This is a genomic window from Sutcliffiella horikoshii (assembly GCF_020524325.1).
GTDB lineage: Bacteria > Bacillota > Bacilli > Bacillales > Bacillaceae_I > Sutcliffiella_A > Sutcliffiella_A horikoshii_D.
In genome coordinates this window covers 57,672-173,014 of record NZ_JAIVKY010000008.1, presented here as the reverse complement: position 1 = coordinate 173,014, position 115,343 = coordinate 57,672, and the positions used below count along the sequence as shown (strand labels likewise).

114 protein-coding genes and 6 riboswitches (1 of these 120 only partly in view) are annotated in these 115,343 nt (G+C 39.7%); of the genes, 39 read left to right on the top strand and 75 right to left on the bottom strand.

What is annotated here, in order from left to right; all coding sequences use genetic code 11:
* Positions 1-59: 59 nt before the first annotated feature.
* The 7 genes from LC091_RS13560 to LC091_RS13530 form a co-directional block, all read right to left on the bottom strand.
* Positions 60-437 (bottom strand): FAS1-like dehydratase domain-containing protein, encoded by a 378-nt coding sequence (locus LC091_RS13560; protein ID WP_226682567.1) that lies wholly within the window; start codon positions 435-437, stop codon positions 60-62.
* Between the two features lie 66 nt (positions 438-503).
* Positions 504-956 carry a hypothetical protein gene (locus LC091_RS13555; protein ID WP_226682566.1) on the bottom strand — a complete coding sequence of 151 codons (453 nt, stop codon included), beginning with the start codon at positions 954-956 and terminating at the stop codon, positions 504-506.
* 364 nt (positions 957-1,320) lie between these two features.
* On the bottom strand, positions 1,321-1,569 hold the full coding sequence (locus LC091_RS13550; protein WP_226682565.1) for a hypothetical protein: 249 nt from the start codon (positions 1,567-1,569) through the stop codon (positions 1,321-1,323).
* Positions 1,570-2,088: 519 nt separating this feature from the next.
* Positions 2,089-3,576: a coproporphyrinogen III oxidase gene (locus tag LC091_RS13545; protein WP_226682564.1), complete on the bottom strand. Its 1,488-nt coding sequence runs from the start codon at positions 3,574-3,576 to the stop codon at positions 2,089-2,091.
* A gap of 579 nt (positions 3,577-4,155) precedes the next feature.
* Positions 4,156-5,016 carry a Cof-type HAD-IIB family hydrolase gene (locus LC091_RS13540; protein WP_169290967.1) on the bottom strand — a complete coding sequence of 287 codons (861 nt, stop codon included), beginning with the start codon at positions 5,014-5,016 and terminating at the stop codon, positions 4,156-4,158.
* A 160-nt stretch (positions 5,017-5,176) separates the two neighbouring features.
* The gene (locus LC091_RS13535) at positions 5,177-5,536 is read right to left on the bottom strand and encodes a YlbF family regulator (RefSeq protein WP_226682563.1); all 360 of its coding nucleotides are present in this window, start codon (positions 5,534-5,536) and stop codon (positions 5,177-5,179) included.
* Between the two features lie 361 nt (positions 5,537-5,897).
* Positions 5,898-7,031, bottom strand: coding sequence for a DUF445 domain-containing protein (locus LC091_RS13530; protein ID WP_226682562.1), 1,134 nt, complete (start codon positions 7,029-7,031; stop codon positions 5,898-5,900).
* A gap of 118 nt (positions 7,032-7,149) precedes the next feature.
* Here LC091_RS13530 and LC091_RS13525 point away from each other — a divergent pair, with 118 nt between their 5' ends.
* From LC091_RS13525 to LC091_RS13490, 8 genes are all read left to right on the top strand, one after another.
* Entirely contained in the window at positions 7,150-8,526 is a 1,377-nt protein-coding gene (locus tag LC091_RS13525; protein ID WP_226682561.1) for a YheC/YheD family endospore coat-associated protein, read from the top strand.
* 1 nt (position 8,527) lies between these two features.
* Positions 8,528-9,586, top strand: a complete 1,059-nt coding sequence (locus LC091_RS13520) for a YheC/YheD family endospore coat-associated protein (RefSeq protein ID WP_226682560.1) — start codon at positions 8,528-8,530, stop codon at positions 9,584-9,586.
* A 14-nt stretch (positions 9,587-9,600) separates the two neighbouring features.
* Complete coding sequence (locus tag LC091_RS13515) at positions 9,601-10,965, top strand: YheC/YheD family endospore coat-associated protein (protein WP_226682559.1); 1,365 nt, start codon at positions 9,601-9,603, stop codon at positions 10,963-10,965.
* Positions 10,962-12,155, top strand: a complete 1,194-nt coding sequence (locus tag LC091_RS13510) for a YheC/YheD family protein (RefSeq protein ID WP_226682558.1) — start codon at positions 10,962-10,964, stop codon at positions 12,153-12,155. The genes LC091_RS13515 and LC091_RS13510 overlap by 4 nt, the downstream gene beginning before the upstream one ends.
* A gap of 48 nt (positions 12,156-12,203) precedes the next feature.
* Positions 12,204-12,416, top strand: a complete 213-nt coding sequence (locus LC091_RS13505) for a YheE family protein (protein WP_010198495.1) — start codon at positions 12,204-12,206, stop codon at positions 12,414-12,416.
* 53 nt (positions 12,417-12,469) lie between these two features.
* The gene (locus tag LC091_RS13500) at positions 12,470-12,655 is read left to right on the top strand and encodes a hypothetical protein (RefSeq protein WP_226682557.1); all 186 of its coding nucleotides are present in this window, start codon (positions 12,470-12,472) and stop codon (positions 12,653-12,655) included.
* A 329-nt stretch (positions 12,656-12,984) separates the two neighbouring features.
* Complete coding sequence (locus LC091_RS13495) at positions 12,985-13,881, top strand: PucR family transcriptional regulator (protein WP_226682556.1); 897 nt, start codon at positions 12,985-12,987, stop codon at positions 13,879-13,881.
* A gap of 501 nt (positions 13,882-14,382) precedes the next feature.
* Complete coding sequence (locus LC091_RS13490) at positions 14,383-15,486, top strand: ABC transporter ATP-binding protein (RefSeq protein WP_226682555.1); 1,104 nt, start codon at positions 14,383-14,385, stop codon at positions 15,484-15,486.
* A gap of 39 nt (positions 15,487-15,525) precedes the next feature.
* Here LC091_RS13490 and LC091_RS13485 read toward each other — a convergent pair whose 3' ends face one another.
* Positions 15,526-15,768 (bottom strand): hypothetical protein, encoded by a 243-nt coding sequence (locus LC091_RS13485; protein ID WP_226682554.1) that lies wholly within the window; start codon positions 15,766-15,768, stop codon positions 15,526-15,528.
* A gap of 257 nt (positions 15,769-16,025) precedes the next feature.
* On the opposite strand from LC091_RS13485, the gene LC091_RS13480 reads away from it, so the two are divergent.
* The 3 genes from LC091_RS13480 (at position 16,026) to LC091_RS13470 (ending at position 17,952) form a co-directional block, all read left to right on the top strand.
* Positions 16,026-16,226, top strand: a complete 201-nt coding sequence (locus LC091_RS13480) for an alpha/beta-type small acid-soluble spore protein (protein ID WP_010198503.1) — start codon at positions 16,026-16,028, stop codon at positions 16,224-16,226.
* 195 nt (positions 16,227-16,421) lie between these two features.
* Positions 16,422-16,814 carry a DUF805 domain-containing protein gene (locus tag LC091_RS13475; RefSeq protein ID WP_226682553.1) on the top strand — a complete coding sequence of 131 codons (393 nt, stop codon included), beginning with the start codon at positions 16,422-16,424 and terminating at the stop codon, positions 16,812-16,814.
* 61 nt (positions 16,815-16,875) lie between these two features.
* A complete protein-coding gene (locus LC091_RS13470) occupies positions 16,876-17,952 on the top strand; it encodes an FAD-dependent oxidoreductase (protein WP_226682552.1) in 1,077 nt (358 codons plus the stop codon).
* Between the two features lie 347 nt (positions 17,953-18,299).
* Here the strand turns inward: LC091_RS13470 and LC091_RS13465 are convergent, their stop codons facing one another.
* The 5 genes from LC091_RS13465 to LC091_RS13445 all read right to left on the bottom strand — a co-directional run bounded on the left by LC091_RS13465 (position 18,300) and on the right by LC091_RS13445 (position 24,553).
* Positions 18,300-19,043, bottom strand: coding sequence for an amino acid ABC transporter ATP-binding protein (locus LC091_RS13465; protein ID WP_226682551.1), 744 nt, complete (start codon positions 19,041-19,043; stop codon positions 18,300-18,302).
* 39 nt (positions 19,044-19,082) lie between these two features.
* Complete coding sequence (locus LC091_RS13460) at positions 19,083-19,784, bottom strand: amino acid ABC transporter permease (protein ID WP_226682746.1); 702 nt, start codon at positions 19,782-19,784, stop codon at positions 19,083-19,085.
* On the bottom strand, positions 19,771-20,589 hold the full coding sequence (locus LC091_RS13455; protein WP_226682550.1) for an amino acid ABC transporter substrate-binding protein: 819 nt from the start codon (positions 20,587-20,589) through the stop codon (positions 19,771-19,773). The genes LC091_RS13460 and LC091_RS13455 overlap by 14 nt, the downstream gene beginning before the upstream one ends.
* Positions 20,590-20,762: 173 nt before the next feature.
* Entirely contained in the window at positions 20,763-22,799 is a 2,037-nt protein-coding gene (locus LC091_RS13450; protein ID WP_264179323.1) for an ABC transporter ATP-binding protein, read from the bottom strand.
* On the bottom strand, positions 22,796-24,553 hold the full coding sequence (locus LC091_RS13445) for an ABC transporter ATP-binding protein (protein ID WP_226682549.1): 1,758 nt from the start codon (positions 24,551-24,553) through the stop codon (positions 22,796-22,798). Before LC091_RS13445 ends, LC091_RS13450 begins: the two co-directional genes overlap by 4 nt.
* An 801-nt stretch (positions 24,554-25,354) precedes the next feature.
* Between LC091_RS13445 and LC091_RS13440 the strand changes: the two genes are divergently transcribed.
* Together LC091_RS13440 and hmpA are read left to right on the top strand one after the other, a co-directional pair.
* A complete protein-coding gene (locus LC091_RS13440) occupies positions 25,355-25,555 on the top strand; it encodes a cold-shock protein (RefSeq protein ID WP_010198513.1) in 201 nt (66 codons plus the stop codon).
* Between the two features lie 211 nt (positions 25,556-25,766).
* Positions 25,767-26,999: an NO-inducible flavohemoprotein gene (hmpA, locus tag LC091_RS13435; protein ID WP_226682548.1), complete on the top strand. Its 1,233-nt coding sequence runs from the start codon at positions 25,767-25,769 to the stop codon at positions 26,997-26,999.
* Between the two features lie 151 nt (positions 27,000-27,150).
* On the opposite strand, the gene thiE is transcribed toward hmpA, so the two are convergent.
* The 15 genes from thiE to LC091_RS13360 all read right to left on the bottom strand — a co-directional run bounded on the left by thiE (position 27,151) and on the right by LC091_RS13360 (position 41,077).
* Entirely contained in the window at positions 27,151-27,798 is a 648-nt protein-coding gene (gene thiE, locus LC091_RS13430) for a thiamine phosphate synthase (protein ID WP_226682547.1), read from the bottom strand.
* Positions 27,795-28,598 (bottom strand): bifunctional hydroxymethylpyrimidine kinase/phosphomethylpyrimidine kinase, encoded by an 804-nt coding sequence (gene thiD, locus LC091_RS13425; RefSeq protein WP_226682546.1) that lies wholly within the window; start codon positions 28,596-28,598, stop codon positions 27,795-27,797. Before thiD ends, thiE begins: the two co-directional genes overlap by 4 nt.
* A 15-nt stretch (positions 28,599-28,613) precedes the next feature.
* Complete coding sequence (locus tag LC091_RS13420; protein ID WP_226682545.1) at positions 28,614-29,642, bottom strand: thiazole biosynthesis adenylyltransferase ThiF; 1,029 nt, start codon at positions 29,640-29,642, stop codon at positions 28,614-28,616.
* The gene (locus LC091_RS13415; protein ID WP_226682544.1) at positions 29,642-30,409 is read right to left on the bottom strand and encodes a thiazole synthase; all 768 of its coding nucleotides are present in this window, start codon (positions 30,407-30,409) and stop codon (positions 29,642-29,644) included. Before LC091_RS13415 ends, LC091_RS13420 begins: the two co-directional genes overlap by 1 nt.
* Position 30,410: 1 nt before the next feature.
* Entirely contained in the window at positions 30,411-30,623 is a 213-nt protein-coding gene (gene thiS, locus LC091_RS13410) for a sulfur carrier protein ThiS (protein ID WP_404819687.1), read from the bottom strand.
* Positions 30,616-31,746, bottom strand: a complete 1,131-nt coding sequence (thiO, locus tag LC091_RS13405) for a glycine oxidase ThiO (RefSeq protein ID WP_226682542.1) — start codon at positions 31,744-31,746, stop codon at positions 30,616-30,618. Before thiO ends, thiS begins: the two co-directional genes overlap by 8 nt.
* Positions 31,743-32,357, bottom strand: a complete 615-nt coding sequence (gene tenI, locus LC091_RS13400) for a thiazole tautomerase TenI (RefSeq protein WP_226682541.1) — start codon at positions 32,355-32,357, stop codon at positions 31,743-31,745. The genes thiO and tenI overlap by 4 nt, the downstream gene beginning before the upstream one ends.
* A 100-nt stretch (positions 32,358-32,457) precedes the next feature.
* Positions 32,458-32,564: riboswitch (TPP riboswitch) on the bottom strand.
* Positions 32,565-32,623: 59 nt separating this feature from the next.
* Positions 32,624-33,418 (bottom strand): energy-coupling factor transporter transmembrane component T family protein, encoded by a 795-nt coding sequence (locus LC091_RS13395; RefSeq protein WP_226682540.1) that lies wholly within the window; start codon positions 33,416-33,418, stop codon positions 32,624-32,626.
* Positions 33,399-34,856: an ABC transporter ATP-binding protein gene (locus tag LC091_RS13390; protein ID WP_226682539.1), complete on the bottom strand. Its 1,458-nt coding sequence runs from the start codon at positions 34,854-34,856 to the stop codon at positions 33,399-33,401. Before LC091_RS13390 ends, LC091_RS13395 begins: the two co-directional genes overlap by 20 nt.
* A 10-nt stretch (positions 34,857-34,866) precedes the next feature.
* Positions 34,867-35,448, bottom strand: coding sequence for an ECF transporter S component (locus tag LC091_RS13385; RefSeq protein ID WP_226682538.1), 582 nt, complete (start codon positions 35,446-35,448; stop codon positions 34,867-34,869).
* Between the two features lie 11 nt (positions 35,449-35,459).
* A complete protein-coding gene (gene tenA, locus LC091_RS13380) occupies positions 35,460-36,143 on the bottom strand; it encodes a thiaminase II (RefSeq protein WP_226682537.1) in 684 nt (227 codons plus the stop codon).
* A 103-nt stretch (positions 36,144-36,246) separates the two neighbouring features.
* Positions 36,247-36,353, bottom strand: a riboswitch (TPP riboswitch).
* Positions 36,354-36,427: 74 nt separating this feature from the next.
* The gene (locus LC091_RS13375) at positions 36,428-37,708 is read right to left on the bottom strand and encodes an MFS transporter (RefSeq protein WP_226682536.1); all 1,281 of its coding nucleotides are present in this window, start codon (positions 37,706-37,708) and stop codon (positions 36,428-36,430) included.
* Between the two features lie 123 nt (positions 37,709-37,831).
* Positions 37,832-38,797, bottom strand: coding sequence for a quinone oxidoreductase family protein (locus LC091_RS13370; protein WP_226682535.1), 966 nt, complete (start codon positions 38,795-38,797; stop codon positions 37,832-37,834).
* 101 nt (positions 38,798-38,898) lie between these two features.
* On the bottom strand, positions 38,899-40,935 hold the full coding sequence (locus LC091_RS13365) for a transglycosylase domain-containing protein (protein ID WP_226682534.1): 2,037 nt from the start codon (positions 40,933-40,935) through the stop codon (positions 38,899-38,901).
* Complete coding sequence (locus LC091_RS13360) at positions 40,928-41,077, bottom strand: hypothetical protein (protein ID WP_226682533.1); 150 nt, start codon at positions 41,075-41,077, stop codon at positions 40,928-40,930. The genes LC091_RS13365 and LC091_RS13360 overlap by 8 nt, the downstream gene beginning before the upstream one ends.
* Positions 41,078-41,195: 118 nt before the next feature.
* Positions 41,196-41,297: riboswitch (purine riboswitch) on the top strand.
* A 100-nt stretch (positions 41,298-41,397) separates the two neighbouring features.
* On the opposite strand from LC091_RS13360, the gene ade reads away from it, so the two are divergent.
* The 3 genes from ade (at position 41,398) to LC091_RS13345 (ending at position 44,294) form a co-directional block, all read left to right on the top strand.
* Positions 41,398-43,119 (top strand): adenine deaminase, encoded by a 1,722-nt coding sequence (gene ade, locus LC091_RS13355; RefSeq protein ID WP_226682532.1) that lies wholly within the window; start codon positions 41,398-41,400, stop codon positions 43,117-43,119.
* A gap of 94 nt (positions 43,120-43,213) precedes the next feature.
* Positions 43,214-43,735 carry a universal stress protein gene (locus LC091_RS13350; protein WP_226682531.1) on the top strand — a complete coding sequence of 174 codons (522 nt, stop codon included), beginning with the start codon at positions 43,214-43,216 and terminating at the stop codon, positions 43,733-43,735.
* Positions 43,736-43,871: 136 nt separating this feature from the next.
* A complete protein-coding gene (locus LC091_RS13345; protein WP_226682530.1) occupies positions 43,872-44,294 on the top strand; it encodes a hypothetical protein in 423 nt (140 codons plus the stop codon).
* A 65-nt stretch (positions 44,295-44,359) separates the two neighbouring features.
* Here LC091_RS13345 and LC091_RS13340 read toward each other — a convergent pair whose 3' ends face one another.
* Complete coding sequence (locus tag LC091_RS13340) at positions 44,360-44,689, bottom strand: hypothetical protein (RefSeq protein WP_226682529.1); 330 nt, start codon at positions 44,687-44,689, stop codon at positions 44,360-44,362.
* A 313-nt stretch (positions 44,690-45,002) separates the two neighbouring features.
* On the opposite strand from LC091_RS13340, the gene LC091_RS13335 reads away from it, so the two are divergent.
* Genes LC091_RS13335 through LC091_RS13325 form a run of 3 tightly spaced genes read left to right on the top strand, consistent with a single transcriptional unit; the run spans position 45,003 to position 46,271 of the window.
* A complete protein-coding gene (locus LC091_RS13335; RefSeq protein WP_226682528.1) occupies positions 45,003-45,596 on the top strand; it encodes a TetR/AcrR family transcriptional regulator in 594 nt (197 codons plus the stop codon).
* A 2-nt stretch (positions 45,597-45,598) separates the two neighbouring features.
* The gene (locus LC091_RS13330) at positions 45,599-45,955 is read left to right on the top strand and encodes a DMT family transporter (protein ID WP_226682527.1); all 357 of its coding nucleotides are present in this window, start codon (positions 45,599-45,601) and stop codon (positions 45,953-45,955) included.
* A gap of 1 nt (position 45,956) precedes the next feature.
* Positions 45,957-46,271 carry a DMT family transporter gene (locus tag LC091_RS13325; RefSeq protein WP_226682526.1) on the top strand — a complete coding sequence of 105 codons (315 nt, stop codon included), beginning with the start codon at positions 45,957-45,959 and terminating at the stop codon, positions 46,269-46,271.
* Positions 46,272-46,579: 308 nt separating this feature from the next.
* Here LC091_RS13325 and LC091_RS13320 read toward each other — a convergent pair whose 3' ends face one another.
* A complete protein-coding gene (locus LC091_RS13320) occupies positions 46,580-47,830 on the bottom strand; it encodes a dicarboxylate/amino acid:cation symporter (RefSeq protein WP_226682744.1) in 1,251 nt (416 codons plus the stop codon).
* Between the two features lie 305 nt (positions 47,831-48,135).
* Between LC091_RS13320 and LC091_RS13315 the strand changes: the two genes are divergently transcribed.
* Positions 48,136-48,366 carry a hypothetical protein gene (locus tag LC091_RS13315; protein ID WP_226682525.1) on the top strand — a complete coding sequence of 77 codons (231 nt, stop codon included), beginning with the start codon at positions 48,136-48,138 and terminating at the stop codon, positions 48,364-48,366.
* Between the two features lie 85 nt (positions 48,367-48,451).
* Here LC091_RS13315 and LC091_RS13310 read toward each other — a convergent pair whose 3' ends face one another.
* The gene (locus tag LC091_RS13310) at positions 48,452-49,354 is read right to left on the bottom strand and encodes an aldo/keto reductase (protein WP_226682524.1); all 903 of its coding nucleotides are present in this window, start codon (positions 49,352-49,354) and stop codon (positions 48,452-48,454) included.
* A gap of 168 nt (positions 49,355-49,522) precedes the next feature.
* Between LC091_RS13310 and LC091_RS13305 the strand changes: the two genes are divergently transcribed.
* From LC091_RS13305 to LC091_RS13295, 3 genes are all read left to right on the top strand, one after another.
* Entirely contained in the window at positions 49,523-50,350 is an 828-nt protein-coding gene (locus tag LC091_RS13305; protein WP_226682523.1) for an STAS domain-containing protein, read from the top strand.
* Positions 50,351-50,515: 165 nt separating this feature from the next.
* Positions 50,516-50,712: riboswitch (cobalamin riboswitch) on the top strand.
* A gap of 201 nt (positions 50,713-50,913) precedes the next feature.
* Positions 50,914-53,175 carry a ribonucleoside-diphosphate reductase subunit alpha gene (locus LC091_RS13300; RefSeq protein WP_226682522.1) on the top strand — a complete coding sequence of 754 codons (2,262 nt, stop codon included), beginning with the start codon at positions 50,914-50,916 and terminating at the stop codon, positions 53,173-53,175.
* Positions 53,176-53,224: 49 nt separating this feature from the next.
* Positions 53,225-54,268 carry a ribonucleotide-diphosphate reductase subunit beta gene (locus LC091_RS13295; protein ID WP_226682521.1) on the top strand — a complete coding sequence of 348 codons (1,044 nt, stop codon included), beginning with the start codon at positions 53,225-53,227 and terminating at the stop codon, positions 54,266-54,268.
* 215 nt (positions 54,269-54,483) lie between these two features.
* Here LC091_RS13295 and LC091_RS13290 read toward each other — a convergent pair whose 3' ends face one another.
* Together LC091_RS13290 and LC091_RS13285 are read right to left on the bottom strand one after the other, a co-directional pair.
* Positions 54,484-55,263: an undecaprenyl-diphosphate phosphatase gene (locus LC091_RS13290; RefSeq protein ID WP_226682520.1), complete on the bottom strand. Its 780-nt coding sequence runs from the start codon at positions 55,261-55,263 to the stop codon at positions 54,484-54,486.
* Positions 55,264-55,278: 15 nt separating this feature from the next.
* The gene (locus LC091_RS13285; RefSeq protein WP_226682519.1) at positions 55,279-55,866 is read right to left on the bottom strand and encodes a DedA family protein; all 588 of its coding nucleotides are present in this window, start codon (positions 55,864-55,866) and stop codon (positions 55,279-55,281) included.
* A 127-nt stretch (positions 55,867-55,993) separates the two neighbouring features.
* Between LC091_RS13285 and LC091_RS13280 the strand changes: the two genes are divergently transcribed.
* The 4 genes from LC091_RS13280 to LC091_RS13265 all read left to right on the top strand — a co-directional run bounded on the left by LC091_RS13280 (position 55,994) and on the right by LC091_RS13265 (position 58,427).
* On the top strand, positions 55,994-56,347 hold the full coding sequence (locus LC091_RS13280) for a hypothetical protein (RefSeq protein ID WP_226682518.1): 354 nt from the start codon (positions 55,994-55,996) through the stop codon (positions 56,345-56,347).
* Between the two features lie 523 nt (positions 56,348-56,870).
* Entirely contained in the window at positions 56,871-57,281 is a 411-nt protein-coding gene (locus LC091_RS13275; protein WP_226682517.1) for a hypothetical protein, read from the top strand.
* Between the two features lie 60 nt (positions 57,282-57,341).
* Entirely contained in the window at positions 57,342-58,010 is a 669-nt protein-coding gene (locus LC091_RS13270; protein WP_226682516.1) for a hypothetical protein, read from the top strand.
* Between the two features lie 222 nt (positions 58,011-58,232).
* A complete protein-coding gene (locus tag LC091_RS13265; protein WP_226682515.1) occupies positions 58,233-58,427 on the top strand; it encodes a hypothetical protein in 195 nt (64 codons plus the stop codon).
* Positions 58,428-58,447: 20 nt separating this feature from the next.
* Here LC091_RS13265 and LC091_RS13260 read toward each other — a convergent pair whose 3' ends face one another.
* Positions 58,448-59,434 carry a hypothetical protein gene (locus LC091_RS13260; protein WP_226682514.1) on the bottom strand — a complete coding sequence of 329 codons (987 nt, stop codon included), beginning with the start codon at positions 59,432-59,434 and terminating at the stop codon, positions 58,448-58,450.
* A 298-nt stretch (positions 59,435-59,732) separates the two neighbouring features.
* A riboswitch (purine riboswitch) is annotated at positions 59,733-59,834 on the top strand.
* A 121-nt stretch (positions 59,835-59,955) separates the two neighbouring features.
* On the opposite strand from LC091_RS13260, the gene LC091_RS13255 reads away from it, so the two are divergent.
* The 3 genes from LC091_RS13255 to LC091_RS13245 all read left to right on the top strand — a co-directional run bounded on the left by LC091_RS13255 (position 59,956) and on the right by LC091_RS13245 (position 62,773).
* Positions 59,956-60,549: a xanthine phosphoribosyltransferase gene (locus LC091_RS13255; protein WP_226682513.1), complete on the top strand. Its 594-nt coding sequence runs from the start codon at positions 59,956-59,958 to the stop codon at positions 60,547-60,549.
* A gap of 18 nt (positions 60,550-60,567) precedes the next feature.
* Positions 60,568-62,097: an NCS2 family permease gene (locus tag LC091_RS13250; RefSeq protein ID WP_226682512.1), complete on the top strand. Its 1,530-nt coding sequence runs from the start codon at positions 60,568-60,570 to the stop codon at positions 62,095-62,097.
* A 121-nt stretch (positions 62,098-62,218) separates the two neighbouring features.
* A complete protein-coding gene (locus LC091_RS13245; protein ID WP_226682511.1) occupies positions 62,219-62,773 on the top strand; it encodes a CBO0543 family protein in 555 nt (184 codons plus the stop codon).
* A gap of 35 nt (positions 62,774-62,808) precedes the next feature.
* On the opposite strand, the gene LC091_RS13240 is transcribed toward LC091_RS13245, so the two are convergent.
* From LC091_RS13240 to LC091_RS13220, 5 genes are all read right to left on the bottom strand, one after another.
* The gene (locus LC091_RS13240) at positions 62,809-64,344 is read right to left on the bottom strand and encodes a potassium/proton antiporter (protein ID WP_226682510.1); all 1,536 of its coding nucleotides are present in this window, start codon (positions 64,342-64,344) and stop codon (positions 62,809-62,811) included.
* Positions 64,345-64,355: 11 nt separating this feature from the next.
* The gene (locus LC091_RS13235; RefSeq protein WP_226682509.1) at positions 64,356-64,904 is read right to left on the bottom strand and encodes a tyrosine-type recombinase/integrase; all 549 of its coding nucleotides are present in this window, start codon (positions 64,902-64,904) and stop codon (positions 64,356-64,358) included.
* 449 nt (positions 64,905-65,353) lie between these two features.
* Positions 65,354-66,166 carry an undecaprenyl-diphosphate phosphatase gene (locus tag LC091_RS13230; RefSeq protein WP_226682508.1) on the bottom strand — a complete coding sequence of 271 codons (813 nt, stop codon included), beginning with the start codon at positions 66,164-66,166 and terminating at the stop codon, positions 65,354-65,356.
* 12 nt (positions 66,167-66,178) lie between these two features.
* Positions 66,179-67,132: a calcium/sodium antiporter gene (locus LC091_RS13225; RefSeq protein WP_226682507.1), complete on the bottom strand. Its 954-nt coding sequence runs from the start codon at positions 67,130-67,132 to the stop codon at positions 66,179-66,181.
* Between the two features lie 39 nt (positions 67,133-67,171).
* A complete protein-coding gene (locus LC091_RS13220) occupies positions 67,172-67,903 on the bottom strand; it encodes a DUF3784 domain-containing protein (protein ID WP_226682506.1) in 732 nt (243 codons plus the stop codon).
* 148 nt (positions 67,904-68,051) lie between these two features.
* On the opposite strand from LC091_RS13220, the gene LC091_RS13215 reads away from it, so the two are divergent.
* Positions 68,052-68,417 (top strand): hypothetical protein, encoded by a 366-nt coding sequence (locus LC091_RS13215; RefSeq protein ID WP_226682505.1) that lies wholly within the window; start codon positions 68,052-68,054, stop codon positions 68,415-68,417.
* A gap of 436 nt (positions 68,418-68,853) precedes the next feature.
* Here LC091_RS13215 and LC091_RS13210 read toward each other — a convergent pair whose 3' ends face one another.
* Complete coding sequence (locus LC091_RS13210) at positions 68,854-69,363, bottom strand: TVP38/TMEM64 family protein (RefSeq protein ID WP_226682504.1); 510 nt, start codon at positions 69,361-69,363, stop codon at positions 68,854-68,856.
* Between the two features lie 390 nt (positions 69,364-69,753).
* A riboswitch (cyclic di-AMP (ydaO/yuaA leader) is annotated at positions 69,754-69,903 on the top strand.
* A gap of 119 nt (positions 69,904-70,022) precedes the next feature.
* Between LC091_RS13210 and LC091_RS13205 the strand changes: the two genes are divergently transcribed.
* Together LC091_RS13205 and LC091_RS13200 are read left to right on the top strand one after the other, a co-directional pair.
* Entirely contained in the window at positions 70,023-70,679 is a 657-nt protein-coding gene (locus LC091_RS13205) for a potassium channel family protein (RefSeq protein ID WP_226682503.1), read from the top strand.
* Positions 70,680-70,681: 2 nt separating this feature from the next.
* The gene (locus tag LC091_RS13200; protein WP_226682502.1) at positions 70,682-72,004 is read left to right on the top strand and encodes a TrkH family potassium uptake protein; all 1,323 of its coding nucleotides are present in this window, start codon (positions 70,682-70,684) and stop codon (positions 72,002-72,004) included.
* Positions 72,005-72,159: 155 nt separating this feature from the next.
* On the opposite strand, the gene LC091_RS13195 is transcribed toward LC091_RS13200, so the two are convergent.
* From LC091_RS13195 to LC091_RS13165, 7 genes are all read right to left on the bottom strand, one after another.
* Positions 72,160-72,633, bottom strand: a complete 474-nt coding sequence (locus tag LC091_RS13195) for a hypothetical protein (protein ID WP_226682501.1) — start codon at positions 72,631-72,633, stop codon at positions 72,160-72,162.
* 213 nt (positions 72,634-72,846) lie between these two features.
* Positions 72,847-73,482, bottom strand: coding sequence for an FMN-dependent NADH-azoreductase (locus tag LC091_RS13190; RefSeq protein ID WP_226682500.1), 636 nt, complete (start codon positions 73,480-73,482; stop codon positions 72,847-72,849).
* Positions 73,483-73,681: 199 nt separating this feature from the next.
* Complete coding sequence (locus LC091_RS13185) at positions 73,682-73,831, bottom strand: hypothetical protein (protein ID WP_226682499.1); 150 nt, start codon at positions 73,829-73,831, stop codon at positions 73,682-73,684.
* A 176-nt stretch (positions 73,832-74,007) separates the two neighbouring features.
* The gene (locus LC091_RS13180) at positions 74,008-75,246 is read right to left on the bottom strand and encodes a DUF4825 domain-containing protein (RefSeq protein ID WP_226682498.1); all 1,239 of its coding nucleotides are present in this window, start codon (positions 75,244-75,246) and stop codon (positions 74,008-74,010) included.
* Positions 75,239-75,763, bottom strand: coding sequence for an RNA polymerase sigma factor (locus LC091_RS13175; RefSeq protein ID WP_226682497.1), 525 nt, complete (start codon positions 75,761-75,763; stop codon positions 75,239-75,241). Before LC091_RS13175 ends, LC091_RS13180 begins: the two co-directional genes overlap by 8 nt.
* A 111-nt stretch (positions 75,764-75,874) precedes the next feature.
* Positions 75,875-76,519, bottom strand: coding sequence for a protein kinase family protein (locus LC091_RS13170; RefSeq protein ID WP_226682496.1), 645 nt, complete (start codon positions 76,517-76,519; stop codon positions 75,875-75,877).
* Positions 76,520-76,546: 27 nt separating this feature from the next.
* On the bottom strand, positions 76,547-76,984 hold the full coding sequence (locus LC091_RS13165) for a DUF6376 family protein (RefSeq protein ID WP_226682495.1): 438 nt from the start codon (positions 76,982-76,984) through the stop codon (positions 76,547-76,549).
* Positions 76,985-77,499: 515 nt separating this feature from the next.
* Here LC091_RS13165 and LC091_RS13160 point away from each other — a divergent pair.
* Positions 77,500-77,829, top strand: coding sequence for a PadR family transcriptional regulator (locus LC091_RS13160; protein ID WP_226682494.1), 330 nt, complete (start codon positions 77,500-77,502; stop codon positions 77,827-77,829).
* The gene (locus tag LC091_RS13155) at positions 77,780-79,003 is read left to right on the top strand and encodes a chromate transporter (RefSeq protein ID WP_404819686.1); all 1,224 of its coding nucleotides are present in this window, start codon (positions 77,780-77,782) and stop codon (positions 79,001-79,003) included. Before LC091_RS13160 ends, LC091_RS13155 begins: the two co-directional genes overlap by 50 nt.
* 41 nt (positions 79,004-79,044) lie before the next feature.
* On the opposite strand, the gene LC091_RS13150 is transcribed toward LC091_RS13155, so the two are convergent.
* Complete coding sequence (locus LC091_RS13150) at positions 79,045-79,488, bottom strand: ferritin-like domain-containing protein (protein WP_226682743.1); 444 nt, start codon at positions 79,486-79,488, stop codon at positions 79,045-79,047.
* A 160-nt stretch (positions 79,489-79,648) separates the two neighbouring features.
* Positions 79,649-81,151, bottom strand: coding sequence for a phytoene desaturase family protein (locus LC091_RS13145; protein ID WP_226682492.1), 1,503 nt, complete (start codon positions 81,149-81,151; stop codon positions 79,649-79,651).
* Between the two features lie 284 nt (positions 81,152-81,435).
* On the opposite strand from LC091_RS13145, the gene LC091_RS13140 reads away from it, so the two are divergent.
* Complete coding sequence (locus tag LC091_RS13140; protein WP_226682491.1) at positions 81,436-82,029, top strand: MEDS domain-containing protein; 594 nt, start codon at positions 81,436-81,438, stop codon at positions 82,027-82,029.
* A 24-nt stretch (positions 82,030-82,053) separates the two neighbouring features.
* On the opposite strand, the gene LC091_RS13135 is transcribed toward LC091_RS13140, so the two are convergent.
* Positions 82,054-83,469 (bottom strand): SpoVR family protein, encoded by a 1,416-nt coding sequence (locus tag LC091_RS13135; RefSeq protein ID WP_226682490.1) that lies wholly within the window; start codon positions 83,467-83,469, stop codon positions 82,054-82,056.
* 156 nt (positions 83,470-83,625) lie between these two features.
* On the opposite strand from LC091_RS13135, the gene LC091_RS13130 reads away from it, so the two are divergent.
* Positions 83,626-84,495, top strand: a complete 870-nt coding sequence (locus tag LC091_RS13130; RefSeq protein WP_226682489.1) for a sulfite exporter TauE/SafE family protein — start codon at positions 83,626-83,628, stop codon at positions 84,493-84,495.
* Positions 84,496-84,553: 58 nt separating this feature from the next.
* Here LC091_RS13130 and mgtE read toward each other — a convergent pair whose 3' ends face one another.
* Both mgtE and LC091_RS13120 read right to left on the bottom strand, forming a co-directional pair.
* Entirely contained in the window at positions 84,554-85,915 is a 1,362-nt protein-coding gene (gene mgtE, locus LC091_RS13125) for a magnesium transporter (RefSeq protein ID WP_226682488.1), read from the bottom strand.
* A 466-nt stretch (positions 85,916-86,381) separates the two neighbouring features.
* Positions 86,382-87,410: a M14 family zinc carboxypeptidase gene (locus LC091_RS13120; RefSeq protein ID WP_226682487.1), complete on the bottom strand. Its 1,029-nt coding sequence runs from the start codon at positions 87,408-87,410 to the stop codon at positions 86,382-86,384.
* A gap of 139 nt (positions 87,411-87,549) precedes the next feature.
* On the opposite strand from LC091_RS13120, the gene LC091_RS13115 reads away from it, so the two are divergent.
* On the top strand, positions 87,550-87,807 hold the full coding sequence (locus LC091_RS13115) for a YhdB family protein (protein WP_060667079.1): 258 nt from the start codon (positions 87,550-87,552) through the stop codon (positions 87,805-87,807).
* Positions 87,808-88,515: 708 nt separating this feature from the next.
* On the opposite strand, the gene LC091_RS13110 is transcribed toward LC091_RS13115, so the two are convergent.
* From LC091_RS13110 to LC091_RS13005, 22 genes are all read right to left on the bottom strand, one after another.
* Positions 88,516-89,055 (bottom strand): NADPH-dependent FMN reductase, encoded by a 540-nt coding sequence (locus LC091_RS13110; RefSeq protein ID WP_226682742.1) that lies wholly within the window; start codon positions 89,053-89,055, stop codon positions 88,516-88,518.
* 130 nt (positions 89,056-89,185) lie between these two features.
* On the bottom strand, positions 89,186-89,818 hold the full coding sequence (locus LC091_RS13105; RefSeq protein WP_226682486.1) for a response regulator: 633 nt from the start codon (positions 89,816-89,818) through the stop codon (positions 89,186-89,188).
* Positions 89,815-90,954 carry a GAF domain-containing sensor histidine kinase gene (locus LC091_RS13100; RefSeq protein WP_319003670.1) on the bottom strand — a complete coding sequence of 380 codons (1,140 nt, stop codon included), beginning with the start codon at positions 90,952-90,954 and terminating at the stop codon, positions 89,815-89,817. Before LC091_RS13100 ends, LC091_RS13105 begins: the two co-directional genes overlap by 4 nt.
* Before the next feature lie 387 nt (positions 90,955-91,341).
* On the bottom strand, positions 91,342-93,105 hold the full coding sequence (locus tag LC091_RS13095; protein ID WP_226682485.1) for a phospho-sugar mutase: 1,764 nt from the start codon (positions 93,103-93,105) through the stop codon (positions 91,342-91,344).
* Between the two features lie 178 nt (positions 93,106-93,283).
* Positions 93,284-94,990 carry a glycerol-3-phosphate dehydrogenase/oxidase gene (locus LC091_RS13090; protein WP_226682484.1) on the bottom strand — a complete coding sequence of 569 codons (1,707 nt, stop codon included), beginning with the start codon at positions 94,988-94,990 and terminating at the stop codon, positions 93,284-93,286.
* Between the two features lie 148 nt (positions 94,991-95,138).
* On the bottom strand, positions 95,139-96,629 hold the full coding sequence (gene glpK, locus LC091_RS13085; RefSeq protein ID WP_226682483.1) for a glycerol kinase GlpK: 1,491 nt from the start codon (positions 96,627-96,629) through the stop codon (positions 95,139-95,141).
* A gap of 21 nt (positions 96,630-96,650) precedes the next feature.
* Complete coding sequence (locus LC091_RS13080; RefSeq protein WP_223492574.1) at positions 96,651-97,208, bottom strand: glycerol-3-phosphate responsive antiterminator; 558 nt, start codon at positions 97,206-97,208, stop codon at positions 96,651-96,653.
* 508 nt (positions 97,209-97,716) lie between these two features.
* On the bottom strand, positions 97,717-98,187 hold the full coding sequence (locus LC091_RS13075; RefSeq protein ID WP_226682482.1) for a hypothetical protein: 471 nt from the start codon (positions 98,185-98,187) through the stop codon (positions 97,717-97,719).
* 111 nt (positions 98,188-98,298) lie between these two features.
* Positions 98,299-98,664, bottom strand: a complete 366-nt coding sequence (locus LC091_RS13070) for a hypothetical protein (protein WP_226682481.1) — start codon at positions 98,662-98,664, stop codon at positions 98,299-98,301.
* A gap of 591 nt (positions 98,665-99,255) precedes the next feature.
* On the bottom strand, positions 99,256-99,981 hold the full coding sequence (locus LC091_RS20535) for a GntR family transcriptional regulator (RefSeq protein WP_226682480.1): 726 nt from the start codon (positions 99,979-99,981) through the stop codon (positions 99,256-99,258).
* 93 nt (positions 99,982-100,074) lie between these two features.
* Entirely contained in the window at positions 100,075-100,884 is an 810-nt protein-coding gene (locus tag LC091_RS13060) for a carbohydrate ABC transporter permease (RefSeq protein WP_226682479.1), read from the bottom strand.
* Positions 100,885-100,899: 15 nt separating this feature from the next.
* Positions 100,900-101,775 carry a carbohydrate ABC transporter permease gene (locus LC091_RS13055; protein WP_226682478.1) on the bottom strand — a complete coding sequence of 292 codons (876 nt, stop codon included), beginning with the start codon at positions 101,773-101,775 and terminating at the stop codon, positions 100,900-100,902.
* A gap of 60 nt (positions 101,776-101,835) precedes the next feature.
* Positions 101,836-103,083, bottom strand: a complete 1,248-nt coding sequence (locus tag LC091_RS13050) for an ABC transporter substrate-binding protein (RefSeq protein WP_226682477.1) — start codon at positions 103,081-103,083, stop codon at positions 101,836-101,838.
* A gap of 195 nt (positions 103,084-103,278) precedes the next feature.
* Positions 103,279-103,452, bottom strand: coding sequence for a hypothetical protein (locus LC091_RS13045; protein WP_226682476.1), 174 nt, complete (start codon positions 103,450-103,452; stop codon positions 103,279-103,281).
* Between the two features lie 305 nt (positions 103,453-103,757).
* Complete coding sequence (locus LC091_RS13040; protein WP_226682475.1) at positions 103,758-104,660, bottom strand: AEC family transporter; 903 nt, start codon at positions 104,658-104,660, stop codon at positions 103,758-103,760.
* A gap of 122 nt (positions 104,661-104,782) precedes the next feature.
* Positions 104,783-106,213, bottom strand: a complete 1,431-nt coding sequence (locus tag LC091_RS13035; RefSeq protein ID WP_226682474.1) for an aldehyde dehydrogenase family protein — start codon at positions 106,211-106,213, stop codon at positions 104,783-104,785.
* A 16-nt stretch (positions 106,214-106,229) separates the two neighbouring features.
* The gene (locus LC091_RS13030) at positions 106,230-106,952 is read right to left on the bottom strand and encodes a GntR family transcriptional regulator (RefSeq protein WP_226682473.1); all 723 of its coding nucleotides are present in this window, start codon (positions 106,950-106,952) and stop codon (positions 106,230-106,232) included.
* A 43-nt stretch (positions 106,953-106,995) separates the two neighbouring features.
* Complete coding sequence (sftI, locus tag LC091_RS13025; RefSeq protein ID WP_226682740.1) at positions 106,996-108,339, bottom strand: sulfoquinovose isomerase; 1,344 nt, start codon at positions 108,337-108,339, stop codon at positions 106,996-106,998.
* Between the two features lie 127 nt (positions 108,340-108,466).
* A complete protein-coding gene (locus tag LC091_RS13020; RefSeq protein WP_226682472.1) occupies positions 108,467-110,506 on the bottom strand; it encodes an alpha-glucosidase in 2,040 nt (679 codons plus the stop codon).
* A gap of 12 nt (positions 110,507-110,518) precedes the next feature.
* The gene (locus LC091_RS13015) at positions 110,519-112,297 is read right to left on the bottom strand and encodes a solute:sodium symporter family transporter (protein ID WP_226682471.1); all 1,779 of its coding nucleotides are present in this window, start codon (positions 112,295-112,297) and stop codon (positions 110,519-110,521) included.
* Between the two features lie 36 nt (positions 112,298-112,333).
* On the bottom strand, positions 112,334-113,011 hold the full coding sequence (locus tag LC091_RS13010; RefSeq protein WP_226682470.1) for a DUF4867 family protein: 678 nt from the start codon (positions 113,009-113,011) through the stop codon (positions 112,334-112,336).
* Positions 113,012-113,084: 73 nt separating this feature from the next.
* On the bottom strand, positions 113,085-113,765 hold the full coding sequence (locus tag LC091_RS13005) for a transaldolase family protein (RefSeq protein ID WP_226682469.1): 681 nt from the start codon (positions 113,763-113,765) through the stop codon (positions 113,085-113,087).
* Between the two features lie 272 nt (positions 113,766-114,037).
* Here LC091_RS13005 and LC091_RS13000 point away from each other — a divergent pair, with 272 nt between their 5' ends.
* Positions 114,038-114,427 (top strand): DUF4395 domain-containing protein, encoded by a 390-nt coding sequence (locus tag LC091_RS13000; protein WP_319003664.1) that lies wholly within the window; start codon positions 114,038-114,040, stop codon positions 114,425-114,427.
* 368 nt (positions 114,428-114,795) lie between these two features.
* Here LC091_RS13000 and LC091_RS12995 read toward each other — a convergent pair whose 3' ends face one another.
* On the bottom strand, positions 114,796-115,343 hold the 3' end of the coding sequence (locus tag LC091_RS12995) for a bifunctional GNAT family N-acetyltransferase/carbon-nitrogen hydrolase family protein (RefSeq protein WP_226682739.1). It continues 994 nt past the right edge of the window; 548 of the gene's 1,542 nt are visible here — the last part of the coding sequence; its start codon lies beyond the right edge, outside the window — the gene reads right to left on this strand; it ends in the stop codon at positions 114,796-114,798.

Sequence of the window (115,343 nt, the reverse complement as noted above, 5' to 3'; positions counted from 1 at the left end):
GAATTTTCTGAAATATTAAAGTTCTGTGCGGGGGTCAGACCCCCGCAGGAATTTCTCAATTAATCTCGAATAATACCTTTACTGTTGCCTAGGAGGACTTGTTTGCCTTTTTGGTTGGTGTAGATGGATGTGACTTGGACTTGTTTGTAGCCTTCTTGTTGTTGGACATTGGTGAGGGTAGCTTCACAGGTGATGGTGTCGCCTGTAAAGACGGGACGAAGAAATTCCATGTTCATTTTACTAGCGATATAATTCATGTCTCCCCCAATTTTAGTACCGATACTTGCAGTCAACAGGCCATGTACCATCAAACGGCCATGCTCATCTTTTTCCACATGATGCCTGCCTTGATCTCCTGACACCTCCCCAAATCGAAGGACTTCTTCCAATGTGAATGTTCTGGAATAAGTCAGTACTTCACCTGTTTCAAGCTCCATTCCATTCCCCCCTCTAAGATATATATATCTAGTATAATATGAAAACGCTTAAAAATGAATGATTATTCACTCATTTACAAAAATAAAAGGTGGTGATGGTTTACCCTTATTCAAATTATAATAATCTGCTAGTGAATAAACAAAACCAGAAACACCAAATACAATAATGGCACTACTTCTGTTAAGTTCATAAGTAGTGATTAAGTTTTCAAACCCATATAAATGGTCAAATACCCATATTCCACTTAGCCCTCCTATAAATGAATAAATAATGATTCTTAGAGAAAAAGATTTAGTTAATTTGTTAAGAAAAAAAGTTAAAGGTAAAAAGGATATTAGATAAAGAAACAAGCTATGTACTAAGTTAAACAAAATAAAACCCAAGCCAACATTCTTTAGTCCATAGTAAATGGTTGTTGATATCTTATTACCTTCAAGAAATTCCAAGCACACAGTGGCAAGAGTATATAATAAAGCCAAAACTCCCCACATAGTTAGATAATGCTTATAACTATTCATAAAAAATCTCCTAGCATATAAACTAGCTCCCTTTTGAGTGCAACTAGAGCTGCTGTTCAGTAATCGCCCTAGATAATTGAGTAAGAAATTCTTTGCTTAATCTTGATTGTTATTTTCTTTATTTTGGATATATATTTTATTTAGTGTTGAGTGGATATTATATAAAATTAAAAAAATAAACAATAACATTAAGAATGTAACTATTTCACCAGTAAAAAAAGACACTACTCCAATGATAATAAAAGAAATCCTATACCACCAATCCATTTTCCTTATTAACTCCTTTGAAGATATAACATCTATGCGCAATTATGTAAGGAGCGCAACGCTTTGCTACAATCGCTCCTGGTTGTACAATAAACAACTATGACATTAGGAAGTCAAAAATAATACCGAAGATAATTATTGCAACACCGATTGTAAAGTGAACTTTTTTGTCATTCACATTTGATTTTTCTAAAATAGTAAAAATGATACCAATTAGACCGATAAACACGGCACTGCTAAATAAGGTGGTAGTATTAATAAGAAAAAGGTTTGGGAACTTTTGAACAAGTCCAGAAACAACACCTATACCCCCCAATAGCAGAGGTACTCTTAATTTCCAATACATTTACCCACCCCCTCTTATTATTCAAATACATCATAATACAAACCTTTCTTATTACAGAAAATCCCTAGATAATTTAATAAGCATTGTTTGACGGATTAGAACTCTTTTTTAAAATCATCCCAACACATATCAAAATTGCACCAATAATGCTCTTAAAAATTTCAGCATAGTAAAAGTCTCCATCCCTAAGGAACCGAATTAGAAAATTAGTCCCAAATCCTATAAATGTCAATGTTCCAAAAAAATTAAGCCCTTCTTCATAACCTACCCCCAAATATTTTATTCCTTTAAACTGACAGTTTGCTGAATACTGATAATAATCTGTCGCATCATCTGTATTTTAACATATTTTTCTAGCGACCTGTGGTACCCTTCTACAAAATAACCTTAAGTAAAAGAAGTCACCTTGTTGATTGTAGTGGAAGGCGTGTAGACCGCAGGCAAGCAAAGCGCCTGGATTGGAAATCAACCGATTCTCCTATAATAAAAAAAGCGAGGACCTAAGTCCCCACCTACCTGTTAATTTCTAGTCGAAAAGAGTTCTTCCAAAATCCGAATCTTTTCATCCGTATAATGTTCAAAGCCATCATTGTAAGATTTAGGATCTTTTGGGTTGGCAAAGCGCGTGATCTTCCCTGTTTCAGGGTGAACAAACTTACTTGATGCCCCACACCCGAGTCCTATAATTGTCTGTTTCTCTTCCATAATCATGATGTTATAGATGCTATCCTGGCCCGGCAATGCATATCCTACATTCTCCAAATTACCAAGTATATTTTTTTGGCGATACAGATAATATGGGACATAATTATGGGCTGTCGTCCACTCCGTTGCCATATCCATCATTTTCCCGATTTCATAACGATCTGCCACCTTGTAGCGATTTTTATTTTGCGTCATTTCAGAAGCTCGTTTAAACGACAATGTATGGACCGTCAATGATTCAGGCATCAGCTTTTTCGTCTCTTCTAGTGTATGGGCGAACTCTCCCACTCCTTCACCAGGCAAGCCGATAATCAGGTCCATATTGATATTATTCATCCCCATCTCACGCGCAAGGTGGAACTTATCAATGGTTTCCTCAACGGTATGATGGCGACCAATTGCTTTTAAAGTTTCTTGCGTATAAGACTGCGGGTTAATACTAATGCGGTCAATATTCCACTTTTTCAACACTTCAAGCTTCTCCGGTGTAATTGTATCCGGACGTCCGGCTTCTACTGTTACTTCGCGAACTTTTTCCATGTCTGGGAACGAAGCATACATCTGCTCGTAAAGCATGTCCATTTCTTCTGCAGTGATACTTGTCGGGGTGCCCCCTCCATAATAAACGGTGGTGATTTTAATGCCTTTTTCCTTCAACCAGGAACCGATCGCATCTATTTCATGGTGTAGCCCGCCAAGGAAGGAGTCCACTTTTCCTTGCTTTCCATTAATCGCATAGGCAGGGAATGTACAATACGCACATTTAGTTGGGCAGAATGGGATTCCAATGTAAATGCTGACTTCATTGCCTAAGTCATGGAGATCAGGTACAACATCTAGCTGACGATCGACAATCTGCTGCATTAATTCTATCTTTTCATCTGTAATCAAGTAATCTTGTCGCAGCTGCTGATGGACTTTTTCTCGCGGCTCCCCTTTTTGAAGCTTGGAATGAAGAAGTTTTGTAGGACGAATCCCGGTTAAGATCCCCCACTTCTGAATAATTCCCGTATGCTCTTGCAGAAGGGTCAAATAAACATAGGACACAGCCTGCTTTTTCCGACGAAAGTTTTCTTTTTCATCAGAATCTCCCAATTCTTTCTCATGGGAACAAGACAGTTCACCGAGTTGTCCACTTACAATAAACGTGGTGTCTTTCTCTTCTACCTCAAACGTTACCTTTAACTCAGAAGATGGGTCTTCACCAAGCACCACTTCTGTTTCTTCAAAAAATAAATCCGCAATCAATGATAACGGACGTTGATATCTATCATCATGTAATCCATTTATAGCAATCTTCAAGTTAATCACCTTTCACACTTGCCTTGTTTTTCAGCAAGATTTTTCACTCCCACTAGTGTAACGGATGTAGCCGATGCATATCAAGATAATACCGTTGGAAAAGAGTGAGTCATCTCTAACCATTTCAATGAAATTTCATTTTCATCAAGGTCATATAGGCGATGAGGACCGCTCTCCTCCCTTTTCCTCGTCACTCAGGTTTTCATAACGGCGATGAAGACTTCTCTTTTCCTTTTTCTTCATCACTCAGGTCTTCATAACGGTTATGAGAACCGCTCTCCTCCTTTTTCCTCGTCACTCAGGTCTTCATAACGGCAATGAGGACCGCTCTCCTCCTTTTTCTTCGTCACTCAGGTCTTCATAACGGCAATGAGGACCGCTCTCCTCCTTTTTCCTCGTCACTCAGGTCTTCATAACGGCAATGAGGACCGCTCTCCTCCTTTTTCCTCGTCACGGAGGTCTTCATCCCACCGAACAAGAAAGACTCTGAAGACAATTCTATCATTCCATTATTTTATAACTTCCTGGTAAACAAAAAAAGACAGACCCCCTAAACATACAGAGTCTGCCCTTCACCTACTATATTTTCATTTTATTTAAAAACGCGATGCGTTGCTGTTTACGGAAATGTTCTTTAATCATATAGGCTACTCCGTTTTCATCATTTGTCCGGGTAATCCAGTCAGCAGCAAGTTTCACTTCTTTTGGAGCATTCCCCATCGCTACACCCAGTCCTGCCACTTCAATGATAGGTAGGTCTTCCATCGTATCACCTATGACCACCATTTCCTGCGGTGGAATTTTCAACACTTCACCAAGAGCTAACAAACCGTCCATCTTTGTTCCACCGTCAGGTAAGATATCCACTTTTCCGTCAGCATGAACAAGAATTTCTATCCCCTCAAATGCAGACTTCAAGGTCGTTAACACTCTTTCTCTCTCTTCTGGCTCTGTAAAATAAACCTCTATTTTCGGAGGCGCAATCGGATTGTCTATTAACGTATCTCCTAAAGATTCCACAAATTGCATTGGGTAGATTAATGGATCACTAGAACCTAGTACTGCCCTAGCCATCAAGTTATTTGCACCTCTTAGTCTATTGCCAATGGAATACCTTTCATGCAAGATCCTAACCGTACAATCATAATTTTCTAGCACTTGAACAAGATTGAATGTCTTATCCTCTGAGAGGCGCTTCACATGAAGAGGTTGCTCCAGTTTAGAGGCAATAAACGAACCTCCATGTGTCACTAAAAACGTATCAAGTTTCAAAGATTTAGCCACTTTCTTAGCAAAAGCGAAGTTTCGGCCGGTCACTAGTGTTACATAGACTCCCTTGTTTTTCACATACTCTATCGCTTCTTTCGTTTCCTTTGCCAATCTTCCATTTGATTTCAACAGCGTTCCATCTATATTGATGGCGAGCAGGCGGTATATCATGGAGAGACCTCCTTATCTAAGATGTTTGTACTTATTGATATGAGTATGAGGAAATTTGGGGAAATAGAACATGGGGAGCATTGGGTAGAGAAAAAATGAGAAAGAAAAAAACGCACCTTTATAGATGCGTTTTTCCTGACAAGCGTCCTTCCACCAATTATTAGTTAGCGGAATCTACGTCGCTATATAATTCTTCTAGTGGCTTCATGATGATTTTGTTTAGTTCGCTTACCATCATGCTCATGCGTTGCTCAGCTTCCATAAGCTTCGCGATTGATTCGTTTTGTTGCACAACAGCAACCGTTTTTTGAGCTTGTTCTACTTCTTCTTGTGTGATTTCTTGGCCGCTCATTTGTTTTTGTTGAAGTTCAAGTTGAATGTTGCGGAAGTTCTCGAACATGTTTTTTGTAGTTTCGTCAGCGAATACCTCTTTATATAAAGTTTGTAAGTTTTTGAACTCATCACTTTCTTTTACTGCTGTTTCTAGGTTGTACGCTACATCGTATACGTTGTTTGCCATTTGTATGTCATTCCTTCCTTTTTTGCCCATCTTTCAGGCATGCTAGTGACCAGTATAACAAACATGCCAGAGTCATTCAAACCATAAGGGGGGGATTCTATGTTACTCCTGTAGATTTCCGTTTCAGGTGATCGTAAAATGTTGTTTAGACACCGCTAGTGATTTCCGCAAATGGCTTCGCTTTCCTAGGGGCTGACGTGAGCCTCCTCGGCTTTCGCCTGTGGGGTCTCCACCTAGCGCTATCTCCCTCAGGAGTCTTCGCCTTTTGCTCCAATCACCAGCTAGGAATCATTATAGAAATTACGTTATCCCCCGCAGGAGTCTCATACCTTACACTCCAATCTACAGGGAAAACTCTCTTTTAAAGAATCAATACCAGTAATCCTTGTAGTAGTCCTATTAGACCTCCGAGTAGGGCTCCGAGGTAGGTGATTAGTTTTAGTTCGCGACGGGAGACGGAGAGGACCATTTCTTCTACTTCTTGAAGGGAGAAGGATTCGACCTGATCTCGCACCACTTCTTCTAGTTTCAATCTTACAAGCAGTGCTTCCAATTTCTCGAGCAAAAGTTCGCTGCCTGTCGAGAATGCGGAAGGAATTAACTTATCCATCATCCAAGGATAGATAGGTTCTATCGCTTCTTTCACTGTTTTATTCATCCATTTTGGAACGTTCACTGTGCGTTCTACTACTGTATGAAGAGAGGAAAGAATTGCTTCTCTGGAAATTTTATTTTCCAAATCCTGCACTTCCATTTCCTTCAGTTTATTCCACTCGCGGTACAAGACATTTATTAAGACATCTTTCGTACCATCATGTTTAAGAAATTTAATGATCTCCGGTTGCACTTTATCGACCAAAGGATAGTTGCCCATAAACATTTGGACAACACTTCCCAGTTTGCCTCGGGTTGCGATAAAGTCGTTGATCATTTTAGACAACTGCCGTTTTCCTTCCACACTTTCAAAATGGTAGATTGCTTTATTCAAGATGAATTCAGACACTGCGGGAATATTGCTCTCAACAGAGTGCAGCAAATTCACCGGCAATACCTGTTGAATAGGTTTCGAACGCAATTGCCCCATTACTTCTTCATATTTACTCTCCACGATTTGATGTAAATTTTCTTGAAAGAGAGTTTCTGCGTCCTCTACCCCAAATTTCTGTAAAATCTCCTGAACACTGACTCCTTTTTCAAGGTAGCGGTCCACCTCTTCTTTTATCCATTGCTCAGACTTTTCCTTAAAAGAGCTGTTCATTAACCTTCTTTTCATGCTTTCTGCAGTCAAAAGATGCTCCATCACCAATTTTCCAAGTTGATCAGCAAGTTCCGATCTTCTCTTTGGTATCAATCCCGGTGTAAATGGAACCCGTTTTCCAAAGACATAAATTGGGTTATAGGGTCTGAACAGCATTCGAATGGCAAGAGAATTGGTCACTCCTCCTATCAAAGCCCCAATCGCCATCATCATCACAATAACAAACAAGATATCCATCTATCGTCAACCTCTTTCTAATCACCGATTTATCTTCATTTCAATACTATAGATTGTGGGGAAAATTCCCCTGTTTCTCCTAAACTGCCTAACCTTAGACAAAAAATGAGGGAAAAACATGAATTTTTTAGCAGCAAGGGTAATACCTATTGAAAATAATACACCTGTACCAATTATACAAATAAGTGAAGCTTTAGCAAAAAAATTAAAGCTTCCAGAACATATATCTTTATTTACCGTTCAATGTAGCCGGAATACAATGACGTGTAATATCGTAACTATCAATATAGTAGAAAATGTGTTGAAAATGGACCGAAGTATCCAGAAGTCCTTGTTTCTTTTTGAAGAGGAACGAACCTACCTCATCACGTATAACAGTGAATCTAACACACTGCATATTGGTCCCGTTATCGCACTGCTTACTGAAATCGGAATGAAAGATGAAGAGTGCATCGATCTTAAATCCATTGAAGAGTATTGCATGGAGCTCGCCAACTATTCGGAGGATATCGGAATTATCTTCTATGTTTTCTCCCTTCACAATCATTGGAAAGAAAAACTTATCGAAGGATACTACATGGAAAACAATAACTGGAACAAAGCATTGCTTCCTTATCCTCAGGTGGTGCATAACCGTCTCCATAAACGTACGAACGAGAAGAGTGAAATGTTTCATGAATTAACCGAACAACTGCAAGAATGGGAGATTCCTTACTTTAATGATCATTTTCTTAATAAATGGACCGTGCATGAGCAACTTGCCATCGCTGATCACTTGGCTCCTTATTTGCCGGAGACAGCGCTATTTTCTGCCAAACGACTGGAGTCATGGTTAGAAACTCACTCTACACTTTTTTTGAAACCAATCAACGGCAGTCAAGGAAAACAAATATTTAAAGTCTCTAAAACGGAAGAGGGATACACATTGGATTACTCTTCGATTCAACAACAAGTATCCCAAACATACAGCAGTATTACTGATTTGTACAAGCGACTTTCTCCTGAAATTAAAAAAAGGCAATATATTCTCCAGCAAGGATTAGATTTACTTCACTTAGATGGGAGACCTGTTGATTTCCGCTATCTGTGTCATCGCACCGAAAATAATCGCTGGCAGGTTACCTCCTCTACCGCCAGGGCATCAAAGAGTGGATCATTCGTGTCGAATCTGGCCCAGGGAGGAGAAATGCTTTCTGTCCAACATGTACTACGAACGAAATTCGACACAAGGGAACTACCACAAATCCGAAAACTATTAAAGGAATTGGCACTTGAAGTGGCAAACGAAATCGGAGCTGCTTCAGATGGAGTTTTCGGTGAATTGGGCATCGATCTTGCTATTGATAACACCGGCCATCCTTGGATTATTGAGGTAAATACAAAACCATCCAAGAATTTAGATCAACCAGTAAACGCAAGAAGCATCCGCCCTTCTGCCAAAGCTGTCATCATCTACTGTTTATACCTTATACACGAACACTTAAAGGAGAGATAATATGATCACCCTAGGTGTCCTCTCATTTTCACAACCGACTTTTTACCTTACAAAAATAGCCGACCATGCTGCGAAAAATGGTGTTATGATATGCATTATTTCGCCAACTCAATTAACAGAAAGCACCTCTCACGTATCAGGTCTCATGTACACTTCAGACAAGAAGGAATGGAAAGACTCCACATTTCCCATTCCTTCCTTTATTTATGACCGTTGTTATTACGGAACCAAGAAAGCGCAACTCTTTAAGGCAGGAACAGACTCATTGAAGTTGAAGGAAAATGTTCAGTTTCTCGGGTATGGACTTCCAAATAAATGGGAAGTCTATAACAAGTTAACATCCATACCAGAAATTCAAGCCTTCTTTCCTCTAACAAAGAAACTTACAAGCGTCACATTTTTCATATCACACTTTCGTCAACAAAAATGTTGGCTAATTAAACCCATTAATGGCTCCCAAGGGAGAGGATTAATTAAAGTTGAACGGATTGAAGGGCAATATATTGTAAAAGAAGTGGTTCAGCCAGGAGAATCACTCTATATATTTAGGACAGATAATCATTTAAGAAATTGGCTACATAGCCGTATGAAGGTTACAGAGTATATTTTCCAACCTTTTCTTCCGTTGCAAAATAAAAGGGATGTTCCCTTTGATTTAAGGATATTTCTCCAAAAAAATGAAGAGGGAAACTGGACGGAAAGAGTACGGTGTATCCGGACAGGCCCAAAGAATCATATTACATCCAATCTTGCAGGTGGCGGGGAAATGCTACCTTTCTCTGTCATTACTAATGGTCTGCAGCGTGCAAAAAGAGAGGGATTAGAAAAGAAACTGCAGGTTATTGTAGACTATCTCCCTACTGCGATTGACCAGACAATCTCCCCTCTTTTTGAATTGGGGATAGATATCGGGATTGATCCTGACTATAATTTATGGATTTTAGATATTAATTCAAAGCCCGGTCATAAGATAGTAACAATGGCTTCTCCTTCTGTACAGGCAGAAATCTATGAAGCCCCGAGCAAGTACTGCAGTTACTTGTCGTCTATCAAAAGGTAAGAAAACGGGAGTTGATGATGATGAAAGCACTCATACCTGTTAAATGCAGAGATGACTTAAAAGAACACCAAATTCTTGTTCCAGAGCAGCTCAGCACCGTCCAAATAGAATCGATAGCTTTTGGAACACATCAGTATTCCTGTCATGGAATTTTACATGGCGGGCATTCTCTTTATCTTTCGGAATCCTTATTCAAAAAGTTGCTTCTTCCTTATGAAGGGAACATTCATGTATTCGTTCATGAAGGCACCCTTCACCTAGGTCCGCTAATTGGAATATTTACGGCAGGCTTTACGAGTTCCATGATCCGGCCTATAGGAGAACGCTCTTTATTCTTCTCCAAACTGCTAGCAACGGAGAGAAAAGTTGGTGCATATATGTTTCTTTTCGGCGCCAATCATATTGACTGGGAAGAGGGTACTATGGAAGGGTTCATGTTTACAGAACAAGGTTGGAAAAAAAAGACCCTCCCTTTTCCACATGTTGTTTACGATCGCCTTCCCAACAGGCGAACAGAAAAACATCGGTTGCTCGCACAAACGAGAGAAAAAATGCAAACAGATTATGCGATTCCCTGGTTCAACCCTGGCTTTTTCAACAAATGGGATATCCATCAGAAGCTTATGATAGAGGAAAATATTGTTCCTTACCTTCCTGAAACGCATAATGACGTTTCTATTGCTAAGATGGAAAAATTATTGTCTAAATATCCTTTCATTTATCTGAAACCTACCAATGGCAGTCTGGGACTTGGCGTTTACAAAATCATTTATAACCGGGAAGAAGAAGCATATTATGCCCGTTATAAAAATGAGGAGTTTGTCAATAAACTGCAGCGCTCCTCTTCCCTCGAATCCCTGTTAGCTCATGTCATGAAAAACAAGGACTTGTCTTGTTATCTCATTCAACAAGGTATTCCCTTATTAAAAGTGGATGATTCCTTCGTTGATTTTCGCGTGCATACCAATAAAGATGAGCAAGGAAATTGGGTCGTAAGTGCAATGGCTGCTAAGCTTAGTGGCAAAGGAAGCATTACCACCCACGCCAACAGCGGCGGAGTAATCAAGACGGTTTCCGAAATCTTTACAGATAAAGAAGAACAAGAGGCAGTGATCCATAAGTTGTCTCAAGCTTCCCTTTTAATCAGCAATGCCATTGATACACATATGCCTGGATTTATCGGAGAGATCGGTTTTGATTTTGGACTGGATAAAGACCACAAGCTTTGGATGTTTGAAGCAAATTCCAAACCTGGGCGCTCCATCTTCTTTCATCCAAAATTGAGAAACGAAGACATTCTAACACGTAAGCTGTCCATTGAATATGCGGTGTATTTGACCGAACATACAATAAAAAATCCGGAAGGTGTTTTTTCATGATTGAGCTATTTTATGAGATTGCCTCCCAGACCTGGTACCAGCGTTTTGATGATGAAAAGAAAGTGACAATGGGAAAGTACTTTTCTGTCCCCTATAAAAAAGAGCATACAAGCAAAGCCCTTAGCTTCCCTTTTCAACTAAAGGAATGGAAAGCAGGTCCCCTTATCGGTATTTTAGCTAGTCCGAAGAAAGACGGATTTGTAGGAAATATCGGCCTTTTTAAAAGAATACAACGAAATCTCCAACAGACTGGTGGATTATCCGTAGTGGTTACTCCACAGCAACTGACGGAGGATGGGATAGAGGGATTTTGTTATTTGCCATCACAAGATCAATGGGTAAAGATACAAACCCCACTTCCTGATCTTTTGTATAACCGTTTGTTACGATATGAGGACGAAAAACTTTTCTTAGAACAAACAGATAAACTGACCTCCCTTTATCATATTCCTGTGTTCAATCCTCATTTCTTTGACAAGTGGGAGTTATATTTACAGCTGAAAGATAATGAAGTATTGCAACACCATCTACCAAAAACGGACCTTCTATCTGAACAAACCTTAATGGAATACCTAACGACATACCCTGAAGTGTACATTAAAAAAAGAAAAAGCAAGAAAGGAAAAGGCGTTTTCCTTATTACACGAAATGGAAACACATTTTTAATGAAATCAACATCCACTACCACTGTCCTATTTCCGTCCATAAGTAAACTTGCCAATTATTTTGAAAAAGAAGAATCCTTACATTCTTATATCATCCAAGAAGCCATCACCACTTTGCCGATGAAAGGTAAAAAATTCGATTACCGAGTATTGGCACACTCAAGCGGCAACCGCTTCTCTATTACTGGAGTAGGGGTTCGAATGGCTAAGAAGCAGCAGGTAACTACCCACGTTCCTGCTGGCGGAGTAATAGTTTCAACAGAAGAACTTCCGATTAAAACCGACCATGAAACAATCGAACAACTAATTAACCAATGTGGAAAACAGCTCTCTTCTTTTTATGATGATATTGGGGAATTTTCGGCCGACATTGGAATAACTGCGGAAGGGAAACATTATATCTTTGAATTGAATGCCAAGCCGATGGATTTTGATGAGGCCCAAATCAAGCAGCGGGCAACTGAAAGTATTACCAAGGTTTTCTATGAACGATCCGGCTTTTCCATGCAGGAATCCTTCACATAATGTCGAATAAAGTTACTAGTAGACATGACAACATGAGGAGGAAAAGGCATGATTTCACACTTCCAATTAAAACCTTTCTATCAAAACAACCAACTACCAGGCTGGCATCTTTCCTTTTTTTACAAAGGGCACGCCATTAAAGCCGTCTATCATAAAAACGGTTCCATTGAATGGCCAGAATCACAGACCTTTTCCGAAGAAGAAAAACAAGCCGTGGAAGCTCAGATTCACGAACTCATGCTATTCCACGTATATGATTGAAGAATCATTTTCCCTCCTTTAGAGAAACTAAAGAAAAAAGGAGGGATTTATTTATGTCAGAAGAGAAAAAGACCAATAAAGGCTCACAGAATGAAGGCAGGGATGAGTACTTCATGGATGTTGACAGGTATATCAATGAAGGGCTTGCAGGCGGAAGCGTCTTCGAAAGGGACCGCTACACGAACATAGAAGAAGCACGAGATCTTGAAAAAGAAGAACCACCTAAAGAGCAACATTAACTCTTCCCTTTTTGGAAGAGTTCAGACTGTCGACAAACTATAAACTAGTTAGGTTATCTGTTGGAAGAGTTGATCTCCGTTTCAGGAGCTTCGCTTTCCGCGGGCAGTCCGGAAGCCTCCTCGGGCTACGCCCTGCGGGGTCTTCCATGTCCTTTCCTCCCGCAGGAGTCTTCGCTCCTTCCACTGCGATCAACTAGAGAATTTCATTATTTTTAGCTTTGTCTACACACTGTAACTCTTCCCTTTTTGGAAGAGTTTTTTAATTCCTTTGTATACTGCGTTCTCTTCGATATAATAAAAAGAATAGCTCAGAAGGAAAGGGATTAACCATGTACAACCACTTAAAAAAAATATTTAAGGATGCGCTCATCCAGACATCCTCCCCACATAGTTTTTCACGTTATCTTTGGTTCACTTCCTCAGACAATGATTATTATGGAATAGAAAAAGATGCATTGACTGCAAAAGATATACTGCTATTAGAAACTTTTTTACAAAAAGTAGAAGAACACCAACTATCCATGAGTGAAAAGGAACATTGGTGGCATGAATTATTTTTCGGCCGCGCTCCTCAAAAGAGTCCATACACCCAACCAAGGCCTTTACGCTTTATCCACTTTGAATTCTCAGAACCATTGTTGAATAAGGAGGAATGGAAAGAAGCTCTGATTGCTTTTTTTGATAACGATTTAGAGATTATTTGGAGAAACTTTACCAGCGGCGTAATGGTAGACTTTATGCCTGAATTGAAAGCAGAGGAAAGCGTTCCTCTTCATGACATCATCGACATCACCGCCTCCGACTTTTATACAAATGTGAAATTGTATATCGGAATATACACAAACTTAGAGGAAAACTTAACAGACTTATTTCACTGGGAGCAAAAGTGCTTTGAACGATCGTTACAAGCAAGGAAGCAGGCAAATATACATACGTTTCAACACGCCCTTCCTTTCATGCTGACAGAAAACATTGATCCTGAACAAGTTTTATATATCAAAAAGATGTTTGGCACAATGCTTGAAGATGAAAAAGAACTTCTGCAAAGCGTAAAAGTATATATAGAAAATAATATGAATGTATCACTGACAGCCAAAAAACTATTCATGCACCGCAACAGCCTTCAATACCGGATCGATAAGTTCATCGAACGAACAGGCATAGACATAAAAAACTTTCAAGGCGCCATGGCCGCCTACCTAGCAATCATCATCATTGAAAAGTAACGTTGTAATGCAATAACCAAGTTGATTGTAGTGGAAGGCGCGCAGACGCCCGCGGGAGGAAGGGACAGGTGAGACCCCGGAACTGTAGGGGCAACTGAAAATCTGACAACATAAAATTTTCATAAATCCCTAGCTGGTGATTGGAGCAAAAGGCGAAGACTCCTGAGGGAGATAGTGCTAGGTGGAGACCCCGCAGGCTTGCCGAGGAGGCTCCAGCAGCGCCCCTAGGAAAGCGAAGCCATTTGCGGAAATCAACAGCGGCGTCTATACAACCGTTAAAATCCAAGTATTTCTCAATTGCCACCATAGGAGTAAGGAGCCTCACGGATCGCCGCAGGCAAGCGAAGCGCCTGAAACGAAAATCAATTGTTTTTATGAATCTAAAGTAACGTTGCACAAAGACGTTGCTTTTTTTTGTGCAACTTGTACATTTACGAAATGTATGCGTTTTCGGTACACTAATATCAGATTAAGAAAACGATTTCATAGGGGGAAACACACATGGCAGAATTACAATTAGATCATATCTACAAAGTCTACGAAGGCGACGTAACAGCAGTTAAAGACTTCAACCTACACATTAAAGACAAAGAATTCATCGTATTCGTAGGTCCATCAGGTTGCGGTAAATCTACAACTCTACGTATGATTGCTGGTCTTGAAGAAATCTCAAAAGGTGACTTCGTAATCGACGGCAAAAGAATGAATGACGTTGCACCAAAAGACCGCGACATCGCAATGGTATTCCAAAACTATGCACTATATCCTCACATGAATGTATATGACAACATGGCATTCGGATTAAAATTACGTAAGTTCCCTAAAGAAGAGATTGACCGCCGCGTTAAAGAAGCTGCAGCAATCCTTGGCTTGGAGCAATACCTTGATCGTAAACCAAAAGCATTATCCGGTGGTCAGCGTCAACGTGTAGCACTTGGGCGTGCAATCGTTCGTGATGCAAAAGTATTCTTAATGGATGAGCCTTTATCCAACCTTGATGCAAAGCTTCGTGTAGCGATGCGTGCCGAAATTTCTAAGCTTCACCAACGTCTGCAAACAACAACAATCTATGTAACGCATGACCAAACAGAAGCAATGACAATGGCTACACGCCTAGTTGTTATGAAAGATGGTATCATCCAGCAAGTTGGTTCACCTAAAGAAGTTTACGAAAACCCAGAAAACGTATTCGTAGGCGGATTCATTGGATCCCCTGCTATGAACTTCTTCAACGGTAAACTTGAAGATGGAGCATTCCTAATTGGCGAACAGAAGATTGCTGTTCCGGAAGGAAAAATGAAAGTTCTTCGTGACCAAGGTTATGTAGGAAAAGAAATCATCCTTGGAATTCGTCCAGAAGATATCCACGATGAGCCAGTATTCATTGAATCATCTGTTGGTACTACTATTACAGCTGTAATTGAAGTATCTGAGCTTCTTGGTGCAGAATCTATGCTTTATTCTCAAATCAATGGCCAAGACTTCGTAGCACGTGTTGATTCCCGTACAGATGTGAAGCCTCAACAAAAGCTTCAACTTGCATTGGACATGAACAAATGCCACTTCTTCGACATTGAAACGGAATCTCGTATCCGTTCTAAATAATATATCTTTTCAAAACCAGGTCCTAACCGACCTGGTTTTTTATTCTTGAATAGTAATGATTTGCTCTTTTTGACAAGCTGGACAATCGAACAAATGCAAGCAAACGTGATTTTCCACACTGTTTACATCCCCATCCACCATCTTCAAAAGGTTAATTTCCATATATGCACTATAATCATCTAAATAGTCCGTCACTTTACCTGTATCAATAAGCATGCTGCCGCAGGATGCGCAAGTGCCATGATATTCTTCCAACCCATTACATAGCGGACATATCTCCATTAGAGCTCCTCCAGTTCTTACAACTTCTACTTTTCATTAATTTTTACATCTTACCTTCAAATATGCGTTATATCGAAACAGAAAATATCCATAAATTACCTAAAAATATTTGGATAAAGATATTAGGAAATTCCTATAATACAAGTAACAACTTATCACCCAATGGACCAGCCTAGACGGCAGCAGAGACCTCTGCACTACTGGTGCAACTCCAGTTGGTCCAACCAAAACTATTTTACGAGGAGATGAATCACATCATGGCAAGCAGAAACAATTCGTCAAATCAATTAGTAGCACCTGGAGCTCAAGCAGCTATCGACCAAATGAAGTACGAAATCGCAACTGAATTTGGTGTAAATCTTGGTGCAGACACAACTGCTCGCGCTAACGGATCTGTTGGTGGAGAAATCACTAAGCGTCTAGTTCAAATGGCTGAGCAATCCCTAGGCGGAAGATAAGTTTTAGTTTTTATGTAGCAACATAATTTTATATGTATGGATTGAGGCACCTCAATTTTGGGGTGCCTTGCTTTTGTTATAGCTAAATTCTAATTAGGATTTTTTAACATTTATTCAAAATATGGTATATCAGTTTTGTGGTTTGGGTATTAAATTTGTAGCATTTAAATTAGATTGTGAATAGGGGGAAAAAAGATGCACTGGTATTTGGAGGGATTTAGGAATTATTTTAATTTTAGTGGTAGAGCTAGGAGGAAGGAGTATTGGATATTTAGGATAGGAAATTTTGTAATCTTCTGGTTCTCAGCATACTTACTTGTCAAGATGTTTCCAGACAATGATACTCCAGGTGTAATATTCTTATTGGTCTATTTACTACTCTTTTTTATTCCAACACTCTCCATTACTGTTCGCAGGTTTCATGATATCGGCAGAACCGGTTGGTGGAGTTTACTAGGGTTTATTCCCTTTATTGGTTGGATTCCCGTTCTCATCTTCGCGTGCATAGAAAGTGAACAAGATAACAAATACGGACCGAATCCAAGAAAACATGATCACTCTCATAAAGAAGAAGCTCTGACTCATTAAATTAGTATTTACACCAATAATATATTACACTTTAGCCAAAACCATAAAGGCGGCGAAGTTATTGAACGTTGTATTAGTTGGTGGAGGCCACGCTCACTTAAAGTGTTTATTGGATATAAGAAAGAATCCTCTTCCCAATCAAAAAATTTATTTAATCTCTCCTGACCGGTATCAATACTACTCAGGAATGTTCTCAGGGTATACGGAAGGATTGTACTCTTTAGATGAAATAAGAATCGATATAAAAGACCTGTCTGAAAAAGCAGGCGTAACCTTTATAGAAGATAAAGTTACAGAGGTTTGTGTTACTGGCAAGACACTCCTAACAAAGGCAGGGAAGAAAATTCCCTTCAGTGTAGTTTCTTTTGATACTGGCTCGTCAATAAAGAGTCCGCCCTCTTTCAAGGATAATCTTGTTCAAATTAAACCAAATTACTTTTTTGCAAACAAGATTAAGGAATACCGTGAAGTTGAATTTCCTGTAGTTGTCGGGGGCGGGGCCTCTGGGGTAGAAATTGCTTTAGCCATTACTGCTTGGAGAAAGAAAAACGGCTTACCTACTAATGTCACGCTGATTACTTCCTCGAAGCTGTTGCCCTCTTCCTCCAGCCAAGCGTCCAAAATGATTAAAGAAATTGCTATTGGAAAAGGACTTTCAGTAAAAGAGGATGAAAGTGTAGGGGAAATAAACGAAAATTATGTTTTAACTAAAAACGGTACAAGTCTCCCTCACTCTCGCGTGTTATGGTTGACTGGTCCAAGTTCACCTAGCATCTTTAAGAAAAGCTCGCTTCCTTGTGATGAAAATGGCTTTCTCTTGACTAAAAAGACACTTCAGGCTAAAGGGTTGCCGTTTATTTTCGGAGCAGGTGATTGTATAACACTTGAAGCTTTTCCTGACCTTCCTAAAAACGGTGTATATGCTGTGAGGCAAGCAGAGTTGCTTTGGGATAACATTACAAGCTACTTAAATGGAGATATGTGTTCTACATTTACTCCTCAACGTCATTTTCTATCTTTACTATCAACAGGTAATAAAGAAGCCTTACTCCAATACGGACACTTTACCTCTCACAACAAGCTTGTATGGAAGCTGAAGAATAAAATTGATACAGGTTATATGAAGAAATACATATGATGTGGTTTGTTTGCTTGGTTAGTTCAAATGTCCGAAGATTTTTGATTTTTGACCAAAGTTTTGGGAAAGTTGACCAAATTTTTGATTTGACCGAACCAAAAATTTAAATGACCGAAGGCCCGGTAAAAGTTGACCGTAGTCCTTGGATGATTTGTCCGAAACCTTTACAAATCAAACAATTTTTTGTCCAAAGATAGAAGCAAATTGACCGAACCAAAAAATCATAGCAAAAATGAGCCATTTTCATTAAAAACTATAGCTTTTTTACAGCCGCATCAAAAGACCAGCGAAGTTAAAGCTAAATGAAATCCCCGCCACTTTTACAAGTAACGGGGATTTTTCTTCATTCATACTCCACTTTCAATCATACGTAGAAATTGCTTCGTTCTATCTGCTTTGGGGTTCTCAAATATCTCAGCTGGTTTCCCCTTCTCTACTATCTTGCCATCATCCATGAAAATTACTTCATCTGCCACTTCTTTGGCAAACTTCATTTCATGGGTAACGACCACCATGGTCATTCCTTCCTGAGCCAGTTCCTTCATAACTCTTAGGACCTCTCCGACAAGTTCGGGGTCTAATGCAGAGGTAGGTTCATCAAACAGCATCACTTTCGGTTCCATTGCAAGGGCGCGGGCAATACCGACACGTTGCTGCTGTCCACCGGAAAGCTGAAAAGGATAAAAATCCAGTTTATCTCCAAGCCCTACCTTTTCAAGCAACCTCTTAGCACGTTCTTCCACCTTTGCCTTTGCCTCTTTCTTCACTGTGATGGGACCTTCCATCACATTCTGAAGGGCTGTCTTGTGAGGGAATAGATTATAACTTTGAAACACCATACCTGTTAGTCTTCTAAAACTGGCAATCTTGTTTGATGATACCTTTTCTGAAAAATCAAGTGCCTGCTGATCAATCTCCACCCTACCGGAAGTTGGAGTTTCTAGTATATTCAAGCAGCGTAAAAGGGTCGTTTTACCAGAACCAGATGGCCCTATTACTACAACAACCTTCCCTTGCTCCACGTTTAAATCAATGCCTTTTAATACTTCTAATTCTCCGAACTGTTTGTATAAGCTCTGTACTGAAATCATATCTTGAGCTCCTTTATAAATGGCTGTTTTCTAAAATGATTATCTTGCAACATATCTGTCCAAACGACGTTCTACTCTTCCTTGTACTAGAGATAAGCAGAAACAGATTACCCAGTAAATTGCCCCTGCTTGCGCATAGAGTAATAAGAATTCATAGTTAGTGGCAGCAATCTGTTGAGCCACCCTGAACATCTCTGTTACAAGAATTAAGGAAGCAAGCGACGTATCCTTCACCAAACTAATAAATGAATTAGACAATGGTGGAATCGAAACACGTGCTGCCTGCGGTAAAATAATACGTCTAAGCGCTTGAGGATAACTCATCCCCATGGAATAAGCCGCTTCCCATTGTCCTTTTGGTGTCGAAAGGATTGCAGCCCGGATTATTTCGGATGCATATGCCCCGACATTCAAGGAGAACGCAATCACTGCGGCTGGAAAAGAATCGATGGTAACTCCGATGGAAGGCAATCCATAGAAAATAATAAATAATTGCACTAAGAGAGGAGTTCCCCTAATAATCGATACATAAATTCTAACTACAATTTGTAATGGTTTAACCGGTGATATTCTTGCCAAAGCCGTTAATATGGCAATCATCAACCCAAAACTGAATGAAAGTAGCGTCAACGGTATTGTATTAGACAAAGCTCCCTTCACCAAAGGAAGAAGGGAGCTTTCTGCGATTGTCATCCATCTATCTAAACGTTCTGGATCAGTCAAGATACTAGTTAAGTACATTTTCACCAAACCATTTCTCTGAAATTTCTTCGTACGTGCCGTCTTCAATAATTTCTGCAAGTGCTTTATTTACGGCTTTTACTAACTCGTCACTACCTTTTCGGAACATCATGCCACTTTGTGCAGCATCGTCCGCTTCATCAACAATTTTTATTGCCGCATTAGGACGGTTTTTCTGGAAATCAAGAACTGATAACTTATCATTGATTGTTACATCTACTCGGTTGGAGTTAATTAGTTCTATTGCTTGGTTAAAACCTTCTACTCCTTCAATTTCGGCTTTATACTCACGGGCAATATCTGCATAGTTACTTGTTAAAGATTGAGCAGATTTCTTACCTTCAATGTCTTCAAAGCTTTTGATTTCTTCATTGTCTTTTTTCGTAACAAGTACCGCTGCTGAAGTGATATAGTGATCAGAGAAATCATACTTTTCAAGACGATCTTCACGGATCCCCACTTGGTTCGCAATCATATCAAAACGCTTGGAATCAAGACCAGCAAACATTGCATCCCATTGTGTTTCCATGAATTTCACTTCAACACCCATTTTTTCCGCAATCGCTTCTGCTATTTCTACATCAAACCCTGTTAACTTGCCAGACTCATCGTGGAATGTGAATGGAGGGTATGTACCTTCTGTTCCAACTAGAAGTTCCCCTTCTTCTTCCACTTTGCTAAGAAGATTGTCTGTTTCTTCTTTTGGAGCATCTCCTGTAGCACCGTTGTTATTAGATGTCCCACATGCAGTTAACACTACTGCAGATAGTAAAAGTAATGTAAATATAGATAAAATTCTCTTCATTCTGTTAAACCCCCAGTATTCTTATATGAATTATTTTTCACGCAACATATTGTATAGTATAAGAAGTCTTTAAGCTTGTCAAAGACTTTGTTTGCGCATTTTTATTTTCTCCAAATTTCCGTAAAAATAACAAAAAAGCTAAGGGATATTCTCCTCCCCTTAGCCTCTTGTTCTTAAACAGCAAGATCCTTGCTACCCTGCTGTAATTCATACATCTGATAATACTTTCCTTTTCTCTCCATTAGTTCTGAATGGTTGCCTCGCTCCACTATTTCTCCACGGTCAAGTACAAGTATTTGGTCTGCATTTTTAATAGTAGAAAGTCGGTGAGCGATGATGAAAGTGGTTCTTCCTTTTTTCAATACTTCCAACGCCTGTTGAATGATGGCTTCCGTTTCAGTATCAATACTTGCAGTCGCCTCATCAAGAATTAAGATTGCCGGGTCGAACGCAAGCGCACGTGCGAAGGAAATCAGTTGACGTTGTCCGGAAGATAATGTACTTCCTTTTTCAATGACTGGTTCCTCAAGTCCTTTAGGCAGTGCATTGATAAAGTCCATCGCACCTACATCCTCTAGCGCCTTTTTCACACGATCAACGGAGATGGTTGGATCATCTAGACTTACATTCGAGGCGATGGTACCGGTGAACAAGAATGGATCTTGAAGGACGATTCCCATGTGCTGCCTGATTGCTTGTTTGGGCAGTTCCTGAATGTTTTGCCCATCTATGACGATTTTCCCTTTTTCAATATCATAAAAGCGGAACAAAAGATTCATGATTGAGCTCTTTCCTGATCCAGTATGGCCGACCAGTGCTACGGTTTCTCCTTTAGAAGCTGTAAAAGAAATATCTTTTAACACATATTCATTTTCCTTGTAGCCAAACGATACAGACTCGAAAGAAACATTACCGTCATAGCGAGGATGTTTTACATCTGAAACCTGAACTCCCGCCTCATCCATCAGCTCAAACACACGAACCGCGGATACACGTGCCTGTTCAAGGTTTGCCAACTGATTGACCATTCCGGTAATCGGTCCGAACATTCTCCCTAGGTAGTCTACAAATGCATATAAAACGCCAAGCGAAACGATCGTTCCAATTCCTAAGGAAGCTCCACCAAAGTACCAAATCACGACAACAAATGAAATGTTTCTAAGTACGCCGACAAGGTTGTGAGAAGTTAATGCATTTAAACTTAACAGTTTATTTTGGTAAGTGAAATGCTGTTCATTCCATCCTTCAAATTCTTCTGTCGCCTTCTTTTGACGTCTAAAAGCCTGAATGATGGTCATCCCCTGAATAGATTCATTGATATTCCCGTTTATATCACTAAGAAGTGCCCGGATTTTATGGTTGTAAACCGATGCATACTTCCTGTAAAAGATAAACCAGACAACAAGGATTGGTATCAAGGTCAAGCAGATTAATGCCAACCTTACATCAAGTAAAAATAATGCGATATAAATACCCGTGATATATATCAATCCAGAAAAGAAAGTTGCAAGGACTGTCACATATAACTCCTTGATCGTTTCCGTGTCATTGGTAATCCTGGATACTACTTTCCCTGCAGGAAGATGATCAAAGTATTGTATCGGTAGTTTCTGTATCTGCCCAAACACATCTTCCCTCATTTTCTGAATGATGCGGTTGGCAGATGTTTGAAGGTAGTAACTTTGGCCATATTGAAAGAAAGATGCCAATACAAGCAAGCCAAAATATAAACCGACAAGATAGATGATATATTTTACTTCTGGCTGATAAAAATTGATCAGTTCACTATTAGTCAACCTTTGTGCAGGATAGCTTTGCTCCTCTTCTCCCCGTCTAATGGTAACCTCACCATTTGAAGCAGACCTTTCCCCATCAAAACTGATGTCTGTAGGAAGGAAATAATACTCTCTGCCGACTTGAAGAATCCTTGCTGTATTCTCTGGAGTTGCATTTTCCGTTTCCCGGTCTTCTCTACCATAATATTTACCTTCGAAATAGACTCGATTTTCCTTATCTTGTTCTGTTTCAATCCAAGCTTTTTCAATTCCAAGGATATGATTGTCAATCATCCTTTTAGCAATAAAAGGACCTGTCAATTCTGCTGCAACTGCTATGGATAGCATCAACAATGCAACAATGATGATTCTCTTTTGTGTTAGTGCATATTGAAATAGGCGTTTGCCTGATTTTATTTCTTTGATGTCTTTCATGTTAAAACCTCGCCTCCTTTTGGCGATTGAACCTGCTGCCTTTCAAACTGTTCTTTGTACCAGCCTCCAATGGCCATGAGCTGGTCATGCATTCCGGACTCTACTATTTCTCCATCCTCCAAAACAATAATCCAGTCCGCATGCTGCACACCAGACAAGCGGTGTGTAGTAATTAACGTTGTTTTTTCAGCACGTTCATTTCTAATATTTTCGATGATTGTTGCTTCCGTTTTCGCATCGACTGCTGATAATGAATCATCTAGTATCAAAATTTCAGGATCAGCAATAAGGGCACGTGCAATGGAAATACGTTGTTTCTGTCCTCCCGACAACGATACACCTTTTTCTCCAACTAAGGTCTGTAACCCTTCCGGAAGCAATTCAAGATCTTTTTCAAAAGCAGATGACCTGATCGCTTGTGCAATTTCTTCATCCGTTGCGTCTTCTTTTCCAAATAAGATGTTTTCTTTGACAGATCGGGAGAAGAGGATATGATCCTGTGGCACATAACCAATCCAGCCTTGAATGGTGTGCAACGGGATTTTTTCCAGCTCCACCTCATTTATCTTGATGGTACCTGTACCAAGTGGATACTCCCTTAAAAGTTGCTTTATCAGTGTTGTTTTCCCACTTCCTGTTTTCCCGACAATCCCAAGTGTTTGACCTGCTTTCAAATGGAAGGATACATTCTTTAGATTATCCACTGTGGAGGATGGGTACTTAAATGTAACTTGATTGAATTCAATGATTTTTGGTGTAGAAACATCTATCGGTTCATGGTGATCCCGGACATCCTCTTTGTAAGCCAATGTCTCGTTAACACGATCGAGCGATGCATTCCCCCTCTGCATGACGTTGATTAATTCACCGATTGCAAACATCGGCCAAATCAACATGCCTAAATAAACATTGAACGCAACAAGCTCGCCTAATGTAATGGATTTATGGAAGACCAAGTAAGCACCGTATCCGAGGCCTATCAGGTAACTTGCCCCGACAAGCAATTTAATGGTCGGCTCAAAGAGAGAATCAATGATGGCAACCTTTACATTTTTCTTATACACATCATCTGTCATCTGATGAAATCTGCCCTGATCCGCTCTTTCCTGAACATAGGCACGAATAACTCTTACCCCGGCAATGGATTCAAGGACTTTGTCATTCATATCTCCAAAAGCATCTTGCGCCTCTGTAAAGCGCTGATGAATTTTCTTTCCATATATATTCATGGCAATTGCCATCAGTGGCAGCGGAATGATAGCTGCCAAAGTCAACTTCCAACTTATCATAAAACCCATCGTCCCCAAGATGATCAGCATGAACACACTTGAATCAATGAGTGTTAAAACGCCGAAACCCGCTGTAGTGGATATGGCCTTCAAGTCATTCGTTGCCCTGGCCATTAAATCACCTGTGCGATTTTTCTCATAAAAAGTAGGTGTCATCTTTAGCAGATGGCCCATCAATTTTGACCTTAGTGATCTTTCTACCAAGAAGGAACTTCCAAAAAGCTGATACATCCATGTATAGGTGATTCCATAAATGACTACTGCCAAAATGGTTAGAAAGATTACATACTGTATTAATTTTTCAGGCGTGAAGGCACCTACTTGTATATCATCAATGGCCATTCCGATCATCTTTGGCGGAATAACCTCTAAAATTCCTGCAAAAATAAGTAATGCTATTGCTATTGTATATCTCTTCCAATGTTCTTTAAAAAACCAACCCAATTTTCCTAGTACTGAAAACATAATGAAAAACTCTCCCTTCTATGCTGATTTCAAGTTTCTTGCTACCCTCCATCTGAAGCCACTTTGTACATCATCAAACGAACATAAATATTTTCCATTTTGAATTCCTCCTGTTTGTATGGAAGAGTTGTTGCTTCCATCGGTTTGTTTTTTGGAAAATTATAGAAACTAATTAAAACAAAAAAGTGGCATACCGAACGATTATCGGTATGCCACCTTTTTTTCCATAAAAAAAGCACACGTCACGCCCAGATGGTGACCTGTGTTTCCCACAAAAAAATCCTTATACGTCTATACGTCTAAAGGAATAGATAATTCGATTAACAGACAATAACCGAATTTCTTTCAGGACAGGTCACGAGATTTATTAAATTGATGGATGTACGATCTACAATTTCAACTGTCATTAACTTAATCATCATCGAACCCTCCCTTTCCTTCATAATTTGAATTAGTTTCATATAATTTCCACTTCTAAACTTACCACCCCGTACAAGCACTTGTCAATCACCAATTTCACCAAAATTACAATAATTTAAATATTTCAATCATGTTACATTTATTAAATTAAATAAAGGGGTCAGACCCGCACAGGAGAATTCCCTCCTCTATATAACCCTCACGCTTAATTGGGGTTTTGTGTTCTTGGGTTGCTATTTTTGGATTTTACTGTTATTCTAAAGAAGAATTATTTTTGTTCGGTATGTAAGGATTCAAAGTTAAGATTTAACTTTCGCCTTGATATTTCTAAGAGCAAGAATAGTAATACATTGTGTGGCAAGCACACTAGGAGGTAACAACATGTTACAAGGTACAGTAAAATGGTTTAACGCAGAAAAAGGTTTCGGATTCATCGAGCGCCAAGACGGAGACGACGTATTCGTACACTTCTCAGCAATCCAAGGCGAAGGTTTCAAATCTTTAGAAGAAGGTCAATCAGTTACATTTGAAATCGTTCAAGGTAACCGTGGCGACCAAGCTGCTAACGTTAACAAAGCATAATTTATAGCACAGCATATAAAGGCTCCCAGCAATGGGAGCCTTTTTGTTTTGGTTTTGGCTCTATTATGAAGGTAATGAAATTAAATCCGGAGCTAAGCCTAACTTGTGACTAATTTGTTAAAGATGTATTTCACATATAACTTTAACCAGTTCTTTACCTTATAATAAAGGTGTATTTAAAATATATCTTTTTTAACAGGGAGGCATTTCGATGCTTAGCTCAAATACTATCCAAATTGTTAAATCCACCGCTCCAGTCTTAGCCGTAAAAGGTGAGGAGATTACTACTCATTTTTATAAAACACTATTTACCAACCATCCCGAGTTATTAAATATTTTTAATCATGCTAACCAGAAGAAAGGTCGTCAACAAGCGGCTTTAGCAAACACGATTTATGCAGCAGCTACTTACATCGATCAGTTGGAAGTCCTTTTACCAGCTGTAAAACAAATTGCCCACAAACATAGAAGTTTAGCCGTTAAACCTGAACATTATCCTATAGTCGGAGAACATTTACTTGAAGCAATAAAGGCTGTTCTTGGTGATGCAGCAACAGATGAAATTATTGAGGCATGGGGAGAAGCGTATGGGGTTATCGCTGATGTATTCATTTCTGTTGAGAAGGAAATGTATGAAGCAGCAGCCCAACAAATGGGCGGCTGGGAAGATTTCAAAAACTTTGAAGTGGTGGAAAAGTTCGAGGAAAGTGACCTTATTACTTCCTTCTACTTGAAGCCGTCCGACGGTTCTGCTGTACCAGCTTTCACTCCGGGCCAATACATTACAATCAGACTTTCCATCACTGGAGAAAAGAATTTATACAACCGGCAATATAGTTTGTCAGATGCATCTAATGGCGAATATTTTAGAATTTCTGTCAAAAAAGAAAATGGTGATCCTAATGGGGCTGTTTCCAATTATCTTCATGACCATGTGGAAATAGGAAGTACATTGGGAGTGACTGCACCAGCAGGTGGCTTTATCCTTGAAACAAATCAAGACTCACCTGTTTACTTAATTAGTGGAGGTGTTGGAATCACGCCAATGCTAAGCATGTTAAAGACCATTGCTATAGAACAACCGGCAAGACCAACCACTTTCATTCATGCTGCAAGAAACGGCTCTGTACATGCATTTAAAGATGAAGTCAGAGAAACCATTGATACAATGGAGAATGCGAAAAAGCTATTTGTTTATGAAAATCCATCAGACGAGGATGTAAGATTAGGAGCTTTCCATGAACAAGGCTATATCACGGAAAACATGTTAAAAGCAATAAACATCGATAACCATGCTCTGTATTATGTGTGTGGACCAGTTCCGTTCATGAAGTTTATCATCTCCATGCTTGGAAAACTTGGGGTAGCTGAGGATAAGATCAGATACGAGTTTTTCGGACCTTCCATTGATATGAAGAAGGTAGAAGAAGTGGGAGTAAAATAATAATTCTCGGGGGCTTGCTGCTTTTGTGCGGCAGGCTCTTTTTTTTTCAAAAAAATACCCCCACTCTAATTAAAGAGCAGGGGAATACATGCAAACATGTTATAAAGTAAATGGTGATTTTTATTATATCATTGATTGGAAGAAATAGTGATTATTTTGTGACAATGTTGTGAATACGACTAAACTCTTTGGCTGCTTCCAAAGCCGATTCTGCTTTTGAGATGGCTGAAATCACCGCTACTCCATCCGCTCCAGCCTTTAACACATCTAACGCGTTTTCCGCAACGATGCCCCCGATTCCCACAATGGGAACCGTTAATCCCACATTCCTAATCTCCCTGATAACCTCTGGCCCCTTCACTTCCCTAATGTCTTTTTTGGTGGTAGTAAAGTACATGGGACCAACTCCAATGTAGTCTGCACCATTATTCACAGCCGCAGTAGCCTCTTCCACTGTGTGACAAGAAACTCCGATAATCATACCAGGCGCTAGACGGTCCTCCGCCACGGAAAAAAGTGTATCCTCTTGGCCAATATGCACGCCATCCGCTTTCACTTCTATAGCTAAATCGATATCATCATTTACAATAAACGGGATCTCATGCCCCTTACAGATGTCCTTAAGCTCCCGTGCAAGCTTCCTTTTTTCCAAACCTACCTTGGCACCATACCCTTTTTCCCGAAACTGAAAAAGAGTTATTCCTCCGTTGACGGCTTCCTGCAGCACATGCCTTGGATCGCGACCATTACAATCCACACTTCCCATCACAAAATATAGGTTTAGCCACTCCCTTTTCATACCACTACACCAGCTTTCCTGTATGCCCAATGGTTGGTCGGGCCATGGCCACTACCAATACCAAGCTCTGCCTCGATGGCACGATGAATAAATTGTTTTGCCGTCAAGATGGCCTCCTCTGCTGTACAACCTTTAGCAAGTCCAGCCGCAATAGCCGCAGCGAACGTACAGCCTGTTCCATGAGTGTGCCTTGTATCAATGCGCATGCTTTTCATTTCAAAAAAACTACTGCCATCATAAACAAGGTCAACTAACTCATCCCCTTTCCCATGTCCTCCTTTAATGACAACATGAGAAGCTCCAAGTTTATGTAGTATTCGGGCAGCTTCCTTCCTTCTGTCTATTGTATCCAGCGCCATTTCCGTCAGCACCTCTGCCTCAGGGATATTTGGCGTTGTGACGGTTGCTAGCGGTAAAAGTTTTTCCCTGATAGCCCTAATGGCATCCTCCTGTAGAAGTCTTGCCCCTCCCTTTGCTATCATGACGGGATCTACCACCACATTCCCCCATCCATATTCTTCAATTTTTCCAGCTACAGCGTCTATGATGACATCGCTGAAAAGCATTCCAGTCTTTAAAGCATCCGGACGTAAATCGTCTACAATGGAATGCAATTGCTCCAACACCATGTTCACGGGAATCGGATAGACGCTTTGAACGCCTAATGTGTTTTGTGCAGTCAGGGCCGTGATGGCTGACATTCCATACACATCCAGTTCTTGAAAAGTTTTGATATCTGCCTGAATGCCGGCCCCTCCGCCACTATCGGAACCTGCTATTGTTAATACTTTTGCTACCATAGGTCTCTCCGTCCCTTATCCTAAATATCGGTGATACAAAGTCTTCGCTCTAGCAATATCTTTCGTTCCGTGAACTAGCACTCTACCGTCTTGGAAAGCTACCAAACGATGTCCTTCAACTTGAAAGGACATTAAGTAAGGATTTGATTCCACACTTATTCCCTGAGTAGTTAAAAGCTCTTTAAGAACCCCAAACCCTCTTCCTTCTGACATTTTTTCAGCCGGTCTTATCTGTACGGAATCCCTTCCACAGAGGACAGCCGTTTTCGTCTGGTTTTCAAAAGAAAGATAGGGATACGTCTGATTTTCTCCACAGCTTAAGCACTCAGGATTCTTTAATTTTCCTACATTCAAGGAGACATACTGATTTTTCCACAGATCAAAGGAAACAAGCTTACGATTACATTCCCTGCCGTTACCAGAAAGGATTTTCAATGCCTCTGCTACTTGATGCGCGACCACCATCCCCACTGCCGGGGCAATAATTCCGACTGTATCGCAAGTAGCCCCTCCCATTGGAACTGTTTTCAGCAAACACTGCAAGCAGGGGCTTTCTCCTGGAAAAATGGTAAAAGAGATCCCGTAACTTCCTACACACGCTCCATATATCCAAGGGATAGCGTACTTTTGACTTATATCATTTATAATCATGCGGATATCAAAGTTATCGGTTGCATCAATTAACAGGTCGAATCCCTCTTCTTTCACCAGCAAATCCAACATATCAGCCGTTACATCTGCAACGTGAGCACTAATTTTCACTTCTGAATTGATCTTCTGCAGCCGCTCCTTTGCTGCCACCGCTTTTGGCAGCTTATCGTGTGCATCACTTTCGCTGTATAGCTGTTGACGTTGAAGGTTGCTCCACTCCACATAATCCCTGTCTATGATGGTGATTTTTCCGACTCCGGCCCTTACTAGCGCCTCCGCATTTCCTGTGCCCAATGCCCCCGCACCGATGAGCAACACATGGTGTTCACGGATGCTTTTTTGCCCACCCTCTCCAATCGGTGCGAAAAGAGTCTGGCGTGAATATCGATCCATTACCCGACACTCATTCCTTCACTTGGGCTACTGGCAGTCGCATAACGTTTCTTTTCCATTCTTCCAGCCTCATAGCCGAGACGGCCCGCTTCGATCGCAAGTTTCATAGCCTCTGCCATTTTCACGGGATCTTTTGCTGCTGAAACGGCAGTATTTAATAGCACACCATCCGCTCCCAATTCCATCGCTTTCGCTGCATCTGCTGGTGAACCGATTCCTGCATCCACAATAACAGGTACACTGGATTGCTCAATAATAAAGCCCAGGTTCAATTCGTTGATGATTCCTTGACCAGACCCGATTGGGGAGGCACCTGGCATGATGGCGTGAGCCCCAAGCTCTTCTAGTTTTCTAGCAAGCACTACATCATCTGAAGTATATGGGAGTACTGTAAAGCCTTCTTTTAGTAGTTCTTCCGTTGCCTTCAATGTTTCTACCGGATCTGGCAATAGTGTTTTCCAACACCCGATTACTTCCACCTTGATCATGTCGCAAAGCCCGGAAGCCTTCGCAAGCTTTGCTATCCTTACAGCTTCTTCTGCCGTTTTTGCACCTGCTGTGTTCGGTAGCAGCGTGTATTTCTCCAAATCTAGCTTTTCCAAAAAGTTTGGCTGGCTTGCTTCAAAGATGTTCATTCTTCTAACCGCAAATGTCAGTATTTCCGATTCTGAAACATCAACTGCCTGCTTTTGGATATCAAAGTCCGGATACTTCCCTGTTCCTAACAACAACCTGGAATTAAATGAATTTGAACCAATTTTCAACAAATTAACCGCCTCCTACGAAATGCACTAATTCAAATTGATCTCCATCTTGCACATTCTCTGCCACATGATGTTCCTTTTGCAGAATCTCTTTGTTCTTTTCCACAATGACCACCTTCTGATCCAGTTGAAAATGCTGTAACAGTTCCGATACGGTATTCACTGAATCTGGAATTTCAATAGCGTCACCATTAATAATCAGTTTCAAACTACTCACCCCTTGCATATTCTTTAAATCTATCTAACTTGAATGCTTCCATATATTCAGGCATGAAATCACCATGAATCATTTTTGTTACAAGTTTTCCTGTGATGGGGGATAGCAGAATTCCATTACGATAATGTCCGGTAGCTATGACAAGATTCTTATAGTTTGGATGCTTCCCAAGATAAGGAAGACCATCCCCTGTTTGAGGGCGTATCCCTGACCAAGATCTCTCAAAAGTGGAACTTTTCAAAGCTGGAAGCACTATAAAAGCCTCCTCCATTAACTGAAAAAGCCCTCCTATCGTTACATTCTCAGAAAAAGTGTCAGGAATCATCGTGGCTCCGATAACCAACCTATTTCCACTTTTTGGAACAAGGTAACAACTTTCTGTAAAGATTGTACTTGTGAGCAATGGGCGATCTGTGATGACCGAGAAACACTCCCCTTTTACCGGATAGGCAGGAATTTTCACTCCGCACTCGCTAAGCAGCCTTTTACTCCAAGCTCCTGCTGCAACAACAACATTTCCCCCATAAATCTTACCGCTACTAGTCTCCACTCCTTTGACGCTGCCTCCATCTCTAAGTAGCGAGTATACCTCTACATACTCTTTTACTACCGCGCCAAGATTGATTGCAGATTTTGCAAATGCAAGGGTAAGTCGTTCTGGGTTAACATGGCCATCCATTGGAATATCCATCGCCCCCACCAGTGCATCCGATAGTTGCCCCTCCCTTTCTGCTACTTGTTCCTGGGCAAGCCATTCTGCCCGCTCACCTAACTTTTGTTGAAAGGCAATCGTGCTTTTTAGGTGCTGTGCCTCTTCCTCATTCATAGCAAGCTTCAGCATCCCTTTCTGCACAAGCTCTATATCAATTCCCGAGTGCTCTTTTAATTCGTATTGAAGAGAGGGAAACATCGCCCTGCTTTCCTTGGCAATATCAAAAAGCGCTCCTTCTTCCGTCACTTCTACTTGTGCTCCAAGCATTCCAGCAGCCGCACTCGATGCCTTTCCCGCCAACTTCTCCCTCTCCAAAAGCAATACACTTTTGCCTCCACGAGCAAGGTAATACGCAATAGAACAGCCGTTGACACCACCTCCGATTATGATTACGTCATAGCTTTTATTCATCCAATCTCCTCCTTTTCGGCAAGCATTGCTGCTTGAAAGGCTTTCGCTGCATGAACGTTATCTTCTGCATCCATAATTCCAGACATGACCGCAACCCCACCTGCCCCGCAAGCCCTTAGTTCCTGTAGTTTGTCAGGAGTTATTCCGCCTATGGCAATAACGGGAATCTTCAATGATTTTGTTAAGCTTCTTAATTCCACCAGACCTTTAGGGTTCAATCCCTCTTTGGAAGAGGTCGAGTAAATATGGCCATATAGGATAAAATCAGCCCCGTCCCTTTCGGCCTGTATGGCCTCTTCGTAACTATGTACCGACTTTCCGACCCTTAAGTCAGGAAAATTTCTGCGAATCTCGGAAACTCTAAGACTGTGGTAGGCCAGTTGTACTCCGCCGACATTAAGTACATGAGCAACATCTACACGGTCATTTATGATGATTTTCTCTGGCCGAACCCCATACCTTATCACCTCATCTACCAGTTCAAAGACCTCATTTGCACTTCGGTGTTTTTCTCTTACATGGATGAAATCCACTGACTCATGAATTCCACACAAGATGGCTACAAGCTCTTCCTTCGTTTTTTTACCATCCGTTATAAGATGTAATTGCAAAGGTCTTCCCCCTTTTTTCATAAAATCTTAAAAAGCAAAAAACCCACTCTTTAACGTAAAGAGTGGGTTTCATCTATGTGTGGTATGTAAAGCCAACAGTGATAGAACATTTCCACTTCCCTACGCTAGTACAAACTAGATCAGGTTCAAAGGGTCTGGAAATTACTCTTTCCATCTCAGTCACTATTGACTCCCCTAGTGTTACGAGTTATTAAATTGATGGCTACAGTATAGCACACAATTCTTAATTTTCAAAAGAAATTGCATTATCCACTGTATCTGACATCTGTTACTGGTACATAAGGTAGCCTGGTCCCAATATAAAGGGACAAAGCAATCATCAACAGGATTAATAACACGAACCACACATCCATTCGGGAGTATCCCAGCTCATAGTAATAGGTCCGATTTTTTTGGTTACTGAAACGCTTCGACTCCATGGCTACTGCAATTCTATACGCTCTTCTGATACTCTGAGAGAGTAAAGGGATGCTGTAAAAGTACACCTTTTTTACCAAGTTGCCATTCTGTTCCACTCCCCTTACAATCAGCGCCTTCCTTAAGGTAAGAAACTCCTCCAGGATTATCGGCAAAAGACGGATACCCGCCATAAAGCTATAAGCGAATTTTGGCGGCAGCTTCCACTGTTGCATCAAGGAATAAAATAAAAAAATCGGTTGAGTGGTCAGAGCGAAAATCAATCCACAAAAAGCAAAAACAAGTGACCGTGAACCTAAGTGAATTCCACGATAGAAACTTTCCTCCGAGACATGTATTAATCCGAATTCTAACCAGGTGGTATCTCCCTTTCCAAACAGAACCATGGAGATAGCAGATGTAAAAAACAAAAAGACAAACGGGATCAATAATAGAAGCTTCAGCTTATAGGTTTGCCCCGTCATTAAGAGATAGACTAACAATAGTATTCCCGTTAAGTTCAGCATCACATTGATGTTATGAATGAACAGGACAGCTATAAAGAGGAGGACCATCCCTATTAACTTGAAGCTAGGATTAATGTCATGCATCCATGATTTATTTTTATAAAGCTCCAACTGCATCCTTTTCTCCCCTGCCTCTTAATCTCTCATTACGCCTCATACCAATCAGCTTGCCACCTTTTACCGTCCAAATGGTATCCGAAAACTCCGATACGATGTGCTCATCATGCGTGACCATCAAGATAGCTACGCCTGCTTTTTTTAATGCTTCCAACCATTCCAGCATGGCAAACGTGTTTCTGCTGTCCTGGCCGAATGTCGGTTCATCCAACAGAAGAATACTCGGCTGGTGAATGACAGCTGCCGCTACGCTCAGCCTTCGTTTTTGTCCGACAGATAGTTGATAAGGATGGTGATGACGCACATGGTCCAACCGGAAAAGCCTCAACATTTCCTCTACTTTTTCCATCACCCACTCTTCTTCCATTTTCTTCAAGATCAGCGTATAGGCAACTTCTGCTTCCACAGATTTAGTAACAAATTGGAATTCAGGGTTCTGGAATACGAAGGTGATTTTGTCAGTAGGGATATTTTTGACCTTTTCTCCATTTATTTCGATGGTGCCTTCTGTCTTCAACAGCTTCATTAAAGATTCTAGCAATGTGCTTTTCCCGGCCCCATTCTCCCCAACTACAGAAATCCATTCACCCTTATGAATTTCCGCAGCCTCCACATAAATCTTTTTATCTTTGCCTCGAAAGCCTGAAAGACCGTTAACTTTTACCACCGGCGTTTCAGTCTCCACGTTATGTTTGAAGTGCTTAGTATTTTTCAAGTAATTCTCCCAAGCACCTGGGTACCATATACCATATTCGTTTAAAAGGGATAGAGAAGAACGGAAAACATCTTGCGTCTGACCATCAACCATAATATTTCCAGCATCATCCAACACGATGACCCTTTCCACGAAGTCGAGCAGCTGCTCCACTTTATGTTCCACAATAATCACAGTTCTATCATCAGCCACTTTCTTAATGGTGTCCCAAACTTCCCTGGTACCTTCAGGATCTAATAACGCTGTCGGTTCATCCAAAAAGAGCACATCTGGCTCCATCGCAAGAACGGAAGCAATAGCAAGCCGCTGCTTCATCCCTCCTGAGAGTTGCTGGATTTTTATATGGGAATTCGCCAACTCTAATCCCACCATCTCAAGGACCTCAGCAATTCTCTTCTTCATCTTCTCCCTTGGAACTGCAAGGTTTTCTAAAACAAACGCAAGCTCTTCATCCACATATGGCATACAAAACTGCGCATCCGGGTCTTGGAAGACATACCCCCATGAATTGGGCACATGTTGCTCCTCCACAATCATCGGTACTTCCACTACATTTGGGATCAGCCCTGCCAAAACCTGAATAAGGGTCGATTTTCCGCTTCCGGAAGGGCCGAGAATCAATACCTTTTCCCCCTTACCAATCTCGAGGGATAAGTCTTCAAAGATTTTATCGCCACCTGGGTATTTAAGCCTTAAATTGTTTACTTTTATGATTGGTTCCATATCTGCCTCCCTATTGCCTTAAGGAATCATAATCCTCTTTGCTAGCAGGTCTGAGAAGAGTTGTTACCCCCGTAGCCTCTAGTGCTTTTACAAGTGCATAAGCAAGCACTCCAGCTAAAAGTACTGCTCCGATCAAGCGGAAAGAAATGAGCAATGCCACATTCCACCATACATAATCAAACAGGTATCCCCTAAATAGGTCCATAAGAAGCGAGCCGACACCAGCAGCGGCACCTGCAAGAGATGCTACAACCATATCAAACCGCTTATAGCGGAAAGCCATGAATACTATTTCAGCAAAAAGTCCTTGTATCACACCATATATCAAAACCATCAACCCATATTCCGAGCCGACCAGAAATTCACCTGAGGCGGCTGCCACTTCCGCCAGGAAAGCGACACCGGCTTTTCTGATCAATAGATAAGCAACTGTCGCGGCAATGAACCACATGCCATATGTCAGCTCTTGAAGCTGCAGTCCGAATGGAGCCAACACATTATAAACCGGAGCCCATATTTTATAAACAATCCCGAACACCAACGCAATAATGATTGTCACCAAAATATCTGTAAGCTTTAATCCACTGTTCATTGGAATCCCCCCTAGGCCTTCACTGCTTTTTCTGAGACCGGCCACCGCTCCAAGGTATAGGCCATTTCCCAGAAGGAATATTCATACTGACTGCTGATGATGAAATACTCCAGCATTCTGGCTTTCACTTCTTCGGTTGCCTTGTCTGCAAGTTCATCTAATCTATTGATTTGCTCTTCCACAAGCTCCTTGAACCATTCCCCACCATAAGCTGTAATCCACTCCTGATAGATTGGTTCAGCTGGTGTGCAGTCTTTTAATCTCTCCCCAATTTCGTAATATAACCAGTAGCAAGGAAGCAGGGCGGCAATTACTTCTCCCAATCCGCCGGTCAATACGGCACGATACATGTGGGAAGTATAAGCGTGTGCGGTCGGAGCTGCTTGGAATGCCGCCTTTTCTGCCTCTGTGACCCCAAGACGTCTTGAAAAGTTTTCGTGTAAGGATAATTCTGCTTCGTATGTACCTTGGGCATGTGCTGCTAATCTTGCTGTCGTTTGCAAATCAAAAGCTTTTGCTCCTGCATATGCTTGCACTTTTGCAAAATGGCTTAAATAATAGGCATCCTGAACTACATAATATTTAAACGACTCCAATGATAAAGTTCCATCTGCTATCCCTTTTACAAATGGATGATGGAAACTCGCCTCCCAAATGTGATCCGCTTTTTCTCTTACAAGCTGTGAAAATTTCATTCTCCATTCCTCCTAAAAATGTTAGTAAACGCAAAAAACCACCTTCCTCGCTTGCGCAAAGAAGGTGGTGAATACACTAATACAGCTGAACATTTAAGTGAAAAGTGTTTCGACCCCACTTCCCTACGCTGGTGTTAACCAGATCAGGTTCTAAGAGTCTTGAAGTCACACTTCAATCTCAGCCTTATAAAGGCACCCCTAGTGGTAGATTCGTATAAAGTTGTCGGAAAGCAATTTCTGATTCCTATGTTAATTTGCTTTTTCCATTTTGTCAAAGAATAATTTTACACAGAAGCGGAATTTTCCAATCCTTCAGCTGTCTCTTCCTCTTCTGAAGCATGTTTAGGTAAGGTGAACATATAGAAAAACCCAACAAACAATAAGCAACCCCCTACAAGAAGGTGAAGCCCTTCTACTGAAAGGATTTTTTGAAAAGTCAACGCAACGACTCCCAGAGTAATAGACTGAGACAACATCATCAAAGGAGTAATCCATCCCTGAACCCTTCCCATCATTTTAGGATCTACAATCCTTGGCAGCCATCCACCAATTCCAATGTTCACAAAAGGCAAACCTAGTCCGATTAGAGCTGTAAATGCAAAGTAGTAATACATATCCGGACTATACCCACTAGCTACGACAAATGCTCCAGAAACACCCAAACCTATGATGACCATTTGATACAGTTTCAGCTTTTTTGCCATCATGGACGCAACAATGCTTCCAATTAAAACCGAGATACCAAATACTACTCCCATCACCATCATGTGTTGCTCATAGTCTGTTGGAGCAAGTTTATATTTTAGTATATAAGCCGGCATGACGGAAAGCCCTCCGTTTACAATCCCAAAAACAAAGAAACCAATGATAAGGTAGACCAACAAAGGATTTTTTATAATATAAAGCATTCCATCTTTAAAATCATTCGCTACAAACCTCACATTAAGTTGATTCCATTTGTGTCGGCCATTTGGCAGGACGACATCCTCCTCTAACTTACAAGCATGAATTAATATCGCACTGACCATGTAAGTGACAAAGCATACAAATATTGCACCCTGAAGGCCTACGGTCCAGTAGATAAAGATTCCTAGCGCGTTACCAAACAGCATGAATAAGCTGCTTGTCATCTGATTTAGACCTGCTGCTACGGTATATTCATCCTTCGTAAGAATTCCTTGGATGATTGCAGCCTGAGCAGGATGGAAAAACTTCGATACGGCACTTCTTAAAAATAGTAGTCCAAACACAAGCGGCATCCAATCAATATAGATGGCCCCCATAAGTGCCAATGATAAAACTGCACAGATTACATCACTGTATACGGCAATTTTCTGTCGATCCATTCTGTCCGCTAGTACCCCTACTAAAAAGAAGACCGCAAGTGTCGGCAAAGAATACATTAATTCCGTCAATGCTGCATAAAATGGCTGATTTGTATATCTGTCCAACAAATACAGCATCAACGCGGCAATACCGACGATACTCCCCATTGTAGAAGTAAAAGATGACCAGAACAGCAAACTGTAATTTGGTTTCTTGAAGATAGCAATCATATTTTTCATCTTTTTCCCCCAACCAATCATTATTTAAAGTAATCTTACCTTACTTAGAAATGATTGGTAACAGACTTTGGGGTCTTTTTCTCTCCGTCTGAAGATGGATAGAGACTCTGTTTTTTATCGATTTTAGGGAATCAGCACGATTTTTCCGGTACTCTTCCTGCTTTCTAACAATTTATGCGCTTCGGCTCCGTCCTTTAAGGCAAACAGAGTGGGTGATGCAATTTGAAGCTTGCCTTCTTGTAACCATTGAAACAGTTGAGCCGCCCTTTCTATACGCACCTCTCTGGTTTTTAAAACGTTCCATAGATCGCCGCCTGTTAATGTCTTGGATGTATCCATCAGCATGCGGGGATCAACAGGTGCGGGGTCTCCTCCAGCCATTCCAAAAAAGACAACCGTTCCCCCGATTCTTGTGGCTTGAAAACTATCTATAAGCGTAGAACCTACCGATTCATACACAACGTCTACACCTTCTCCTGCAGTCAATTCTTTAACCTTTTCGGACCAAGATGTATCATACAGCAATACCTCTTTTGCTCCTGTTCTTTTTGCCACTTCAGCTTTCTCCACACTAGAAGTAAGGCCAATCGAGGTTCCTCCAAGTATGGTCACTAGCTGAGTCAGCAATTGACCCACACCTCCTGCAGCTGCGTGAATCAGAACTTGATCACCATCTTTAACTTGATAGCTGTCATGTACAAGATAATGAGCTGTTAGTCCTTGTAAAAGAAGAGAGGCAGCATGTTCAAATGTAACCCCATCTGGTATCGGAATTGCTTTCTCATAAGGAACAGACACAAATTCTGCATTTGCAAGCGGGACATCTGCAAATGCGATTCTATCTCCTTCTTGAATATCTGTTATTTGCTTACCAACCTTAACAACAATTCCAGCCCCTTCATATCCAAGGATGTATGGAGGTTCTCCCACTAGATGGTAGTTCCCTTTCCTCCTGTATATATCAGCATAGTTAAGACCTACTGCCTTCATTTGCACTAAAACATCTTTATCTCCGATGGTCGGCTGAGGTAATTCTATGTATTGCAGGACCTCGGGACCACCAAATTCATTAAAAATTAAAGCTTTCATTTCGACACCTCTTTTAATAATTAATTATATAACTATACTATAAATCATAATAAATGTTTAAAAAAACACCCTTCTCCATCATTTGAGAAAGGTGTTTCCTATTAGTCATCGTCCCGGTCTTTCTTCTTGCCACGATCCTTCTTATCTTTTTTATCTTCCTTGTCTCTCTTTTTCTTTTCTCTTTTGGATTCTTCTTGTTTTCTTTCTTGTTCCCGTTCTTTCTTTCCTTCTTCCTTCATGGAAGATTCTTTTTTCTTTTGAAGGTTTGCAGGCAAGTTTAAAGATTCTACCGGTTCCCCTTCAAGGGCTTCGCTTACAACTTGTTGGAAAACTTTTGCTGAAGGACTTCCCGCTCCAGAGATGATGGGAAGGACGTTATCTGCAGATTCTTTATCAAACCCAATCCAAAATGCCCCAACAATTTGCGGAGTGAAACCAACAAACCATTGATTAGAAGTGGCACCATGATTATTATCAGTTGTCTGAGTAGATCCTGTTTTTCCGGCAACTTCCCGTCCATCAATGATAGCGTTCTTTCCACTACCTTCTTCCACAACACCCTTTAGCATATAGTTCATCTTTTGAATGGCTTCCTCGGAAAAGACACGTTCTTTTTCTTCCTCAAAAGAAGCCACTTCTTTTCCTGTTACTGTTTCTATCTTAACAATTCCATGTGATTCAATAATTTCCCCGTTATTGGCATAGACGGAATATGCTTCGGCCATATGTTTCGGGGATACACCATGAAATCCGCCCAAAGCGATATTTCCGAGTGTACGATCTTCTTTTTCATCCACCGGCAAGTAAAGCTTTTTCGCTGCGTCCATACCTTTTTGAATTCCCATATCATACAACAGGGAAACCGCAGGGATATTATAAGAATTCAACACTGCATCATACATGGAAACCTCACCACGGAAGTCCAATGTGTGATTTTGTGGTTTGTAATCACCAAACTCAGTTGGAGAATCATTTAACATATCATACACATCATAACCCTCTTCAAGAGCAGGCGTATATACAAGTAACGGCTTTGCTGTGGATCCTGGTGGCTTCTTAAGCTTGGAAGCACGGTTAAAATCACGGAACTGATAATCCCGGCCACCGATCATTCCTAGAATTCCACCTGTTTTCGGATCAAGCAGAACGCCACTGCTTTGCGCTACCTCGCCGGACTTACCGGTCGGAAAATTCGCTGGATCTGCATACACTTTTTCAAGTGCTTCCTGGACCTTAGGTTCGAGCGTCGTATATATACGATATCCTCCCGCAAGGAGTTCACTCTCACTGATGCCGTACATTCTTTCTGCCTCATCAATAATGTAATCCGTAAAGCTTGGATATTTTCCTTTATGAGGATCGACATGTCTTGTTTCCAGCTTTAATTCTTCTTGTTTTGCCTCTTCCACTTCTTCAGCCGTAACGAATCCTTGTTGGTGCATAAGTGAGAGCACCAAGTTTCTCCGCTGAATGGAGCGCTCCTCATTATTTAATGGTGAAAGCGCTGAAGGAGCTTTAATTAACCCTGCTAATGTAGCAGACTCGGCAAGGGTCAGATCTTTTGGGTCTTTTGCAAAATAAACCGCAGCTGCGCGTTTAATTCCCCAAGCTCCTTCACCAAAGTAAATCTGATTAAGATATAAACTTATGATTTGGTCCTTCGAATAAGATTTCTCAACCTTTTTCGCTAAAAAGAATTCGTCTGTTTTACGTTTTAATGTTTTATCATGTGATAAAAAGACGTTTTTGGCCAGTTGCTGCGTAATTGTACTTCCGCCCTGCACATAGCCTCCAGCTTTAACATTAGTTGTAAGGGCTCGAAGGGTTCCTACAAAGTCAAACCCATCATGCTCATAAAAACGCTGATCCTCGACGGCTACAACCGCTTGCTTCATTACTTCCGGGATTTCATCAGATGGAACACCTTCAATCTGATTGGATGTGATCCTGCTTGCCACTTCACCGTGCCTGTCATATAGTACCGAAGATTGTGGCAGTGGATCTGTCAGGGCACTAACGTCCCTTGTATTAATATATAATTGCATTCCAACCAATATAATTAGAGCCAGTAACCCCGCAATAAGAAGTACTGCTCTAAAGCTAACTTTTCGTTTATGCTTACTTACTCTTTCAGCCATAAGAACCCCCTATATGCAACAAAACTAATAATAGTAATTCGAATGCAGTCCCCTCTTTTTTAGGGTGACATGCATAATCAAAGATTGGCCACATTAGAATATGTAAAAGCCATTCTTCTTCGTTGATAATACCATTCCTCAAACTTAAACACTATTACATACCCTTTTTCAACAAAAGTGAACCCCTTTTACCGAATTCGAAATTTTCCGGTTATAAATAGAAGCTTGACGTAAATTCCTCCACCCCACTATAATGGGAAAAATACTCATATTGAACTACTCGTATAATCTTGGAGATATGGTCCATAAGTTTCTACCAAACTACCGTAAAGAGTTTGACTACGAGAATCCCCACCTTCTTATTTTATCTGCATGTATAGTGCAAAAAAGATTGAGGGGTATTCTCCATGGTCAAACTCCAAGTTATTGCTTGGAGTTTTATCTATTTTGGAGGGGAAAAACATGACACTTAACTTGAAATCTATAATAAAAGCAGCAGCAAAAAAGACCAAAGCTGACCTCGTTATTAAAAACGGAAGAATAATAGATGTATTTAATTTAGAGATTCTAGAGGAAGATCTTGCGATAAAAGACGGCATGATTATAGGTATAGGTAATTATGATGGGCATGAAGTAGTAGATGCTAAAGGAGCATTCATTTGTCCCGGTCTGATTGATGGGCATGTTCATATGGAATCCTCCATGATTCATCCCCACTATTTTACCCGGACAATCCTTGCACATGGAGTCACTACCATCATTACCGATCCTCATGAAATTGCAAATGTAAGTGGTACTTCTGGAATTCAGTTCATGTTGGATGCTACAGAAGAATGCCCGGTAGATGTTTTTTTCATGCTACCATCTTGTGTACCTGCTACATCTTTCGAGTTCAATGGAGCCACTATCCAGGCACATGACCTTGCTCCATTTTACGAACATGAGAGAGTTATCGGACTGGCAGAAGTGATGGATTTTCCTGCTGTCCGTGAGGGCAACGAAGCAATGATTGCAAAATTGGCACAAGCGTATCAGCATAATAAGCAAATTGATGGACATGGCGCTGGCCTTGCTCCTGAAGACTTGAATATCTATGCCTCTGCCAACATAAAGACCGATCACGAATGCGTCACCGCACAAGAAGCAAAAGAAAGATTGAAGCGGGGAATGTACGTCATGATGCGGGAAGGAACTGTCGCAAAAGATGTTAGAGCCTTGATTCCTCTTGTAAATGAAAAAAATGCAAGACGCTTTCTATTCTGTACGGATGACAAACATCTTGATGATTTGGTGAATGAAGGCAGTATCGACCATAATATCCGAATCTCCATCCAAGAAGGACTTGAACCCTTGCAAGCCATACAAATTGCTACATTAAATGCCGCAGAGTGTTTTTCTTTAAAGGATAGAGGAGCGGTTGCCCCAGGGTACCGCGCAGATTTACTAATTATTGAAGACCTTGAAACATTCACTATCAAAGATGTCTATAAGAATGGAAACAAAATAAAGGAACACGATCATCTAAACGCTCCCATCGTCGTTCCAGATCTTTTAAAGGGTTCTGTAAACACGAAACCAATTCATAAGAATGATTTAACAATAAGTGTGGAAACAGATAAACCATGTAACATTATAGAAATTATCCCTAACAGTCTTGTTACCAAGCATATAAAAGAAACCGTGACGACCTATAATGGGCATTTTGTACCCAACCATGATAAAGATCAATTAAAACTCGCAGTGATTGAAAGACATAAGCGTCGCGGGCATATCGGACTTGGAATCGTTAAAGGGTTTCAAATAAAAAACGGAGCCATAGCCTCCACCGTAGCACATGATTCTCATAATATAGTCACAGTGGGGACTTGTGATGAAGATATGTTGGTTGCAGTCCAAGCAATAGAACAGATTAAGGGCGGCCTGGTGGTTGTTTGTGAGGGAAAAGTTGTAGCCTCCTTGCCACTTGAGATTTCAGGCTTAATGGCCAATATGACGACAGATCAAACTCTGTCGTCCTTAAAGGACCTTCATGATGCCCTTCATCTTATCGGCAGCCAAAATAGCTTTAATCCTTTTGTGGCATTATCCTTTTTAAGCCTTCCTGTTATTCCGGAACTGAAGTTAACAGATACTGGACTTTTTGATGTAAGAAAGTTTGAACATATATGCATTCAAGCAAAATAGAGGTCTTCACATCTCCTCCTTTGTTTTAAAAGTTATTGCTTAGGGTATTTAATTTACAACAATAAACTTACTTAAAATGATGGAAAAGGAGCAGATGAAAATGGAAACTTTCAATAATATTTTAATTGCTTATGACGGTTCTCAGAGCAGTTTGAAAGCAGTACAAATGGGAATAAATATGAAAAAAAAATTACACTCACACCTTACCATTTTACATGTCTTAGAAGAAACATCTGTAAATGTCCCAGTCCCAGCTACTAGACCTGATACACTTCCTGCCGGTGGTATGGGCAGTGTCGACGGATTAAACATTTATACAAATAATGTGAAAGATTCAGTGCCGAGTCAACAACAAGTTGCTACAGCCGAAAATGATGCTACTACACAATCATTAAATGAGGTCCATGCGCTATTATCCCAGGAACGAGTGGAAGCAAAAGTAGAGGTCATGCAAGGAGACCCTGCCAAAACAATTTGCAACTATGCCGACACACAAGCAAGTGATCTTATTATTATCGGAAGCAGAGGGCTCGGAGGATTAAAGAAGTTGATACTTGGAAGTGTAAGCGATAAGGTTACAAACACTGCCAACTGTCCAGTTCTAATAGCAAAATAAAAAATAAGACTAATCAGGTTTCCTAATTGGAAGCCTGATATTTTTTTGGTCTTTAATCAAGTAAAAAGATCTTTTTTTCACCAACCTCTGGGCGCCTGCATACCGTATAGAGAATTGAATAGAAGGGAGCAATCCTATGTATCCTTATCGTCAACTTAGTTTTCCACCATTCGGACCGCCTCCTGGTGGTGGGCAAGGGCCTGGTTTTGGGCCACCTTCTGGAGGACCACCTGGATTTGGACCACCGGGAGGACCTGGTGGAGGGCCAGGTGGAGGACCTGGAAGTGGGCCACCACCCGGACCACCGCCATCTACTCCACCACCCCAAACTGCCAGCTTCGGTTCCCCGGGTGGACCTACTGCTTTGGCAGTGGATCCGGGTGCATTTTACGGATGCTTATACCGCTATACATGGGTCAGGTTAAATAATGGAGAACAATTCTGGTTCTACCCTACCTTTATAGGAAGAAGATCTGTCGCTGGTTATCGCTGGTTCTTCTTTACTTGGATGTACTTCGGTATAGATTCAAATCGAATTCGTTCTTTCCAATGTGTGTAGGATGATTTGAAGAAAGACGCCAGACAAAACTAAAACACACCACAGTACTAGTGTGGTGTGTTTTGTTATCCCTGTATCTTCTTCGCTTCAATATTTACTTCTTCATCATTTTCCTTCATCTTGTTAACCATGTTGTGAAAAGCACTCCATTTTGATAACTTATCAATAGCTTCTTTTTCAGAATTTACACCTGTTACCTTGAAAGAATTATCATTAACTGATACCTCGTAAGCAGGTTGAGCTGCTTTTTGCGCTTTTTTGTTTTTCTCGCGCTCCATATGTCTATTTATTCTCTGGACGCTCTTCGCATCTTTTTTTAACTCCGACCCATCTTCTGCATATTTCGCCTTTTCCATTAAATCTTGATTCTTCTTTTTCAATGTATTTTCACTCAAAATAATACCTCCTTATTGTAATCTCTGGTTGTGAGTCGATGTGTATTGCTCTGAGCTCCCTGTCGTGAGGCTGCTAAACGAATGGTCTTCCCTATAGCTCTATGCTCTGTCTGAGATTTAAAAAGAGCCTGCCTCTTCTCCAACTTGGCTTTTAACCTCTTATTCACATCAATTCCTCCCTCATCTCTTAACTTTCAAATACCCTCATTAATCAAATATAAAACTCATTGATTTTTTAGGTATCTTATCTTATAATTTGATTCATCACTAACCTAACGAACGGTAGGTAGTTTGAATTTACAGGAGGTATAACATGTCCTATTCAACTTCGGAACTTATCAAACAGCATGCGCTCCAACTTTTCGCTCAAAAAGGGTATTATGGTACATCTTTAAATGACGTAGCATCATTGGTTGGTATTAAAAAACCCTCTTTGTATGCTCATTTTAAAAATAAAGATGATTTATATATAACCATTTTGCGGGAACTGATGGACACATTTATGGATAGAGTCGCTATCGATTCGTCTGAGATTCAATCAAGTTCTACAAAACCATTGTTAAAACGTCTCCTAATTAACATGATAGATTTCTGGAAAGACGAAACATTAGGGTTGTTGTATAAACGCACCCTGCTTTTCCCGGAAGAAAAATTCCGATCATCTATACAAGAACACTTTCTACAAACAGAAACTTACACGACTGATATTTTATCTAAAATCTTTAGACAAGGACTAGACAATAAAGAAATACCACCCCAAACGTTAGAACCCCTTATTGACGCATATTACTGCTTAATTGATGGCTTGTTTGTACAACGGTTCTTTTATTCCAGTACTGACTTTGACAAGAAAGCGGATCATGCATTTGAACATTACTGGAAAGCAACGGAGATAGGAGGAAACTAGCCATGCAATGGATGTATATTTTTATCGCAGGTCTATTAGAAATTATCTGGGTAATAGGTCTAAGGTATTCAGAAGGGTTTACCGTTCTAGTGCCTAGTTTAATAACCCTAATCACATTGGCTATCAGTTTTTACTTGTTTTCTAAGTCATTAAAGTTTTTGCCAATCGGAACTGCGTATGCCATTTTTACAGGACTCGGGGCAGCAGGAACAGCAATTGTGGGCATTTTATATTTTCAAGAATCAGCAAGTCCTTCCAAACTGTTTTTCCTAAGCCTTATGCTAATTGGAATTATTGGATTAAAAATGACAACTTCTGATGATACAACGGAAACAGAAGTACTAGAGGAGGGAAAATAAAATGGCTTGGATTTTTCTTACTATAGCCGGAATTTGTGAAATTGGCGCAGTGGCATCTCTTAAACTAGCAGAAGGATTCAAAAGACTTATCCCTTCTATTTGTTTTGTAGGAATCGGCTTGTCTAGTTTCTATTTTCTTTCTCTTGCTTTAAAAGAAATTCCAATGGGAACTGCTTATGCGGTTTGGACAGGAATTGGTTCGGCGGGTAGTGTAGCCCTTGGGATGATCTTCTTCCAAGAATCAAAAGACAGAGTGCGTTTCTTTTTGCTCTCCTTAATAATCATAGGAGTAATAGGGCTGAAGATTTCACAATAAAAAAGCTGCTCAGTCCTTTTTTTCAAATACGTTAGTTAATGGTTAATCGCCGCTGTTCCTTTCCGCAAATGGCTTCGCTTTCCGCGGGACGGTGCTTGAGCCTCCTCGCTGCGCTGTGGGGTCTCAACCTACCGTTACTCCCCCGCTGGAAGGGAGAGGTGAGACCCCGGAGGCGCAAGCCTGAGGAAGCTCACGGACCGCCCGCAGGCAAGCGAAGCGCTTGGAACGGAAATCTACAGAACCTTATACTTTCTGATCTTCCATACGAAAAAGCCATTCCAGTTGTATTGTCTGGAATGGCTTTCTGTTTATATTCTTTGTTCTTTTGGCAACTGAACTTCTCCATCTTCAGATTTTGCAACTATATATGCGCATGCTGCATCACCTGTTATATTAACAGCTGTTCTAGTCATATCTAGTAGACGGTCAATCCCTAGTATTAAGGCAATTCCTTCAACCGGAAGGCCAACCTGCCCTAGTACCATGGCAAGTAGAATAAACCCTACTCCAGGCACACCTGCTGTTCCGATACTTGCAACAACAGCTAAACCTACGACAGTTAGTAATTGCGTCAAACTTAAGTCAATTCCGTATACCTGCGCAATAAATACCGTGGCAACACCTTGCATGATTGCCGTACCATCCATATTTATTGTGGCACCCAAAGGTTGTACGAAACTACTGATTCTCTTGGGAACTCCAAGATTTTCTTGTGCGACATCCATAGACATTGGTAGCGTTGCATTACTGCTTGATGTACTGAATGCAACACTCATTGCTGGAATGAAACGCTTGAAGAACGTAATTGGATTGATTTTCCCTAAGAAGAATAAGGCACTTCCATATGTTACAACGAAATGTATGAATAATGCTAAAACGACGACCAAAAAGTATGCTCCCATAGCCTTAATGGCATCTAATCCTAGTCCGCCAACTGCAGAGGCAATTAATCCGAATGCGCCGTATGGAGCAGTTTTGATAACGATATTTACAAGTAGCATGACAATATCATTTGCTTGTTCAAATAGGGTTTTCACCTTACCTGCTTTCTCCCCCAATGCATTTATGGCAAATCCAAGTAATACCGAGAATGAAATGATTTGCAGCATTTCACCTTCTGCCATAGCTTTAATCGGGTTTGTAGGAATGATGTTTAATAGTGTTTCCATAACAGGAGGTGCTTTTTCCGGTGTATCTTCTTTCGCTAATTCATCAACCATCATACTTTCAAAGTCACCGGCAAGTCCAGGTTGAATAACTGAAGCAAGTGTTAGACCTATTGTTATGGCAATACATGTTGTAATCAAGAAGAACAGAATTGTTTTTAAACCGATACTCCCAAGCTTTTTCGTATCTCCAAGTCCTACCACACCCAGTGTAATGGAGATAAGGACAATTGGGACAACAAGCATAGTGATTAAGTTAAGAAAAATTTTTCCCAGAGGTTGGAATAGATATGTATCTAATGGTTTGAATAAGGACGGTGCATATACATTTAATGCAAGTCCAACTAAAATCCCCAAAATAAGACCAATAATTATTTTTTTAGTCAATGTCATTTTCACATTGAAATCCTCCCTTTTGTAATACTGATATAATTTCTCTTTTCGAATTTCAGTGTTTCTCCCTTTCATTCGACAAAAGGCGACTTTTTTTATTCTACGAGGTATTTTTATTTCTGTATGATAGACCAATTTCTTAACACCTGTTATAATACACAATAAAAGATCAAAAGTCGGGTTGTATTCCTTTCGAATTTTTGATATATTTAACAACTGATTTCTACTTTTATTTACCCATTATTTTAACTTTTATAGCATTTACAAATAGAAAAATTTTCATGCAATTAATGGAGGCGTTTTAAATGAAATTACTTTGGAGGGTAATCGTTGCAATATTTGTTCTTATTGTTGCCAAGGTTGCTTTGGATTCCTATCAAATAATTAAAGTTGCTGCAGGTGGAGATCACATTCGAATTGATCCGGCATTGTACTTCAACTTATCCTATGTGATTTTTGGTTTTATTGGATTGATGTTTTTCTCGGATGTTTACAAGAAACACATGAAAAAACGCAACAACCAGTTGAAATACTAATGGTATTTCATCCAATTTTTAGAATATTAACAAATAAAAAACCAGGCCAATGGTCCTGGTTTTTTATTATGAAAATATAATAAAATTAATCCACTTCTTTTCCTTTTGATGCTTCTAAAATTTCAAACCACTGCTGTTTATTCAGTTTGATATCCAATGAAGAAACAGCCGACTTTACTCTTTCTATTTTTCCTGAGCCTACTATCGGAAGGATTTTGGAAGGATGCGTTAATAACCAAGCATATAAAACTTGATCCATAGATTCTGCCCCTGTTTCTCCTTGTATTTTTTCTAATGTATTTCTTACTCGTTTAACCTTGTCATCTGTACTAGTGAAAATACTTCCTCCGCCTAGAGGGGACCATGCCATCGGAGAGATTCTATCCATTTGGCATTGCTCGATTGTTCCCTTATCGAAGTGTTCCAAGTTGGTAGCTGAAATTTCAATCTGATTTGTTACCAATGGTTCATCTAGATATGAGTTAAGTAACTTATACTGGGAAGGAGCAAAGTTGGAGACACCAAACCGCTTTACTTTTCCTTGTTCTTTTAACTGTGAGAACGCTTCTGCCACTTCACTTGGATCCATCATTGGGTCTGGTCTATGTATCAATAGAATATCTATATAATCTGTTTGAAAGTTCTTTAATGACCGTTCTACAGATTGAATGATATGTTCTTTGCTTGTATCATAATATTTAATTTTATGTTCTGGTCTATTAGAAGAGATTAGCTTGATTCCACATTTCGTTACTATTTCTATTTTGTCCCTTAGTGAAGGCTTAAGCTCTAATGCTTGTCCAAATTGCTCTTCTACTGTGTAATTACCATATATGTCTGCATGGTCAAAGCTTGTCACCCCAAGGTCCAAACACTTTTCTATAAATTCCACAACCTCTTCCTTGCTATAACCCCAATCACTCAAACGCCACATTCCATGTACAATTCTAGAGAGAGAAACATCTTCTGCAAATTGAATTCTTTCCATACTAACACTCCTATCTATATTAATAATAAGAAATTATACCTCTTTTAAATACAATTAGCCAAAAATACTGCTTATTTCCTATTCTTATCTAGTAAATGATATACATCTTTTGGACTTTAAACTAAAATAGAAATTAACATACAACTGTAAATAAGAAAGGATTCTACCATGACCAAGACGGCTTATTCCCTAATAGGACAAAAATTAGTAGATTCACAGAACGAAGTAGCTGCTAGCATGCTATTGGAAATACAGAATGCTTATCCTAATGTACCGCAATATCACGAAGAAGAAGTTGAGGTTCAAATCAAGGAGATCTTTAGAACGTTATTGGTATTCCTGGGTGAATATGTCCTCGATCCTGAAAATACAGTTCTAGACCGTGCCAAAGAATGGGGGGAATCTATAGGATTCATGTCGGTGAAGGCTGGCGGATCACTTGAAGAAACGCTCTCTAATATGACGTTATATAAAAAATGCCTATGGGCGTTTATCCAACGTGAAGGTATGGAAGATGGGCTACACATGAATCAGATTACAGATATTTTTATTCTGATAGATGAAATCTTCAATATTATTGTCTATGGATTCAGTCATGCCTTTTCCATCGCTACTGAACAGAAAATGTTAGAAACAAAAGCTTCTTACATTCGACTATCTATTCCTATAGTCCCTTTACAACAAGGGATGGGCGTACTGCCTCTTGTCGGAGAAATTGATGAGATTCGTGCAGGAATACTGATAGAAGAAACGTTGGAGAAGAGCAAAAACCTTTCCATATCCAACCTCATCATTGATTTTTCGGGTGTTTACCGTTTAGACGAAACAGTTCTGCACACTATGGACCTACTCATCCGATCTCTCAAACTAATTGGCATCTCACCAATCATATCAGGCCTGCGCCCGGAACTAAGCCTACAATTCATCAACTCCGGTCTCATCCTAAAAGACATTCAAATCAGCAGCTCTATTGAGCAAATATTACAAGAGCATTAAAAAAATCCTGCCGGGGTCAGACCCCGGCAGGATTTTTCACCTTCACGTCGAACCCTCCATAAAATGTCTTGCCATTTGTTTGCGTTTCCATTATGATAGTACTATCATCTAAATAAACACCATATATAGTTCAAACATAATAAATATATAACTACATATAGTATTTTAACATTCTGCGATAAAGGTGTCTTTTTTATAGACTTAATAGGGAATCCGGTGAAAATCCGGGACTGTCCCCGCAACTGTAAGTGCTGACGATTTTGAAAAACCACTGTACATGAACGCTTAACGGCTCTTGTATGGGAAGGTTCAAAATAGGAAGAAGCACGAGTCAGGAGACCTGCCTTTACCGATTTAGTTTCTCTTTCTTCGGGAGTTGAGAAGATGAAACGATACATAGAACATGGTAAAAAACAGGACAGGGTTCTTTGATTATTTTTTGCTTACTTCAGCATCTTCCCTTAAGAACTCTCCCCTCCACTCTTTCCCTTTTCTATGGTCGTTTGATCCACTCAACTTTTGAGTGGTTTTTTTTATTTTAAACGAAGTGGAGAGTGAAAGAAATGACCGTACATACAAAACCTGAACATAAAGAGAATGTACCTAGCTTTCAAGATTACCAAATACTTTTAGAAAATGTTCTTTCAGAGTTTCCAAAACTTGAAACAAAAGCTTATCTACAAAAAGCAACCAAGATTATTGATAAATTGCACCATAATAGCAATCACCATGAGCTTACAAACCAACTAATACTAGAAGCGCTCAATCACGTGGATGAACTAGAACCAAGCTGGACCTATGTTGCATCAAGGTTATTATCACAAAAGCTGCAACAGGAAGTATGCAGAAATAGAAATATCACCAAGCCCTATACAGAATTTTATTCTCTAATCAAAGGCTTAGCAGAACAAGGAATCTATCAAACTGAAATCCTAAAAGCATACACCCCTAATGAAATTAATGAATTAGAGGCAGTTCTTGATCCTCAAAAAGATTTTCTATTCACCTACATCGGCCTGAAAACGTTATCTGACCGATATTTAACGCGAGATCATAATAAACGTTTACTAGAGTTGCCTCAAGAACGTTTCATGATTATTGCCATGACTCTCATGCAAAAGGAAGAAACTAATCGAATTCACTACGTGAAAGAAGCTTATTGGGCACTAAGTAATTTGTATATGACCGTTGCCACACCGACATTTGCCAATGCCGGTAAAACGTATGGACAGCTTTCAAGTTGCTTTATTGATACAGTTGATGACAGCTTACAAGGTATCTATGACAGTAACACTGACATTGCAAATCTCTCTAAATCCGGAGGCGGCCTTGGCGTCTACCTTGGAAAAATACGTAGTCGCGGCAGTGATATACGAGGATTCAAAGGCGTATCTAGTGGAGTGATTCCATGGATGAAACAATTGAACAATACTGCCGTCAGTGTCGACCAGCTCGGTCAGCGGAAAGGTGCCATTTCTGTCTATTTGGATGTTTGGCATAAAGATATTTTTTCTTTTCTAGATAGCAAGCTGAACAATGGTGATGAACGAATGCGTACACATGACCTTTTCAACGGAGTATGCATCCCGGATATTTTCATGGAGCAGGTGGAAAACAGAGGAGACTGGTATTTATTTGATCCACATGAAGTTAGAAGATTAATGGGTTATTCCCTTGAAGATTATTATGATGAGAAAGTCGGTACAGGCAGCTTCCGCCAGAAATATAAAGAATGCGTCAATCATCCAGATCTGCCGAAAGAAAAAGTACCGGCAATTGAGATTATGAAAGCCATCATGAAAGGGCAACTAGAAACCGGAAGTCCGTTCATGTTCTATCGTGATGAAGTGAACAGAATGAATCCAAACTCTCATAAAGGAATGATCTATTGCACAAATTTGTGTACGGAAATCACCCAAAATCAAAGTGCGACGGTAACGAAAAAACAATATGTAGAGGATGGTACGATCGTAACTGTTAAAACACCAGGAGACTTTGTAGTCTGTAATTTATCCTCCATTAACCTTGCCCGCACTGTAAGATCCGGTCAATTGGAGCGTCTTATTCCCATACAGGTTCGGATGCTTGATAATGTGATTGATTTAAATGAAATACCGGTCCTGCAGGCAAAAATAACTAATGAGAAATACCGTGCCGTTGGGTTGGGCACATTCGGTTGGCATCATCTGCTTGCCTTAGAAGGAATTAAATGGGAGTCAAATGAAGCAGCGCTTTACGCAGACAAACTTTATGAAAAAATTGCGTTTCACTCGATTCAAGCTAGCTGCCTTCTCGCTAAAGAGAAAGGCTCTTACCCAGCATTTGAAGGGTCTGATTGGCAAACTGGTGACTATTTTCACAAACGCAAATATGGGGCATCCTCCGAACTGGATTGGAATACCCTTCAAAAACAAGTAGCAAATTACGGCGTTCGAAACGGTTATCTCATGGCGGTTGCCCCTAATGCGACCACATCTATCATTGCTGGAAGTACTGCTAGCATTGATCCCATTTTCCTTAAGGTGTATTCAGAAGAGAAAAAGGATTACAAGATTCCCGTAACGGCCCCTGACCTTAACGCAGAGACCACCTGGTATTATAAATCTGCTTACCAAATCAATCAGCATTGGAGCATTTCTCAGAATGCTGCTAGACAGAAACATATCGACCAGGCCATTTCCTTTAATCTGTATGTTACGAACAATGTGAGAGCAAAAGCGTTACTTGAACTTCATCTTGATGCTTGGAAGCAAAAATTAAAAACAACCTACTATGTTCGGTCTACATCTTCAGAATTAGAAGAATGTGAATCTTGTTCAAGTTAGACAGCTAATTATCATTAAAGAAGTATGCCAATATAAAGGAGAAAACCAGATGAATGCACACCTAAACTCACGCATCTTAATGGATGTGGACGCACCCAATAGATCGACCAAAATAATAAATGGAAAAAGCTCCAATGTTCTTAATTGGGATGACGTTGCATTTTCATGGGCTTATCCAAAATATAAAAAAATGCTCGCCAACTTTTGGTCGCCTTTTGAAATTAATATGTCCCAAGATATCAAGCAATTTCCTCACTTGTCACCACAAGAACAGGATGCATTTCTGAAAATCATTGGACTTCTTGCACTCCTAGACAGCATTCAGACCGACTATGCTGGAAAAGTCGCAGACTATTTGACCGATTCTAGCCTTAACGCGCTGATGATCATGCTAGCCCAGCAAGAGGTAATCCATAACCATTCATACTCCTATGTCCTATCAAGTCTTGTGCCTAGAAAGAAACAAGAAGAAGTGTTTGAATACTGGAGAACAGAACCCATCCTTAGAAAAAGAAATGACTTTATAACCGATGGATACAAAGCATTTGCTGAAACACCCTCTATAGATAATCTCCTGAAATCCATCATATATGATGTTATTTTGGAAGGGCTCTTCTTCTATTCAGGCTTTGCATTTTTTTATCATCTGGCGAGAAACCAAAAAATGGTCGCTTCCAGTACAATGATCAACTATATAAACAGGGACGAACAAATTCACGTGGATTTGTTTGTGAAAATCTTCAAAGAGGTCCTTCTGGAATACCCAGAACATGACACAGATAGTCTTGAGCTTTTCGTGGAGGAGACTTTTAAAGAGGCAGCACAATTAGAGATTGACTGGGCAAGACATATTATCGGAGATCATTTTGCCGGGATCGAACTGGAGGATGTGGAAGCATATATTAAATTCTATACCAACGTCCGAGCCCACCAACTAGGTTTCAATCGCCCCTTTGAAGGATATCGCACAAACCCTTTGAAATGGATTAAAGCATACGAAGACGTTGACCTAGGAAAATCCGATTTCTTCGAACAAAAGTCCAGACAATACACAAAAGTAAACGTAGTAGACAACGGATTTGATGAATTATAAAGAGTAAGATGGATAACTTAGTTGATTGGAGTGGAAGGCGCGCAGACGCCCGCGGGAGGAAGGGACAGGTGAGACCCCGGAAGGCGAAGCCTGAGGAGGCTCACGGACCGCCCGCAGGCAAGCGAAGCGCCTGGAACGGAAATCAACCGGATTATAGACTATCTAATTTTCCTAAAAAAGGCCGTGTACCAAATAAGTACACGGCCTTTCCTTAGTTAAAACAGCCCCCAATATTGAAGCGCCAAAATCACCACTCCCAACATCCATACATAAACCGCAAACATACGTAGAGAATGCTTTTTCAAATAATTAATCATCCATTTCACAGCAATATACCCAAAGAAACAGGATGCTAGTATTCCAATCATTAAAGAAAATAAAGAAATATCCTCCCTTCCGACTTGTGCCACCTCAACAGTTTGCAAAAACACAGCCCCTGCAATAGCTGGTGTTGAAAGCAAGAAAGAAAAATATGCTGCTGTTTCCCTATCCAATTTCCGAAACAAACCTGCTACAATCGTCAACCCGGATCTTGAAATGGCCGGGAATATCGCAGCAGCCTGGAAAGAGCCAATAAATAATGCATCCTTCCACGTGATATCCTCCATCTTTTTTGAACCTTTTTTAATGGAATCTGCAAACCAAAGAAAAGCGCCTGTAATCAGAAACTCCCACCCAATCGTAACGCCTGTTTTGGAAATCTCCTCAAAGTAATCTTTAAAAGCAAGTCCAAAAACGACTGCGGGAATGGTCCCGATAACCAACAAGAAAGATAATTTATGAAATGGATTACGGATAATTTTATAGAATTCTTCTCGATAAAAATAAAGGACTGCTATCAACGTTCCAAAGTGAAGCATCGTATCAAGCAATAACCCTGCTTCTTGCAAACCGAATAGGTTTCTTCCTAAATATAGGTGACCCGTACTTGAAATTGGCAGGAATTCCGTTAATCCTTGAATAATCCCCAATATAAAGGCTTCAATTTTGGACATACCCTCTCCCCCTTCCTATTCCGTCCTTTTTCTTTCAAATACAAAATAAGTGATGGCGCCAAGTATTATTAATATCATTAATGGAATGATAAGCGGTTGGGCTGCATGTTTAATCTCCCGCCAATTTTCCCCTAGTTGAAGGCCAATATATAAAAATAAAAAGGTCCATGGAATAACCGCCGCCACTGTATAGAGCAAAAAAGTAAAAAATTTCATTTTGGCTATGCCTGCCGGAATGGAAATAGCGTGCCTAACCACCGGGATAAAACGTGCTGTGAAAATGACAATCGGTCCGTAATTTTGAAACCACTTCTCCGAAATGTCCAAATGCTTAGGCTGAATCAATATGTACTTTCCATACTTATCAAGAAATGGCCTACCGCCAATACTTCCTGCCCAGTATAAAAACAGCTGAGCTAGTGTACCCCCAACCACGCCTGCTAGCATCGCTCCCAAAAATCCTATCTCTCCAATTGAAATTAAATAACCACCATATCCAAGGACGATTTCGCTAGGAATGACCTCCACCATTAAACCGAGAGCGATTCCCCAAACTCCCAATGTGGTGAAAAATTCAAAAACAGATAAAAAAAATTGTTCCATATCCTCACCCCATTTGTAAGAGAGTTGTCCCTAACAATGTATGAGAGCACGTCCACGAAAAGCACTAAAATCAGAAAAGGGTTTTTACTAATTATGTCGAATATTAAAGGAATGGAGGTGCTGATAAATGAAGAAAATCTTTATTCTATCCTTATTCCTCCTTTTTCTAACAGCCTGCGGTATGCCTACACACATTCCGGATCGTTTTTCTTATATTGAAGTGGTCGAACAAAAAAAAGATGAATCACTATCAGAGATCGAGGGTATCGAAAGCATCCTCAGGGGAAGTGACCTAGTCATCGGATTAGATGAGGCAGCGGAGAAGTATCCAGATTACAACATAGAAAATACTCCCGCTTATATAGTGTTTGAATATACAGGATATCTTACCGACGACATGATTTTATTCACCTACGACAAGGAAGAGGCTGTCACGTTATTGAAAGAAAAAATTCAAGACGAAAAAGAAAAAGTGGAATAACCAAAAAAGTCGAACAAAAGCAACAGCTTAAGTTCGACTTTTAAATAGGTAAGAAAAAACGAAAATATTATGAAATTCTCAGCTGTTAATTGGAGCAAAAGGCGTAGACTCCTCGAAAATGCTACGCATTTTCTTCGTGCGATGTATTGCTACCGAAGCCTTCCTTGTCCTGCGGGGGATTAGCGACATTGTTGAGACCCCTGAAGCGTTGTGAGGAGGCTCAAGGTTGCCCCGCGGAAAGCGAAGCCATTTGCGGAAATTAACAGCGCGTTTTATGTAACCGCTTACTTAAATAAGAAAGCATAAACTTACCTTCATTTTCATATAGTTAAAAAATTGTAATTGGGAGGATTTATATGGGGGAACTATGTCTACAATCTTCTTGCGTCGGTTATGATTTAATCTTGATTACCTTAGGCTGCTTACTAATTCTATACATCGGTTATCGGTTTCTCGGTCACGAGGACTAAACAACCTCATGATTTCACTTCTTTTGCTTCATACTACAAGAGAGGTGATATAAATGAGGAAGATATTTTTGCTTCTATTGCTCTTCTTTGGAGCTTTTCCCATGACCTTTTCAGCACAGGCACTTCCAATAGAAGTATTTGATGTTACACAAGGTAAGGTAATAAAATCCATACCTTTGGATGAGAAAAACAAAGTAGAAGCACTAAAACTTGTAAAAAGTACAGACTCCCTCTATCCAAAACTTAATCCTACTCCAAAAACAGGGTTTATGATTAAGGTAATTTTTGATCCAGCTGAAGATATTGAAACGAAAGTATTAAAGCAACCTGTAACGCAAGTCATTTTTATTTTTCCGGATGCAGAGAAACCTTATATACTGATCTTCAACGAAAAAGATCAACCTATGTTTTATTATTTCACTGAAGATTTCGCACCATTTTTAGAAATGCTCGGAATAGATTAACTAAAAAACGGGATAATGGGTACACTATCTTCAACTTTAACCTTTCAAGGAGGGGTTGGCTTGAGAAATGTACTTATTATTCTTTTTATTGCGCTATGCACCTTATTTACAGCCGGGTGCGGAACAGAAAGCGAAGGAAGCCAAGGTAAGACTGAAGATCCAGCTCCATTATTACCAACTTCAGGAAATTACTCCTTCCGACGCTATATAGAGGAAAAAGGGCATACAGACTACAGAGTATTATATAGTCAAGTTCCTGATAGTGACATTGTTGAAGTAAAAACCATCGTTGATCTAGAGGCTGCCCAATCTTCTTCTGATATTTCGGAAACAAGTAATTTTTATGAAGAAACGAAAGATGGTATTTATGGATATATCGTATTGTCTGAGGAATTTCCTTCTGAATGGGATGCTGAAGATATTAAGAAATTTCCTAAGACAAAGATAATAGCCTACCCATTGGAGACCAGTAAAACATGGTCAGAAAAAATCAAGGATTTTGATCTCGAGATCACTTATCACATCCGAGAAGTTAATGCGGAAATAAAAACACCTGCCAAGACTTTTAATGATTGTATCATTATAGATTTTGAAGAAAAAGACAAGGACGGTAATACTTTACGAAAAGGCAATTCCGCATTTGCGCCAAATGTGGGTTGGATACGACATGAAGTGGAAGAAGAAGTGTTAAAAGACGTTCATAAGTTAATTAAAATTAATGAAAGATAAAACTTTTATCTTTCATTTTTAGATTGATTGAGGAACTTTTCTCATTATATTATCGTCAAAATTGTAGTATATTTCGTTTTGCGAATATTTTACATAACTGTAATGATGAAATTAAAAATTTTATTGTATAATTACAAACATACCATACCCTAAACATGGGTATAAAGGTACCGAATGCTATTTAATATGTTATACTTCTATAGTTAAGGAGGAGATGTAATTTTGAGTCTGAGTAAAATTGTTTTTGTGATCAGTATTATGGCAAGCTTTCTTATGCTTGTGGCATCCGTTATTGCATTTGTAATTCAAGACATTGGGTATTTTTGGATGATGTTCATACTTATGGTTGTTAGTATTCTTCAAAACATCTCCGTTTATAAACATATTTCCACGACGGATGAACCAATTAAAAATTAAGCCGCTTTCTGTAAAGCTTATCAGCTAGCATTTATCTCTGTACGTATATACTTTCCTTCTTTATCATACAAATGAAATTTCTTAACGAGCTTTGCATCCCCATCTAGTAGCTCCGGTAAAGCTACATGTAAAAGGAATTGGTTTGCGACAACATTACTGGAAATCTGATAAACTACTTCCTCTTTCCTTTGCACTTCCAAAACCACTTTCTGAACCTCTTCTTTTTTTGGTACCACCCCATGAATATATGTATACTCCTCATTATCTACTTTCACATTTTTTTCTTCATAGCAGAAGTCTTTTTCTCCTCCCATCGTATAGAAGTTAGGTTTTTCTACTCCAGTTACTTTAAAACCATGTTCAGTAAAATGATAGCCGCCAAGAACCGTTTTTAATATGGAGTCATCTTCAGAATAGATTAGAAAAGATTGATTGTCTTCGTCCACGAACATCAACTCCATATTATCATCGACATTAGAAATAGCTCCAATAAGTGTTCTATATAAATAATTTGGTTCTGAATCAATTTTTGAGACATGATCCAATTTCATTATATGGGAGAAATATTTTTGAGGAGGGACAGCTATCTTTACTCTTTCCCCACTGCTAACGATATCCGTTTCAATGGTCTGTATGGAAGTTTGATTGTTTTCTCCAATGAAAAGGATAAAAGTTCCCTTCTTTGTATCTATAATTTCTGAATAATAGGAACGATTAAGCAACATTTTTTCCAGTTTCAATTTGCCGTATAAACCCTTCTGAAAAATAACTGCTCCTATATTTTGTTCATCATGCTCAAATGTAGCAACCACATTATTAGTATAATTAATTGGATATGTCTCCAACAACAATGGTTTTTCATCCAAGTCTCCTAAATGTTCTTGGATAAAACCCGTAATGGCACTTTCTGAATTTACTATCGTAAAACTGGAATATTCATAGGTAGAGTAACCAACGAACACTACTAAACCTGACAACGTAATAAACATAAGTATCCGCTTCAACATCCTTACCTCCTGTTCCATAACCTCAAACATAAAATAAAGAAAATATAGTTCTATAGCCCTAATTCCATTTTAAGGCAAATAGTTATAGAGAGCTATTGGGAAAGTCGTTTGGATTTTTATATAATCATTTGCTATTTTAGTTGACCACTTTCATGAGAAGCTGAAAATTCCAATTCATTTACATCACAATATCCTTCCTTTTTCCGAATTCATTTTAACTATTTAACTATTTTATTCGTGTTTTTCTTTAAAAACTCTTTTCAAAGCGTTCTTTTTCCTTTATAATCACTTCATAATCCAAACAATATAATAAACAACTCGTATAATAGTGGGAATATGGCCTACAAGTCTCTACCAAGCTACCGCAAATGGCTTGACTACGAGTGATACTTTAATTTTCTCGTACTTAGGTTTAATCCCTAGGTGGATATTTGCATTCCCGAAAGTTAAAAGTGGTCACTTGTAGATCTTGTGCCGCTTACAACTTTCGGGATTTTTTATTTTCAGGAGGAGGAACATTCATGAAATTACTACAACAAACCATTCTTGAAAAAGGATCGGTATTACCAAATGGGGTCCTAAAAGTTAATACGTTCTTAAACCATCAAATTGATACTGGACTGATGATTGAGATAGGTAAGGAATTTGCAGAGCGATTTTCTGATTTGAACATTACTAAAGTGATAACCATTGAGTCATCAGGAATTGCACCAAGTTTTTTCGCCGCTCATACGCTTGGTGTTCCCCTTATATTTGCAAGAAAAAAGAAATCCCTGACTTTGAAAGATAACGTGTATACCAGCAAGGTTTTCTCTTTTACTAAACAAGAAACAAGTGAAATCACTGTGGCAAAGGAATTCTTAGATGAAAACGATAGAGTGTTGATCATTGACGACTTTTTGGCTAACGGACAGGCTGCTCAAGGATTAATAGATGTAGTGAAACAAGCTGGTGCCTCTGTTGCCGGTATTGGTATTGTCATTGAAAAAACATTCCAACCAGGCCGACAAATTTTAGAGGAAAAAGGATATCGTGTAGAATCACTTGCTAGAATTCAATCGCTACAAAACGAAGAAATAACATTTGTAGAAGAACCTATCAGCGTCACCAACTAACCTTATGGAGGTCAACATATGAAAGCTACTACCGTACATTATCCATGGTATAAAAAAGAGGATACAGATGCATTCTTTGCTCTTTTTCAAAACAACTTAGCAAACTTCGTCATTATTGCCGTAACCATGCTTGGTATGGGTTTCCCAGCGAGCATCGTATTCGGTAAAGTAATCCCTGGAGCTGCTGTTGCAGTTATGGCCGGAAATCTATACTATGCATTTATGGCCAACCGCCTTGCTCAAAAAGAGGGGAGAACAGATGTTACCGCCCTCTCTTATGGGATAAGTACCCCTGTTATGTTTGTTTTCCTATTTGGGGTATTGGCTCCAGCTAATGCTTTAACCGGGAACCCAGAACTTGCTTGGAAAATCGCTGTAGCTGCCGCGTTTTTGAGCGGGTTAATCGAGACTCTTGTTAGTTTTACAGGAAACTGGGTAAGAAATCACCTGCCACGTGCTGCTATGCTTGGTGCGCTTGCAGGTGTTGCTCTCACGTTTATCGCTGGGGAGATGCTATTTAATACTTTCTCCATTCCTGTAGTAGGTTTAGTGGCTTTAGTAATTATCATTGCTGGGGTTGTAGGAAAAATGGCCATGCCTTTCAAGATTCCTGCTTCCCTGTTTGCAGTTATTATCGGTACAGTTTTAGCGTTCACTTTAGGCTATCAATCTCCTTCTAAAATAGCTGATGGTTTGGATAACATTGGATTTTATCCTATATTGCCATCTTTAGCGGCTTTTGAGGGGATGACATACCTGTTTGGAGCACTAATTGGTCTTTTGGCAATCATCCTTCCTATCACGTTATACAATGCCATTGAAACGATGAATAACGTTGATGCCATGTCTGCGGAAGGTGACTCTTATGATGTTCGTGAATGTCAGGCTGTGGATGGGGTTGGAACAATGCTTGGGGCGGTTTTTGGAGGCCTCTTCCCTACTACTGTATACATTGCAACAGTTGGCTCAAAATGGATGGGAGCTGGTAGAGGATACAGCATTTTAAATGCGATTGTATTTGGTCTAGCTGCCATGACAGGAGTTATTGCGGCACTTGCAGCCATCATACCACTTGCTGCAGTTGCACCCATATTAGTGTTTGTGGGAATTTCCATGGTGGCAACAGCCTTTGGATCAAACGACAAAAAATACTTTCCGGCCGTTGCTATTGCCATGCTACCTTATTTTGCTAACTATGTGATGACGCGTTTCAATAATAGTGCAGGTGATGTGGTGGCTGGCATATCAGAAGGAATTGTCCCTCTTGGTCAAGGAGCAATGTTTACGGCTATAGTACTTGGTGCCATTACAGTTTATATTATCGACCAAGATTACCGTCGTGCGTCCTATTTTGCCTTGATTGGTGCCTTCTTATCTTTCGTAGGATTTATGCATGCTCCAAAGCTTGCTGTGAACGCAGCCCCTGATTTTGCTATTGGATATGTGTTAATTGCAGTTTTTCTTGTATATTGTGCCTACCAACGTGCTTCAAGTATTGTAAAAGATTCTGATAACAACATTTCCGTTAATCAGAAAATAGCTTCATAAGTGAAGACGTAACAAGAACCGGGAACTATTCTCGGTTCTTGTTCATTTTATTACTTCGTGTATCATTTTTATTCAAATAGAAAAACTATCTTTATCCTTTACTTTGAGAGTAGGCTAATATATGTCTATCAAGCAACAGTACATAGAAATCTTTAATGAAAATCAATCCTCAGTTCAAGCCCATGTGAATTTCTGGCTTGATCATGTAGTGTTCTCTTGGCGATGGTGGACGATGGTTGCTATTTTTATTATTTTATGGACACTATTTTGGAAACTAAAAAAATCTAAGCATCTCCCCAGAATCACCATATTTGGACTGCTTTGGATTATTGTAGCCTCTAACCTGGACGGCTTGGGTTTTGAGCTTGGGCTTTGGGGATACACATACAATCTTAGTCCCTTTTTACCTAAGTCGTATATATTTGATTATTGTCTCATCCCCATTACTTATATGCTTCTATATCAATACTTTCAAGAGGGTAAAGGATTTTTATATGCAAACATCATTTTGGCTGTTGGAGCATCTTTGATAGCCGAACCAGTTGCTGAAAAACTGGGACTATACATCCCTTTTCACTGGAGTTTCTATATTTCCGTACCGTTATATACCTTAATTGCTTACATTTTAAAATTAATTACCGAAGCAATTTGTCGATCCATTTTAAAAATAAATTAAATAGAAACAGGATAACCATTAGGCTATCCTTGTTTTTAGACGGTTTCTTTTATTTCTTCTTTTTCGCTTAACTCTTCCTCATCTACATCTGGTTCAACTGCTTTCTTCTTTTTAAGGAAATCTTCTAAAGCAAGTTTACTTTGTCTAGCGGTAAGAATATACAAGAAATCCTTATCTCTAATAACCGTATCACCTGATGGAGTTACAAGAATTCCCGCTCTAATGATGGCATTAATAAGCGTTTTATCCGGAAATTCCAGTTCAGCAAGTGTCTTCCCAACCATATCTAAATCCTCTTCCACTTGGAACTCTATAATCTCCGCATTTGCTTTACCGATGGAAACCAACTCCAACGAATGAATAGGTGCAATCTTCTTAGGACCCGTTAAATCCAATTTTTTTGCAAGCATTGTAATCGTAGACCCTTGAACAAGAGTGGAGGTCAAGACAACGAAGAACACTACATTAAAGAATAATTGAGCATTTGGAATGCCAGCAATCATCGGGAATGTAGCCAGTACGATCGGTACTGCTCCACGTAGACCCGCCCAAGAAAGAAATATTTTTTCTTTGACAGTGAAATTCATGCCTATGGTGGAAAGGAATACAGCAATAGGTCTGGCTACTACTATTAAGATTACAGATAATAGCAAGCCTTTCAACATGATGTCCCACTGGAACAATTGACCTGGGAAAACCAATAGCCCCAGAATAATAAACATCAGAATCTGCATCATCCATGCAAAACCTTCATTGAATCGGAAAATCGATTGTCTATAAGTAAGTTCATTGTTTCCTATGATTAATGCCGCCACATATACAGCTAATAGTCCACTTGCTCCTATCAAGGCCGCGATACTATAGGTTAAAAGCGCGAATGCCATGGCAAAGACAGGATATAGTCCAGAGGAATCCAGATTTATCTTATTAATAGAAAAGGAAGCGAGCTTACCAAGACCTAAGCCCAACAATAAACCAATTCCCATCTGCCAAAAGAAACTTCCGATAAACCCTATGTAACTGGGATTTGAGGCAGTCAGCAATTCAATAAAGGATAATGTCAAAAACACTGCCATCGGATCATTCGTACCGGATTCAGCCTCAAGGGTGGCTCCCATTCGAGCTTTAATGTTCTGTCCTTTTAACACTGCAAATACTGCTGCTGCATCTGTTGACCCAACGATGGCTCCAAACAGGAATGCTTCTAACCAAGACACATCCAGGATAAGCTTGGCAGATGCTGCAACCAGTGCAGAAGTCAAAATCACACCAATAGTAGCTAATGATAGAGATGGTTTGATAACCTTGCGAACGGTTCCCCATTTTGTTTGCAAACCACCCTCAAACAAGATAATGACGAGAGCAAAGATACCGATTAATTGAGCGTACTTTACATTATCAAAATAGATGAAACCAAGTCCATCGCTCCCTGCCATCATTCCAACAATGATGAACAATACGAGGGCTGGAACACCTAGTTTTGATGAGAATTTTGTTGTAATAACTCCAACAATCAGAAGAAATGCGGTTAACAATATAAAATAATCTACATTGAATGCACCTTGTAACATCTAATCCCCCCTTATAAATTGACATCTATTCTTACAGATAATTTTTCATGCTTGTCTATTCCAAGATAACGAAGTGTTTCAGAAGGTGAAGTGTGGTTAAAATGTTTTTGGAGAAGTGAAACAGCAACACCGCTTCTATATGCATGGTAGCCGAAGGTTTTGCGTAGAGTATGAGTACCTACTTTCCCAGGCACACCTACTTCTTTCGCTGCTTTATTAATGATGCGGTATGCTTGTTGCCTTGTAATAGGTGAACTGCACTTTTGGGATTTGAATAGGTAATCATCTGGTGCAAGACTTCTTTTATCTAAATAATTCGCTATGGCTTGCTTCACATGTTTATTTATATATATAAAATGTCCACTTTCCAGTAAGAAGTAGTCATTTATCACACCATCTTTTAGAACATCTTCCACTTTTACATGCAGAAGCTCACTGAGTCTTAGACCCATGTTAATACCCATTACGAAAAACAAGTAATCTCTTAAGGAGTAATTTTTCAAATATGCTTTAATTTCAAGGATATACTTACGATCTTTTAAAGCCTCAACATATTCCATAAGATTCCCTCCTTAATGTTACTTAACTCCATTATAACATATATATATGTAACATTTTAAAAATATGCTTACATAAGAAAAACCAGACGTGATGAGGATCTCCCTACTCCTTTTTCCTTGTAACTGAGGTCTTCATATATCGGCTATGATGACTTCTTTCCACTTACTTTCTCCTCACTGAGGTCTATCATTCGGCGATGAGGACCTCTCTCCACCTACTTTCTCCTCACTGACGTCTTCATGACGACCATGAGGACCTCTCTCCACCTACTTTCTTCTCACTGACGTCTTCATATCTGCGATGAGGACCTCTCTACTTCTTTTCCCTCGTCACTCACGTCTTCATATCGGTGATGAGGACCTCTCTACTCCTTTTTCCTCGTCACTCACGTCTTCATTCCTTGGAATGCAAAAAAACACCACTAGAAAGTGATGTTTTGTAAAAAGCATTATAAAAAGAGTATTACTAGCGTACCGACAATGAAGCAATAAATCGAGAAATAAATCAAATTACCTCTTGCCATTATTCCCATAAACCATTTTAAGGAGAAATAAGAAGCGATAAGAGAAGCAATAAATGCCAAGGAGTATGGTAATAGAATTTCATTAATATTATCCATTTCCATTAAGTCTTTAATTGCCAAAAGAATACTCCCCACACTGACAGGGATAAAAAGAAGAAAAGAGAATCTCAGTGCTGTCTCCTGTTTCATTCCACGTGCCATTGCAGCAACAATAGTAGCTCCAGAGCGGCTTATCCCTGGAATCAAAGCAACAGCCTGTGCCAAACCTACAATAATTGCGTCCTTGAAGGTAAGTTCTGCATCATTCTTTCTACCTCGGAGATTACGAATCAACCAGAGTGCAATACCCGTCACAATAAGCGTAATACCGATTACTTTAATATTCTCCAAAGCATCCGATATTACATCACCATAAACAACACCAATTACTCCTGCTGGGATAGTACCTATGATAAGGTAGATTACAAACATGAAGTCAGCTTTATCTTCCTTATCTTTTTTCGCCACAAATCTCAACGCACCAAAGAAAAGTCTAGCAATTGATTCCCGATAAATTATAAGGATAGCAATTAAGGATGCTGCATTTACAACTATCTCGAATGTTAGGCCTTCGAGTTCCATTCCCATAAGATTTTGCAAGATCATTACATGACCACTTGATGAAACAGGAATAGGCTCCGTAATCCCCTGGAATATTCCAAGGAATATGTACTTCAATAAAATCAAAATATCTTCCATGCCAATTAAACCTCAATTTCTAATAATGATAAATACTAAATATAAGACGTACGCTATAGCCAAAAAGGTTCCTTCTATTTTCCCAATTCGGAAATTTGTTCTTGAAAACACTAAGAGAATAACCGTTAACACTACTAACAACCCGATATCTACAAATATTTTGCTATTAACAGGAAGCGGCGTTATTAGTGAAGAAGTTCCTAATACAAACAAAATATTGAAAATATTACTTCCTACGATATTACCGAGGGCAATTTCACTTTGTTTTTTGATCGCAGCCATAATGGAGGTAACAAGTTCTGGTAAGGAGGTTCCTATAGCTACAATCGTCAAACCAACAAGTGTTTGACTCATCCCTAAAGATACAGCAATCTCCGTACTATTTCTTACTACTAATTCTCCACCAAAAATGATGGCAGCAAGCCCAATGACCGTCCAAAAAATGTTCTTCCCCCAAGTTGCTTTTTCTGAAGTTTCTTCTACAGGAATCTTATCACGATTATTTCTTGCGACTTCAAAAATATAATACATAAACACAGCGAAAATCAATAGAAATATTAACCCATCGCTTCTTGTCAGCAAGTTTTCAGTAAACCCTTGCAATGCTATATCACTGATTAACACAAGTAGGACAGCACTTCCTAACAAGGTAAAGGGTATTTCTTTTCTGATTGTTTCGCTCTCCACTTTTAATGGATTCAATAAAGCAGTTAATCCAACTACAAGAGTAATGTTAAAGATATTACTTCCAATAACATTTCCCAGTGAAACTTCTGCACTTCCATCTAACGCTGCCAGAATACTTACTGTCGCTTCCGGCGAACTCGTTCCAAATGCTACAATTGTCAATCCAATTAACAATGGGGAGATGCGGAGAATCTTGGCAACATTAGAAGCACCATCCACAAACCAATCCGCCCCTTTGATTAATAATGCAAATCCGACAACCAATAATACAAAGGTCATGATTTAATGTTCCCTTCTTGGAATATTAAAGAACTAATACTATTCTGCTTTACCTGACTGCTCTACTAATTGATAATACCAATCTTTTGTTTTTTCTGCATCTTTTGCGTTAATGAAGATAGTATCATCATTTGTTTCTATTAATAAATAGGGCGAATGTCCCTTATAAATAAACAGTAGGCTGCTTCCATAATTCTTGACCTTAAAATGCCCTTTAGAGATAGATTGCATTCCATATCCATTTGTACGTAAAAGTACTTCCGGCATTTCCTCCAATAGCTCGACTTGTGTGATGTCTTCATAGCTCCATTCATCTCCGTAAACTCCGCTTATCTCAAATGAATCTTCCTTTAAAATTAATTTAGCCTCTTGGAATCCTACATAAAAAATGACAAATAACACTGTAAATGATACAACAGCAATAGATGTACTAATGATGTAGCTTTTTTTACGTTTATTTGCCACCTCATATTTGGAAAGGTAAATGAATCCTCCCATCAATAGGACTACCATTACCCCTATCTGAGCCTCCAATGCATATGGGAAAGAAGTAAATAATAAAGGAAGCATAATTAATAAAACAATTGCTGTTCCAATAAGCAACTTTCCTGTTTTTTGCGGATATCCATTTTGAATCAATTCTTCCTGCTCTCCTCTAGGACGAGAACGAAAACTAGATATCAGTCCATATGCTTCCTTCTTTACGATAGCCCATCCAATTAACAAAAAGATCAGCGCCACTATGAGTTGTATAAAAAATAATATCAACATTACTATTACCTCCCTTAACCTCTTCATTCTTTTCTATTCTTACGTTTTTTAATTCTATAAGTTTCATAATTAAAATATCTTATTAGTAGCTCTATTTCATGAGTTGATTAGAAAGTCCTGCCATTATTGATGAGGAAGGAGCATTGGTATGATACGAGTAGTCTATTATTATGTAATCTTGTTTATGACCTTGATGATGACCATCGGAGGAAGTGTCGCAGCTTTCATGGCAATTGCAGATATTGTTTCCCCTTCTAGTTATTATCAAACTTATTACGAATATAAGGAGATGAAGATCGCCAACAAAACAAAATATGATGAGTCCGGCAAACCGATTTCGGAGCCAGAAATTAATGACGACGAATTGCTCGCCGAATATAACACAGTTGTTTCTCAAGAAAAAGAGCGTAACAAGGAAATGGCCTGGAATACATTAATTAAGAGTTTTGGATGGATTATCATCCCACTACCTATCTTTATTTTCTATCAACGGAAGGTAAGGCGGAATGAGTAACTAAAAAATAAAAAAAGAACCATTTGTTATTGGTTATCGCCGCTGTTCCTTTCCGCAAATGGCTGCGCTTTCCACGGGGCGACCTTGAGCCTCCTCGGCAAGCCTGAGGTGTCTCAACATTGCCGCTACTTCCCCGTGGAGTCTCCGCCTTTTGCTCCAATACACAGCTAGAAGTTACGAAAAAAAACGTTATTGTTTTTTCAGTAGCTCGGTTAGATATTTTTTTTAACTTTAAGGTGAATGAAGTCACCTTGTTGATTGGAGTGGAAGGTCCGCAGACGCCAGCGGGAGGAAAGGACAGGTGAGACCCCGCAACGGAGTGAGGAGGCTCACGGACCGCCCGCAGGCAAGCGATGAGCCTGGAACGGAAATCAACCGGATTATAAATTTTCTTATTCTTACACAAAAAGACCGAGCGAAATTGCCCGGTCTTTTCTTATCCGCCTCTTACCTTTCTTTTCTGATTTTCTCCAATACCAGTTTTTTGTTTAAGATATCGGTACAGATAAATACTCGGCAATACTGCTAGCAATAATGCAACGAGCATATATCCCTCAATTTCCGCTGATAATAACCCATTAGCTACAAAACTTAGTAATAATAAATAAATTGCGTTTCCGATAAAGGTAGCTGTCAGAAAGGGCATTAACCTGATGGAGCTGACGCCACTTGTAATATTAATTAAACTAGATGGAATGAATGGGATCAATCGCAATAACAATACAAACAAAACACCATTTTGTTCCAGCTTTTCTAAATATGATTTTTTAACCTTATTGATAAGAAGCGATTGAAACCAATAACGAAAGACGATGAAAGCAACCAATGCACCAATTAAGCTGGTAGCAAGGCTCCATATATATCCGCAGATCAGTCCGAACAAGGCAATATTAATGACGATTATCCCTACAATGGGAATGAGGGTAAACAGATTTTGGATTAGCATTAAGGAGAAGGTTAGTAATAATAAGAAATATATTTCCTCTTCTAACATCAATTGAATTTGTTCGATATCACCACTTTTAAAAATGGAAAACCATTCTGTTTGAACAACCCATATTAATGAACATACGACTAGTATGAAGGTTAGTATCCTCCAAATTTTTTGAGTGTGTATGAATGCTCCCTCCCCTGCATGCTCCTAGAGTCTCTTACATAATTATAGCAATTTAATCTTAATAAAGTACTATCTTACACTCTCCAAATAAATTATTTTTGTGGACAAGGACATTTTTCTGCCATAGTTCAAGTTGAAAACGCTTTACATGATTTTTACAAATTATCTATTGACGAAGTGAAAAAAGGGGAGTAAATTAAGTATCATCATTCTATACATTTTAACCTATTGCTTAATCTTTACAGAGCGGGGGAACCATAATGATATCCTGATAATTTCCGGTATATCTTGGGGTGAATTGCATTTTTGCGAAGAGGACTCTCATCCTCTAACCCGACAGCTAACCTCGTAAGCGTATTGAGAGAAGGGTCTGATTGTTATAAAAGAGACCATTCTTTGAGTTGCAAAGATGGTCTCTTTCTGCGTTCTCTTCCTTGATCTAAAGATCACAGTAAGAAAACCTATTTTTTAAGAGAGAAGGAATATTCATGAAAAAGCAATTTGTTGTCATTGGATTGGGACGGTTCGGAGGCAGCATCGTTGAGGAATTCTCCACACTTGGGGTAGAAGTACTCGCCATAGACAAAGACGAAGATAACATCAACAAAATAAGCGAATATGCTACACATGCTGTTCAGGCCAATGCAACAGACGAAGCCACACTTAATTCCCTAGGGATTCGTAATTTCGATCATGCTATTGTATCCATGGGGGATGACATTGAATCAAGTATTCTTACCAGCCTGCTTTTAAAGGAAATGGGTATTAAACAAGTTTGGGTAAAAGCTACAAATAAATATCACCAGAAAGTATTGGAGAAAATCGGTGTGGATAGAATCATCCAGCCTGAACGGGATATGGCTAAAAGAGTTGCCCACCATGTCGTTTCAGATAAAATCTTTGACTACATTGAACTTTCCAATAACCATAGTATAGTTGAACTTTTTGCGTCGAAAAAAGTAAGTAATAAAAGTCTGACTGATTTAGATTTACGAGCAAAGTACGGTTGTACATTAATAGGAATCCAAAGAGATGGGGATATCATCATCTCTCCTCCTGCAGATGAAATTATTCGCCAAGGGGATTTGTTAATTATTCTTGGTCGTAACGAAGACATCCACCGATTTGAAGATGTAGGGATCTAACCATGTGGCGCCGTCCTTTTATTAAACTCAGTCCGCCGCAACTATTGATTGTTGTATTCATTTTTTTCGGATTATTAGGGACGCTATTATTGAGGTTGCCGGTTTCTACTACAGAATCCATTACATTAGTTGATGCCCTTTTTACCGCTACCTCTGCAATGACAGTGACAGGTCTTGCTGTAGTGGATACCGGAACCGCGTACACCTTGTTTGGCCAGATTGTTATCTTGTTTCTAATACAAGTGGGCGGAATTGGTATCATGACATTCGCAGTCTTAATCTTTATCATGTTAGGCAAAAAAATTGGCTTTCAGGAAAGGTTGATATTACAACAGGCATTGAACCAGACTTCCGTCGGAGGAATCATCTTACTGGTTAGAAGAATTATTATTTTCTCTTTTCTTATTGAAGGATTTGCAGTATTACTGCTGTCCTATCGGTGGATTCCGGAATATGGATGGTGGGACGGTTTTTACTATAGTGTATTTCACGCCATTTCCGCCTTTAACAATGCCGGTTTTTCCATTTGGTCAGATAGTTTAATGCAATATGCAGGAGACCCTGTTGTAAACATTGTGATTTCTTTTCTTTTCATCATTGGGGGGATTGGATTTACCGTTTTGACAGATTTGTGGTATACGAAGGAATTTCGCAGGCTTACACTTCATACCAAGATTATGCTATTCGGAACATTGGGGATTAATCTACTTGCCATGTTTGTATTTTTCGTTTTGGAATACTTTAACCCTAACACTCTAGGAAACTTCACTTTAATTGAAAAGATTTGGGCTTCTTATTTTCAGGCTGTAACAACTCGGACTGCCGGTTTTAACACGATAGATATCGGAGCCATGGAAACCGCCTCTATAATGTGGACACTTCTGCTTATGTTCATCGGAGCAGGAAGCACCTCAACAGGTGGGGGAATTAAATTAACAACGTTTGTTATTATCGTTTTGGCTGTGAACACTTTCATCAAAGGCAAACACGAAATTGTTATTTTCAAACGTTCTATCCACCAAAACTATGTAATTAAAGCTTTAGCCATTTCTACCATTAGTATTTTATTCATATTCTTCTCTTTGTTCATTTTAACGATAACCGAACAAGCAGAATTTCTTTTATTATTATTTGAAGTAATCTCTGCATTTGGAACGGTGGGATTGTCCATGGGGATTACAGGAGATTTAACAGATATCGGTAAATGCGTTATTGTTTTCATCATGTTGCTGGGAAAGCTAGGACCATTGACATTGGCCTATTCCTTAGCAAAACCAAAACCTTCGAAGGTAAGGTACCCAAACGAGGACTTGCTTACAGGATAATAACATAGCTGTTGATTGGAGCACAGGGCGAAGACTTCTAAGGGAGATAGCGCTAGGTAGAGACCCCCCAGTCTTGCCGAGGAGGCTCTCGTCAGCCCCTAGGAAAGCGAAGCCCAGGGCGGAAATCAACAGCGGTGTTTTAATCAGATTAAATATTAATAGTATCTTTTTCGGAATCCTTCTTCCATCAAGTACTGCTTTGCTTCATTATAGGAAGGAAATGTTCCGTCAAGATTTTTTCCAGCATACACATTCCACATATCGTCTTCCAATACAACATTTAAAGAATGTCCTTCATCGTTTGCCCAGCGTTCTTCTTCAAATTCCTCTGTGTTTATTTCTACTTCATACTCTCTTCCCAGGACCTCTATGGACTTATTGATAAGTTCACGCAGTTCATCCTCACCAAACTCACGAATGTTTACCATTCCTTTATCATCCGTCTTATAGCCTTTGATTCCTTTGGCATAAACATAACCGTTACCATTTGGATGCAAATGATAGACTACATTTTTCTTATCGCTTTGACTTTCTTCATATTGGAAGTTTACCCGTTTAAGAGATACTTCTTTTCTTGTTAGTTGCGGGAATGATTGGATAATTTCAAGCTTTTGTTCAAAAGTTAGCATATTGCCTCCATATTTATGTAAGATTCTTTCGGTACATTATAGCATTTGCCTTGTTTGAAGGAAAGGAACGTTGGATGAGGGGTGATGAGTTTTGGGGAAATGGTTGGGTTGATATATTTGAAAGTTGGTTGATAAAACAAAGAATCGGTTGATATATCCGAGAACTGGCTGATAAAACACCGGGCAGCTTTACAGCCACCCGGTTCATCACTATTAGAAAGTATGTGCTTTATCTTTCGCACGTGCAATTGCGTCCGCTTTAATTTGATCTGCTTTATCAGGCATTGCTGCATGACCTTCTACAAACAATCCTTCAAAAGATGGCACCCCGAAGAATTGCATAAGCACTGTCAAGTAACGATGGCCCATTTCCATTCCAGCCGCAGGTCCTTCTGAATAGATTCCCCCACGAGCCTGGATATGAATTGCTTTCTTGTCCGTTAACAATCCAACAGGACCTTCCGCTGTGTACTTGAACGTTTTACCCGCAACAGCAACAGAATCAAGATATGCCTTCATAACAGGAGGGAAGGAGAAGTTCCAAAGTGGTGTTACAAACACATATTTGTCAGCTCCGATAAATTGCTCCGTTAACTCGGACAGACGGCTAACTTTTCCTTTTTCTTCCTCTGAAAGCTCATCAAACCCTTTACCTGTTTGCAATTTTCCCCACCCACTGAATACGTCTGCGTCAATATGTGGGATGTGTTCTTTGTATAAATCCACATGAACGATTTCATCTGATGGATTCGCCTCTTTGTAAGTGTCAATGAATGCTTTCCCTACTGCCATGCTGTAGGATAGTGTGTCATCATGTGGATGTGCTGTGATGTATAAAACTTTTGCCATGTTGTATCTTTCCTCTCTTTGTTTGAAGTAATATATTTTAGTTTGCTACCAAAAGGCATAACTTACCAACTATCTCGAATTAAATTATTATTAATTCGAGATAATAATAACTAATATAATTATTTTTTGCAAGTAACTTGCTTCAACCTAAAAAAAAAGACCAATCATTAACACATGACAGGTCCTTAAAAACGTTCTCTTATTCTTCATTATGTAGGATATATGGATTACCGCCGATATTTTTTCTTATATCGTCAGTCAGTACAAATGACTCATTCAAAATTCCCGTTGCATTTTCTTTTGCATCGGCTTGAACACTGCCGTCATAATGGTTTGGTTTGCCTTCCATCTACAACACCCCCTACAATAGTATGGTTAGTTTATACAACTATTGTACTATTTTATTCTACCTTTTAATAGATATTTTTGGGAATGAAAGAAAAATCCGCCATTACTGCTAACTTTTTTCTGAAACAATCCAAAAAGAACAACTGTCCAAAACAGCTGCTCTTTTTTCACAATACATTATTCACTTACCAAATATTCGTTAATGTTGATTTCTTCCCCAGAAAGAAGTGCGGCATCATAATCCAAATGAACAAACTCATAAGTCTCATCAATTAGTGGAACAAATTGAAATTCAAATAACAATGTATCTCCTGGTTGATATCTAGTTGTGAGATCACCGTCAAAAACCATAATATGCGATTGCTGTGGCGCAAAACTAAACGTAGATTGATTCGAAATACCGTCATATTCGATACTTTGAAGTTCACCACTAACTTTAATGGTTTCCCACATTTTAAAGTTTCTTGCCACCTGCACCTGTTCCCCCCACCCTTTATCGTAAAACTCATACAACATATCGCTAAAAGAATAAATATCCTCTTTCCCTTCGCCTTTAACAGGGGGAGTGTGCATATCAGATGGGACAAGATATCTTTTACCATCAACTTCAACATACTCTTTGGAAGATATCACCTCTTTTTCAGGATCAGCAGATAGTGCATTAGAAACCCTTATTTTCTCCATAAAATCTTGGACCTTTTTTTCATCTTGAAGTGTCTTTTCTATAACTTCTTGCTTCCATAATGTATCATCTTTTGCAAACTCATTTACGTCTCTTCCATATAAATCTTCAATTTGCGTTCTAGTTAATGTATACTCTCTATTTTCTCCATAATAATCAATATCAAATGTAACAAAGTCTCCGTTTGTGAAAAATGTAAAGTAAGTTGTGGCATTGAATATGATAGTCCACGGAAGGTTGGAAACATGGAATACATCTTTATCAAAACCTTTGGCGGACGTCTCTTCTGTCACTTTATAATACATGTGGATTCCCATGGGCTGTTCTTCATCTGTTTGAAGTTCCATTCCATTAGCATAGTATTTTCCAGGCAAAACTTGACCGTGATATTTGCCGAGCGCCCCATTGTTTCCAATGAATGCCTTGTCATCACCTATTTGGTCATACACCTCGATAGATTCTAAGTAAGAAACATAATTCTCATAATTTACCCCTTCTGGCGCAGAGGATCTTGGAGCTTCCCCTTCGCTACCTGTGAATAGGATAAAGGAGAATAATGCTATGGCAAGGACACTGACTGTCAACAAAGCTGCCGATTTTACCTTTGGCAACCATAAAGTATGTCTTTTTTCTTTTTGATGATCCATAATGGCTTGATGTAGCACATCCTTCGTTTCTTCTCTTAGCTTTGGCTTGGGTAATGTTTGAAGCTTTTTATCCAATTCCTTATTCAACTACATTCCCTCCCAACCTTTTTTGCAGGGCTAATTTCGCACGATGAAGGGTGGAGCGTACTTTATTCTCGGTCCACCCCAAAGCTGCTGCGGTTTCTTGTACAGATAACTCTTTAATGCTCCTCATAATAAGCACTTCCTGATAAGATTCCTTTAAACTGCGAATCGCGATTAATAATTCTCTCTGTTCTTCTGAGATAAAGTATAAGTGTTCCGGTGTATCTTTTTCTGTGCTCTCAGTAACTATTCCACTTTCAAACTGTAAAAACCATTTCCATTTATCACGTGTCTTTTTTCTGTGGGCATCAATTGCAATGTTCCTTGCGATGCTATAAAGCCACGTTTTAGGAGAAGCTTCTCCCTTATAACGATCTAGATTGTTCAGTGCACGTATAAATACTTCCTGTACTAAATCCTCTACATCATGATGCTTGGAATTCAACCGGTAAAATAGAAATTGATAAATATCATCACTATATAAATAAAACCATTCCGAAATGACTTGTTTATTGGACATCCTTTTCCCCCGTTTTGCTGCAGTCTCTATATGTATAGACGAATCCTTTTTTATTTTATCGCAGTTTTAGTAAAAAAAAGACCGTTCCTTTTCACCAGGAACGGTTCTTACTTACGTGACAAATCTATTTAAAAGGTCTCTTTTGTAGAAGAAGGCAATCATCAATAAAAGTTTAGCTGGTAACTTTCTAGGAAAAATCTTCTTTTTATAATATTTATAATACCCTCTTTTTAAATCATCCCATTGTGAACACTGTTTATCCTGCTCGAAACGCACCACATCAATGAGCTTCACATTTCCTTCTGGGGTAATTAAGATATTATGAAGATGGATGTCAGAAGGGTTAAGACCCCTTTTCTTTGCTAATAGAATCGCATGATCTACTTCATCCAACACGTTTTCATCAATATGTTTCCCCTTCACTAAACATTCAAAAAGGGTTAACCCATCAATATAATCAATGACAATAAAATTTTCTCCTGAGGCATGCATCACAGGGAAATAGCAAATGCCCTCTAATTTTTTGTATATTTTAGCTTCTCTTTTAGCTAAATGTTCAAAGGGAGGATAGAACACTTTTAGCACTTTTTTTGTATTCTTAAGCTTAAAAACATACGCACTTCGGCCAGATCCGGCAATCGTTAGTTCCTTATCATTAAATGACTCTACTTCAACATGTTTCTGAGCTCGCTTGAAAATAACAGAACCTGCAAGTTGCAGATAAGATGTGTTCATTTCTGTAGTTGTTCCCCTCATCTGGCATCTCCTACTCTCCTGAAAACATTAAGAACCTAATTCCTCCAATAGGTTCATCATCGTCGTTACTTCATTTATTAATGTATATAGCTCCGAATCTTGCAGCTTCTCTAGTGCCAATTCCCCGTCCACCAAAGCATTTTCAATTACATCTTGAATTGCTTGATTTTTGTCCACAATTTGTTGATGTACATCTTCTGCAATGGCTGGAGCTTCCGTGTTATCAAACTCTTCTATTTCAACAAGCATTTCATTTAACCTAGTCTCCAACTCTTCCTTCGCATTGGCATCTGTAGCTGCTTCTTGAATCATTTGAGGTGCTTCCTCCCCAAAGTCCTTCCAAGTGTTAATATGCTCCGTTGCTTCATTGACATATTCCAATGAACTATTTACTTCTTCCATTATAGAACAACCACTTAATAGAATAGATGACAACAATGCAATCGTGATAATTACTTTACGCATCTAATCTCCTCCTATTTTTTCATACGTTTCTTTACTTCTTTTATAACCACAGGCAAGACCTTCTTTTTAGCAATCTTAGCGCCTTCTTTTAAAATAAATGCTTTGAATAATTTCTTAATCATTAATGCGACCTCCCCAATTTTTATCCCAATGAAAAAGACCCTTCACCATATGGCGAAAGGTCTCTCTATACAACAGACCTTTGCCAGACTAATGAAGCTGACAAAGGTCTCGCTAACAACATATTGTTGCCAACAAAGCCGAGGACATGGTCCCGTAATGACGACTTTGCTGAATAAGCTACTCCCCTTTGGGATAATACGTAATTTTATTACCTTCATTCTAGCCCATTAGGCTCAAAACGTCAACTTTTCAAAAGGTTTGTAAATGTTATGTAAAGTTTTTCGGTACATATAGGGGCATAATAAAATATGTGATATATTGATATCGGAAATCGATATCGGGTTTCGTGAACTCGGATAATCTTCCGACTATCTATAAAAGGAGGACGTAATTTGGAAGAAAGAGTACTTAGAAAATTATTCCTCGGTTTTATTCAAATTCATATTCTTCACCATGCAAAAGAACATCCAGTTTATGGGGCTTGGATGCTAGAAGAACTACGAGAGCATGGTTACTCTATTAGTGCTGGAACATTATATCCTATCTTCCATTCCATGGAAAAAGACGGTCTATTGCTTAAGGAGGACCAAAAAGTTGAGGGTAAAATCAGAAAGAATTATACAATTACAGAAAAAGGAAACCTCATCTTAAAAGAAGCAAGAAACAAGGCTTATGAGCTTTTTAAAGAGATTAAAGAAGGTGATCAACTTGAAGACAACTAACAAATTAAAAGCACTCATAGAAATTTTAATTGTATCAACCAGACTGGGCCTTACTTCTTTCGGTGGACCAGTAGCCCATCTCGGTTACTTCCATGCCGAATATGTACGTCGTAGAAAATGGTTGGATGAAAAGAGTTATGCTGACCTTGTAGCTTTATGTCAATTCTTACCTGGACCTGCGAGCAGTCAGGTCGGTATAGGAATAGGCGTTATGCGAGCAGGAGTACTTGGAGGCATTGTTTCCTTTTTAGGATTCACGTTACCATCAGTATTAGCATTAATAATATTCGCTATCATCTTACAGGGTTTTGACGTAGGTAATGCCGGCTGGATTCACGGGTTGAAGATTGTCGCAGTAGCTGTTGTTGCTCATGCCATTTTAGGGATGGCGAACAACCTTACTCCAGATCTTAAAAGAAAAGCTATCGCATTATTTGCAATGGTAGTTACGTTATTGTGGCAAACCGCATTCTCCCAGGTGGGTGTCATCCTCGTTGCCGCTATTGTAGGCTTTATCTTATTTAAGCAAACTATCACAACAGATGACTCTCGTATGGAATTTCCGATTTCCAAGCGCTTCGCGGTAATCTGCTTAACACTATTTTTCGGACTACTCATTTTGTTGCCAATCTTAAGAGAAGCCACTTCGCTAAACTGGGTGGCACTGTTTGACAGCTTCTACCGTTCCGGATCTTTAGTATTTGGTGGAGGACATGTGGTCCTTCCTTTACTAGAGCGTGAATTCGTTCCAACTGGTTGGATTAGTGAAGAAGCATTTCTTGCAGGTTACGGTGCTGCCCAAGCAGTCCCTGGTCCATTATTTACGTTCGCCGCTTATATCGGTGCTGTCATTGACGGCTGGAAGGGCGGGCTTTTAGCAACATTTGCTATCTTCCTTCCTGCCTTCCTCTTAATTCTTGGAACTTTACCATTTTGGGATTCTTTACGTCGTAATTCAAAAGTAAAAGCAGCATTAATGGGTATAAATGCTGCGGTAGTTGGAATTTTAATCTCAGCATTTTACTTCCCAATTTGGACCAGTTCGGTCTTAGCTCCAATTGATTTTGCTTTTGCAGCTATCTTGTTCAGCATGCTTGACTACTGGAAGCTTCCACCTTGGATGATTGTATTAACAGGTGCCATTGGCGGAACGTTGATGGGATTGTTGCTATGAAAAAAACAACCGACCTCTCACAGGAGAAGTCGGTTGTTTTGTTATCCCTTGCTATCCGTATAAAAATACAAAAACCACACTGCATGGTTCTGTTCATCTGCTGCAGCCCTCTTAAACACTCTACGAATGTACGGGTTTTGCGTCGAATCGGCGATGTCTAAATAAAAATCCACGGTTTCCTGTTCATCCTTCAACGATGCGACCAAACCCTCTTGGTAATTATCCGAACACTCTTCCGTAACTTCCGGAGTAGCGGCTTTACCAGTTAACGATTGATAGATTTGACTGAACGTATTATAGTGCTTAATCTCGTCTTCTCTTATTTCCGATATTCTCTTCTGAGTTTCCGTATCTGGCGCCATCTGGGCAAGCTTTTCGTAACAGGCAATGGCACTATATTCTCCATTGATGGCTTTCATGATATTTTCTATTAAAGTGGGATCTTGTTGAGCCCTTGTATAGTATGGATAATAATACCCGTTCATCATGTTCCCCCTCCTTTTCGTCAGTAATTCCTTATACTCTATGATGCAATGTTATTAATCATACCTATTAATGTCTCTACTAGTAGAACAAAACTGTATACATCCGCATTGAAGCGTCTATTCCTAAAGTGATAATGTAAAAAGCACCCTGAAGGAGACATCACATGTCTCCTTCAGGGTGCTTTCCTTTTATTGCATCCGCAACGATCCAGCCACTCAAGCTGCTTCCTAATGAGCCAGCTCCAGGGAAAACGGTATCTCCACAAAACCATAGCCCTTCCACGCCAGAGTTTGGAGAGTAGCTTTTCAAGAAACTATATTTCCCTGATGGAATAAAGCCGCCTACCTTTCCATAAGCCCTTTGTGTATATCGCTTAAAAGTCACGGGAGTCCCCGCCATCTTCACATCAATTTTAGAAGAGAAACTCGAAAACTTCTTATCAATTGAATCAATAATCTTCTCCGTGTATTCTTCTTTTATATTTTCATACCTTTCCCTCTCCCACCATTTCTCGACATTTGTATGGGTAGAAATAGTAATGGATCTTTTTCCAGGTGGAGCGAACTTCGTATCCCCCTCTTGTGACATGGAAAATAAGAATTGATTTCCTTCTGATAATGGAGAGTCATAGGAGGAGATAAACTGATGAAATGGAATGGAACTCGTTTCCTTCATCATAAAAGAGGGTTCTGCTCCAATATAGAGAGTAAAGGCTCCCCAAGCATCCTTTTCTCTTTCTTTTTGTTCTTTGATAACAAGGTTTTGATGCAACTCAGGTTCCAGCAAGGAAAATACATTATGAATCGGAGCATTCATTATTACCTGTTTCGTTCTGAATACTTGCCCACGTTTCGTCATAACTGTCCATACTTCCCCCTGTTTGGCAATACTGACAACTTTATGACGCAGGCGCAGTTCTCCGCCTGAAGCCCGGTAGCTTTCCGCTAATGCATGAATAATGGACGCCAAACCTCCCGCCACATAAAAAGCGCCCTTGTGAAAAATACTTAAGGCCATATAGCCTAACAAGGACGGACAAAAAGTTGCTGTAGTCTGAACACTATCCAATAGCTGACCATTAATAAACGTCATAAACGGCTTATTTTCCGTCAAACCATATTTAGATAATCGATCTTGTACGGATTGAGTCAAGTAAGGGGCTAACCCTAGAAGTTTCACATTCATACTTTTTAGTAATTGAAAGTACTCAGATACGGTAGAGGGAGGGAAAATATTCCTTTTCTCTACAAAAATCTGCAAAATCTTAGATACTTTAAATACCTCCTCAAAAAAGGAAAAAACCCGGTCTTGATCGCTATCAAATTTATATGCTACTTCCTTATACCATTTTTCTTTTTCCGAGAAGTAAGTTATCGTCCGGTCTGGAAGGTACACATTCATGATTTCATCGAGCTTTTTCATTGGTGGTAGTGGCGCACCCAGCTCTTCAAATAGTTTCTTTAACATCCCTCCTTCTTCAAAACCCATGCCAACTGTCGCACCTGCACTAAACCTGTAGCCTGCACGGTCAAATTTGCTTGCACACCCACCAAGCTCACTTGCAGCTTCAAGTGTTAAAACATCATAACCGGCTTTCGCAAGAAGTGCTGCCGAAGTAATTCCACCAAATCCGCTTCCGATAACAATTGCGTCTATAAGCATGTTTTCCCCTTCTCTCTTACATGGTAATTCCTATTATATACAATGGGTATAAAGTCTCTAACGTTTGATGTGTTTGAAACTTTAATCGCTTTAACAAAAAGATTATACAATGAAAGACGAGTACTTTTTTCCGCTTTATAATCGACTTGCAGGCTATATCAGTCTAAATACAAAATATTTTTACAGATTAGTGTTATAATGAATCAGAGTTCCTCTAGAAAAACATAATGGTGGCATTATTAACCTTAGTTGCCTTATAAGGTTAAACTTAATGTTTATTTTGGTTGAAATCAAAATCTAATTTAGAGGTGAGACCAATTACTACTCATACCATCCTTAATCTAGAGAATTTAAAAGAAGGTCATATTTTTTACCGCTTTAAAGATAAAGATGCCTATATAAATAACTTAATATCTTTTATAGCCGTTGGTTTGGTTAATGGGGATAACATCCTGATTATTGAAAGCATGAAAAATCTTCCGAAAATAAAGAAGGAAGTGACACAGAAGTTTAGCAAAGAGCAACAAACTTCTATAAGAATGGTCAATAACTTCGATTATTATTTTTCTGGTGGAGATTTTAATACAGCAACCATTTTGAAGCATTTCGAAAAAGATCTTACTTTAATAAAAAAAGTTAACCGCTCCGTACGTACATGGGCTCATGTGGAATGGGCTTCAGACAATCCCGATGCTGAGCAACTAAGGGATTATGAAGGCATTGCTGATGACTTTGTTGTAAGAGAAAGGATGATTTCGGTATGCGCATACTCCTGCAATTCTCTTTCTCCCATCCTTCATTCAGCACTAGAACAAGTTCATAAATATGTGATGACTGATGATGACTTTACCATTTCAAAATCATATAAAAAACCTTGAGGGCTTCCCTCAAGGTTTTCTTTGTTATATATACTTCCGGTGCACACTCTTACCGTCATACGTAAACAACACATTTTTCGTCTCAATAACCGATTCCATATGGACAGGTCTACCCCAAATTTGAAAGATGTACGGCATTACTTTTTCAAGATATTTAAGGTCGAGTTCAATTCCCTCAAACCAATGCTTCAAATATAGCTCCCCTGCTCTTAGGTAGTCCCCATCATTAACCGTAATATATGGGAACCCACCGTTAACACGCATATTTACCAGTTGATCTCGTACTTGTTCCCAAGCCTTATCGACAATTTTGTAATCTTTCCCCTGCTTTTGGAAAAGATACATATCCTCTCGCATCACCAAATCCTTATTAAGATAGTTGCGCAGGAAGGAAATATCTGATTCCACTTCCCTCACCTCGAACATTTTCTCACGCCCAGATCCTGGTTTTACTCCATCACGCAGCATGGATTCCGTAGGATTATTGTACCGTTCTTCAATATCCTCGAAAATTTTGATCCCAAGATAGTATGGATTGATGCTCGTTTTTGAAGGCTGCACGACACCTGCGTTTAATTTTGCATATTCCAGTGCCTCATCGCTTGTCAAGTCCATTTCACGCAAGATACGTTGATGCCAGTACGAAGCCCAGCCTTCGTTCATGATTTTCGTTTCCATTTGTGGCCAAAAATAGAGCATTTCTTCTCGCATCATCGTCAGAATATCACGCTGCCAGTCTTCAAGCTCGCTGCTGTATTGTTCAATAAATAGAAGAATATCCTTTTCTGGTTGAGGAGGAAATTTCTTTTTTCTTTTCTTTGGCACTGCTTTTGGCTTACTCCGATTATCCAAATTCCACAAATCATCATATTGACTCGCCTTTTTCGGCGCTTCCTCCTCCTCCTCCATATCTTCCATGCTCCAAGCAAGTTTGGAACGAATAAGAGAAGGGTCAATATGTTCTTGTATGGCAAGGACTGCATTCAAGAAGTCCTCTACTTCTTTTTTTCCATAATCCTGTTCATATTGTTTAATTCTCTCCGCTGTTGCAGCCATACTTTCCACCATATCCCTGTTCGTGTTTTGGAACCGGCAATTATTCTTAAAAAAATCACAGTGGGCAAGTACATGCGCAACAATTAGCTTATTTTGAATAAGCGAATTTGTATCCAATAGAAAGGCATAACAAGGATTTGAGTTAATGACCAATTCATATATCTTACTGAGTCCAAGATCATAATGAAGTTTCATCTTATGAAATTGTTTCCCAAAGCTCCAATGGGAAAAGCGTGTCGGCATTCCGTATGCTCCAAACGTATAGATGATATCAGCAGGACAAATTTCATATCGCATTGGGTAAAAGTCCAGTCCAAAACCTTTGGCAATCTCGGTAATTTCATCAATGGCATGGAATAAGGCTTTCTCATCATTTGCTCTCATTAAAACTACCTCCCTTTTCCTCTTATCACAATGTATGAACAAGGTGACAATAACATGAGAAGGGATTGTTCTATTGCGTCTTTTTTCTATATACAAACCCCTGACTTTGTCACAATGTTATACTGAGGATAAGCGTTTTTGGAGGAGAATACATAGATGGAATTTTTATTATTTATACTATTAGGATTTTCAATCAGTATGCTTTCTGGTTTTTTTGGAATAGGAGGCGGCCTTGTACTGACACCAGTTTTGCTTCTTATTGGTTACACACCTATTGAGGCGATTTCCACAAGCCTTCTCTATACCATTGGAACATCCATGGCCGGTGTGTATGCTCATTTTAAAATGAATAACATTCAATGGAAGGCAGCAGTCATTATCGGAGCAAGTGGTGTCGTTGCTACACAAATTGCCTACCCTGTTGTAAGCTGGCTTGAGTCAAATGGGTATGATACCTCTGTTGTACCGATTCTGTACCTTGCATTACTCACTTATTTTGCCTATAAAATGCTGAAGAAGGATAAAGGAGCTAATCGAGTTGCTTATGATGCCACTTCAAACAAGCAGAGTTTCTGGAAATTCATCTTCATTGGGTTTATTGCTGGATTTTTATCAACCTCTCTAGGTGTTGGTGGGGGATTTATCATTGTTCCGTTATTGATTGCTTACTACGGCTTCTCTTCTAAACAGGCAGTGGCAACAAGCCTTGCAGGAGTCATCTTGATTGTCAGTGCAGGATTTATTACATATGCAGTCAATAATCCGATTAACTTCAAGGTGGGATTATTATTGATTGCGGGAGCCATCCTTGGTTCTCAGTTGGGTGCAAAAGCCACTTCTTTCTTTAATAGCAGGAGCATTCAGAAACTGTTGGGTTTCCTTTATATCGTTACCATGATTAGTCTCATTTTAGAGATGGTAGAACTGTCTACAGTCGGCTTGGTTGCCTTAGGGTGTTACACCATATTTATTAATATCTTCTTGCTGATGAGGCTTTTAAAGAAGAAAGCACTACCGTCTCATTAGACAAAAAAAGTCCATCCTATCTCACGATTACTGTTGGAGAGGATGGACTTTTTATTTTTTATGGTGCCAAGTAAGAAAGAAATGCTGTCGCAATTCCAAAATAAATTAATAAAGAAAGGATATCATTTACTGTTGTGATAAGCGGACCGGACGCAATGGCCGGGTCGATGTTCAATTTATAAAGAATTAAGGGAATTATAGTACCCGCAAGTGTACCGATGATTAGAGTGAAAAATAAAGAAACACCTACAACCATTCCCAAGATCAAATCGCCTCGCCAAACAAATGCAATAATGGCAATCAAAATAGCGCATGTTATCCCAATGGTTATTCCAACTCCAAGTTCACGTAAAACAACTTTTGTAACCAACTTTTTATCCAAATCACGAGAAATTAATCCACGAACAATCACAGCAAGCGATTGCGTACCTGTGTTACCTGTCATCCCTGCAATCATCGGCATAAAGAATGCCAACGCAACAACTGTACCTAATGTATCTTCAAATCCGCTTATAATGCTGCCTGAAATAAGTCCAATAAATAATAATAAGATCAACCACGGCAAACGTCTTGCAGAAGCCACTAGCGCAGGTGTATCAAAGTCAATGTCTTTACCAGATGCAGATAGTTTTTCAATATCTTCATTTGCTTCTTGAATGACAACGTCTATGACATCATCGACTGTAATAATACCAATTAGTGTTTTTTCATCGTCCACAACAGGGACGGCTAAAAAGTCATAACGCTCGATGATATTTGCCACTTCTTCTTGGTCAGTATCAACATGAACGGAAATGACCCTGGAAAACATAATTTCCTGAATCCTTTCGTGCGCATCAGCCAAAATAAGATCACGATAAGAGACAACGCCTACAAGCCTTTTCTCTTCGTCAATGACATATAAGTAGTTGATTGTTTCAGCGAGTTCCGCAAATGATTTAAGTTTATCGACCACTTCTCGGACTGTGTATTCCTGAGGTATCCATACATACCGATTTGTCATCAATCGACCGGCAGTTTCCGCTTCGTATTTCATTAAATCCTGAACGGCGGTGGATTCTTCTTTGTTCATTTTTGCTAGGAATTTGCTTTTGACCTCTGGATCCATTTCATCGAACAATGATGCTAAATCATCATTATCCATACGGTCCATAACTTTAGCCGATTTTTCCACGCCGATTTTTTGTAATACTTCTAACTGCAATTCTTGGTTTAGCTCTTGAATCAGGGCAGTCAACTGCTCAATTGTAAGGTATGTGAGAAACCTTACTTTATGTTTTTCAGGAAGCTGTTGATAGATGACTCCTGTATCATATGGCTGAAGTTCTTCTATGATATCTTGGAAAGCTTTTCGCTTACCGTCTTTTAAAAAGGTAATGATGTTTAGTATGATTTGATCCTCTGTCATGTTTTTCACCATGAGCTTTGCCTCCTCTGCATGCTAAGGAGTACAAGGAATCACATCTTTATTTTACCAAAGGTGTGGTAACTAATAATGATATGTATGTTCCTGTACTTCTTATAATATTCGTCCTCGGACTTGGACTACTATCCATTTTCGTTACCACCACCTTGAAATGAAAATTAATATAACGTGTAACTGTCTGTTTCCCTTCGTTCCAGGTGTTCGCTTTCCGCGGGACGGTGCTTGAGCCTACAGTCAACAGGGGGAATCTGATTTTACTCATTAAAAAAGCACCTGTCATTTTTGACGAATGAAGGTGCAATAAGCCCCGCCTTAACGAAGGTAAAATGAGTTGATTTGATTTATCATAATTACTACTCTACAAGGGAAAAACGGACGGTGTCAACCTTTTTTAGCTACTCTTAAATAAAACAGACACCAAAAATAATACCCCTTTTTTTCTGTTGAAAAACCTCTACCGTTATTCTGCCTCATTCATTTTGGATTCATTACGATCAAGAAACAGATTTTTTGCTTTAGCCACAAGGTAGATCCCCACCTTTTTATTCCGCTTCCATTCTTCCTGAAAAACAGATATCGGAGGGTTTGTCTCTTCCACAAAATAAGAAATCTCCGGTGTGAAAGAAGGCCTATTGAATTCTGAAACAAACCAGTCGGAAAACCCTCCACCAACCGCATGCTCCTCCGGTTGGTCAAGTAGATAACCTGTTAACTTTGATAAGTGATCTGCTATATTCTTATCTCGTTTCACCACTGCTTGATTATTTTTGAAGTACCAATACAGAACTCTCCCCGAGGAGTGATAGGTGACCGCCATCAACGGCTCTACTTCCTTTGTAAAATGTACAACTGCCCTGACCTCTTTCGCCTGCAGCGGATACTTCCCTTTATAATACTGATAGGATGGTGCCGTTGTTTTTTCTTTGATGCTTTCCCAGCCTGCTGGGTATTGCCTGTTCAAATCAATTCCAATACCATTTGCTTTCCATCGATCAAAATCGATACTATTTTCATTCATGTGGATTAATCGATTTTGATAATTTTTAGGCAAAAAACCTATCCCTTCTTGTTGAATCCGTATCCCATCCGGATTGACCATCGGGACAAACCATATCGAAACCTCATCTAACAGTTGCGAATTATAACCAAATATATCTTCACCTCTCCTATACGCTTCTAAGTAATATTCCAGCTTAGTCATGACAAGACTTGTCGTAAGCCATTCCCTTCCATGGTGACCACCAAGAATAATAATGTTTTCTTTGCCTTTACCTATTTTTGCAGACCAAATATTCTGACCAAACTCTGATTTACCAATAAGCTTAATTTGAATGTCTTCGTTATACTTTCTTTTCAAAAGCCTTAAATCTTCCCTCATCCTGTCATACGTATACCATTCTTGAGCATTCACTATTTGTGCTGCTTCTAAAATGAGTGGGTTAATTTGCACAAATATAAACAATAAAACAATCGCTTTCCATCGCTTCATTTATACACCTCAAAATCGCATTTCATTTATTTTGTGTAAGTTTTCGAATGGAGATACGACCAACATTTTCAACGGAGGAAACATCACTTTTTGACACAAAATAATAACACTCCTTAACAAGAGGAGGCGAGGATTCCAGATGAACACAGTTGATTATGACCGCGCCTTATATTACACGCACCGATCTGAGTGGGATAACTTGCTTATCCTGATGGTGCGGACTAAAGATGACTTCCTTTCCAAAAATATCGAGCATTTCCTTCACTCCTACAATTTTTCAAAGGATTATAAGGAAATTGAGAATAACCTCTATCAATTGCTTCGATATATTGATCACGCTGTAACAAGGAGCACAGAAGATCAATTGGATGAAATCAGTCACGGATATATGGTGTAAATCATTTCTTAGGCAAACAGTGATCCGGGGTGCTATGAGCCTTGGGTTGCTGTTTTTATTATTGTTTTTGGGCCAATTAGACTTTGCACGAACGGATTTCTGAAAGAAAGTATCCCTAGAAGAAAAGAGACGACCATGAAGACTCCTCTTGTCCTATTCTCTTGCTATTCAAGTCTTCATACCGCTCATGAAGACTTCTCTCGCCCGATTTTCTTGCTACACAAGTCCTCATACCGCTCATGAAGACTTCTCTCGCCCGATTTTCTTGCTACACAAGTCCTCATACCATTCATCAAGACTTCTCTCGCCTGATTTTCTTGCCACACAGGTCTTCATACCATTCATGAAGACTTCTCTGGCCCGATTTTCTTGCTACACAAGTCCTCATATCATTCATGAAGACTTCTCTCGCCTGATTTTCTTGCCACACAGGTCTTCATACCATTCATGAAGACTTCTCTGGCCCGATTTTCTTGCTACACAAGTCCTCATATCATTCATGAAGACTTCTCTCGCCTGATTTTCTTGCCACACAGGTCTTCATACCATTCATGAAGACTTCTCTGGCCCGATTTTCTTGCTACACAAGTCCTCATACCGCTCATGAAGACTTCTCTCGCCTGATTTTCTTGCTACTCAGGTCTTCATACCGACCTAACTGACAATGAAGACCTATCAACAAATGATAAAACAAAAAAAGGCCCTTAATTAGGCCTCTTCATTTTGCAACAAATATTCTCGCATTTTCACATACATCACTAACTCTTTATATAGTGCATCAACCAACTCCGCACTCTCTTCATTCAAAGAATCATTTTCATAATCAAAACAATGCGGATCCAAAACCAATTGCCTTGGGATCACATTCGCATAAACGCCACGGCCCACCACACGCATATTGTTTAATGCATTGATACCGCCTTTTCCACCACCTGCTACTGCCAATAACCCAACAGGCTTGCTATGGAACTGCTCGCTGCCCATAAAATCCAACGCGTTTTTCAATGCACCACTCATGCCGCTATGGTACTCAGGAGACAAAAGAAGCACAGCATCTGAAAGTTTAACTTTCGCTCTCAAGGACTCCACGTTTTCAAGTTCCGCCTGATAAGACTCTCCATTGTATAACGGAATGTCCCCTTCACTTAAATCAATAACCTCTACCCCATATTTATTTTGAAAAAATCTTGCTGCTATCCCTGTACGACCATTTTTTCTTGGACTACCGCTTATCGCTAAAATTTTCATCACTATTTACTCCCTCCAACTGTCTTTATACTTTTAGTATATTCGACATTCTTCAATGGCAAATCGGAAGAAATAGCTAACTTTCCCTACGAAAAATGAATCATTTTTTCTACGACCAAAGATGTAGGTTTCAGGCAATGCCATGTTTCACAGCATATAATGCCGCCTGCGTCCGATCTGCCAACTCCAACTTTGCTAAAATATTGGAGACATGCGTCTTTACAGTCTTTTCAGTAATGAAAAGGGTAGAAGCAATCTCTTTATTGCTTTTCCCTTTTGCAATCTCCGCTAAAACTTCTCGTTCTCTTTTGGTAAGTTCCTCATGAAGATTCTTATTTCCCATACCTCTTGCAAAATGGGACATAACATGAGAAGTCACCTTGGGGTGGAGCTGACTCTCGCCACGATGGACAGCACGTATAGATTCAATCAGCTGATCAGGTTCTACATCTTTTAATTGATAGCCGGACGCGCCTGCACGGATGGCAGGGATTACATGGTCCTGGTCAGAGAAACTCGTCAGAATCAATACCTTGGACGGAATTTTTCTTTCCATAATCTGCTTCGTTGCTTCAATTCCATCCATATCAGGCATAACCAAATCCATAAGAATAACGTCTGGTTGCAAGGCTTCGGCAAGTTCCACTGCTTCCTTTCCGTTTTTCGCTTCCCCGACGATTTCAATATCTTTTTGTGTTTTTAAGAAGAAAAGCAAGCCTCTTCTCACCACATGATGGTCATCTGCAATTATGATTCTGATCATTCTTTCTCCCCCTTAGTCACTGGCATCTCCACACGTACCATTGTGCCTTTTCCTAATTCACTTAAAAGAATAAATTTTCCTCCAAGCGCCTCCGTTCTCTCTTTCATGCTTCTTAACCCTAATGAAGGGATTTCTTCACTTTGTGTAAAAGAAAAGCCTGTTCCGGTATCTTTTATCTCCATAGAAACTCTTTTATTTTTCACTTCAATTAACAGGCATGCCTCTTTTTTCCCTGCATGCTTTTTACAATTATTTAATGCCTCCTGCCCTATTCTCCATAAACATTCTTCCATATGGTTTGGGAGATCAATGACACCATTTACCTCGGAATGAATGCTTAAACCAAGCACTTTTCCGTAGTTGAGCAGTGCACTGACGACCCCGTTTTCCAACCCTTCTGGCCTCAATTGCCAAATGAGCGCTCGCATTTCACTTAATGCCTCTTGTGAAAGTTCCTGCATATAGGTCAGCATTTCGAGAATTTGCGGGTCTTTTGTCAGTTCTTTTGTTCCTCTTGCTGTGAGCATGAGTGAGAAAAGAAGTTGATTAACTGAATCATGTAAATCCCTAGCTAAACGGTTTCTTTCTGCCAAAATGGAAAGGTGTTGCTCGTTTTCTGAAAGCCTGATACGCTTGATGGCAGTTCCAATTTGATAGGCAACCGACTCTAAAAGCGCCAGTTCTGTATCGGAGAAATGTGTTTTGGAAGGTGACGCTACATTCAGAAGGCCAAACTTTTCTTCTCCTGCACGTAATGGGACTGTTGCATGGTGGGTAATATCGTTGGTTTCCCCCCACTCAAACTTTATTGCATCCTCAAGCCTTTTGCAGGCAATGATATTGGATGCCCGCTTCAGCCGACCGTCCTGATAGCGATCAAGGCACCAACACCCTCCCTCGCACATAGGTTTTTTATTGTTGCTTTTGAGTGCAGCCGGGAGCTCGTGTTCCGCTGCCAATGTATAATTTCCTTTTTCATCTATAAGATAGATCCAGCCTGTTTGGAGGCCTGTCACTTGAAGTAGTTCTTTTAACACACTTTCTAGCATTGTCGGTAAATCATTTGCTTGGTTAAGCGATTCCGCAATGATTTTTAGCGCGCGCAGTTCTTGGATTCTTTGATTTTCCTGGACCACTTTAAATGTCCCCCTTGTTTCGTCTAGCTTACTTGTCACCTTTTATCTTTCTATTGTAACAATCAGAATCCCTTTTGGCTTTCGGAAAAAGTCGGGGGTTTTTGTACGACTTTGGTCGTAGGTGTATTGAATCTGCAACATATAATCTTCATACTGCACCTAACGAAGCGTTAAAGTATGCAATTTTCACTTCTCAGGTGAAGTTCGTGCCAAAATGAGGTGAGTTGATGCCAAAAGTAGACGAGTTCGTGCCAAAAGCACCTGAGTTCGTGCCAAAAGCACACGAGTTCGTGCCAAATTACCTTATCGACTAAAATCAAGACTCAAAATCTTCCAAAAAAAAATGGAAAGGCGACCTACCTCGCCTTTCCATCTCCGCCACAATAATTAATCTTTACCTACTGAATTCATGCTATTTAAAAACTGATCCACTTTTTCCATCAAGGAAGTAGATATAGTTTCTAGTTTCTCTTTGCTATCTTCCATTGTCTCAGACTGCGTTCCAAAATAGAACTTGATCTTCGGCTCTGTTCCGGAAGGTCTTACACACACCCATGTACCGTCTTCTAGGAAATACTTCAGTACATTAGATTTTGGAAGTTCCATTTTTTCCACAGTTTTTGTTTCCACAACCAATCTCTCTTGTGTAGAATAATCCTCAATCGCTGTAACTGCGTATCCTGCTACATCAGCAGGCGGCGTATTGCGGAACGCTGTCAGAAGGTTAGCAATCTGTTCGGCCCCTTCTTTTCCTTTTAACGTTAAGGACTTCATTCCTTCAAGGTAGTAGCCGTACTCTTCATACAACTCCATTAATCCCTCATACATCGTCTTGCCAAGTCTCTTGTAGAAAGCGCAGATTTCTACTGCCATGATGCATGCTTGAACCGCATCTTTATCACGGGCGAAATCAGCAATCAAGGAACCATAACTCTCTTCGTATCCGAATAAGAAGGTGTATTCCCCGCTCTCTTCATACTGCTTGATTTTCTCACCAATGAATTTAAATCCGGTTAACGTATCGACAGTTGCTACTCCGTAACTGTCTGCGATCACTCGACCAAATTCTGATGTTACAATCGTTTTTAACATCACACCGTTTGAAGGAAGCGTACCTGTCGCTTTCTTTTCAGATAATAAATAGTGTAAGAAAAGGGCACCTGTCTGGTTACCAGTCAACACCACATACTCTCCGTCAGGATTCTTGACTGCTACTCCAAGACGGTCTGCATCCGGATCTGTTGCAATTAAGATATCTGCATCGATTTCCTTGCCATCACGGATTGCCAATTCAAATGCTGCATGCTCTTCTGGGTTTGGAGAGGATACAGTAGAGAAGTTTGGATCTGGCTGTTCTTGTTCAGCCACCACTTTCACATTTTTATATCCAAGTGCTGCAAGCCCTTCGCGTACAGGCAGGTTGGCTGTACCATGTAACGGAGTAAATACCACCTTTACATCCTCACCCATCTCTTCTCCTAGTTCAGGGTGCACGCTGATAGTAGTAAGTTGTTTCAAGTATTCCTTGTCCAATTCTTCGCCAATGATTTTAATCAGACCTTTATTCTTCAGCTCTTCTTCTGAAGCAACCTGTAAATCAAGCTCATTTTCTACTTCATTCACTTTGGAGATGACCTGATCCGCTTCAAACAATGGCAATTGTCCTCCGTCTGGACCATACACTTTGTATCCGTTATATTCCGGTGGATTATGGCTCGCCGTAACGACGATACCGGAGAATGCTCCTAAGTAACGAACGGCAAAAGAAAGCACCGGCGTCGGACGCAGGCTTTCAAATACATAAGTCTGAATGCCGTGGCTTGCCAACGTTTTGGCTGCTTCCATTGCAAACTCCGGAGATTTATGACGGCAATCATAAGCGATTGCCACTCCACCCTTTTTCGCTTCCTCACCAAAGGATTCTATGTATCGTGCCAATCCTTCAGAGGCTTTTCGCACAGTATATATATTCATTCGGTTTGTTCCTGCGCCAATTTCCCCGCGCATTCCACCTGTTCCAAATTCCAATTCTTTGTAAAAGCTTTCTTCTTTCGCCTTGTCATCATTTTTCATTTCTTGAATCAGCTTCACCATTTCTTCATCAAGATTAGTGTGAGATTCCCAAAGATCGAATTTTTCCATCCATTTCATCTGTCTTTTCCTCCTTGCGTTTATCAGGATATAGTAAGACTTCTACTTCCATACTAATGCTTCCTGCAAAAAAAATACGTCGAATTATGACAAATTACGCGTTCGTGAACGTTTTCACTCATTATTATACTAAAAAAGAAAAGGAATTGCCCTACGCAATTCCTTTTTAAAGATAAACCTAACTGATTTTATTAGAAACCTTTTGATCAAAACCCTGCTCTTCGTCCACCGCTCTTACTGCATCATGTAAATGACGCTCTAAAATGATTCGGTTCTGATCTTTTTGCTCCCTGCTCCAAACTAATTCTTTGCCCATTAAATCCAATACTTTTGTTTTCCACTTTTCTACCCAGGCTATGTCGAAAAATAGCGCTCCCGTTCTGCGGATAAAAAAGTCAGCAGGAGTTGCCGTCATTTCTTCTCTAATTGCATACATCACCCTGACATAAACATCTAACGGCAACCCGGTTTTTTCTGCTTGAGCTATCTCCGTTTTGGCAATGGCATAAAGTTTATTCACATTTGAACCATACATAGCGGAAAGCTTTGTTGCTTTTTCTTCTGTAAAACCTAGCTTCATTCCTTCTTTCACTTTCGCTGTCATGTAGGTTGGGAAGTTGTTAGAACCTCCAACATCCCCACCTGAAATTGGCATATTCTTTGTTTTGGATCCTCCATAATTTTTACCAGTTTCTTTTACAAACTGCTTATTAATTAAATCAACCACCATTTCTGCCATTTTACGATAACCTGTCAACTTTCCTCCTGCAATGGTAATCAATCCGGAGTCTGAGATCCACACTTCGTCTTTTCTGGAAATCTCTGATGCAGACTTTCCTTCTTCATGGATTAACGGTCGTAGTCCCGTCCAACTGGATTCAATGTCCGACTCCTTCAACTTTAAGGAAGGAAACATGTAAGCAATAGCTTCTAGTACATACGTTTTATCCTCTTTGGTCATTCGTGGATGCACCATGTCTTCCTTATAAACAGTATCCGTTGTCCCTACATACGTTTTTCCATCACGCGGAATGGCAAAGATCATTCTTTTGTCTTGTGTGTCAAAATAGATAGCCTGTTTTAACGGGAATTTCTTCTGATCGAAAACTAAATGAATTCCTTTTGTAAGTTGCAAATGCTTTCCTTTTTTAGAGCCGTCCATTTCACGCAGCGTATCTACCCACGGGCCTGCAGCATTTACTATTTTTTTAGCACGGATTGTATATGCCTTATTTGATAATTGATCGACCACTTTTGCCCCAACTACTTTACCATCTTCATAAAGAAGCTCTTCCACTTTTGCATAGTTTACTGCCTCTGCACCTCGTTTAACTGCCTCTTTCATGACTTCAATGGTGAGGCGTGCGTCATCAGTGCGGTACTCTACATAAACGCCTCCACCTTTTAAGCCTTTGCTATTTAAAAGCGGCTCCCGTGTTAACGTTTCTTGTGCGTTCAGCATCTTGCGGCGTTCCGATCTTTTAACATTTGCCAGGAAGTCATACACTCTTAAACCTAAGGACGTCGAGAATTTCCCAAATGTTCCTCCTTGTTGAATCGGCAACAACATCCATTCAGGTGTCGTAACATGTGGACCATTTTCATAAACGACCGCACGTTCCTTGCCTACTTCTGCCACCATCTTCACTTCTAATTGTTTTAAGTATCGAAGTCCTCCGTGAACAAGTTTAGTAGAGCGGCTGGATGTACCGGCAGCAAAGTCCTGCATTTCAACAACAGCCGTTTTCAGTCCCCGTGTTGCAGCATCCAGGGCAATTCCACTGCCCGTAATTCCACCACCAATTACTAATACATCTTGTGTCTCTTCTGACATTTTTTCTAAAATAAGTCTTCTGTTAAAGCTCGCAAAGTTTAATTTATTCATTTTATTTGCCTCCATCCTCTTAGTAGGTATATATACAAAAAGAGACCACAGAAAACATAGACAAAGCTTCTGCTCTGAATACGTTCTGTGGTCTCTCCTAATCTCCAACCGAAATATTAACTTGTTTTTAGTATATCATATGCAACGCTTACTTAAAAGCAATAGTTGCATTTACTGCTTTTTTCCAACCACTATACAATTTCTCTTGTTCCTCTTGGTCCATCTCTACATCAAAGGTTGATTCAACCTGCCACTGAGAGGATATCTCCTCTTTATTTTCCCAATAGCCGACAGCCAGACCAGCTAAATAAGCTGCTCCAAGTGCCGTTGTTTCATTGACAGACGGTCGCTCCACTCCGACCCGGAGCATATCACTTTGGAATTGCATCAAGAAGTTATTCTTCACTGCCCCACCATCTACACGCAATGTTTTTAAAGAAATACCTGAATCATGCTCCATTGCCGTCAAAACATCTTTCGTCTGATAGGCCAATGATTCTAACGTGGCACGAATAAAATGTTCTTTAGATGTCCCCCTCGTTAAACCAAATGCCGCACCTCGAACATCGCTGTCCCAATAAGGAGTCCCTAGTCCAACAAATGCCGGAACGACATACACGCCTTCAGTAGAGTCTACTTTTGTGGCATACTCTTCACTTTGACTAGCATCCTTGAACATCCTTAGTCCATCCCGAAGCCACTGAATGGCTGATCCTGCTACAAAAATACTACCTTCCAATGCGTAGGTTACTCTTCCATCAATTCCCCAAGCGATGGTAGTAAGCAGTCCGCTCTCTGATTTGATCGGATTGTCTCCTGTATTCATAAGCATAAAACAACCTGTCCCGTAAGTGTTCTTGGCCATCCCCTCTTCATAGCAAGCCTGTCCGAATAGCGCTGCTTGCTGATCGCCTGCCGCACCGGCAATCGGGATTTCCTGCCCAAAGAAGTGATAGTCTACGGTATGTGCATAAATTTCTGATGATGGTTTTACTTCCGGAAGCATACTTGCTGGCACATCCAAAATAGCTAGTAACTCTTGATCCCATTTCAATTCATGGATGTTATATAAAAGCGTTCTTGACGCATTTGAATAATCTGTCACATGAGCCTTCCCGCCTGAAAGCTTCCAGATTAACCAAGTATCAATCGTACCAAAAAGCAACTCGCCACCTTCTGCTCGCTCTCGTGCACCATCGACATGATCAAGCAGCCACTTTACTTTTGTCCCAGAGAAATAAGCATCAATTAATAGCCCAGTTTTGTCTCGGAAGGTCTGTTCATGACCGGCCTCCTTCAACTCCTCACAAATTTCAGCCGTCTGCCTGGACTGCCAAACAATTGCATTATGTATCGGTTGCCCCGTCTCCTTATCCCACACAACAGTCGTTTCACGTTGATTGGTTATACCAATACCTTCAATCTGATTTGGCTTAACTCCGGACTCTGATAAACACGACGCAATTACAGATAAAATGGAACTCCATATTTCGTTAGCATTATGTTCGACCCAGCCTGACTTGGGAAAATACTGTTGAAATTCTTTTTGCGCTGTATACACCGGTTCCCCATTTTTATTAAATAGAATCGCTCGTGAACTTGTTGTTCCCTGATCTAATGATAAAATATATTTTTCCATTTCTAGCACTCTCCCTAACACTTATTTCGAATAATGCTCCCAAAGATCCTGTTTAGATGTGGTGACTGCTGTCGCTCCTGCTTCAATCGCTCGATCCACATCTTCTACAGAACGGATCAATCCTCCTGCAAAAACAGGAATTCCTGTTTTTTCTTTTACTTCCCTAATCATATGTGGGACAACCCCGGGTAATACTTCAATAAAGTCAGGCTGAACCTTTTCTATTACCTGGTAACTTTTCTCCACTGCATTGGAGTCGAGTAAAAAGAGGCGCTGTATAGCGTAAATGCCCCTTTGTTTGGCTTTTGCAATCACTGCCGCTCTCGTGGAGACGAGCCCTGCCGGCTTTAACGTTTGACATAAGAATTCTGCCGCATGTTCATCATTTTTTATGCCTTGTATAAGGTCCACGTGGACGAACAGTTTTTTCTTCTCTTTATTTGCTGCTTTTATATAATTTGGTATTTGTGAGAGTTGACTGTCTAATATCACACCATATTCGTAATTGCTTTGTAAAAACCTTTCGAGTGTTTTGCCGTTTTTTACAGCCGGTAGTATGGTTTGGTTTTGGAATGTCATATTATTAACCTCAATTCATATGGTAATCGAGTTTAGGTATAACGCTTACATTTTTCATACCTACATTTTAATACGTTTTGTATTAAGGTTACAACCTTTTTGTGTATTAAAATATTTGAGAGGTTGTATAAACACCGCTGTTGATTTCCGCACTGGGCTTCGCTTTCCTAGGGGCGGTGCTTGAGCCTCCTCACTCCGTTGCGGGGTCTCAACCTACCGCTACCTCCCTCAGGAGAAGGAAAGCTCCGGCAGCGATACATCGCACGAAGAAAATGCGTAGCATTTTCGAGGAGTCTCCGCCCCGTGCTCCTATCACCAGCTAGTAAATAAAAAGATCTTAATGTTTATATTAACGAGTTTACTTGTGGGGTGCAAACAGCAAATTACAATAGAAATCACGCCATTTTTAACATAAAAAAGGCTCAAAGAGATTATCTCTCCTAAGCCTTTTTTACTTTGTTTTATTACACAACAATCGCCCTAGATAATTGATGAAGTCGTGCTTTGATTACTCTATAGATTGAACCATTTTAATCAATTTTTCTTTCGATATTTCTTTGACTCCTTTATAATCAATTGCATATTCGACTCCATCTTTTCTCCAGCTAATCATATGAACGTTATCATCAATAACATTGTAATATGCAGTTGTACCGTCATTAAGTGTTATTTGTTCATCCCAATTTGATACATTATTCCAGCCAATTTCACTTGTAGCCCACACTGAAATTGACTCTTCTTGATTTTCATATACAGTTTTCACTCTATTAAAACCACTAATTTTAGAATATTGTTTTTCTACATCTATTGGAACGTACGTTGCAGACTCAACCTTAAACGGAACTAACAAACCAGCAGCATTAACGGGTAATTTAATAAAAGGGATGGTTATTGCTCCAATAATAAAAACCACTATCAATAATGTGAAAATTCGTCTTTTCTTATCAGTTTCTTTTAATTTCTCTTCAACTTTGTCCATTCATTCACCCACATTTCTATACTAAAATCTTGTTCCATAATACTGCCCAATTCTTAAATAAGGAGCGATCCACTATGCTGCAATCGCCCTATTAAACGGAAGTAGCACTTTCTAATTACTGGTAAATCCTTTCCCAAGAACTGTTTTTTTATCTAAACCAACATAAACTACAAGATTTCCAGTAGTAACTGTCGCAGTGTTATTAAAAGTAACAGCATACACTTGGTCTTTATCATAATTAATATCTATTGATTCTTGTATATCATCATTAACAGGAACTTGTTTCACATTTGAATCCTTTGGGCTTACTGGTATTAAATCACTTTCTTGATCAGTCAAACTATTGAAAGCTACCATCTCAATTGGCATCTGGTCCTCGGTCTTGGATGCAGAATAGAAAGAAATTATTCCTATAATCATAAACATTAAAAGCACCCCTAAAATCCCTAAAATGAAAAGATTAATTATTTTCCTCATAATTCTCCCCCAAAAAGAATAATAACCCTTACTAAACAATCCTGCCCGTTTGTTGAATTGTTAAAATTATCAATCATACCTATATTTTAACATATTTATAATTGACCTGCGTTTAACACCAAAAAATCCTTATTTACCTTCAAATTTACACACCATCCAATAATTATTTTATCTTTAGAAATGGTATGTAATTTGATTGTAGTTTTGAAGTAAAAACTCATTTGATAGTTGGTATAACAATAAAAAACGCACTGTGAATTTCTATGTAAAATACAGTACGTTTTGCATGGATATTTACTTGTTTGCACCTCTGAAGGAAACCCGTTATGTTTATGTCTTACAGTCAACTCTGGGAAGGCTTTCTATACAAATATTTCAGTGAGTGGAATTCCTTTGTTGATTGCAGTGGAAGGCGCGCAGACGCCCGTGGGAGGAAGGAACAGGGAAGACCCCACAGGGCGAATGCCCGAGGAGACTTCCGGACCGCCCTTCGGATAAGCGAAGCGACTGGAACAGAAATTAACCGTTTTACATACTTATCAAATAGAAAAACTGCCACAGGCAAGTTTGCGCACTGTGGCAGTTTTAGAGTTATCTTGTTAGCTCTACTTGGTATTGATATTGATCGGAGCGGTATTTTGTTTTGGCGAATTCAATTGGCTTGTCATTGATGCCATAGCTTAAACGAGTCATTTCCAGTAAGGCTTGTCCACCGCTTATGCCGAGAAGGTCCGCGTCATGAAGCGTGGCATTGACTGCTGATATTTTTTCGTTTGCTTTTTTCAGCATTACGCCATTCTCTTCTAATATCTGATAAAACTTAGCATTGTTGAGATCATGTTTTAATAAAATTTCACCGATTTCTTCCGGCCAACATGTACGTTCAAGCGCAATCGGTAAATCGTTCACAAAGCGAATCCGGTCTATGACCAATATTTTATCTTCATCATTTAAGTTGAGTTTAGCTTTTTCAATAAAAAGGTCATCCCTGAATTCGGTTCTTAATAACTTGGAATGAGGCATCAAGCCTTTTTCCATCACTTCTTCTGCAAAGCCTGTGAGACGGCCAAGGGATCCCACTAACTTCTGATACTTGACTGTCGTTCCTTTTCCTTGCTTTTTCTCCAAAAGTCCATCATGAACCATCGATGTAATCGCTTGTCTTATAGTTGTTCTGCTTACATCGAATTCCTTCATCAGTTCCTGTTCTGTGGGAATCAAGTCACCCGGTCCCCACACTTTATCCACAATCCTTTTTACCAAAATATCCTTGATTTGGTGATAAAGTGGTATAGGACTGCTATGATTTATTTTCACTGTTGCCGACACTCCTTTTACCTATCTACTTCTATTCTAATATGTTTCACCTGTAAAAGATAGTATCGTCACTACCATTTATTGCAAAACAACTTATCCCTTAACAGAACCCGCGGTCATTCCGGCAACAAAGTAACGTTGAAGGAAAAGGTACGCGAGAACCATTGGAGCAGAAGCGATAATAACTCCTGTAAATAACATCGGATAGTTCGTCATATATTCACCCTGGAATTCTAATAGAGCTAGCGGAAGAGTTTTGTATTCCGCTTTTGTGATAAATAAAAGTGGGTAGAGAAGATCATTCCAATGCATCACAAAGAGAAAAATAGCCGTTGCCGACAAAGATGGCAAAGATAGTGGCAATGCAATGCGATAGTACATCTGCCAGTTGTTCCCTCCGTCAATAGTACATGCTTCAAACAAAGATTTAGGCAAGGACCTCATGAATCCGGAAAGAATGAAAACTGCTACAGGCAGGGTAACGGAAAGATTGACTATCATTAAACCTACTAATGAATTGGTTAAACCTAAACTGTAGACTAATTGATACAAAGGTATCATGTTTACTTGTGCCGGCACCATCATTCCAATGGTAAAGAACACGAATATCCCGCCACCAATCCACCCCCCGAGCCTTGTGATGCCGAATGCGACAAGACTTGCAAAGAATAAAGTAAATACAACAGACACAAGTGTCACAAGGACGCTGTTTACAAAATAGGTGCCCATCGCCTGCTCTTGGAAGATTCCTAAGTAGTTACTGAAGTTGAAGCTCGACGGCAGACTTAATATATTCTCATAAATTTCAGATGTTGTTTTAAATGTTGCTAGTACGATGGATACCACTGGCACTAGAATAAGAGTTGCATAGATGATCAATAACAATTTTTTAGTCCATTTCATCGTCGTTCCCCCCTTCTAATTTTCTACTCTGTTTGCCCGTAGTACACGGAACTGCAGGAATGTAATAAGTGCAATGACCAGCATAAAGATAACGGACTCCGCTGATGCATATCCAAACTTAAAGCTTCTGAAAGCTGTTGTGTAAATGTGGGTTGCCAAAATCTCTGTGGCATAGTTCGGGCCACCCCTTGTCATGGCATATATCAGGTCAAATGCTTTAAAAGATTGGATGGTCGTATAAGCAACTACGATGGTTGCAGCCGGAGCAATCAGCGGCCATGTTACCTTGCTGAAAGTTTGCCAGCGGCTGGCACCTTCAATTTTTGCCACTTCGTACAGATCCTCAGGTATTGCTTGCAGACCAGCAACAAATATAATGAGCATCTGCCCTGTATGGAACCAGACCTGTACAAAGGCGATGGAATAAATGGCAATGTTTTGATCACCGAGCCAATTGTTTGCAAGCATTTCAAGTCCTACACTATTAAAGAGATTATTGATGATTCCTAAGTTAGGATCGTACATATAGGACCAGATAAAAGCTACCGAAACAGAGGAAAGAATGGTCGGAAAGAAATACAGAGCTCTTAGGAAAATATTTGTTTTTGTATTTTTAACTAGTAAAATCGCGAACACCAATGAAAACAATGTTTGAAAAACAACTACAAACAGCATGAATTTCAAGTTGTTTGTCATTGCCTTAATAAAAATAGAATCATTGGTAACTAGATTGTTATAATTCTCAAGTCCCACAAAGTTAAAATCAGTAGTAAGTCCATCCCAATCGGTGAACGAGTAAAACACGGCACTAATCGTTGGGAGGATAAAGAATATGCTATAGAAAATAAGACCGGGTACAAAAAATAAGTAAAGCCACTTACTCTGTTTCATCGTATCCTCCTTTCATATTAAAGGAAGAGGAGAACATCAGCCTCCTCCCCTTAGATCCTATTAATTCAAATTTTGATCCACAATTTGTTGCGCTTTTTTCGCAGCTTCTTTCGGGTCGGTACCGCTTAATACATCTTGGATAGAGCCAACAACTGCTTTTTCTACATCCGCATTTGGAATTAGATAACGTGGTTGGAACCTTGTGTTTTTATCCATCCAATGTACTGTATCTTTTAGAACTTCAGACTCATAGTTTACATCGTTCACTGTCAGATGCTGTCCAGTCTTATTCGCATACATAGATGCATTCTCCGGTTTACTCAAGAATTCAATGAATGCTTTCGCTTGCTCCTGTTTTTCAGATTTACTGTTTACTGCCAACATGAATGTGGTAGTGTGGATACCTTCATATTTTGCTTCAGATTCAGAAACAGTGATTGGTGCCAACAGATTCAATTTCACGTCTTCTTTATGACTCTTAATATTTGCCATTGCATAAGAGCCTGTAGCAAGCATCGCAGCCTTCTCTTGTCCTACCAAAGCAATTGCTCCATCATGCTTCGTCCCTAAAGCATTGTCTTGGAAATATTCCTTGTCATTTAATTCTTTGAACTGAGCTAAAGTTTTTACCCACCACTCGTCCGTCAATTTAACTTCTCCGTTTACGAGTTTTGTAAATACTTCTTCATCTGTCGCATTGTTCATCATCATAGCGTTCATGAACTGACCAGGCCCAATATCAGCACCAGGGAATGCTATAGGTGTGTACCCATTTTCTTTAAGGGTTTCACATAGAGCCAAGAAACCTTCCCAATCAGTCGGTGGTTCTAATCCTAACTCTTCAAAGATTCCAGCATTATAGATAGGTTGGTTGAACACAAGCTGATATGGTAATGCATATTGTTTTCCTTCGCTTTGTCCCACATCTAAGAGACTTTCATTAAAATTAGAGACAAACTCTTCTCCGGATAAGTCCTCGAAGAATCCAGCTTTTTGGATGATTTCAAATTGAGATCCAGGCATGGAAACAAAAACATCACCTGTTGTACCATCACGAAGTAAAGTTTGTGCAGTGGATTGGTATTGTTCTGACGGGTATGCCGTCATATCGACTTTTATTTCTGGATTTTCCTCTTCAAACTTAGCTATCAGCTCATTGAACACCTCAACATCTTCCCCACGCCAGTGAATAAAACTGATGGTTGTCTTTCCATCCTTTTCACCAGATGATCCTTCGGAAGAACACCCTGCTAAAGCAAGAGACGCCATTAATGCCAAAACGATCGTAAGCAATGTAAACTTTTTCATAACATTTCCCCCTTTCATTATAACGTTACTACCTTAACCTACTTACGTTACTACCTTTAAGAGCAAAGCAACCCCTCTAACCCAAGCGAAAGTTATTTGGTAGCGTTTTCATAACTCCTATTTAAAATAATACTTTCTTTTTTCAGTAAATTCAATAAATATTTATCAAAATTCACATAATTTATTTTTCATATTTTATAAGACTTGTTGATTTGAAGTGATCTCTAGCTGTTGATTGGAGTGGAAGGCGCGCAGACGCCTGCGGGAGGAAGGGGAAAGGACAGGAGAGGACCTCTCTATTCCATTTCCCTCGTCATTCATGTCTTCATAAAGCTGATGAGGACTTCTCTCCTTCTTTTTCCTTGTCACCTAGGTCTTCATACCTACCATGAGGACTTCTCTTCTCCTTTTTTCTCGTCACTCAGGTCTTCATACCTGCCTTGAAGACTTCTCTTCTCCTTTTTTCTCGTCACTCAGGTCTTCATACCTGCCTTGAAGACTTCTCTTCTCCTTTTTCCTCGTCATTCAGGTCCTCATAACGGTGATGAGGACTTCTTTCCTTCTTTTTCCTCGCCACTCAGGTTTTCATCACGACGATGAAGACTATTCCACAATTCGATTATTTTAAAATTTCGTAACCAATAAAAAGCCAGCTCCCCTAAAAGGAACTGACCCTATAAAACAATCCAAAACATAATAGGTAAACTAACAATAGTCAACAACGTACTAATCAACGTACTGCTTGAAACAAAATCCGGCTCCGTATTAAATTCCAATGCATACATCGTCGTATTTGCTGCTGTCGGCATCGCAGCCATAATAATCATCAACTGCTTGACCATCGGATCTACAGGAAGCAACAAAGTTAAGCCAAAAGCAATTAAAGGAGAAAGAAATAATTTAATCCCAATAGCATAAGCTAATTTTTCCTTCGGTGCATTTCGAATAGATATCTTAGCCAACTGCATCCCCAAAATGACCATAATCACAGGAACAGTAGCATTTGCTACAAGATTAACTGCTTCCATGATAGAAGAGGAAACAGGAATGGAAAGAAACTGAAAGGACAAACCAACAATTGCTCCGTAAAGGATAGGCATTTTCACCACTGCTCTTAAAGCGGTTTTTACGCCAGCATTTTCCGGACTTCCTTTCGCAGCATAATACACCCCCACTGTACCCATCAGCAATGATTGAACGACCATCAACACAATAGCATACTCGAACCCTGCCGCTCCAAAGAGCAATAATGCAACAGGAGTACCGTAATTTCCATTGTTCATGAAACTAGCCGCTAGAATCATCCCGCAAGTTTCCGCCCTTGAGAATTTCTTAATCCAAGATAACAAATACACTAAAGCAATCAATGCAAAACAAAGAAGAAACGTATATAAAATAATATATAAATGATTACTACTAAATGCGTTAGTATAAAAAGTACGAAATACCAGTACAGGTGAAAGCAAGTACAAGGCCATCTTTGATAGGGTCTTGGTATCAAATCCCAATGTTTTCTGTCCGATGAACCCTATGGCAAATATCATAAATACAGGTAGTAGTACTTGTAAAAAAGCCAAACCTTTTCGCCTCAATCCTCTAAAAAAATGGAAAAGCCCCGGCTCCACCAAACCGAGCCAGGCCATCCTATTACTTTACCATACTAGTGTTGATTGGAAATCAACAGCGGCGTTAACCAAATTTATAAATTAAACACAACGATTCTTTCTTCTGTCATTTCCTCAATCGCATATCTAGGGCCTTCTTTCCCGGTACCGCTTCTCTTCACGCCACCATATGGCATACTATCCACTCTATATGCAGAAGCATCATTCACAATCAAGCCACCCACTTCAATTTCTTTGGCAGCCTTCATTGCAAACCCTAAATCCTTCGTAAACAACCCAGCCTGTAATCCATAATCAGAATCATTCACTTTCGCAATGACCTCATCTTTTTCTTTATAAGGTGCAACAGAAACGACTGGACCAAACAATTCCTGACGGCAAACTTTCATATCATCATGCACATCCGTAAGAATAGTAGGATAATAGAAAGCTCCATCACGTTTAGCGCCTGTTACAACCGTTGCTCCTTGTTCCACCGCTTCATTGACCCAAGCCTCCACACGCTCTGCTTCACTTAATCGGATCATCGGGCCGATATCAGTTGTTTCTTCCAATGGATTACCCACAACAAATTTTTCTGTCTTCTCTTTAAGCTGTTGGACAAATGTTTCATATACATCCTCGTGTACATACACACGTTGTACAGAGATACATACTTGACCTGCATTATTGAAACTCTTCTGAGCTACCATGGAAGAAGCAAGTTCTAAGTCTGCATCTGAGTGAACCACTGTTGCGGAATTGTTTCCAAGTTCCAATGCTACTTTTCGAAGACCAGCTTTTTGACGGATAAGTTCCCCAACTCGAGGACTTCCCGTAAAGGTGAACATATTAACATCTTCATTTTCTAGCAACCAGTCCCCAATGCTTGGACCGTCTCCAGTTATAACGTGTAAACGCCCTTTAGGTAAACCAGCTTCTGTAAGTACTTCAGCTAACATATACGCGCATACAGGTGTTACTTCTGCAGGTTTTAACACTACACTGTTTCCTGCTGCTAATGCTGGACCGATTTTATGGCAAACAAGATTAAGTGGCACGTTGAATGGTGTAATCGCTGCAATCACTCCCACTGGCACTTTCAATGTGAATGCCATGCGGTTTTCAGATCCTGGTGCAGCTTCCACCGGTACACCTTCCCCATGAATTCTTTTTGCTTCTTCTGCAGAAATTTCAAGCGTTTGAGCTGCACGCTCTACTTCTCCTCTTGACTCTCTGATTGGCTTTCCAACCTCTGTTGCCAATACTTTAGCAAACTCCTCTTTTTTGGCTAATAACAGCTGTGCCGCTTTAAGTAATACTTGGTAGCGTTGGTACGGCGTAAAATCTTCTTTTAAAGAATCTTTTGCCACTTGTACTGCTTCTTTCACGTGAGCTTGTTCCGCAACGGCAACATGGTATGCCGCTTCTTGTGTGTACTTGCTTGTTACTGCCATGGTTTCTTTCGTTTCTACTGTTTGTCCATTGATATATAGTCCGTGTGTAGAGATAGTTGTTGTTGTCATTGTTACAGCCCCTTTATCATCTTGTTAATTCCACATTGTAGTGGTATTGATCACTTCGAAATTTTGTTCTAGTATACTCGATTGGTTTATCGTCAATTCCATAACTTAATCTTGTCATCTCAATTAACGCTTCCCCTGCCCTGATCCCGAGCAAATCCGCTTCATGCATCGTAGCATTCATGGCAGAGATTTTTTCATTGGCTTTTCTTAAGGCGATACCGTTTTGCTCGAGAATTTGATAAAAGTTTGCTTGATTGAGCTCTTCTTTCATCAGCTTCTCGCCGATTGATTTAGGCCAGCAGCTTCTTTCATAGGCAATGGGCAAGTTATCTGCAAACCGAATTCGTTCAATCACTAAGATGGATACATCATCCGTTTGGAGCATTGCTTTTTCGTGATATAAGTCGGTGGAGAATTCAGCTCTTATTAGTTGGGAATACGGTGTTAATCCACGCTCTAACACTTCTTCTGCAAATCCTTTTAATCTTCCTAAACTCCCCACAAGCTGTTGTGATTTAACAATTGTACCCCGTCCTTGCTGCCTCTCCAACAATCCATCTTGAACCATCATGCTTATTGCCTGTCTGATGGTTGTTCTACTAACCTCAAACTCTTTCATCAACTCTTGTTCGGTTGGTATTAATTTATTGGGCAGCCATATCTTCTCCTGAATTCGCTGGATAAGTGTTTCCTTTATTTGAAGATAGAGCGCTATTTGTTTGTTGCTTTGTTGGTGCATATAAAAAACCCCTTTGTTGTCCCCTTAGACAAGCAGACTCTTATTAAGAGCCATAAATCTCTGTTTTAATTCCTAGCATTCTACCAAGTTCAACTAGTTCTTCCACTACGTCATCGTATACTAAGGCAAAATGCGGCTCAAACCCTTCATTCATAACCTCATAAAGAGTTTCTGTCACATCTTTTTGCAAGGCAACTTCAACAGAAGTACCTTGGAAGTGCTGCGGAGAGTCAAGCGCTTCTCCTTTCATGATCAGTAAGCGATACCCTTCTGGTGTATGACTCACTCGGAAGATGGTGACACCACCAGCCTTTAGTCCAAAGTCCATTGTGAATCCAAGTTTTCTGTTAGGATGAACACCTGCTGTTGCACCCGTCTCTTCTCTTGCTAAGGAATACGCTCCTGCACCACAATGCCAGAACACAACAGAATTGTTTTCTTCATTTACATGAACAAGATCGCCAAGATACGGTGCTTTTCCACCACTCAATTGTTGTAATACAAACATGGATACAGAGCCGTGGATATCTGACTCACAGGATGAAACGACGCCGTCTTCTGTAAATTGAGATAGGGTGGAACAAGCTGCAGCCCCTAAGTCGTTGAAGAAGTCTGGCCAGCATCTAACCGCAATAGCCTGTATGTCGTGTGCTTCAATATGCTTTTTGACATAAGTCGAGAATTGCGCGAATTTCGTCACTGTTTCATCGGATCGATTTAAGCCGATTACTTGCTGTTCTGCCCTTTCAATCGCAGGCAGCCATTCCTCTTTTGGAAGCTCTACACATTCTTTGAATGCTTTTTGCAAATCCATTTTATATAAGTTCACGCCGAGTGCTTCTTTTAGTTCTTGTTCGTTTGTATCTGAGAAAAAGAATCCTGGAGGGTGCTCTCCCACTACCCCAATGGTCAACTCATTTAATTGCGCAAGGACTCTACTTACTTTTAATTGTTTTGTTAATTTATCCTGAAGTTTTTGTTCATCTGGATTTCCGAAAACAAAAGCAAATGTGTGGTTATGGTTTCGTAAAACATTACTTGTGCTGTTACCTCCCGTTAAGGAGTTTAAACGTAACCGTCCCCCAACACTTGGTTCTCTAACAGACCATACAATAACAGGCTCTGTTCTATGCTTTAAGATCTCCACCATGAACTCGCCATCAGCAAATGTGACACTTTGATAAAGGATTGTATCAATTTTTTCATGTTTTGCTTCTTTCAAGAAATCTTCTAATTCTTCTACAGATGTTAAGATACCATTTGGCTCGATTACCTTTGCACAGGTTGCATGTAACCATTCAGAGCTCTGAAGACGATAGGCTTCCCCTGCTTCTAAATCAAATGTTTTTCTTCCGATAGGTACATATAAAATATTGTTATTTAGCATCATTAGTTCCCCTTTATGAATAGGCTTACATTGAGTATAACATAGGTTACTACCTTTTTGTAAATATCATAACCTTTGTTTTTAACAGAAAGGGACTGTTCTATTGAATAATCAGTCCCTATTTCTATTATTTTATTTCTTTTAATTTACCAAATAGATCTGCCCACTCTGAGTTTTTACGGTAGAAAACAGGTGGATCACCAATTGGGGCTTCCACAGTAATGTTCCCTCCTGCATACTCTTTTCCACTCCAAACATGGACCCATTCATCTTCAGGCAGGTATACATCCCACGTTGTAGCGCCTTCATTATAAACAGGTGCTACAAGGAGGTCTTTTCCATATAAATATTGATATTGAATGTCATAAGTTGCTTCATCATTTTCATAATGCATGAACAGAGGTCTTTGCACTGGTGTACCTTTTTCTGCATTTTGTTTCACTAGGCTTTTTGTATATGGAGCCAACGTTGTATAAACGGTAGTCATTTTTGCCAACTGTTCAAGAGACCTGTCTGTATCGTCAAATTGGAAACAGTCGTACGGTCTATTACCTTCATGAGAACGCATAACCGGTGTGAAAGCGCCAAGTTCTGTCCAACGCAACAACAACTCTTCATTTCTCTTGTTGCCAAACAAGCTGGTGTATCCGCCGATATCACTGTGATGCAATCCGTTACCAAGCATCCCTGCTGAAAGTGCTGCAGGAATGACCGATGCTAAACCATCGTCCAAGGTAAAATCAACACTCTGGTCCCCGCCCCATAGCAATGTATTGTATTTTTGTATACCTGTATAACCTGCTCTCATGAAGTAGACGACTTCTCCTAATTTACCTGCTTCTTCAACTGCTTCATAATTGACTTTCGCCCACATGGTCGGCCATGCATTATGCATTTTCATTGGATCTTCTCCACTGTGCAACTTCACATCTGTAGGAAGATACTCACCGAAGTCTGCCATCCATCCGTCTAATCCAAAGCCAATCAGATTATCTTGAATGACCGTTTTATACCATTCAGTCGCTTGCGGGTTTGTAAAGTCAACTACTCCGCAATAGAACTCTCCAAAGTCTACTAAATAGACTTCATTCACGTTATTCAATGCTAAATATCCTCTTTCCTTGGCTGTCGCAAATAAATTCCCTTCCTCTGCCACATATGGATTGATATACCCGAGGAAACGTATTCCTTTTTCTTTCCATTCGTGGATCTTTGTATCCAAGTTTGGATACACATCAGGATTCCACTGCCAATTCCACATTAGACGCTTTCCAAAGGAAGTCATACGGATACCTTGCCAATCCTGACACCAGACACCGCCTACTTTAACTCCTTTAGCAAGGGCCTTCTCTAGTTTTTCCTCGACTACATCCGTACCACCCTGAATTCCTAGCCATATTCCGTTATAGGTCCATTCAGGTAATTCCGGCTGACGTCCAAAGCGATCCGTGATTTTCTCAAGCAATCCTAAAAAGTCATTTGCCCCTTCTAGCACCACTTCTTTTGGCATCTCCCAAATTTGAAGCTCATGAAAAGAGTCATTTCTAAAATCAAAATCCGCATAAGCTGTCGTTTCTACATGGCAATAATATTTTCTACTTGATACAAAGGTAGGTTGAGGATAATTTGTATGATAATAATCTCCGCCAGCCATTCCAGTAACATCTGATTGCCACGTTACATAGGTGCTCTTATTTCTCCCAACTCCGGGTTCTGAGGTCCATAGAGGGAAGTTCTTCCCTCTCATATTGAAGTGAGTGAGTTGTTCTCCACAACCGTATACTTTCTCCTCTTTATTTGCCTGAAGGCGAAGCCAAAAACGATTGATATTCTCCGTCGCTTTTACAAAAACAAGCTTTACTTCATTTTCTTTTTGCACCAACTGAACGGTTACAACAGACGGACCATTCGGGTAACTTGCAAAATCTATTTCAATAAACTCGCTTTCGTTTCTTACTTGGATAAACGGAAGGGCAAGGCGCTCCGTTACATAATCTTTAATATCAAAATTACCGCGAAACATCTTAACATTTTCTTGTCCTTTTCCCACAAAAAGGAAGGGAGTGTCAGGTGAGTGATGAAGAATTTCCTCCCCTTTCCACGTAACAGTAAAATTATTATTCTCCGTCACTACTTGCATCATTTCATTTTCAGTGAAAACTGCCATGGGATATCCCCCTTACGCTGATTTTTTTTCATTGATAAGCTCTTCTTGTTTCTTATCAAGATAGTTTTCATATTTCTTATACCAAACTTTCATGGACAAATAACTCATTACAATTGACACCAAGAGCACACCGCCCATTAAAGGCCAGAAATACGGTGAAATAATTGCTGACTCATACGCTAAACCGACAGGAGAGAAGACAACATATGTCATCACTACAAGTGTTAATAGAATTACTGTGGTTAATAAAGAGTACTTCCATGGAGCAAGCTCCACTTGTGCATTCTTTTTATAAACATAAGGTGTTTTCAATGGTTTAACGTTACCTATTAGCAACATGATTCCAACTTCCACAAAGAATAGAATCGCATAAATATGAATAAAGTTTAGATCGATTGTGAATCCAAAAAGATGATTGGTTCCCCATACAAGCATGTAATACGTGATTACGTGGAAGATAACCACCACTTTTGCAGCTAATGCAGGAACACGTTTGGAAAGCAGCCCTACCATTACAATCGTAATAATCGGGATGTTAAAGAAACCTGTAAATCGACGAATCAGATCCCATAGTCCTGTAGACGCTTCCATTAATAGCGGCGATACACAGAACGATACAAGGGCAATTAACACACCAAAGATTTTACTGATCTTAATTAGCTGTGCATCTGTAGCATTTGGATTCATAGTCGGTTTATAAATATCAAGTGCAAACATCGTTGCAGCTGAATTTAATAAAGAGTTAAATGAACTGAATACAGCACCAAGTAAAACTGCTAAGAAAAAGCCTGACATATAAGTTGGTAACAAGTCAGCAACAAGTGCTGGATATGCCAAATCTACAGATTCGAAATTTCCTCCATATAGATGAAACGCAATGACTCCAGGTATCATCATGAATAAAGGAATGGCTAATTTAAAAAATCCGGAGTAAAGAACCCCTTTTTGTCCTTCTGATAAACTTTTTGCTCCTAACGTACGTTGAATAACGTATTGGTTCGTTCCCCAATAAAAGAGGTTAGCAAAAATCATACCTGTAAAGATGGTTCCAAACGGTACAGAATCATCACTTCCGCCAATGGCATTTAACTTTTCAGGATGTGTAAGGGCTATGGTCTTCATTCCTTCTACCATACTGCCATTACCTAGTGCGATAAACCCCAGAACGGGAATCAACAAACCAATAACTAGCAATCCAATTCCATTGATCGTATCAGAAACCGCAACTGCTTTTAATCCTCCGAAAATCGCATAGATCGCTCCAATAATCCCAACTACCCAGATAATCAACCAAACAGACTGACCATAAGAAATCCCTAAAAGTTCCGGCACATCAAAAAGCTTCAAGATGGCTAAAGCCCCGGAATAAAGGGTAGATGGAATCGTTACAAGGATATACCCTAACATGAACAAGATAACTGTATATCGACGTACTCCTTCATCATAACGGGTGCTTAAAAACTCAGGTAGCGTTGTAAAAGCCCCTCCCAGATATTTAGGAAGCAAATACAAAGCCATGATCGTGATAGCAAATGCTGCTGTCACTTCCCAGGCCATGTTGGTCATGTTCTTCCCGTAAGAAGCCCCATTAAGACCAACCAATTGTTCAGCCGAGAGATTTGTTAGCAACAAGGAACCTGCGATAAACATCCCAGTCAATCCCCGACCTGCCAGGAAGTAACCTGTTGAATCGTTTACTTCTCCTCTTGTCTTCAGATAAGAAAACCAAGCCACAAGGCCCATAAAAAACATACATGATAATAATGTAAAAAGGACATTAGACATCCCCATATCTGTCACCCCTTCAATCCCAAACTATTTAAGCGTTTACAATTTATAGAAAAGTTCGATGTTTTCTCCACTAATCCCTGGATATGCTCCTTTTTCCAAGAGCACTTCTCTGTCCGGGTGTGCTAGAAGCCACTTGTTTTTCATAAATAACAGTTGATCTTCCTTTGACTTTTTTACTAGACCTTCATTTAGAGGTTCATTCGTACCTTTTGGTAGAATAACAACCGTTTTAAAACCTTCATCCTGCACTTTACAAGGAGCAAAATGGAGCGTTGTAGCGTAAAGTTCAACTGCTTTGCCCTTCGGCACGAAGAAACCGGTTACATTATTACTTTTAAAAGAATTATCTACAATGTCTTGTACCTGTCCTAATAGTAGAACCATGTCGGTACCTGCAACATTAATTTCGCTGGATTTATGGTACTCCAAACCATTTAAAGTGGAGTTTACTCCGTTACAATAACCAACTTGAATGTCCATTCCACCATAGAAGTTATCCATGATTAACCCGGAAGGTAATCTCTGTTCCATTTCGGGAATCGATGCCATATAGACATTGCCTTCCTTTGGAATATCCGTATCATTCATATAGTTAAGGTAACTTGTGAAATCGTATTCTTCTACTATTCTACCAAAAGGTAAGAATTCTTCATCATCTATATCGAAAATGGATAGATTTGTATTAAGTGATCTTAACAATTCAAGCTTAGACATTTACAACTCCCCTATATAGTAACAGTGTTATATTAGGCAGGCTCTCCGATTAGGGAGAGCCCAGCTAATTGCATTACTTCACTTCTTCCAATTCCTTGGCAGTGTTATCCCATGCATCACGGAAAACACCTAGACCGTAATCTGTGAATGGATGTGCAAAGCTTGCTTTATACACATCAAATCCGCATGTCACAATATCTGCACCAGCTTTGGCTGCGTCTGCAATTTGTTTACCGTTGCGAAGAGCTGCAACAATGATTTCAGTTTTAGCATTGTACATTTTATAGATATCTACAATGTCTTGAATGTAAGGTGCTGTATCTTCTCCACTGTTTTCTTTCCACCCAACGAAAGGAGAAACAAATTTAGCTCCGATTCTAGCAGGTTGTAAAGCTTGAGAAGGAGAGAATACCAATGTTACGTTTGTACGAATTCCTTCTTCCTCAAGTCTTTTCGCAGCAATCAGGCCTGGCTCCGTGCAAGGGATCTTGATGATGAAATTACTTGATAAACTAGCAATCTCTTTTCCTTCACGTACCATTTCTTCAGGATCTTCTAAGTGTGGGTTTATTTCAACGGAGATAGGAAAGTTCTCTACGCCCTTAAATTCTTCACCTAATTCTTTTAGTACTGTTAAGAAAGGCTTGCCGCTGTTCATGATATGTCTAGGGTTAGTTGTAACTCCATCAATTCCCCAGTTCTTATACGCATAACGAATCTCTTCAATTTTTGCACTATCTAAAAAATATTTCATTCTAATTCCCTCCTAAAATGTCTGGATGTTTCTAAAATGATAATAATATTGTTACCTTTTGTAAAAGGTTATTACCTTTAACTACATAATAAGAAAACGCATACAAATTTGCAAGTCTTTTTTGATATTTTTTAATAATTTTCTAATAACAACAATATCCAGTTTTTATTTATTGCACTTCCTGCCTTGTTTAGAGTAAGATGATAATAATAAATATCCGATAATACAGGTGGGATTAATTGTATATGAAAAATAGTACTATACCTAAACCCTTGGTCACTTTTAATCAATGGTTCATATTGACGAGTGTTATTCTTTCTCTTGTTACAGGGTTATACTTTCTGATGGCTTTTCCACTGCTTGCTGGGCTGATGGGATTGTTGTTTAAATGGAATCCAGTTCTTATTGTTGCAAGGAAATTTCTATCTAAACCTGCAGGATCTTATCCTCAGGAAGACGTTGCCCAGCTTCAATTCAATCAGAGTATTGCGATAGCCTGCTTGGCATTGGCGCTCTTTGGTTTTTATTCTGGATTGGTTGTTATTGGTTTTGTGTTTGCAATCATGGTGGGTGTTGCGTCAGGAGTTGCTTTGATGGGCTTTTGCGTAGGATGTTTTCTCAGGTTTCAGTGGCAGCAGTATAGATATCGTAGGGCAAACTAGAGAATGACATGATTATTTTTGATGTGAACTCCTTTACGGGGTTCATTTTTTTCTGGAATTTATTCTTGAGAACGTATGAGGACAATGTTTGGTTGAGTTGGATAAACATTGTCTTCATAGAGCTCGTATGACTACCTCCTACTCCCAAAACCTTCAAACATTGTCCTCATAGACCTCATATGACTACCTCCTCCCCCCAAAACCTTCAAACATTGTCCTCATAGACCTCGTATGACTACCTCCTACCCCGAAAACCATCAAACATTGTCCTCATTCATCCCTATTTCAAAAACAAGCCAGCTACTCACCTCAATAATTGCAAAACACATCAAAAAAGCGACCCACAAAAGGATCGCTTTCTAAAAAAGTTATTTTTTATACTTAATCTCATAAACATCTCTTCTTCGATCCTTCAATTGACGAACCGTACCGGACTGGCGTTGGCGACGGAGGATCTCCAAGTCCACATCCCCGATAATAACCATTTCAATATTCGGATTACATTCTCCTACAATCCCGTCCCTTGCAAATTCAAAGTCCGATGGAGCAAAGATAGCCGACTGGGAGTATTGAATATCCATGTTCTCCACTTGAGGAAGGTTTCCGCATGTTCCTGCGATAACCGTGTAAATTTGATTCTCCACTGCACGTGCTTGCGCACAGTAGCGGACACGCAAATAGCCTTGTCGGTCTTCCGTGTTAAATGGACAGAAAATGATGTTGGCTCCCTTTTCTGTTGCAATGCGGGCAAGCTCAGGAAACTCGATATCATAGCAAATTTGTATTGCGATTTTTCCGCAATCCGTATCAAAGACACGGACACTGTCTCCGCGGCTAATCCCCCACCATTTTCGTTCATTCGGTGTGATATGCAATTTGTATTGTTTTTCAATCGTCCCATCACGACGGAAGAGGT

What these genes read in the sequence shown, in the direction of transcription:
- LC091_RS13190 (WP_226682500.1), bottom strand. Translation starts at nt 73,482, where the DNA reads ATGGCAAAAGTTTTATACATCACAGCACATCCACATGATGACACACTA.
- LC091_RS13035 (WP_226682474.1), bottom strand. Translation starts at nt 106,213, where the DNA reads ATGACAACAACAACTATCTCTACACACGGACTATATATCAATGGACAA.
- LC091_RS13195 (WP_226682501.1), bottom strand. Translation starts at nt 72,633, where the DNA reads ATGCTAACTTTTGAACAAAAGCTTGAAATTATCCAATCATTCCCGCAA.
- LC091_RS13320 (WP_226682744.1), bottom strand. Translation starts at nt 47,830, where the DNA reads ATGACATTGACTAAAAAAATAATTATTGGTCTTATTTTGGGGATTTTA.
- LC091_RS13330 (WP_226682527.1), top strand. Translation starts at nt 45,599, where the DNA reads ATGCAATGGATGTATATTTTTATCGCAGGTCTATTAGAAATTATCTGG.
- ade (WP_226682532.1), top strand. Translation starts at nt 41,398, where the DNA reads ATGACACTTAACTTGAAATCTATAATAAAAGCAGCAGCAAAAAAGACC.
- LC091_RS13245 (WP_226682511.1), top strand. Translation starts at nt 62,219, where the DNA reads ATGTCTATCAAGCAACAGTACATAGAAATCTTTAATGAAAATCAATCC.
- LC091_RS13420 (WP_226682545.1), bottom strand. Translation starts at nt 29,642, where the DNA reads ATGGATCGATATTCACGCCAGACTCTTTTCGCACCGATTGGAGAGGGT.
- LC091_RS13540 (WP_169290967.1), bottom strand. Translation starts at nt 5,016, where the DNA reads ATGATATACCGCCTGCTCGCCATCAATATAGATGGAACGCTGTTGAAA.
- LC091_RS13020 (WP_226682472.1), bottom strand. Translation starts at nt 110,506, where the DNA reads ATGGCAGTTTTCACTGAAAATGAAATGATGCAAGTAGTGACGGAGAAT.
- LC091_RS13350 (WP_226682531.1), top strand. Translation starts at nt 43,214, where the DNA reads ATGAAAATGGAAACTTTCAATAATATTTTAATTGCTTATGACGGTTCT.
- LC091_RS13490 (WP_226682555.1), top strand. Translation starts at nt 14,383, where the DNA reads ATGGCAGAATTACAATTAGATCATATCTACAAAGTCTACGAAGGCGAC.
- LC091_RS13240 (WP_226682510.1), bottom strand. Translation starts at nt 64,344, where the DNA reads ATGTTACAAGGTGCATTCAATGTAGATTATTTTATATTGTTAACCGCA.
- LC091_RS13520 (WP_226682560.1), top strand. Translation starts at nt 8,528, where the DNA reads ATGATCACCCTAGGTGTCCTCTCATTTTCACAACCGACTTTTTACCTT.
- tenA (WP_226682537.1), bottom strand. Translation starts at nt 36,143, where the DNA reads ATGAAATTTTCACAGCTTGTAAGAGAAAAAGCGGATCACATTTGGGAG.
- sftI (WP_226682740.1), bottom strand. Translation starts at nt 108,339, where the DNA reads ATGCTAAATAACAATATTTTATATGTACCTATCGGAAGAAAAACATTT.
- LC091_RS13105 (WP_226682486.1), bottom strand. Translation starts at nt 89,818, where the DNA reads ATGATCAGAATCATAATTGCAGATGACCATCATGTGGTGAGAAGAGGC.
- LC091_RS13005 (WP_226682469.1), bottom strand. Translation starts at nt 113,765, where the DNA reads ATGAAATATTTTTTAGATAGTGCAAAAATTGAAGAGATTCGTTATGCG.
- LC091_RS13445 (WP_226682549.1), bottom strand. Translation starts at nt 24,553, where the DNA reads ATGTTTTCAGTACTAGGAAAATTGGGTTGGTTTTTTAAAGAACATTGG.
- LC091_RS13235 (WP_226682509.1), bottom strand. Translation starts at nt 64,904, where the DNA reads ATGGAATATGTTGAGGCTTTAAAAGATCGTAAGTATATCCTTGAAATT.
- LC091_RS13315 (WP_226682525.1), top strand. Translation starts at nt 48,136, where the DNA reads ATGAAATTACTTTGGAGGGTAATCGTTGCAATATTTGTTCTTATTGTT.
- LC091_RS13325 (WP_226682526.1), top strand. Translation starts at nt 45,957, where the DNA reads ATGGCTTGGATTTTTCTTACTATAGCCGGAATTTGTGAAATTGGCGCA.
- LC091_RS13110 (WP_226682742.1), bottom strand. Translation starts at nt 89,055, where the DNA reads ATGAAAATTTTAGCGATAAGCGGTAGTCCAAGAAAAAATGGTCGTACA.
- LC091_RS13200 (WP_226682502.1), top strand. Translation starts at nt 70,682, where the DNA reads ATGTGGCGCCGTCCTTTTATTAAACTCAGTCCGCCGCAACTATTGATT.
- LC091_RS13370 (WP_226682535.1), bottom strand. Translation starts at nt 38,797, where the DNA reads ATGAAAGCTTTAATTTTTAATGAATTTGGTGGTCCCGAGGTCCTGCAA.
- LC091_RS13220 (WP_226682506.1), bottom strand. Translation starts at nt 67,903, where the DNA reads ATGTTGATATTATTTTTTATACAACTCATAGTGGCGCTGATCTTTTTG.
- LC091_RS13530 (WP_226682562.1), bottom strand. Translation starts at nt 7,031, where the DNA reads ATGGATATCTTGTTTGTTATTGTGATGATGATGGCGATTGGGGCTTTG.
- LC091_RS13075 (WP_226682482.1), bottom strand. Translation starts at nt 98,187, where the DNA reads ATGGACAAAGTTGAAGAGAAATTAAAAGAAACTGATAAGAAAAGACGA.
- LC091_RS13120 (WP_226682487.1), bottom strand. Translation starts at nt 87,410, where the DNA reads ATGAAGCGATGGAAAGCGATTGTTTTATTGTTTATATTTGTGCAAATT.
- LC091_RS13505 (WP_010198495.1), top strand. Translation starts at nt 12,204, where the DNA reads ATGATTTCACACTTCCAATTAAAACCTTTCTATCAAAACAACCAACTA.
- LC091_RS13310 (WP_226682524.1), bottom strand. Translation starts at nt 49,354, where the DNA reads ATGGAAAGAATTCAATTTGCAGAAGATGTTTCTCTCTCTAGAATTGTA.
- LC091_RS13250 (WP_226682512.1), top strand. Translation starts at nt 60,568, where the DNA reads ATGAAAGCTACTACCGTACATTATCCATGGTATAAAAAAGAGGATACA.
- LC091_RS13215 (WP_226682505.1), top strand. Translation starts at nt 68,052, where the DNA reads ATGATACGAGTAGTCTATTATTATGTAATCTTGTTTATGACCTTGATG.
- LC091_RS13295 (WP_226682521.1), top strand. Translation starts at nt 53,225, where the DNA reads ATGAATGCACACCTAAACTCACGCATCTTAATGGATGTGGACGCACCC.
- LC091_RS13345 (WP_226682530.1), top strand. Translation starts at nt 43,872, where the DNA reads ATGTATCCTTATCGTCAACTTAGTTTTCCACCATTCGGACCGCCTCCT.
- LC091_RS13055 (WP_226682478.1), bottom strand. Translation starts at nt 101,775, where the DNA reads ATGAAACAGAGTAAGTGGCTTTACTTATTTTTTGTACCCGGTCTTATT.
- LC091_RS13450 (WP_264179323.1), bottom strand. Translation starts at nt 22,799, where the DNA reads ATGAAAGACATCAAAGAAATAAAATCAGGCAAACGCCTATTTCAATAT.
- LC091_RS13510 (WP_226682558.1), top strand. Translation starts at nt 10,962, where the DNA reads ATGATTGAGCTATTTTATGAGATTGCCTCCCAGACCTGGTACCAGCGT.
- thiO (WP_226682542.1), bottom strand. Translation starts at nt 31,746, where the DNA reads ATGAATAAAAGCTATGACGTAATCATAATCGGAGGTGGTGTCAACGGC.
- LC091_RS13375 (WP_226682536.1), bottom strand. Translation starts at nt 37,708, where the DNA reads ATGAAAAATATGATTGCTATCTTCAAGAAACCAAATTACAGTTTGCTG.
- LC091_RS13460 (WP_226682746.1), bottom strand. Translation starts at nt 19,784, where the DNA reads ATGTACTTAACTAGTATCTTGACTGATCCAGAACGTTTAGATAGATGG.
- LC091_RS13095 (WP_226682485.1), bottom strand. Translation starts at nt 93,105, where the DNA reads ATGAAATGGATGGAAAAATTCGATCTTTGGGAATCTCACACTAATCTT.
- LC091_RS13260 (WP_226682514.1), bottom strand. Translation starts at nt 59,434, where the DNA reads ATGTTGAAGCGGATACTTATGTTTATTACGTTGTCAGGTTTAGTAGTG.
- LC091_RS13535 (WP_226682563.1), bottom strand. Translation starts at nt 5,536, where the DNA reads ATGGCAAACAACGTATACGATGTAGCGTACAACCTAGAAACAGCAGTA.
- LC091_RS13560 (WP_226682567.1), bottom strand. Translation starts at nt 437, where the DNA reads ATGGAGCTTGAAACAGGTGAAGTACTGACTTATTCCAGAACATTCACA.
- LC091_RS13300 (WP_226682522.1), top strand. Translation starts at nt 50,914, where the DNA reads ATGACCGTACATACAAAACCTGAACATAAAGAGAATGTACCTAGCTTT.
- mgtE (WP_226682488.1), bottom strand. Translation starts at nt 85,915, where the DNA reads ATGGTGAAAAACATGACAGAGGATCAAATCATACTAAACATCATTACC.
- LC091_RS13145 (WP_226682492.1), bottom strand. Translation starts at nt 81,151, where the DNA reads ATGCTTATAGACGCAATTGTTATCGGAAGCGGATTTGGTGGAATTACT.
- LC091_RS13285 (WP_226682519.1), bottom strand. Translation starts at nt 55,866, where the DNA reads ATGGAACAATTTTTTTTATCTGTTTTTGAATTTTTCACCACATTGGGA.
- LC091_RS13455 (WP_226682550.1), bottom strand. Translation starts at nt 20,589, where the DNA reads ATGAAGAGAATTTTATCTATATTTACATTACTTTTACTATCTGCAGTA.
- LC091_RS13015 (WP_226682471.1), bottom strand. Translation starts at nt 112,297, where the DNA reads ATGGGGATGTCTAATGTCCTTTTTACATTATTATCATGTATGTTTTTT.
- LC091_RS13130 (WP_226682489.1), top strand. Translation starts at nt 83,626, where the DNA reads ATGGAATTTTTATTATTTATACTATTAGGATTTTCAATCAGTATGCTT.
- LC091_RS13090 (WP_226682484.1), bottom strand. Translation starts at nt 94,990, where the DNA reads ATGAATAAATTAAACTTTGCGAGCTTTAACAGAAGACTTATTTTAGAA.
- LC091_RS13080 (WP_223492574.1), bottom strand. Translation starts at nt 97,208, where the DNA reads ATGACATTCCAAAACCAAACCATACTACCGGCTGTAAAAAACGGCAAA.
- LC091_RS13155 (WP_404819686.1), top strand. Translation starts at nt 77,780, where the DNA reads ATGAGCTTTTTAAAGAGATTAAAGAAGGTGATCAACTTGAAGACAACT.
- LC091_RS13525 (WP_226682561.1), top strand. Translation starts at nt 7,150, where the DNA reads ATGAATTTTTTAGCAGCAAGGGTAATACCTATTGAAAATAATACACCT.
- LC091_RS13550 (WP_226682565.1), bottom strand. Translation starts at nt 1,569, where the DNA reads ATGTATTGGAAATTAAGAGTACCTCTGCTATTGGGGGGTATAGGTGTT.
- LC091_RS13480 (WP_010198503.1), top strand. Translation starts at nt 16,026, where the DNA reads ATGGCAAGCAGAAACAATTCGTCAAATCAATTAGTAGCACCTGGAGCT.
- LC091_RS13210 (WP_226682504.1), bottom strand. Translation starts at nt 69,363, where the DNA reads ATGCTAATCCAAAATCTGTTTACCCTCATTCCCATTGTAGGGATAATC.
- LC091_RS13500 (WP_226682557.1), top strand. Translation starts at nt 12,470, where the DNA reads ATGTCAGAAGAGAAAAAGACCAATAAAGGCTCACAGAATGAAGGCAGG.
- LC091_RS13555 (WP_226682566.1), bottom strand. Translation starts at nt 956, where the DNA reads ATGAATAGTTATAAGCATTATCTAACTATGTGGGGAGTTTTGGCTTTA.
- LC091_RS13010 (WP_226682470.1), bottom strand. Translation starts at nt 113,011, where the DNA reads ATGTCTAAGCTTGAATTGTTAAGATCACTTAATACAAATCTATCCATT.
- LC091_RS13185 (WP_226682499.1), bottom strand. Translation starts at nt 73,831, where the DNA reads ATGGAAGGCAAACCAAACCATTATGACGGCAGTGTTCAAGCCGATGCA.
- LC091_RS13175 (WP_226682497.1), bottom strand. Translation starts at nt 75,763, where the DNA reads ATGTCCAATAAACAAGTCATTTCGGAATGGTTTTATTTATATAGTGAT.
- LC091_RS13335 (WP_226682528.1), top strand. Translation starts at nt 45,003, where the DNA reads ATGTCCTATTCAACTTCGGAACTTATCAAACAGCATGCGCTCCAACTT.
- LC091_RS13115 (WP_060667079.1), top strand. Translation starts at nt 87,550, where the DNA reads ATGAACACAGTTGATTATGACCGCGCCTTATATTACACGCACCGATCT.
- LC091_RS13390 (WP_226682539.1), bottom strand. Translation starts at nt 34,856, where the DNA reads ATGGAACCAATCATAAAAGTAAACAATTTAAGGCTTAAATACCCAGGT.
- LC091_RS13255 (WP_226682513.1), top strand. Translation starts at nt 59,956, where the DNA reads ATGAAATTACTACAACAAACCATTCTTGAAAAAGGATCGGTATTACCA.
- LC091_RS13440 (WP_010198513.1), top strand. Translation starts at nt 25,355, where the DNA reads ATGTTACAAGGTACAGTAAAATGGTTTAACGCAGAAAAAGGTTTCGGA.
- LC091_RS13050 (WP_226682477.1), bottom strand. Translation starts at nt 103,083, where the DNA reads ATGAAAAAGTTTACATTGCTTACGATCGTTTTGGCATTAATGGCGTCT.
- LC091_RS13150 (WP_226682743.1), bottom strand. Translation starts at nt 79,488, where the DNA reads ATGAACGGGTATTATTATCCATACTATACAAGGGCTCAACAAGATCCC.
- LC091_RS13070 (WP_226682481.1), bottom strand. Translation starts at nt 98,664, where the DNA reads ATGAGGAAAATAATTAATCTTTTCATTTTAGGGATTTTAGGGGTGCTT.
- thiD (WP_226682546.1), bottom strand. Translation starts at nt 28,598, where the DNA reads ATGGTAGCAAAAGTATTAACAATAGCAGGTTCCGATAGTGGCGGAGGG.
- LC091_RS13275 (WP_226682517.1), top strand. Translation starts at nt 56,871, where the DNA reads ATGAGGAAGATATTTTTGCTTCTATTGCTCTTCTTTGGAGCTTTTCCC.
- LC091_RS13290 (WP_226682520.1), bottom strand. Translation starts at nt 55,263, where the DNA reads ATGTCCAAAATTGAAGCCTTTATATTGGGGATTATTCAAGGATTAACG.
- glpK (WP_226682483.1), bottom strand. Translation starts at nt 96,629, where the DNA reads ATGGAAAAATATATTTTATCATTAGATCAGGGAACAACAAGTTCACGA.
- LC091_RS13135 (WP_226682490.1), bottom strand. Translation starts at nt 83,469, where the DNA reads ATGAGAGCAAATGATGAGAAAGCCTTATTCCATGCCATTGATGAAATT.
- LC091_RS13475 (WP_226682553.1), top strand. Translation starts at nt 16,422, where the DNA reads ATGCACTGGTATTTGGAGGGATTTAGGAATTATTTTAATTTTAGTGGT.
- LC091_RS13170 (WP_226682496.1), bottom strand. Translation starts at nt 76,519, where the DNA reads ATGAGGGGAACAACTACAGAAATGAACACATCTTATCTGCAACTTGCA.
- hmpA (WP_226682548.1), top strand. Translation starts at nt 25,767, where the DNA reads ATGCTTAGCTCAAATACTATCCAAATTGTTAAATCCACCGCTCCAGTC.
- LC091_RS13280 (WP_226682518.1), top strand. Translation starts at nt 55,994, where the DNA reads ATGAAGAAAATCTTTATTCTATCCTTATTCCTCCTTTTTCTAACAGCC.
- LC091_RS13165 (WP_226682495.1), bottom strand. Translation starts at nt 76,984, where the DNA reads ATGCGTAAAGTAATTATCACGATTGCATTGTTGTCATCTATTCTATTA.
- thiE (WP_226682547.1), bottom strand. Translation starts at nt 27,798, where the DNA reads ATGAAAAGGGAGTGGCTAAACCTATATTTTGTGATGGGAAGTGTGGAT.
- LC091_RS13485 (WP_226682554.1), bottom strand. Translation starts at nt 15,768, where the DNA reads ATGGAGATATGTCCGCTATGTAATGGGTTGGAAGAATATCATGGCACT.
- LC091_RS13225 (WP_226682507.1), bottom strand. Translation starts at nt 67,132, where the DNA reads ATGACCTTTGTATTATTGGTTGTCGGATTTGCATTATTAATCAAAGGG.
- LC091_RS13465 (WP_226682551.1), bottom strand. Translation starts at nt 19,043, where the DNA reads ATGATTTCAGTACAGAGCTTATACAAACAGTTCGGAGAATTAGAAGTA.
- LC091_RS13495 (WP_226682556.1), top strand. Translation starts at nt 12,985, where the DNA reads ATGTACAACCACTTAAAAAAAATATTTAAGGATGCGCTCATCCAGACA.
- LC091_RS13205 (WP_226682503.1), top strand. Translation starts at nt 70,023, where the DNA reads ATGAAAAAGCAATTTGTTGTCATTGGATTGGGACGGTTCGGAGGCAGC.
- LC091_RS13305 (WP_226682523.1), top strand. Translation starts at nt 49,523, where the DNA reads ATGACCAAGACGGCTTATTCCCTAATAGGACAAAAATTAGTAGATTCA.
- LC091_RS13060 (WP_226682479.1), bottom strand. Translation starts at nt 100,884, where the DNA reads ATGAAATGGACTAAAAAATTGTTATTGATCATCTATGCAACTCTTATT.
- LC091_RS13385 (WP_226682538.1), bottom strand. Translation starts at nt 35,448, where the DNA reads ATGAACAGTGGATTAAAGCTTACAGATATTTTGGTGACAATCATTATT.
- LC091_RS13230 (WP_226682508.1), bottom strand. Translation starts at nt 66,166, where the DNA reads ATGGAAGATATTTTGATTTTATTGAAGTACATATTCCTTGGAATATTC.
- LC091_RS13030 (WP_226682473.1), bottom strand. Translation starts at nt 106,952, where the DNA reads ATGCACCAACAAAGCAACAAACAAATAGCGCTCTATCTTCAAATAAAG.
- LC091_RS13395 (WP_226682540.1), bottom strand. Translation starts at nt 33,418, where the DNA reads ATGCAGTTGGAGCTTTATAAAAATAAATCATGGATGCATGACATTAAT.
- LC091_RS13515 (WP_226682559.1), top strand. Translation starts at nt 9,601, where the DNA reads ATGATGATGAAAGCACTCATACCTGTTAAATGCAGAGATGACTTAAAA.
- LC091_RS13365 (WP_226682534.1), bottom strand. Translation starts at nt 40,935, where the DNA reads ATGGCTGAAAGAGTAAGTAAGCATAAACGAAAAGTTAGCTTTAGAGCA.